The sequence below is a fragment of the Bythopirellula goksoeyrii genome (assembly GCF_008065115.1).
Lineage (GTDB): Bacteria > Planctomycetota > Planctomycetia > Pirellulales > Lacipirellulaceae > Bythopirellula > Bythopirellula goksoeyrii.
Genome location: NZ_CP042913.1, coordinates 4381278 through 4496620, shown reverse-complemented (window position 1 = coordinate 4496620; position 115343 = coordinate 4381278). Strand labels below are relative to the sequence as shown.

At 50.2% G+C, this 115343-nt stretch carries 75 protein-coding genes (1 of these 75 only partly in view); 35 read left to right on the top strand and 40 right to left on the bottom strand.

Annotation, left to right across the window (positions count from 1 at the left end):
* From Pr1d_RS17750 to Pr1d_RS17720, 7 genes are all read right to left on the bottom strand, one after another.
* A protein-coding gene (locus tag Pr1d_RS17750; protein ID WP_210417762.1) for a glycoside hydrolase family 3 N-terminal domain-containing protein crosses the window boundary here: on the bottom strand, positions 1–1425 show its 5' portion. It extends 909 nt beyond the left edge of the window; the window shows 1425 of its 2334 coding nt (coding positions 1–1425); its start codon is at positions 1423–1425; its stop codon lies beyond the left edge, outside the window.
* A gap of 82 nt (positions 1426–1507) precedes the next feature.
* Positions 1508–2659, bottom strand: a complete 1152-nt coding sequence (locus Pr1d_RS17745) for an endo-1,4-beta-xylanase (protein ID WP_210417761.1) — start codon at positions 2657–2659, stop codon at positions 1508–1510.
* Between the two features lie 38 nt (positions 2660–2697).
* The gene (locus Pr1d_RS17740; RefSeq protein WP_148074777.1) at positions 2698–4095 is read right to left on the bottom strand and encodes an MFS transporter; all 1398 of its coding nucleotides are present in this window, start codon (positions 4093–4095) and stop codon (positions 2698–2700) included.
* A 99-nt stretch (positions 4096–4194) separates the two neighbouring features.
* Positions 4195–4641, bottom strand: a complete 447-nt coding sequence (locus tag Pr1d_RS17735) for a hypothetical protein (protein WP_148074776.1) — start codon at positions 4639–4641, stop codon at positions 4195–4197.
* A gap of 32 nt (positions 4642–4673) precedes the next feature.
* Positions 4674–5753, bottom strand: a complete 1080-nt coding sequence (locus tag Pr1d_RS17730; RefSeq protein WP_148074775.1) for a DUF1559 domain-containing protein — start codon at positions 5751–5753, stop codon at positions 4674–4676.
* A gap of 110 nt (positions 5754–5863) precedes the next feature.
* Complete coding sequence (locus Pr1d_RS17725; protein ID WP_148074774.1) at positions 5864–7219, bottom strand: hypothetical protein; 1356 nt, start codon at positions 7217–7219, stop codon at positions 5864–5866.
* 80 nt (positions 7220–7299) lie between these two features.
* Positions 7300–8304 (bottom strand): LacI family DNA-binding transcriptional regulator, encoded by a 1005-nt coding sequence (locus tag Pr1d_RS17720; RefSeq protein WP_148074773.1) that lies wholly within the window; start codon positions 8302–8304, stop codon positions 7300–7302.
* A 511-nt stretch (positions 8305–8815) separates the two neighbouring features.
* On the opposite strand from Pr1d_RS17720, the gene Pr1d_RS17715 reads away from it, so the two are divergent.
* Positions 8816–10903, top strand: coding sequence for an endo-1,4-beta-xylanase (locus tag Pr1d_RS17715; protein ID WP_168205324.1), 2088 nt, complete (start codon positions 8816–8818; stop codon positions 10901–10903).
* A gap of 677 nt (positions 10904–11580) precedes the next feature.
* On the opposite strand, the gene Pr1d_RS17710 is transcribed toward Pr1d_RS17715, so the two are convergent.
* Positions 11581–12957: a glycoside hydrolase family 30 protein gene (locus Pr1d_RS17710; RefSeq protein ID WP_210417760.1), complete on the bottom strand. Its 1377-nt coding sequence runs from the start codon at positions 12955–12957 to the stop codon at positions 11581–11583.
* A gap of 389 nt (positions 12958–13346) precedes the next feature.
* Between Pr1d_RS17710 and Pr1d_RS17705 the strand changes: the two genes are divergently transcribed.
* Positions 13347–15113, top strand: a complete 1767-nt coding sequence (locus tag Pr1d_RS17705; RefSeq protein WP_148074770.1) for a coagulation factor 5/8 type domain-containing protein — start codon at positions 13347–13349, stop codon at positions 15111–15113.
* Between the two features lie 11 nt (positions 15114–15124).
* Here Pr1d_RS17705 and Pr1d_RS17700 read toward each other — a convergent pair whose 3' ends face one another.
* Entirely contained in the window at positions 15125–15934 is an 810-nt protein-coding gene (locus tag Pr1d_RS17700) for a hypothetical protein (RefSeq protein WP_148074769.1), read from the bottom strand.
* 390 nt (positions 15935–16324) lie between these two features.
* Between Pr1d_RS17700 and Pr1d_RS17695 the strand changes: the two genes are divergently transcribed.
* Both Pr1d_RS17695 and Pr1d_RS17690 read left to right on the top strand, forming a co-directional pair.
* Positions 16325–17377 carry a glycosyl hydrolase family 17 protein gene (locus Pr1d_RS17695; protein WP_168205322.1) on the top strand — a complete coding sequence of 351 codons (1053 nt, stop codon included), beginning with the start codon at positions 16325–16327 and terminating at the stop codon, positions 17375–17377.
* Positions 17378–17442: 65 nt separating this feature from the next.
* Entirely contained in the window at positions 17443–20910 is a 3468-nt protein-coding gene (locus Pr1d_RS17690; protein ID WP_148074767.1) for a hypothetical protein, read from the top strand.
* A 15-nt stretch (positions 20911–20925) separates the two neighbouring features.
* Here Pr1d_RS17690 and Pr1d_RS17685 read toward each other — a convergent pair whose 3' ends face one another.
* Positions 20926–22401 carry an MFS transporter gene (locus tag Pr1d_RS17685; RefSeq protein ID WP_148074766.1) on the bottom strand — a complete coding sequence of 492 codons (1476 nt, stop codon included), beginning with the start codon at positions 22399–22401 and terminating at the stop codon, positions 20926–20928.
* Between the two features lie 178 nt (positions 22402–22579).
* Between Pr1d_RS17685 and Pr1d_RS17680 the strand changes: the two genes are divergently transcribed.
* From Pr1d_RS17680 to Pr1d_RS17640, 10 genes are all read left to right on the top strand, one after another.
* Entirely contained in the window at positions 22580–23632 is a 1053-nt protein-coding gene (locus tag Pr1d_RS17680; RefSeq protein ID WP_148074765.1) for a LacI family DNA-binding transcriptional regulator, read from the top strand.
* Positions 23633–23923: 291 nt separating this feature from the next.
* The gene (locus Pr1d_RS17675; RefSeq protein WP_148074764.1) at positions 23924–24652 is read left to right on the top strand and encodes a PEP-CTERM sorting domain-containing protein; all 729 of its coding nucleotides are present in this window, start codon (positions 23924–23926) and stop codon (positions 24650–24652) included.
* A 353-nt stretch (positions 24653–25005) separates the two neighbouring features.
* The gene (locus Pr1d_RS17670; RefSeq protein ID WP_148074763.1) at positions 25006–25899 is read left to right on the top strand and encodes a hypothetical protein; all 894 of its coding nucleotides are present in this window, start codon (positions 25006–25008) and stop codon (positions 25897–25899) included.
* 44 nt (positions 25900–25943) lie between these two features.
* On the top strand, positions 25944–26984 hold the full coding sequence (locus Pr1d_RS17665; RefSeq protein WP_148074762.1) for a DUF1559 domain-containing protein: 1041 nt from the start codon (positions 25944–25946) through the stop codon (positions 26982–26984).
* Positions 26985–27091: 107 nt separating this feature from the next.
* A complete protein-coding gene (locus Pr1d_RS25835; RefSeq protein ID WP_168205321.1) occupies positions 27092–27556 on the top strand; it encodes a hypothetical protein in 465 nt (154 codons plus the stop codon).
* Between the two features lie 67 nt (positions 27557–27623).
* Complete coding sequence (locus Pr1d_RS17660; protein ID WP_168205320.1) at positions 27624–29288, top strand: family 16 glycosylhydrolase; 1665 nt, start codon at positions 27624–27626, stop codon at positions 29286–29288.
* 141 nt (positions 29289–29429) lie between these two features.
* A complete protein-coding gene (locus tag Pr1d_RS17655) occupies positions 29430–30278 on the top strand; it encodes a carbohydrate binding domain-containing protein (RefSeq protein ID WP_148074760.1) in 849 nt (282 codons plus the stop codon).
* Between the two features lie 164 nt (positions 30279–30442).
* Entirely contained in the window at positions 30443–33463 is a 3021-nt protein-coding gene (locus tag Pr1d_RS17650) for a PQQ-dependent sugar dehydrogenase (RefSeq protein ID WP_148074759.1), read from the top strand.
* Positions 33464–33674: 211 nt separating this feature from the next.
* A complete protein-coding gene (locus tag Pr1d_RS26115; RefSeq protein ID WP_148074758.1) occupies positions 33675–33917 on the top strand; it encodes a hypothetical protein in 243 nt (80 codons plus the stop codon).
* A 316-nt stretch (positions 33918–34233) separates the two neighbouring features.
* The gene (locus Pr1d_RS17640) at positions 34234–35100 is read left to right on the top strand and encodes an SMP-30/gluconolactonase/LRE family protein (RefSeq protein WP_168205319.1); all 867 of its coding nucleotides are present in this window, start codon (positions 34234–34236) and stop codon (positions 35098–35100) included.
* 66 nt (positions 35101–35166) lie between these two features.
* On the opposite strand, the gene Pr1d_RS17635 is transcribed toward Pr1d_RS17640, so the two are convergent.
* Genes Pr1d_RS17635 through Pr1d_RS17615 form a run of 5 tightly spaced genes read right to left on the bottom strand, consistent with a single transcriptional unit; the run spans position 35167 to position 41766 of the window.
* On the bottom strand, positions 35167–35907 hold the full coding sequence (locus Pr1d_RS17635; protein WP_148074756.1) for an SDR family oxidoreductase: 741 nt from the start codon (positions 35905–35907) through the stop codon (positions 35167–35169).
* Positions 35908–35933: 26 nt separating this feature from the next.
* Complete coding sequence (locus Pr1d_RS17630; protein WP_148074755.1) at positions 35934–36911, bottom strand: mannonate dehydratase; 978 nt, start codon at positions 36909–36911, stop codon at positions 35934–35936.
* A 27-nt stretch (positions 36912–36938) separates the two neighbouring features.
* Positions 36939–37727 (bottom strand): SDR family NAD(P)-dependent oxidoreductase, encoded by a 789-nt coding sequence (locus tag Pr1d_RS17625; protein WP_148074754.1) that lies wholly within the window; start codon positions 37725–37727, stop codon positions 36939–36941.
* Between the two features lie 4 nt (positions 37728–37731).
* A complete protein-coding gene (locus Pr1d_RS17620) occupies positions 37732–39951 on the bottom strand; it encodes a glucosidase family protein (RefSeq protein ID WP_148074753.1) in 2220 nt (739 codons plus the stop codon).
* Between the two features lie 3 nt (positions 39952–39954).
* Positions 39955–41766 (bottom strand): class I mannose-6-phosphate isomerase, encoded by a 1812-nt coding sequence (locus Pr1d_RS17615; RefSeq protein ID WP_210417759.1) that lies wholly within the window; start codon positions 41764–41766, stop codon positions 39955–39957.
* A 232-nt stretch (positions 41767–41998) separates the two neighbouring features.
* On the opposite strand from Pr1d_RS17615, the gene Pr1d_RS17610 reads away from it, so the two are divergent.
* The 3 genes from Pr1d_RS17610 to Pr1d_RS17600 all read left to right on the top strand — a co-directional run bounded on the left by Pr1d_RS17610 (position 41999) and on the right by Pr1d_RS17600 (position 45225).
* Entirely contained in the window at positions 41999–43171 is a 1173-nt protein-coding gene (locus Pr1d_RS17610) for a GntR family transcriptional regulator (protein WP_148074752.1), read from the top strand.
* Positions 43172–43216: 45 nt separating this feature from the next.
* Complete coding sequence (locus tag Pr1d_RS17605) at positions 43217–44230, top strand: N-acetylglucosamine kinase (RefSeq protein ID WP_148074751.1); 1014 nt, start codon at positions 43217–43219, stop codon at positions 44228–44230.
* Positions 44231–44310: 80 nt separating this feature from the next.
* Positions 44311–45225: a GNAT family N-acetyltransferase gene (locus tag Pr1d_RS17600; RefSeq protein ID WP_148074750.1), complete on the top strand. Its 915-nt coding sequence runs from the start codon at positions 44311–44313 to the stop codon at positions 45223–45225.
* On the opposite strand, the gene Pr1d_RS17595 is transcribed toward Pr1d_RS17600, so the two are convergent.
* From Pr1d_RS17595 to Pr1d_RS17585, 3 genes are all read right to left on the bottom strand, one after another.
* Complete coding sequence (locus Pr1d_RS17595; protein WP_148074749.1) at positions 45197–47209, bottom strand: alkaline phosphatase family protein; 2013 nt, start codon at positions 47207–47209, stop codon at positions 45197–45199. The two genes, Pr1d_RS17600 and Pr1d_RS17595, sit on opposite strands and share 29 nt — an antisense overlap.
* 75 nt (positions 47210–47284) lie before the next feature.
* On the bottom strand, positions 47285–48391 hold the full coding sequence (locus Pr1d_RS17590) for a hypothetical protein (RefSeq protein WP_148074748.1): 1107 nt from the start codon (positions 48389–48391) through the stop codon (positions 47285–47287).
* 133 nt (positions 48392–48524) lie between these two features.
* Positions 48525–49409, bottom strand: a complete 885-nt coding sequence (locus tag Pr1d_RS17585) for a PEP-CTERM sorting domain-containing protein (RefSeq protein WP_148074747.1) — start codon at positions 49407–49409, stop codon at positions 48525–48527.
* A 312-nt stretch (positions 49410–49721) separates the two neighbouring features.
* Here Pr1d_RS17585 and Pr1d_RS17580 point away from each other — a divergent pair, with 312 nt between their 5' ends.
* The gene (locus tag Pr1d_RS17580; RefSeq protein WP_148074746.1) at positions 49722–51506 is read left to right on the top strand and encodes a DUF4185 domain-containing protein; all 1785 of its coding nucleotides are present in this window, start codon (positions 49722–49724) and stop codon (positions 51504–51506) included.
* Positions 51507–51516: 10 nt separating this feature from the next.
* On the opposite strand, the gene Pr1d_RS17575 is transcribed toward Pr1d_RS17580, so the two are convergent.
* Positions 51517–52179: an EF-hand domain-containing protein gene (locus Pr1d_RS17575; protein ID WP_148074745.1), complete on the bottom strand. Its 663-nt coding sequence runs from the start codon at positions 52177–52179 to the stop codon at positions 51517–51519.
* 72 nt (positions 52180–52251) lie between these two features.
* Positions 52252–53295 carry a DUF1559 domain-containing protein gene (locus tag Pr1d_RS17570; protein ID WP_168205318.1) on the bottom strand — a complete coding sequence of 348 codons (1044 nt, stop codon included), beginning with the start codon at positions 53293–53295 and terminating at the stop codon, positions 52252–52254.
* Between the two features lie 451 nt (positions 53296–53746).
* Between Pr1d_RS17570 and Pr1d_RS17565 the strand changes: the two genes are divergently transcribed.
* Positions 53747–56452, top strand: a complete 2706-nt coding sequence (locus tag Pr1d_RS17565; RefSeq protein ID WP_148074743.1) for a sialate O-acetylesterase — start codon at positions 53747–53749, stop codon at positions 56450–56452.
* 47 nt (positions 56453–56499) lie between these two features.
* Complete coding sequence (locus tag Pr1d_RS17560; RefSeq protein ID WP_148074742.1) at positions 56500–58314, top strand: sodium:solute symporter family transporter; 1815 nt, start codon at positions 56500–56502, stop codon at positions 58312–58314.
* Positions 58315–58329: 15 nt separating this feature from the next.
* Here Pr1d_RS17560 and Pr1d_RS17555 read toward each other — a convergent pair whose 3' ends face one another.
* The gene (locus tag Pr1d_RS17555) at positions 58330–59469 is read right to left on the bottom strand and encodes a DUF4185 domain-containing protein (RefSeq protein ID WP_148074741.1); all 1140 of its coding nucleotides are present in this window, start codon (positions 59467–59469) and stop codon (positions 58330–58332) included.
* A 32-nt stretch (positions 59470–59501) separates the two neighbouring features.
* On the bottom strand, positions 59502–60347 hold the full coding sequence (locus tag Pr1d_RS17550; protein ID WP_148074740.1) for a fumarylacetoacetate hydrolase family protein: 846 nt from the start codon (positions 60345–60347) through the stop codon (positions 59502–59504).
* 742 nt (positions 60348–61089) lie between these two features.
* On the opposite strand from Pr1d_RS17550, the gene Pr1d_RS17545 reads away from it, so the two are divergent.
* The 4 genes from Pr1d_RS17545 to Pr1d_RS17530 all read left to right on the top strand — a co-directional run bounded on the left by Pr1d_RS17545 (position 61090) and on the right by Pr1d_RS17530 (position 66499).
* A complete protein-coding gene (locus tag Pr1d_RS17545) occupies positions 61090–61977 on the top strand; it encodes an AraC family transcriptional regulator (protein ID WP_148074739.1) in 888 nt (295 codons plus the stop codon).
* A gap of 388 nt (positions 61978–62365) precedes the next feature.
* Entirely contained in the window at positions 62366–63400 is a 1035-nt protein-coding gene (locus Pr1d_RS17540) for a TIM barrel protein (protein ID WP_148074738.1), read from the top strand.
* 367 nt (positions 63401–63767) lie between these two features.
* Positions 63768–64208, top strand: a complete 441-nt coding sequence (locus Pr1d_RS17535; protein WP_148074737.1) for a hypothetical protein — start codon at positions 63768–63770, stop codon at positions 64206–64208.
* 227 nt (positions 64209–64435) lie between these two features.
* Positions 64436–66499, top strand: coding sequence for an outer membrane protein assembly factor BamB family protein (locus tag Pr1d_RS17530; RefSeq protein ID WP_261343838.1), 2064 nt, complete (start codon positions 64436–64438; stop codon positions 66497–66499).
* A gap of 20 nt (positions 66500–66519) precedes the next feature.
* Here Pr1d_RS17530 and Pr1d_RS17525 read toward each other — a convergent pair whose 3' ends face one another.
* Together Pr1d_RS17525 and Pr1d_RS17520 are read right to left on the bottom strand one after the other, a co-directional pair.
* Positions 66520–68589: a glycoside hydrolase family 5 protein gene (locus Pr1d_RS17525; protein ID WP_148074735.1), complete on the bottom strand. Its 2070-nt coding sequence runs from the start codon at positions 68587–68589 to the stop codon at positions 66520–66522.
* A 107-nt stretch (positions 68590–68696) separates the two neighbouring features.
* A complete protein-coding gene (locus Pr1d_RS17520; protein ID WP_148074734.1) occupies positions 68697–69872 on the bottom strand; it encodes an AraC family transcriptional regulator in 1176 nt (391 codons plus the stop codon).
* A 426-nt stretch (positions 69873–70298) separates the two neighbouring features.
* Here Pr1d_RS17520 and Pr1d_RS17515 point away from each other — a divergent pair, with 426 nt between their 5' ends.
* The 4 genes from Pr1d_RS17515 (at position 70299) to Pr1d_RS17500 (ending at position 74985) form a co-directional block, all read left to right on the top strand.
* Entirely contained in the window at positions 70299–71405 is a 1107-nt protein-coding gene (locus Pr1d_RS17515; RefSeq protein WP_148074733.1) for a hypothetical protein, read from the top strand.
* Positions 71406–71460: 55 nt separating this feature from the next.
* Entirely contained in the window at positions 71461–72273 is an 813-nt protein-coding gene (locus Pr1d_RS17510; RefSeq protein WP_168205317.1) for a PEP-CTERM sorting domain-containing protein, read from the top strand.
* 223 nt (positions 72274–72496) lie between these two features.
* On the top strand, positions 72497–73498 hold the full coding sequence (locus tag Pr1d_RS17505; RefSeq protein ID WP_168205316.1) for a DUF1559 family PulG-like putative transporter: 1002 nt from the start codon (positions 72497–72499) through the stop codon (positions 73496–73498).
* Between the two features lie 125 nt (positions 73499–73623).
* Positions 73624–74985 carry a glycosyl hydrolase gene (locus Pr1d_RS17500; protein WP_148074730.1) on the top strand — a complete coding sequence of 454 codons (1362 nt, stop codon included), beginning with the start codon at positions 73624–73626 and terminating at the stop codon, positions 74983–74985.
* On the opposite strand, the gene Pr1d_RS17495 is transcribed toward Pr1d_RS17500, so the two are convergent.
* From Pr1d_RS17495 to Pr1d_RS17460, 8 genes are all read right to left on the bottom strand, one after another.
* Positions 74971–75609, bottom strand: a complete 639-nt coding sequence (locus Pr1d_RS17495; RefSeq protein ID WP_148074729.1) for an EF-hand domain-containing protein — start codon at positions 75607–75609, stop codon at positions 74971–74973. The genes Pr1d_RS17500 and Pr1d_RS17495 overlap by 15 nt on opposite strands.
* 1007 nt (positions 75610–76616) lie before the next feature.
* Entirely contained in the window at positions 76617–77063 is a 447-nt protein-coding gene (locus tag Pr1d_RS17490; protein ID WP_148074728.1) for a hypothetical protein, read from the bottom strand.
* A complete protein-coding gene (locus Pr1d_RS17485; RefSeq protein ID WP_168205315.1) occupies positions 77063–78070 on the bottom strand; it encodes a DUF1559 family PulG-like putative transporter in 1008 nt (335 codons plus the stop codon). Before Pr1d_RS17485 ends, Pr1d_RS17490 begins: the two co-directional genes overlap by 1 nt.
* 169 nt (positions 78071–78239) lie before the next feature.
* Complete coding sequence (locus Pr1d_RS17480) at positions 78240–78671, bottom strand: hypothetical protein (protein WP_168205314.1); 432 nt, start codon at positions 78669–78671, stop codon at positions 78240–78242.
* A 152-nt stretch (positions 78672–78823) separates the two neighbouring features.
* Positions 78824–79900, bottom strand: coding sequence for a DUF1559 domain-containing protein (locus Pr1d_RS17475; RefSeq protein ID WP_148074725.1), 1077 nt, complete (start codon positions 79898–79900; stop codon positions 78824–78826).
* Positions 79901–79989: 89 nt separating this feature from the next.
* On the bottom strand, positions 79990–81003 hold the full coding sequence (locus Pr1d_RS17470; RefSeq protein WP_148076435.1) for a DUF1559 domain-containing protein: 1014 nt from the start codon (positions 81001–81003) through the stop codon (positions 79990–79992).
* Positions 81004–81188: 185 nt separating this feature from the next.
* Positions 81189–82286 (bottom strand): hypothetical protein, encoded by a 1098-nt coding sequence (locus Pr1d_RS17465; RefSeq protein WP_148074724.1) that lies wholly within the window; start codon positions 82284–82286, stop codon positions 81189–81191.
* Between the two features lie 658 nt (positions 82287–82944).
* Positions 82945–85047, bottom strand: coding sequence for a DUF5010 domain-containing protein (locus Pr1d_RS17460; RefSeq protein ID WP_148074723.1), 2103 nt, complete (start codon positions 85045–85047; stop codon positions 82945–82947).
* Positions 85048–85356: 309 nt separating this feature from the next.
* Here Pr1d_RS17460 and Pr1d_RS26345 point away from each other — a divergent pair, with 309 nt between their 5' ends.
* Positions 85357–87996, top strand: coding sequence for a sulfatase-like hydrolase/transferase (locus tag Pr1d_RS26345; protein ID WP_238476529.1), 2640 nt, complete (start codon positions 85357–85359; stop codon positions 87994–87996).
* A 54-nt stretch (positions 87997–88050) separates the two neighbouring features.
* The gene (locus Pr1d_RS17450; protein WP_148074722.1) at positions 88051–89559 is read left to right on the top strand and encodes a sulfatase; all 1509 of its coding nucleotides are present in this window, start codon (positions 88051–88053) and stop codon (positions 89557–89559) included.
* A 228-nt stretch (positions 89560–89787) separates the two neighbouring features.
* Here Pr1d_RS17450 and Pr1d_RS17445 read toward each other — a convergent pair whose 3' ends face one another.
* The 5 genes from Pr1d_RS17445 to Pr1d_RS17425 form a co-directional block, all read right to left on the bottom strand.
* Complete coding sequence (locus Pr1d_RS17445; protein WP_148074721.1) at positions 89788–90873, bottom strand: sugar phosphate isomerase/epimerase family protein; 1086 nt, start codon at positions 90871–90873, stop codon at positions 89788–89790.
* A 244-nt stretch (positions 90874–91117) separates the two neighbouring features.
* Positions 91118–92017, bottom strand: a complete 900-nt coding sequence (locus Pr1d_RS17440; protein ID WP_148074720.1) for a PEP-CTERM sorting domain-containing protein — start codon at positions 92015–92017, stop codon at positions 91118–91120.
* Positions 92018–92411: 394 nt separating this feature from the next.
* On the bottom strand, positions 92412–93104 hold the full coding sequence (locus Pr1d_RS17435; RefSeq protein WP_210417758.1) for a DUF4956 domain-containing protein: 693 nt from the start codon (positions 93102–93104) through the stop codon (positions 92412–92414).
* 13 nt (positions 93105–93117) lie between these two features.
* Positions 93118–93831, bottom strand: coding sequence for a polyphosphate polymerase domain-containing protein (locus Pr1d_RS17430; RefSeq protein ID WP_168205313.1), 714 nt, complete (start codon positions 93829–93831; stop codon positions 93118–93120).
* Between the two features lie 168 nt (positions 93832–93999).
* A complete protein-coding gene (locus tag Pr1d_RS17425; protein ID WP_210417757.1) occupies positions 94000–97788 on the bottom strand; it encodes a CotH kinase family protein in 3789 nt (1262 codons plus the stop codon).
* A 444-nt stretch (positions 97789–98232) separates the two neighbouring features.
* Here Pr1d_RS17425 and Pr1d_RS17420 point away from each other — a divergent pair, with 444 nt between their 5' ends.
* On the top strand, positions 98233–101787 hold the full coding sequence (locus Pr1d_RS17420; RefSeq protein ID WP_148074717.1) for a hypothetical protein: 3555 nt from the start codon (positions 98233–98235) through the stop codon (positions 101785–101787).
* Between the two features lie 45 nt (positions 101788–101832).
* Here Pr1d_RS17420 and Pr1d_RS17415 read toward each other — a convergent pair whose 3' ends face one another.
* The 3 genes from Pr1d_RS17415 to Pr1d_RS17405 form a co-directional block, all read right to left on the bottom strand.
* The gene (locus Pr1d_RS17415; protein ID WP_148074716.1) at positions 101833–103614 is read right to left on the bottom strand and encodes an arylsulfatase; all 1782 of its coding nucleotides are present in this window, start codon (positions 103612–103614) and stop codon (positions 101833–101835) included.
* Positions 103615–103656: 42 nt separating this feature from the next.
* On the bottom strand, positions 103657–105069 hold the full coding sequence (locus Pr1d_RS17410) for a sulfatase (protein ID WP_168205311.1): 1413 nt from the start codon (positions 105067–105069) through the stop codon (positions 103657–103659).
* Between the two features lie 173 nt (positions 105070–105242).
* The gene (locus tag Pr1d_RS17405; RefSeq protein ID WP_210417756.1) at positions 105243–106235 is read right to left on the bottom strand and encodes a DUF1559 domain-containing protein; all 993 of its coding nucleotides are present in this window, start codon (positions 106233–106235) and stop codon (positions 105243–105245) included.
* 294 nt (positions 106236–106529) lie between these two features.
* Between Pr1d_RS17405 and Pr1d_RS17400 the strand changes: the two genes are divergently transcribed.
* The 4 genes from Pr1d_RS17400 to Pr1d_RS17385 all read left to right on the top strand — a co-directional run bounded on the left by Pr1d_RS17400 (position 106530) and on the right by Pr1d_RS17385 (position 114060).
* On the top strand, positions 106530–107606 hold the full coding sequence (locus Pr1d_RS17400) for a GntR family transcriptional regulator (RefSeq protein WP_148074713.1): 1077 nt from the start codon (positions 106530–106532) through the stop codon (positions 107604–107606).
* Positions 107607–107694: 88 nt separating this feature from the next.
* The gene (locus Pr1d_RS17395; RefSeq protein WP_148074712.1) at positions 107695–110859 is read left to right on the top strand and encodes an alpha-mannosidase; all 3165 of its coding nucleotides are present in this window, start codon (positions 107695–107697) and stop codon (positions 110857–110859) included.
* Positions 110860–110919: 60 nt separating this feature from the next.
* Entirely contained in the window at positions 110920–111849 is a 930-nt protein-coding gene (locus tag Pr1d_RS17390) for an endonuclease/exonuclease/phosphatase family protein (protein ID WP_148074711.1), read from the top strand.
* A gap of 222 nt (positions 111850–112071) precedes the next feature.
* Positions 112072–114060: a sodium:solute symporter family transporter gene (locus Pr1d_RS17385; RefSeq protein ID WP_210417755.1), complete on the top strand. Its 1989-nt coding sequence runs from the start codon at positions 112072–112074 to the stop codon at positions 114058–114060.
* Positions 114061–115343: the final 1283 nt, after the last annotated feature.

Genomic DNA, 115343 nt, shown 5'->3' with positions numbered 1-115343 from the left:
CACTTGAGCCGAGTTGTCTAAGTGGTCTCGAATTCCCTGCAGTACGGTCGTTTGGAAACGCGGAAGACCACTATAGCCGCCCAGGAGGCTTCTATCGGCGTTGGGGCCAATCACTGCAATCGTGTTTATGTTGTCTCTATTGATTGGCAACGTCTTATTATGGTTCTTCAACAGAGTGATGGTCTTATGAGCTGCTCGCAAAGCAATGGAACGATGCGCCTCGCTCCCAGAAAGATGCTCGGCGAGTTCTGGATCGACATAGGGGTTGTCAAACAGCCCGAGCTGAAATTTCTGTTTTAATAGCGGACGCACCATCTCATCGAGTTCAACTTCCGAGAGTTGTCCATCTTGAATGCTTTCGACCAACGTTAGATAGCAATCCGGTTCAGGTAGCTCCATGTTGACACCTGCTCGCACTGCGAGTTCGCCCGCCTGTTTGCCGTCAACGGCCAAATGATGACCATAGAGATCGGGCCTCTCGTTGAGTTCACGAATTGCGTAATAGTCTGATACGACGACGCCGTCGAATCCCCATTCGTTTCGCAACACATCGCGCAAGAGCCAGCGATTGGCGTGGGAGGGAACACCGTCTATTTCATTGTAAGAGGCCATTACCGCCAAGGACTTGCCTTGTTGGATAGCTTTCTTGAATGGGTCGAGAAATACTTCGCGTAACACGCGCATTGAAACATTTACGGGGGCACAATTCGTACCTGATTCTGGCTGGCCATGAGCGGCGAAGTGTTTCAATGTCGCAACAACACTTTGGCCATCCGTAAAGGTCCGATCTCCCTGGAGCCCTTCGACAGCAGCGGTCCCCATTGTGGCGACTAGATAGGGATCTTCACCATAGGTTTCCTCCACACGTCCCCAACGCGGATCGCGGGCAACGTCCACAACGGGTGATAATGCATGGTGTCCACCACGGCACCGTGTCTCAGCGGCGATAACGCGGTGAACATTGCGAAGCAGGTCAGGATCGAACGTCGCTCCTAAGCCAATCGGCTGAGGAAAGCTAGTTGCGTCTACCGCCATGAGTCCGTGCAGGCACTCTTCGTGAAAGACCACGGGGATACCTAGCCGGCTGTTCTCGAGAAACCAGCGTTGAATTGTGTTCGTAAGCTCGGCCATTTGGCGAGCGTTTCTTCCCAACGCAAAGTTCTTTCCCGCTTTGCTTCCCGCATCACTCAAGCGTCCTATTTGTCCTAAACCATTCCCATGGCCAAAATGACTCTTGGCACGCACCGGATCAAAGCCTGCTTGCTCGTTGAGCAGCTTATCGTTCTTCTCGTTCCACACGCAAACCATCTGTGCCGCTTTTTCTTCGAGCGTCATCTGCGACAATAGGTCGGCAACCCGCTCGTCAATCGGCTTATCTGCACATTGGTAAATAGATGTAGCAACGGTACTGGAGTCAGTAGACAAAAAAGAATCTCCTAAGACTAACGTTCTGAAATGTGGAAACAATGCTAACCAAGGTTAGTAGGTCAGGTACACTGGCTGGAGGCTACTTTTCGTCACCGACTACCTGTAATACCGAATAAAAAGCAGGTTTGGGCTGGTATTTGCGATCAAATAGCAACGGATAGTTTGTTCTGCCAGAAATCGGCCAATAGTTGCGCCATGATTGTCCGTCGTCGACGCCCCAAAAGGTTACTCTGCCGATAGTGTCTCGATGGTCGTGAAACATTCTAAAGATCTCTTCGTACCGATCAGACAATTGTTTTTGAATGTCATCGGGCAGCCCCGTGGGATACGGATTAAACTCTGGTTGGTCCTGTATGCGCATCGTCACGTCGGCACCGGTATTACTAGACGGACTAGGCAGCACATTCATATCCAGTTCCGTAATCATTAACTTCACGCCAAGTTGACTTAGACCGGTGAGCATCGACTCGATTTCGGTAACCGTTGGATAGTCGAGTCCCCAATGTCCTTGGAGGCCGATTCCGTCGATGCGAATGTTTTTGTTTCTGAGATCAGAGACGATTTTTCCAAAATAGTCACGTTTGCCGAGCTTCCATTCGTCGAAGTCGTTGTAATACAGCTCAGCCTCGGGGTCCGCCTCATGGGCAAATTGAAAAGCCTTCTCGATGTAGTCTGGGCCAATGATTCTATACCAAGGTGTTTCGCGCCAGGAGCCTCTGCTCTCGTCATTTGGATCGGTGACGATGGCCTCATTCACAACGTCCCATCCATGGATTCTGCCCTTGTAGCGACCAACAACGGTATGGATATGGTCCCGCATACGATCAAGTAAAGCATCTCGTTCGAGGGGATTTCCTTGGTCGTCCTCGAAGACCCATTGTGGCGTTTGGCTGTGCCACACCAATGTGTGGCCCACGACAAACATGTCGTGGTTCTCACCGAAATCCACGAATTTATCCGCGGCTTCGAAATCGTATCTATCTGGCTCTGGATGAACACTTTCCCACTTAAGCAGATTCTCAGCAGTGATTGAGTTGAACTGTCGGGCGGCTAACTCCAAAGCGGCTGGTGTATCGCCAAGTACTTGTGCAGTACTCAAAGCAGTTCCGACAAGAAAGTCCTTGTCGAAGGCCTCTTTCAATGTCGCTTGCTGGGCCAACGCGATACGTACCTGCAGGCAAATGCTGCAAATCACAAGTTGAATTAGAATTTGGGAGATGGGTTTATTCATAATCAGATCCACTTTGGAATGGAACCTCATTCTGTCACCTAGTAGCTTGCTTGTTGTCGTCTGCGACGCTGCGTGAGCTCTTCGTGCATTTGCAGTTCAGTTGGCTTATCAATTTTGTAGTATAGCAACGCTCCTACTCCCAGAAAGAACGAGATCGCTGGGAATATGCTCATTAGCAATCGGATTCCCTCGAGGGTATGCTCTGATTGTGCTGCATTGGGAGCATACTGGTAGTAGTCAAGCAGCCAACCTTGGAAGGCACCTCCCAAGCTCAGACCCAGCTTCAATGCGAATACGGTCAAAGCAAAAGTCATGGCGGTCGCTCTGCGACCCGTCTTCCACTCGGTAAAGTCGGCCACGTCTGCCATCATGGCCCAGAGCAAAGGGATCGTGGTCCCGTAGATAAATTGCAGTAGCATCTGCAACAGTAAGATCGCTTGCACTGCAGTGGGTGGCAGAAAATAGAAAGCTGCCATGCAGACGGCAGTGAGAAACAGACTTACTCGGAAGACATCCCTGTTACCGAATCGCATTGCTAGTGGCTTGGAAAGCAATACACCGGCGATTGTGGTCAGGGTTCCCAATCCATTAAACCACCCGAAGAGATCCTGCCAGGAAGGAGTTCTCCCAAAAACCTCACCTTCCCGAATGTAGTATTGGAAGTAGTAATAAGTACTCCCGCCACGCATGGAGAGGCAAATAAAGATAAACACAGTAGCCACAGCCAGCGCCACCCAGTTGCGATTGCCTAACAAGTCAGCCAAGTCTCCGCGAAGTGAACTCTTGAACTGTGGATCAGGCTTTACTCTCTCTCTTGTAGTGGCAAAGGTAATGAAAAAAAACACCACGGCAATGAGTGCCCACAATGCAATCGTCTTCTGCCATGCCCCAGCAGGGTCTGCTTGCCCGCCGAAAGCTGCCACGATACTGAGCGTGTACGTCTGAACTACAAACTGGGCGATCATCGCGAAGACAAAGCGCCAAGTTACCAAACTGCCACGCTCTGCACGGTCACCTGTCATCACCCCGGTCAGTGCCGAATAGGGGATGTTGTTGGCCGTGTAGATCATCATCAGCAGATTGTAGGTAATGACAGCCCACACGATCTTTCCGGTCAAACTAAGATCGGGGACAGTGTAACACAGGACAAAAAGTATCGCGAAAGGTACGGCAGTTATCAGAATCCAAGGTCGGAACTTTCCCCATCTTGTATCCGTTCGATCAGCGAGTGCTCCCATCAAGGGGTCGTTGAAAGCATCCCATAATCGAGAAAGTAGGAAAATGTAGCCTGCAGTTGAGGCGGCAATTCCAAACACATCAGTATAGAAGCCCATCAAGAACATGATCTGTGTTTGGAACACAAAATTGGCGGCGCAATCACCCAGACTGTAACCGGTTTTCTCCAGAACGGAGAGTTCTTGTGAGCCTTGTTGCATCGACACCCTTTAGGATCGGCCTCTGATCGACGTGTGGTTCTTCAGAGTAACACACTCGCATTGGAGTGGAGAGATATCCGCAAGACCTAGAATCGCGGCCTAATCTGTGATTAACTCAATGTTGATCGTATTGCTGCCAAGTTCGACATTGTATTCCAGGCCAGATGTAGTTACTTGCAAGTATTTTTCTGGAACCAGTGGCTCTGAAGGCTCGAAACTGCGTTGACCTTCCGGCACATCTGGTGGGCGGAATGCTTGTACCGAAGCTCGGTATTTCCCAGGTGATAGCCCGGGCAACTTGTTCGTCTTGAGTTCGTAGCCGCCGTTTGAATCGAGATTGCTCACCGAGGGAACAGCGGTGGGATCTTCAGGTACAAAGGTTACGAGGCCAGGAGTAATTGGATTTCCATCGAGCGTTACGACTCCGATCGCCGTTGAACCATATTCGCTACCGCACCCAGCGAGCGAGGCAATAAAAAAAGTTGCGGCCGTGCACAACCAAGCAGAATTGCTGCTGGGCGGGTAACTAACAAGGTAGGTTTGCATTCATTTCGCTCCTAAATCCTGCTGCAATACATTCACTCTTTAGTGGAGGTCTCGCCACGGTTACGGGTCGAAAGCGCACGATAGATCAGGGGATTAATTCCGTCTTGCACGAATGATACCGAACCATCGGTCATCGCAAAATTAGCGCCTCCTGGATGTTTGCTTCGGAAACCCCGGTACTGTGTCCAGCATTCTCTTGCACCCGGATTTGTACAGGCTCCTGAAGTATTTGGATCCCAATTGAGTTTGATCGCCGTGATCGCCCAGTCTCCATCGCTGGACCACGCGGGGCTGTTGCCATCGACTGGGGAAGTCTCTCCAATAAGAAACGTGTTGCTGGCGCCGTCAGTTACTTGCCGCAATTCTACACCCCCGCGGATATAGGTAGTTCTCCAGAACATTCCCACGCAGTCGTCGCCACTGTAGCATTGGAACAGCGGGTCATATGTATATAGGCCGGGAGGTTGTGGGGCGAAGCTGGGTAGGAACTCGAAGTGCGCATCGCCAGCATTACCCTTATAACATGTTGTCGCAACGGTAAGTTCCCTGCCGAAGGGTACGCTATTGTCGGAATATGGAAACTGGTTCAATTGCAATCCGCCGAATTCGTCCGAAGGACAGACCAGTACCTCGGGCTGAGTTTCAACCGCTGCGCGGAAATTAGGATCTAGTGTATAGTTCATTCCCAAATTCTGCCTGTCATTCCAATCACCGTTCAGTCCATGTCCAGGAATGTTAAATCGGTCGTAGAGTGCTTGTTGTTCCATGTATGGCAAGACACGCACTATCCAACCACCACCGTCAAGGCCTTCTTTCGGAGTACCGAATCTACTGCGCGGTTGCCAGGTATAGGTGAGCGAATCTATATCAACTTCTTGAACGGAATTCCCGTCGTAATAGTCTTCGTCGATTGGAAATGCACCTTGCTGGTCGTGGTGGTTGATTGCCGCCAGAGCTATGTTCTTCAAATTGTTGACGCAACTGGTGCGGCGGGCTGCCTCACGCGCGGCTTGAACTGCCGGTAGCAGCAATGCGACAAGAACACCTATGATGGCGATTACGACCAGCAATTCGACCAACGTAAATCCGCGACGAGTAGTAGGACTTGTCATGACTTCCGTTCCCAATTTAGTTGAAAAGCTCTGGCATATATATCTTAGCCAGAGAGCAAGATATTAACGGAGCCGATGGGCTGCCCAACCCACCGGCGCCATGACTTCAATCAGGACCTCTCTGTTATTCGGCGAATGGGCAACGCGCCAGCAGCACACAGCAGGAGCATCCAGGTGGCTGGTTCAGGGACGCTCGCTGAGGCAGCAAGCGGCGGCGCTCCATAGTTGGCCTGCCAATCGGACAAGTTCCCGACGGCAGGATTTCGTTGCCAGACGAGGAAATCGTTTCCGTCCACATCACCATCATCGTCGAAGTCCCCGGCAATACCATCGGGTCGCTCGACAATTGAAAAACGCAGTACTTCAATGCCCAGCACACCCGGGTCATCACCACTCGATTGGATCTGCATCTGGCTGAGTCCGAAATTCTGCAGTCCGTCACCGCCATTAGTAAATCCGAAAGTAGTAACGAAGTCGGTTTCAGATCCGGTTCCCAAGGGAATAGTAAAGGTGCTGAAATCAGACGTATTGAAGTTGGAAGTGTCCACGAAGAAATTGTAGTCATCACTTCCCAAGCCAGGGCCACTGTCGTCTCCGTCATTGTCACCTAAGACCAGATTAAACTGGTCGGCGGTGTTGTTGGGGAGTAATTTGGCCTCGATCTCTATTTGGTATTGAGTGGCATCGAAATCTACGTTCAAGCCGTTAAAGCCAAAACCACCACTGGGCCCACCAGTTCCGGCTGGATCCGCGTTGATTAAGAAGGTTGAGCCCGACGCATCCAGCACTCCGGCCTCGCTAAAAGTGCCAAACGTAAAAGTTTGGGTTTGGGCCTCATAGGTTGTTGTGTTGAATTCGATAAGCAAGGGATCGTCTGGGTCAACCAACTTGATGCTCTCAACATCAATCTTCAAGCGGTTTGTACCACCGAATTCACTTTGAATCTGCATCTGCCGCAGTCCGTAGTTTTGAACCATATCTCCATCCGTTTGCCCATTGGCAGCTTGGCGATAGACCGGACCTGGGTTGATCAACGATTGGGTAATGAGTGTCGGTTGACCAGGGGTTAGACTGGCGAGATCAATGTAGAATTGGTATTCCTCGCCCGTGTCGACTCCGTCGTTGTCGACAAGTACGATGCGGAAGTTGCTGGCGACGTTAAGGGGGTCGACCGTCAGCGTGATCTCTAGCTGGGTCGTTGCTGCAGTGAAGTCGGCTACAATGTCTGATCCCATTCCACCGAAAAGACCGTTTTGTCCATCGATGTCGCTATTGATGTCGATACTGATTGAGCCACCCGAGGTATCGACGGCAAAGAAGTCGTCAAAGTCGGCGAACGCAAACCCGTTGGCATCGAATTGAGCCGCGTCGAAATTAGCAAAAACAGCACCCTCGACACGGGCAGAAGTAAGAATGAATATGAACGCAACGATTACACTGGTTTTCTTGGCATAAGATTTAAACATGATCAAACCTCCTAGTGACGAGTACGTGAAGAGAATCTCGGTTAAAAAGACAACTTAAACGTCTAGCAATTGCACCTCCATTAGATCCTTGACGCTGGTGGAGCCGTCGTGCCACGAATAATAAGTTTCTGACGTAATACTACGTTTTGCAGTTTTTTCGAGGCTGGCTTTTCGATACAGCGCACCAGCATTTCAGCTCCACGATGCCCCATCTCTTTCATGTCGTATCCGACAACAGAAAGAGGTGGAGTCATGTGTCGTGTCATCATAATGTCGTTAAAGGCAATAAGGCTTAAGTCTGTTGGAATCGACAGTCCGTGAGCCCATGCTGCGTGAGTGATTTTCAAGGCTTCTACGTGGCAATACCCAAGTAGCGCGGTCGGTCGGTCATGGGTCAGCAAACGGTCGATTGCTTCATCGGACCCGATCTGCCAGGTTTCTCCTCGCACACAGTCGCCTGCCTCTTCAATAGCTCGGTTGAAACCTTGCCGTCTTTCATCCACGCTCACATGGAAGCGAATTGATTCATCGATATAGAAGGCGATGGATTTATGCCCGAGTCCGATCAAGTGGCGAGTAGCCGAATAGGCGCCCCCCACATCATCCGGAACCACATGAGGCACTTCGTCGCCGAGCTTATCTCCTAATAAGATCGTAGGTAGCCCGCTTTTCCAAATAGCATCCTCGGTGCCTTCGGGGATATGTAGCAGCATTGCCAGCCCGTCGACGGCACCTCCGTAGATGAGTTCCTTCCAATGTTCCTGCGAGTTGGCGGGAATCAAGCGCAAATCATAGTTATGTTGTTGCAGTGACTCAGTAAATGAGACTGCAATTTCATTCATAGGATCCTCAAAAATCCAACTTGGATTTGAATAGAGCAGGCCAATCGTCTGTGTTTTGCGACGAGATAGGGCCCGTGCTCGCCAATCGGGTTGATATCCGAGTTCTGCTGACAGGCGGAGAATTTCCGCAGATTTCTCAGCACTACGTTTCTGGGCGCCTTTCACGTCGCCCCTCAGGACGCGCGCGACCGTCGAGTGCGAGACTCCAGCTTTTCGGGCAATATCATTGATTGAAACTGGCAAGATGTTCTACTCCGATTCCCGTCAACAAATTCTTGGTAGATCGCTGGTGGGCGTGTACCATTGAATCTCTCGACGAGAGGTGCTTTCCAAAGGCGCGAAAGTAACTAAGTAGTAAATGCAGATGAGCAAAAAGTCTTATGTGATAGCGCTGTCAAATAGAAACCACCATTTCACAGCGTGATTTTGATGCTAATCCTATTTTTTGAGAAAGTCAATTAAAAATTTGGAAAATATTTGACAGCGCTGTCACTACATGAGAAAATCCTGCTTGTAGATGTTGAATTAGCCGGAATCCGCGCTTATTTCTGAGCGCGTTCCTGCGTTGGGAATGCTGCAGGCTTGCCATCGAAGGAAGAGTGAAACGACTCTTCTTGAGATGTGCGACCTAGAATGGATGACGGCAATCGTCGACCGGTGTCAAGTAACGTCTCTTGGAACTTTTTCTTTTCTGAGGCTGGTGATTGTAATGGATGGAAACTTACTTGAATATAGAGATTGCCAACACCTTCGAATGAATCACTGGCTTAAAGGCCCTTGTCGCTGGAAGTGGCTAGTATTTTCTCTACTCAGCATTCTCGTTCTACGGCCAGCTGTTGCTGCAGATCTCGTCTTGTCGGATTTTAACGGCACAGGCTTTGACTATACGTTTGGCGGCTTTAATCAGTCTACTGGAGTGAACTCAGTTCGCATCCATGACCCGGTGGATGATTCGGGTGGTGCTGGTATTGGCCTTTCGCTTGACCTCGCTTCTCACGCCGATAGCCGTTTCGTGGTCGATTTGTTTCCAAACGCTGGCAATGGAGTAGACAAGTTTGATCTCGAACTGATTGACTCCTCTGGTAGAACAGGTAAATGGACGTTTGGTGTTTCAAGTCTTGATATCGGCGTTCCCAGTACATTGGTTTCCGCGACTACCCTCGCCAATCCGACGCATGGCGTCGGCGACTTTGCCAATTTAGATCTCAGCGATATCACCACTTGGCAAGTACTTGGTACTTTCAGTTCGCCTTCCCCATTCGATTTGAGCTTCGATAGGGTGGCGATCTCTGATACCGTTCCCGCCCCACCGGCCTACCCAGGTGCTGAGCCAGATGCTCTGTGGCGGACTGAAGCCGCAGCGCGTATCGAAGCCAATCGCAAAGCCGATATTCAAATCAATGTCACAGACTCTCTCGGCAATGCAGTTTCTGGCGCGGAGGTCTCCGTGCAGATGACAGAACATGAATTCGGGTTTGGATCGGCAGTTGTCGCCAGCAGACTACGAGATAGCAACCCAGTTCATGACGCGTACAAGCAGAAAGTCTCTGAACTGTTCAATCTGGCCACCATCGAAAACAATCTGAAGTGGCCACCTTGGGAAGGTGAGTGGGGCAGCAATTTTACTCAGTCTGGTGCTCAGAATGCTGTGAATTGGCTTGCTGGGCAAGACATCAGCGTCCGCGGTCACACGCTTGTTTGGCCAGGTTACAGCAACTTGCCGACACCGATTAAGAATTTGCTCGACAATGCGCCACTCAACGGGGCACAGCAACAACAGCTGCGCACTGCTATCGCTGATCACATAGCCGACATCGCTGGTACGTTTGCTGGTCAACTATCAGCCTGGGATGTGATTAATGAGACTCGCACCAATCATGATGTCATGGATAATCTCTCGGAGGGAGACCTGGCCATGGTCGATTGGTTCAATGCTGCCTTGGCTGCTGACCCGACAGCGAAGCGATATATCAATAATTTTGGCATTCTCTCTTCGGGTGGCGGGACGAACACTTTCAACCAACAAGAATACTTCGACACGGTGGAATTCCTCGTAAACAACAATGCCCCGATTGACGGCATCGGTTTTCAAGGACATTTTTCACAAGGAGATTTGACGGGTCCTGAGGATCTGTGGACGATATTTGATCGTTTTGCTCAGCTTGGACTTGATATGCAAATCACAGAATTCGACTTCGGCACTTCAGATGAGCAACTCCAAGCTGAATATACTCGTGATTTTCTGACGGCGGTGTTCGCTCATGAAGACATTGATGACTTCCTGATGTGGGGCTTCTGGGAAGACGCTCATTGGCGACCAGAAGCGGCGATGTTCAGCAGTGATTGGACGATGAAGCCGAATGGTCAAGCCTATCTTGATTTGGTCTACTCCGATTGGTGGACGGATGAGGAACTGACTTCAGAACTCGCCGGTTCTATCGATCTCAGAGGATTCAAAGGCGACTATGAGATCACCGTGACGCACAACGGGGCAGTTCAAGTTGTTACCGCAAGTCTGACCGACGGCGGACTGATTCTTGATGTCGCGCTTCCAACCCTTAGTGCAGACTTTGATGGGGACGGTAACGTTGATGGAAAGGACCTCACGGTGTGGTCAACATGGTATGGAACTTCCTCTGGTGCAGTGCAGTCGTCGGGCGATGCGAATGGTGACGGAATTGTCGACGGCAGGGATTTCTTGCTATGGCAAAGACAATTTGGCAGTTCGCCAAGTCTGCCGGTCGCAGTTGTACCAGAACCGACTTCATGGGGCTTGATGCTAATACTTGTTCTTGTTCAAGGCAGCTATTTCCTCCGTAATAGGTGTCTTCAACCTGCATGAACGCCGTCTATCGCTTCGACCCCCAAAGGTATATTGCTCTATTAAGCGCCTTGCGGCGCGGACTTCTGCGAGCGTCCTCCATCAGGCAGCGCATGTCTGATCAACTTATGTCGTGAGGTTTCTTATCCCCAAAGCATCAAAGATATTTTAGTAGCTCAACACCATTGGCCGATGACGCGGAGTATTTTCTCGCTGGTGAAACAAACCTTCGAGGCTCACAGGAGTGGCTTCTTAAGGGGCGGCAATGCTGAGCCTTCCGAGTGAACATACGGTACTATTCAAGCCTGATGTGGTAGGTCAGACGCCAATATCGATTTCAGCCCCGGCAGAGCAACTACCCGAAGAGTGCGCCGTGCCACCACCATCGAGTCCATGGCCGTGAAGTTTGCGTGGCCGTCGGCCAACTTACTTTGCCATCGTTTGGCGTTTGGAGTTCTGTTTCTGCAGCGACAAGCGGCAAGGCTCCGAGTGTTGTCGCAATCAGTAGTAAAGCAAGCTTGATCCAACTTGCTCTATGGACGGATATCATTGATTCAACACCAGAATTCACCCACACATTCTGGTGAGGAGGCCAATTCTGTTTGGGGCAGGGGACCAAGAAGCAATCTCACCTGTTTAGGATTGTGCTTGTCGAGTTCTTGATGCACTCGATCCCGCATATCCATTTAATACCAGTGCTAATCTAGCACAATTGTTTGAATCGCTTCAGCTGGTATAGTAAGTGTCGTGTGAAGGTTGTCACATACGAGTTTGTAGCTTACTGCTTTTTCTGTTTGGTTGAGCGCGACCACGGCGATGCTGCCATTGGGATTGCTGCAGGCAGTGACCATGAGATCTTTCGCTTCACAATCGATTCCTAGTCGGATCGCACCAGGTCGAATGAATTTGCTGAAGTGCGCCATCACATAGTAGAGCGGAGTGTAATAGACTTCCTTGGTTTCAGGTTTCACCAGGACAGGCGCGATACACCAGTTCTTCGCATGGTTGGGACCTCCCTTGTCGTCTAGCACGAGATTCCAGTCGACCCAACCGCTGAGCCAAGAGTTGAGTCCTCCGATTATATCTCGGGCATATCGGTAGACGGGCACGTATTTCGGGTGAAGGTGTTTGTCCTCTTCGGGTGCCCAGTCATACCCCCAATCCGTCGCTTCTTTACTCCAGTACCAATCGTCATCTTGCCAATGTGGTATCTCTGCGTCGATGCAACCTTCGGTTTCGATTAGCGGCTTGTCAGGAAATGCTTCATGCACTTCGGTAAGAACTTCGGGATACCATTCGACCGTACTGCTGTACCAATGGACGGCTGTCCCGTACACGAACTTGGCTACTTCGGGGTCGCTAAAGACTTCGGTAACCCACTGCTTCAGATGGTCTCGATTTTGGTCGTAAATGAGTATCTTGGTATCGATTCCATCCTCTTGGAAGCGAGGGCCAAGGTGATTCTTGATGAAGTCAGCCATCGTGGCAGGGGTGTATATCATGCTCTCCCATTGGGCACCATTTCCAAGCGGTTCGTTCTCGACAGTGACCGACCAAATGGGGATGCCCAGCTTTTCATATTCCTGAATATACTTCGAGAAATAGAGTGCCCATGTTGGATAGAATTCTGACTTGAGGGAACCGCCATACCAGAGGTTATTATCTTTCATCCAGGGGGGAGCGGTCCAGGGAGAGGCAATGATCTTGAACTCGGCATGTGGAACTGCCAAGGCGTCCTGGATGAGGGGAACGAGATCATCGAGGTCGGGCTCGACACTAAAATCTACGAGATTGATATCGCTCGCCGTATTGGCATAGGCATAGGTATCGAGTGAGAAATCGCAACTATTAATGTGCGTCCGAGTCAAGGAATAGTTTGCACCTGCAGGGCTGAAGTAGGAGTTGATGACTTCCTTTCTCTTCTCACTATCTAGCTGATTCAATACATACGCGGTGGATTCGGTGAAAGCACCCCCGAAGCCGAAGATTTTTTGAAAACGTTGCTCTTTCTGAATTCGGATAGTGGGAAGCTCTGAGTCATTAGCACTAGACAGATGTTCGTGGGTTCGTTCCATGAGCTTTGCGCCTGCACGTGAGGTCTCAAAAATCTTGATCTGCAAGGAATCCTTCGCATGACAAGGCGCCAAATTTGCTTGATGACCTACCAAGATGGTGACTATACAAAGCCAGAAGGATGAAATAGACATAGAAGTGCTACTTGTTGTGATTGACGGATAAGCTGCAAAGTTTCAGGATTGTAACTATCGACAAGTCAATTTTCAATTAGCGACACCAGCCGATTCGAAATGGCTTACATAAAGATTTGAAGTTGTAGTCCTATCTTGTGAAGCGAATTCCCATGTAAAACATTTTCATGTCCATGTCCTTAATATACACGAAGTCTTCAATGATTCATTTTGTGACATTGCTGAAAAGAACCTCTCATCGCATCAAAGACGCGAAGATGGCTCCCGGAAACCTCGGATCAATCGTCTCATTGTTTCTAATCGCCTGGATACTTGGTCACGATTCGCTAATAGGTTCATCGAATCTTGCTGCCAAGGAGCCGTCGCCAGCACTTAACGTAGATGCGGTTCCGCCTGCACCTGACCTTGGGCCAAATGTTTTCGTATTCGAACCAGGGCAAGGCGAGGCACAACATCAGATCGACACAGTTTTCGCTCAGCAGGAGCGGGCGCAATTCGGTAAGGGTCGATTTGCGCTGCTCTTCAAGCCGGGGAACTATGAGCTTGAAGTACCGGTTGGTTTTTATACCCATGTGGCAGGGCTGGGCGAATCGCCCAGTGATGTGACGATCGCGGGCCACGTTTGGACGGACGCAGCATGGATGAATCGAAACGCTACATGCAATTTCTGGAGGGCAGTCGAGAATCTCACTGTAGCGCCACCGGATGGGGTGAACATTTGGGCAATTTCGCAGGCAGCGCCCTTGCGGCGTACACATATTCAAGGGGAACTCAAGCTGTCCTCTGGAGGCTGGTCGAGCGGTGGGTTCATGGCGGACTGCAATGTGGATGGGAGTGTCCAGCCCGGTACACAGCAACAGTGGTTCTCGAGAAATTGTGAGTGGCGAGAGTGGAATGGTGGTGCTTGGAATATGGTCTTCGTGGGGTGCAACGATGCGCCTGAAGGCGAATGGCCTGATGTGCCGTTTACCGTGGTTGACCAGACACATGTCGTCCGCGAGAAACCGTACCTTGTAGCCAAGGACGACGGGCAATGGTTCGTGCTGGTCCCGCCGCTCCGCCGCAAGGGGACGACTGGGATTACGTGGAATGATGAGGAATCACGAGGGGAACTGCTGCCGCTGGAGAGATTTCACATTGCGCGGCCTGATCGCGATACAGCCGAGAGCGTAAACAATGCTCTACAATCTGGAAAGCATCTGCTCTTCACCCCAGGGGTTTATTCATTCGATGATACGATTGTTGTTACTCGACCTGACACAGTAATTTTTGGCCTGGGTTTACCAAGCCTAACTTCCTCCTCCGGCAAGCCAACCTTACGCGTGGAAGCCGGCGAGGGAGTCATCATTAGCGGAATTCTTTTCGACGCCAGCCCGAAAGAAGTGGAAACGCTGGTGCAAATTGGACTTCCAAATCGAAACGTAGGTCATGAGGAGAATCCGACTTGTTTGCACGACATTTTTTGCCGCGTGGGAGGCAATGGCGAGGGTAAGGCGAAGCAGATGGTGACGATCTATGACAACCATGTGGTTGGCGACAATCTATGGCTGTGGCGCGCTGACCATGGCAACAACGTGGGCTGGGATGAAAACACTTGTGACACGGGGCTGCGGGTCGAGGGAGATGATGTAACGATTTATGCCCTGTTTGTCGAGCATACACAGAAGCACCAGACGGTTTGGAATGGCAATGGAGGGCGTGTCTTTTTCTATCAGAGCGAAATGCCCTACGATCCCCCTTCGCAGGAAGCTTGGCGGAGCGACACTGGCGAAGGGTATGCGTCGTACAAGGTCGGTGAAAAGGTGGTGAGCCACGAGGCATGGGGTCTGGGAGTTTACCATGTGTTCAAAGATGCAGTTGTGATTGCTGAGAACGCAATCGAAACGCCCATTTCCCAGGGCGTCGTCGTTCACCATGCGTTGACGCATCGCCTCTCGGGAGGTCAGCCGGGAAGTGGGATTCTCAACGTGATCAACGGACAAGGAGGCGAAGTCGTCACTCGGCAAAAGGCAACCGTGAAGTAGGAAGAGAGTCGTTAGAGGTTTGAGCCTAGTGAGTTTATGGTGCAAGGCCTGGTACACAACAGAGCGGTTGCCAAGCATACCAATGTGATAGAATTAGGTTCTGGAACTGTTGCCAGGTACTGCTCTAAATACAGCGACGCGTAATGCAGTTTTTCCATGGGATTGGCACCATCTGGCGATAGCAGCACATAGATGGGATCGCTGTCTCTTATCATGCTGGGCTGATTGAGATCTGTAGGAGACGCAGAGAGGCGGAACTCAAGGACGTGGATTTCGTTCGTCGGATGGCCATCGATCGAGTAATTCACCAAGATATCTGCGATGCCCGTCTGAGGGACTGAGGAGCTAAGCAGTAAAGTGCCAAGCGAGTCGGTAGTGACGGTGGTACCCGCTTCAATGCGGATCACTTCCCCCGGGTCGAGCGGCCGGAGGTGAGGAATCGTTCCCGGCAGTGGCATCATCGGCGGATTGACCCACTGCGATGCACTGAGGAGTTCCAAAGTAACTTCATGATCCTTCAAAATAACGAATGCAGTGCCGATTTGGATCTCGTAGTCTGGCAAGAAGGAATTCGCGATAGGGCCCAATTCTGGTATCGTAGAGTTCTTCCAATGATCATGCATAGAGTTCACATAGGGCCTTGTCGTGGGAGCTCCGTCCGGCTCGCCCGTATTAATGCCTTGGACCTGGAGTTTACCGTTGACGACTTCGATCGAAAATATTCGGCCTTCGTGACTAAGAGCGTTATCTGCTGCCGCGAACCGAAAAAAAAAGAGAACACATACCCCGAGTAAACGGAACAGAGTGAGACAATCATTCATCGAAATCACCCACGTCGACCAACTTTCAAAGTGTAAGTTCCGATTGGCCATCCATTAAGTTTGCTTGATAGGCCACAGTTCCCCCGTATGCATTATATCCAACGGGTACGCCTTTCGAAGTTCTTCAAAAATCGAAATGAACTCCGGCTTGAATTCGAAGACTCAAAAAATCGCCTTCAAGTCGAACAATGGTCCTTGAAACAAATTTACATTTTGAATTATCGTCACGTTACTGACTCTTGGCCTGATTGCTTTCCTTCTTGTAACCCGTTGTAAGACCCATCAGAAGTGATCACAATGACCATAGTGAAGATTCTAACTCGCTTCAGATCTCTTAATCTCAAACTTCTTGCTGCTTCCCCTCTATCGAGTAATAGGATTGGTGTGATTATGGCTACTCGTCTCTCAAGGTTTGCGATAGTGCTGTGGGTCGTATGGGTTTGGTCTCTAACTAATAGACCAGTACTTGCTGATGAACATGTAGTTCCTGAGGGAGCAAGTGTCGATTCTGCTGAGCATGAGTTCGTCTTGCGAGAGTTCACTCCTGTCCTCAAAGACAAGTGGATTGGCCAAGGCATATCCTACGGCCCTTATCGTGAGGAAGAGTCACCGGGCGGCCTTCAGCCAACGCGCGAGAAACTAACCGAAGATTTGAATTTGCTTTCTCAACATTGGAATTTGCTCCGGATGTATGGGGCGGGCGAATCAGCCGAGGAAGTTCTCAAGATTATTCACGAGAAGCGTCTCCCGTTCAAGATGATGCTAGGAGCTTGGATTGTACCCGAGGAGAGTTCTGCCAATCCCTTACTGGCAAAAGAAGCAAATAGAATGGAAATTGCTACGGCTATCCGTTTGGCAAATGCGTTTCCCGAAGAGGTCATTGCCGTGAGTGTGGGCAATGAAACTCAGGTGTTTTGGTCAGATCACCGCACTCCTCCGGAAGAACTGATTCGTCACATTCGAGAAGTCCGCTCTGCGACGAACGTGCCTGTAACGACCGCAGACGACTTCAATTTTTGGAATAAACCCGAGAGTAAACAGATCGCCGATGAAATCGACTTCATCGTTACGCATATCCACGCCTTGTGGGCAGGGCTGGAATTGTCAAAGGCGATGGAGTGGACCGAAAAAATCTATGGTGAGGTAAAAAAAGAATATCCCGATAAAATGGTAGTCATTGGTGAGGCAGGTTGGGCCACTCAAGTTCACAACGAAGGAGAGCAAGCAAAACTCATCAAAGGAGAAGTAGGTGAGTCGGAGCAACGTCAGTACTACGAGCAATTTACCGAATGGGCTCGAGAACACAAGATTTGTACATTCTACTTTGAGGCGTTTGACGAACCCTGGAAAGGTGGCCCTCATCCGAACGAAGTAGAGAAACACTGGGGGCTTTATCGAGTTGATCGTACTCCCAAGAAGGCTCTGGCCGGTTCCGAAGAATAGTATTGACTTGATAGCTCTCCGAAGGCCGTCACACATCTAATAATTTGAACTTAGGAAATAGTAGCGTGCCTGAAATAGCCAATCCAATTCGGTCGGGTTCAGTCGTCGGTAAGTTCATTCAAATCAATGGACAAGATTTCTATCAAATCGAGAACTACGACAAGATGCCTCCGTTTCTCATAAGTTTGGTCAGTGTAGGTGACCAGTGGATGTACGTATCTTCCACTGGTGGGCTCACTGCTGGGAGAGTGAGTGCCGAGAACTGTTTGTTTCCCTATTTGACGGTCGATTTGTTGCATGACTGTCACTCTCATACTGGACCACTCACCTTGGTGCGACATCAGGAGACCGGAGGGCAGTATTCATTCTGGCAACCCTTTGAAGAGAGTCTTACCACAGGTTGTCGGGGTTCTCGAAAACTTCTGAAACATGTCGCAGGGGATCAGCTAATCTTCCAGGAGACGAATGAACGTTTAGGACTTGCCTTTTCCTCGAGTTGGAGAACCTCAACGAAGTTTGGATTTATTCGGACAGCGACATTGGAAAACACGGGTTCCGAAGAAATAGAGATCGAGTTGATTGATGGATTGCAAAACTTGACTCCAAGCGGCGTACCGCTGACCACGTATCAGCGAGCAAGTTGCTTGGTGGATGCCTATAAGCACAACGAATATGATGCTGCGTCAGGGCTTGGGATCTACAGTCTGACTTCTCAGATTTTGGATCGGGCAGAAGCAGCCGAGGTTCTGCGGGCCACGACAGTCTGGTGTCGAGGCTTATCCAATGACCACGTTTTTCTTTCTTCAAAAGGGCTCAATTCTTTTTGTGCAGGAGAAACACCTGAACCGGAATCGCTTTGTACTGGTCAACGCGGAAATTTTTTCACCTACACGACATTGAAGTTGGCTCCAGGCCAGTCCCATTCATGGTATCTGGTCGCAGATGTGGGGCGTGATCACCAGCAAGTTGCAGAAATACGCCGGAGGCTCGGCGACGAAGCTTTACTTGACGAATCATTAGAACAGGCAATTCACGACGACCATAAAGAATTGCTTCGAAATGTTGCCAGTGCGGATGGCCTGCAATCGACAGGCAGTCAGCTTGCCACTGCACATCACTTTGCCAATGTGCTGTTTAACAATATGCGTGGCGGAGTTTTCAGGTCGAACTATACGATTGAATCACATGATTTCATCGCGTTTGTCGCTTCGCGCAATCTTCGCACAAAAGATGTAATGCAGACTTTTTTGCGTTCACTCCCCGAGCGGATCGATTCTAAAGAATTGTTGAAACTCGCTCGAGAGCAGCGAAATACTGATCTGGTGCGAATTGTGTTGGAGTACCTGCCTCTTACATTTGGCCGGCGTCATGGGGATCCCAGTCGTCCGTGGAACGTCTTCGAGATTCACGTTCGCAACGAGGATGGCTCATGTATTTACAACTATCAAGGCAACTGGCGAGATATTTTTCAAAACTGGGAGGCTTTGGCGAATAGCTTTCCTGCTTTCTTGCCGAATATGATCGCCAAGTTTGTGAATGCGTCTACAATCGATGGGTTCAACCCTTACCGCATTTCACGTGATGGAATCGACTGGGAAGCACCCGATCCAGAGGATCCCTGGAGCAACATCGGCTACTGGGGCGACCATCAGATCATCTATTTGACAAGGCTCTTGGAGTCACTGCAGCACTCTTTTCCAGGCCAAATAGAGGGACTTCTTGAAGATCAAATATTCTGTTACGCTAATGTTCCTTATCGCATTCGTCCCTATGAGGACATCGTTGAGAATAGCAGCGAAACGATCGACTATGATCGATTTACTGCTCAAGAAATTGCACGGCGCGTCGAAGATTTAGGTGCCGACGGAAAACTGGTGCTCGATGCCCAAGGCGACATTTACTATGTAAACTTGATTGAAAAACTCCTAGTTCCCGTGCTGACTAAGCTCTCGAATTTTGCCTTGGATGGAGGGATTTGGCTCAACACTCAACGGCCTGAATGGAACGATGCCAACAATGCGCTAGTTGGCTCTGGCCTGTCGATGGTCACTGTCGGCTATCTACGCCGCCATTTGAACTTACTAATCGGATTGATCCGTGAAATCGGCGACCGGCGGCTTTCTATCTCCATCGAGGTCGAACAATGGTTCCGTAGTATCCGCAGCCTGCTGCAAGAAAATCGTCATCTGCTCCATGAGACGACCATCACTGAGAAAGCAGTGTTTCGGATATTGCAAGTTGCGGGACAGGCATTCTCTGACTATCGACTGAAAGTCTATGATGAAGGATTCTCGGGTAAGCACACTATTGGCAGTACCGAGCTGGTAGAGTTTTTCCGCCTGGCCGTCGAATACTTGGATCATTCAATTCGAGCCAATCGTCGTGCGGACTGTTTATATCATGCTTACAACTTGCTAGACCTGAATTCAACTGACCACTCTGCGAGTGTCAATCCACTTTACGAAATGCTCGAAGGACAGGTGTCGGCACTCAGTAGCGGCCTGCTTGATGCTGCCCAAGCGGTGGAACTGATTGATGCGATGTTTGAGAGCAAACTATTCCGTCAAGATCAGAGTAGCTTCATGCTCTACCCTGATCGCAGCCTGGACGGTTTCTTACTCCGCAACAGGATTCCCGAGGAGCGGTTATCCTCGGTTTCGTTGTTACGCGAAATGGTGAAGTCCCATAACAGATCGATTATTGTTCAAGATGTTTTTGGCGAATATCATTTTGCCGCTGCAATTCAGAGGCAAGCTGAGTTGAATGAACAGCTTGATAAGCTGGGCCATGACTCGCACTGGTCTGAATTGGTGGCTCGTGATCGCAGGGAAGTGATAGAAGTCTTTGAAGAAGTGTTTTCCCATAAAACCTATACAGGTCGATCAGGGACGATGTATGGCTATGAAGGTTTGGGGTGCATTTATTGGCATATGGTTTCGAAGCTTCTTTTAGCGGTTCAAGAGAATGTCTTTAGTGCTATTGACCGACAAGCCTCCAAGAATGTCATCGATGCCCTGGCTGATGCCTACTATTTGGTTCGGGCGGGACTTAGTTCAGATAAGACACCTAGCCAATACGGTGCGTTCCCCACGGACCCCTATTCCCATTCACCCAAGCACAGCGGTGCCCAGCAGCCTGGCATGACCGGACAGGTTAAAGAAGAAATACTTACCCGACAGGGCGAACTGGGAATTCGAATTCTCGAGGGCCGACTCCATTTTGATCCAGTCCTCCTGCGTCGCCGCGAGTTCGAAGAGAATTCACATGAGTTTCACTACTTCAACCTTACGGGCGAAGCACAGTTACTCCAGCTTGGTCCCATTGCACTGGCATTTACTGTCTGCCAGGTTCCAATTGTGTATTATCTCTCCGACGAGGACTTCTCGATGGATGTGCACTTTGCAAATGGCAGCAAGGTATCCTTTGAACAGGCTTATCTCGATGCTCACCTGAGCTTAAAGCTATTCGAACGAACAGGTGAAATTACTCGGATCGAGGTGCGTATTCCTGAGCAAGCTGTGCTTCGTGCCTGAGAAACTGCAAATCCGTCAGACGGAGTCTCCCTCTGCAACGAGAAGTTCTTCCGGTTTCCCTCGACGACGTTCTAGTTCTGCACGTATCTCGTAGGCCCGAGCTTCTGTGATTTCGTACGTTGATATGATCCATATCGCGACGGCAGAGCTTATCAGAGGAACGCCAACGTCAAATACTCTCAGCAACCATAAGGTGCGTTCTGATTGAGAAGACTCTAGTGCAACATCAAAACCTGATGCTTCCAACATGACTCCAGTCAGGAGTCCTGCCAGCGCCATCCCTACCTTGACCATCCACCAATAGATGGCCCCGAAAACCCCTTCACGACGCTGATAGCTCTCGAGTTCGTCGTAGTCGCATACGTCGGCCACCATCGAACCCATGAGCGTGAACAGTGAGCCGGTGCCGAAGGCCACAAAAGGGCAGGAAGCCAACAGCCAATACGGATGTTCCGGATTGTAGCCGACCCACTTCAATGCATAACCGACTAGTGAGAGAGATATCGTAATCAAAAACGTTTCGCGTTTGCCAATTTTGGTCGAAATCCAGGCGGTCAAGGGAATGACTACCAAGGTGCTGACGGCGGTGAGGGTTCCAAACCAACCAAACAAGCTACCGGCTTGTTTGTCATCTCCAAAGAATACGTAGTAAATAATAACGTAGAGCGAAAAGGACGCTCCCAATTGGTAGCCATTGAATACAAGAAACGTTGAGGAGCAAAGTTTTGCGAAGGGGCGACACGAGAGCGCCGTGCCGATGCCCTGAAAAAAATCCTTCGAATGGCCCCAGAAGCCTTTGACGTTGTCCTCTTTATTTGAGAGAGTTTGTGCCGGCAGCGGAACGATCTTCTCTCGGCAGAAGATAGCTGGAAAAACCCCCAGCAGACAGATGGCCCCTCCCACCCAAAGTGCCAACACGCGGGCACCATGCACCGTATTGTCAAACAATTCGCTCGCCATGATCGCATAGAACCATGGAACCCCCAACCAAGCGAGTTGACCGACGGTATTGGCAAAGGCTTGTAGGCGAGTTCGCTCATGATAGTCGGGCGTCATCTCGAAGCCGAAGGCAACGAAAGGAGTTGCATAGATGGTATAGGTGAGGAAATAGAGGATCGAAGCGGTCAGAAATGTCCAGAAGTAAAAACTCTCCGAGTGGCCCGGCGGAAGTTGCCACATCGCAGCGAAGACAATCCCGGCAAGAATAGCGCCGGCAAAGATGTAGGGCCTGCGTCTGCCCCAGCGGGACTTTGTATTGTCGGAGATGTATCCCATCATCGGATCAGAGAGGGCATCGAAGATGCGGGGAGCAAAGCCGATGATGCCTACCAGAACCGGGCTCATGCCGAGCCCCAGATTGAGAATGACAACCATCGCGGGGAGCGCAGCCGCCTGTAAATTGTTGACTAGCATGCCGACTGAATAGGCAGATTTTTGGATCAGAGAAATCCGATCCTCAGGCGGTGTCTGGTGATGTTCAGTCTGTCCCACAAAATACCTCAGATATTTCCACAGTTTAGAACCTGTAAGACTTGCTCTCTTAATAGGGCGAAATTCTCAAGCTCCGGTGTCGTGTTCCTGGGAACAGCTGATTTGACAAGATGGAAAGGTCGATTATGATGGCCATTACCAAGAAACAGTTTCTGAATCGTTACAGGATACTACTACAATGCCCACTATTCGACAAGTTGCTGAGCACGCAAATGTGTCAATTGCGACTGTTTCTCGGGTAATTAACAATAGTTCTTCTGTAACTCAGGAGATTCGCACCAAGGTCTTAGAGGCTGTAAACCGCTGTGGTTACGTTCCAAATGTATCTCGTCGGAGCACTTCGTTTCTTGGTCTGATTTACACGGGTCCTTTCGCGTTGGGTTCCACCTACGACATGTCTTTGGTCGAGGGAATGGGCCAAGCCATGACTGGGGTCGAATTAGACTTAGTAATCCTCGACCCTACCCGGGATAGAGGTTCAGACGAGACCTATACTCAGTACTTTCTCCGCAAAGGTATTCGCGGGGTCATCCTACGGTCGACTGTCGAAGGGCGTAAAGTCTGCAAGCAAATTGCCGAGGAAAATTTCCCCGCTATTGTCGTTGGCGACCATTTTGACCACCCCACGCTGAATTTCGTCTACGCAGATTCCTTTACGACCAGCAAGCAAGCGATTGAGCACTTGATATCTTTAGGTCATCGAAAGATCGCATTTGCTGCCAATGAGTTCGACGATGGTGACCACGTCGATCGCTATCGGGCTTACGTTGAAGTATTAGACAGGAACGGAATTCCACTGGAAAATAGCCTTGTTTTTCGAATTCCCGCCCATCGTCCCGATGGAGCCCAACTGCTTCGTAGCTTGATGAGTGTGCCGAATCCTCCTACGGCAGTGTACATCACGGATCCCTCGGTAGCCGTAGGGCTGTTAAATGAAGCACACAGTATGCGGCTAAATATTCCTCGCGAGTTGTCAGTGGTCGGTTTTGACGATCGAGATATGCGTGACTTCGTCTATCCAAAAATGACCTCCGTTTGTCAGGATGCCAATAAGCTCGGCTCAGTCGCATTTCTGCAGCTCGCCAAGATGGTGGACAACGGCATGAGCCAGCGGCCCGATGATCGTATCGAGACGAGTTGGTTTGAAATCAATGGAACTACGGGCCGAATTCCCGAAGAGCAGGTAAGAGTCCTGCCCGACGGAACTAGAATTCGATTGGATTCAGCCTGAAAGAGGCAAATATCCGTATCGAAATAGGCCAGAAAAAAATTTCCGATTTTGCTTGACATGTCGGTCGCAACGATTATACTGAAACTGTACCTGAAACAGTTACATGCAACGGGTTAGGTTTGGGGGCAGGTTTACTTTTTGGTCCTATTCGCATTCGCTCTGTAGAATAGAGACAGTCGAACCGGCGGTTGCTCATAACTCTTTTCAGATTCAGATAGCGTGTTCTTGTTTTTTGGTATCCCCTCGAGTGTGGGGGGCCTTGTCCGTTCTTTTTTTTTGAGGGAATTGCTCATGAATCGATTTAAATCACTCGCCTGTTGTGCCATTGCAGCTGTAGCTGCTCTAGGAATGCAGGCACAGGCAACAACGGTCAAAGTTGGACAATCTACGGCACCTTGGTTGGGTTTCATGAATGTCAGCAACCTACCGGCACCGGATGGTGACGGTGCTTATCAATTTGGGAGTGGATGGGCAGTTCCAGATCTTCCCGTGTCGTTTGACGACGCGAACTCGAAACTCACATTCTTCCCCAATTCAATCAACGATCCCAATGAGTATTGGTACCAATGCACTGGCAGCGGTAGTGCCCCAAATTGCGGAAGTCCTGGCGCCCTGGGCAACAAGATTATGGAAGCCAATATGTACATTGAGGAGACCGACGTCCTTAATGGCCAAACCGTGACCTTTGAATACAATATTTTGGCTAATACGTTCACGTCTGCTCATACCGCGATTGCCTTCATTCGCGACTTTGCCCCTGACTATTCAAGCTCTAACGATGTCTATTCTGCTCCGCTTACCCCTGGAGCGTCCAGCATCAGCTTGGCAACCGATGCAGCAGCTGGGCGGCATGTGCAGTATGGCTTCCAGGTCAAGGGTGTGAATGTTTGGATTACCGATATCGCTCCATTTGGCAATCTGATGGTTGGCACGGTTCCCGAGCCTGCCTCACTGTCACTCGTCGGAATGTGTGGCTTGGCGTTCGTTGGAATGCGTCGCCGCAATCGGAAGTTGGTATAATTGAAGAAGTGCGATTGCCCGCCCCTTGGGCGGGCAATCGCCGATTTACCTGGGATGGCTTGCTTCAGTGGAATGTCCTGCAGCAGCGGCCATCAATGTTACTGAAAACAAAACACAATTACTTCTTTGAGAAACAATCTCTCACTACTTTGAATGGGCTAGACGGTTGCGAAGTTCGTCACGCTTCAATAGGCGAGATGCTTTTGAGATTCATTGGCTTCTTCATTCTGTTGGCAGATGCCTGACGAGTTCACTGCCGGGGCAGCTAGCCCTATTTATCATTTGCAATCTGGTCCTGATGTTGCCAGTCAATCAGCATCTGACAAATACCTTTAATAATTGGGAAACGAACAATGAAACATACACTGATAATCTTGATGGTCGGTTGTGCTGTTTGGGCCACATCAAACCTGGTTCATGCACAAGTTACAGTTGGCGTAGATATGGGTGAAGAGTGGTTGGGTTACATGAATGTGTCGGAATTGCCGGCGAATGGTGGTGCATTTCTATGGGGCAGTGCCTGGGGAACTGCCGACTTGGTCGCAGAGTTCTCTACTTCTCCTTCCACATTGACTCTCTCTCCCAATACGATCGATGACCCCAACGAGTATTGGTACCAATGCACGGGCAGTGGTAGTGCCCCAAATTGCGGAAGTCCCGGCGCTCTGGGCAACAAGATCATGGAAGCCAATATGTATGTCGAAAAGACTGACACTCTCGCTGGTCAAGTCGTGACCTTCGAAGGCAACGTACTTTCGAACTCGCTCTCAGATCTCTTTGGTGACTATTTGACTAAAATATTTATCAAGGACTTTGCCCCAGACTACTCCAGCTTCAATGTTACAGAAGAAATTATCGACGTAGGTGATACGGGTGCCTTTAGTATTTCGCTGTTTACCGATCCAGGACTTGGTCGTCATGTGCAATATGGTTTTGCCACGACTGGACCCAATGTCTGGGTTACTGACGCACCTGCCTTAGGCACGGTTGTTGTTGAAGCTTTCGGAACCCCTCCAGGGACAGCCGGGGACTTCGATGACGACGGTGACGTGGATGGCAATGACTTTCTTGTGTGGCAAAGGGATACCGCCGTGGGCAGTCTGACTGACTGGCAGGATAACTATGGCTTTACACCGCCACCTGTTAGCGCCGTAGTGGGTGTACCGGAACCTAGTAGCTGCGTTTTGGCCTTGCTAGTGGCCGTTGGCGCAACCAGCCTACGACGTCAGCATCGTGGATACTGCTAAAAAGTTTCACCCGTTCATTCAAGCTTTTCAGATGGAGTTTTGTCATGTCCAGGATTACTGCTGGCCGCCAGCGTGGCTTCACCTTGGTAGAGCTTTTGGTGGTTATTGCCATCATTGGCGTGTTGGTGGCATTGTTGCTGCCAGCGGTGCAGGCGGCACGCGAGGCCGCACGGCGGATGTCTTGTGCGAATAACGTGAAAAACGTGGCCTTGGCAATCCATAATTTTCATGATTCTCGAAAGCACCTTCCCTTTGGTATCAACTACAACACGAACTTCGGGCGCGAGGTTTATCGGACTGCTTCTGGAGATTCACCTGCTGCGGTATCGAAGTACGTGGCAGGTAAGAATACGAACGGCAAAGGGTGGATCGTGGATGTGCTCCCGCAGCTTGAGCAACAGGCCATGTACGACGGCATGAAGCCCGGATTCGATCCGTCGAATCCCGACAATCGATTTATCGTCACAGCGACCAATGGTCGCGGGATGGGTCGACCTGAAATTCGTCAGTATATGGAGCGGCAATTGCCCGTGTTGACGTGTCCTTCAGATCCCTCAGCAACCCCTAGGGAGGGTAACTATCACTGGGAACCTGCGCTGACCGCAGTCACTAGCTATAAAGGTGTGGCTGGCGATACGGCACTTGGTAATGTCTTTGGTGCAGATGGTTTGTGGAGCAATGCCCAATGGGGTAGTGTTCCCGATTGTTTTGAGACTTTGGGCTGCAATGGGCTTTTCTGGAAGATGAGCTACTACGATCCCATCCCTTTTAAACGCATCAGCGATGGACTCAGCAATACGTTGATGATCGGCGAAGCAGTAGCCGAGCAGGACTTGCACGGAGCTGCCTATTTCTCCGATGGCGACTGGGCTGCTTGCAACATGCAATTGAACTACTTTTCCCCGCCGGAACTAGTTCGGGACAATTGGTTCGACGTCCGCGGTTTTCGCAGTCTTCATCCTGGTGGTGTACATTTTGCAATGGCAGACTCCTCAGTCCATTTTGTGAACGAAGGAATCGATCATAACGTTTATCGTGCGTTGTCTACCAAGGATGGCGGTGAATCCACAGGCCTTAACAACTGATTGATTATTCCTAGATTTGTCTCATAATCAGGACTTGCCGCTTTGGTTTGTGAATCCAGAAGTGTGGCGTCTTTTCGGCAGGCCTATCTATGGGAGAATCAGTAGTTATGAAAAAGATTTTCAGATCTTGCGAACGAAGTCTAAGCGTAGTTCTTTGTGTCATTGGCGCTCTGCTGCTAGTTGGGTGTGGAGGTAAACCGGCCAGTGTATCGGGCACAGTGACTTTGGATGGCAAACCCCTGGAGCGTGGAGTGGTAGGTTTCGCGCCTGTGAATGGTGGGATGCGTGCTGCGGGAATGATCCAAAGTGATGGTAGTTATGTACTCAGTACCAATCGAGATTCCGGCCTGGAAACGGGTGATTACTTGACGACTGTTTCCTCGCGTGAACCCGGGACCGTGCCTGCCCAGGGAGGACCGCCGATGCCGGGCCCCTACATCACACCCAGACGCTATGCAATCTCTAGTACCTCGGGGTTGCAATTCAAAGTGGAAAAGGGAAGCAACACGATTGATATCGAACTCTCATCTGAAGGATTGGATAACGCAGGTACGACAAATCGAAAACGTTAAGAGTAAAGTGGTCGTAGTATTGTGCTCTGACGCTTCGATGAACAAACGAATCTATATGAGGCATTTGATGACTTTATGCGACGGTTTTTCTCTGCGAGCCTCTCGCGTCGACTTCTTGCGACTCTTGCTCATTACGTCACTAGTGTCAGCAAGCTCGTTGACAGTCCACGCTGATCCTGCAGGTTGGGACCTTACTTGGAGCGATGAATTCGATGGCACGTCGCTCGATATCTCCAAGTGGGATCCGATTTACTGGAACACGCCCCATAATAATGAGCAGCAAGCCTATCGACCCGATCGAGCGACTGTCTCGGGTGGCAATCTCGTGCTGACCGCCGACCATGCTAATAACGGCGGGAAAGACTACACCTCCGGAAAAGTCGAAAGTAAGATAGCCAATCAGTATGGCCGCTGGGAAATTCGGGCGAAATTGCCCGGCACGCAAGGCACTTGGCCAGCCATTTGGTTATTGCCCGATACGAATACTTACCCTTGGCCTACCCAGGGTGAAATCGACATCTTGGAGAATCGCGGAAATCAGCCGAATCTCACGAGCAGTGCATTTCACTACGGAAATCAATGGCCACAGAATCAATTCCGATACAATGAACAGATTACCTCCAAGCTTGGTCAACTGGATAACTACCACGACGAGTTTCATACCTATGCTGTCGAGTGGGATAGCGCCAAGATCCGCTTTTTTGTGGATGATGTAAACTATTATACGCTCTATGATCAGGATGTTGGTGGGTACATCAGCAATCAAGCTCCAATGGAGGTTAATCTCAATGTAGCCGTTGGTGGCGACTTCCTGGGGGGTGCTCAACCCAACGGTTCAAGTGTCTGGCCGCAACAGATGCTGGTCGATTATGTGCGGGTTTATGAGAAGAGCCAAACGACGCAGAACATTCTCTTCAAGAACGGCGGATTCGAGGAGAATGGTGGCTCATTAGCTGGCTGGAGTACGTTTGGCAATGAATTGCAACCCAATCCCAACGTTCAAATTCACGACGAAGCAGTCGACGAAGGCATAGCGGCTTTGAAATTGTTTGGCCAGTTCAACAATCAGACAAACTACTCTGGAGTCACTCAGGGCATTTCGGTTTCGCCAGGTGATTCGATCTCCGCTTCTCTTGACGCTTATATCAGCTCAACTGATAGTATCGCAGGATCGGCAAATCAACTAGAAATGAAATTCGACTACTACAAGTCGTTTCATGCGAAGTATGGCAGTGGTGAGTATCTCAGTTCGAAGTCGATTATCATTGCCGATGGTTCCACGACGAACAATGCCTGGCTGGAGCACGTGCTTACGGATACAGTCCCCTCCCAAGCGGTAGAAGCCCGTCTCTCCTTAGTGTTTATTCAACCCAACAATCAGGGTGGTGCCGTTCACATAGATGATGTGAGTTTTGTGAACTTGAGCCTTGCCCCCAGCGCCGATGCCGACAGCGATGGAGATGTGGATGGTGCTGATTTTTTGTCCTGGCAACGAGGGTTCGGCACAACCGGCGCAACGTCCATTGGGGAAGGAGATTTCAACTTCGATGGCATGGTAGACGCTGCCGACTTGGACGTCTGGAATTCCCAGTATGGCGTTCCTCTCGATGTTGCCGCCACGGCGGTTCCTGAACCGAGTTCGGTGGTTCTCATGGTGGTAGTATACTTGTATTTTGCAGCATCGCGGATGAAATCACAGAAATCTGCAACTCTCGAAGTTTGCGAACTTTAGAATCCATATTCAGCTTTTTTCGAACTACGCGAAGTGCTCCCCCCCCTCAAAATCGGGATTGCGACTCAAGGACCGCTGTTTATAACATTAGTAATAATGCATCAACCTTGATTTCAAACCGTCCAGCAAGAAATACAACTCATGAAGCTTCTACGTGATTTTCAGGTTCTGTCCATCTTGGCGATGATGCCAGTCTTTGTCGAAAACGCTTCGGCCAACATCCTTTTGAATCCCGGATTTGAAATTGGGACTGGCGACGACGCGGACGACTGGCTTGAAGTTGCCGGACCGAGCGGCAGCACGACCCGAAGTAACGCCATGCCCAATTCGGGCAGTTTCTCCGCCTATATGATGGCGGACCATATCAACAATCCTGCAGCCCCCACCCCCTACGCCATCGAGCAGATTCAACCTGTGGGAAGTATTGACAATGGTCTGAATTACAATCTTTCGTTCTCTGCCAAAGTTGACTCGCTCAATTTCGATGGGTTTGATATGTTTTACCAGATCCTATGGCTTGACCAGGATGTTAGTGATGGCGGTGGTGTCAAAGGTGAGACGCTGACCCAACTGATCCCCGCCGGAATCAATACGAGTTATCAGTCGTTCGGGCTAATTGATATGGATGTCCCAAGCGGCGCCGACTCATTTCTGCTTCGCATCCAACTCTCTCCGGGTGCCGTCGGGGGCATCGCCAACGGCCTGTACGTAGACGACGTTAACCTCTCCCCTGTGACATCGGGCGGCCTACTGGGGGATTTTGACACGGATGGAGACGTGGATGGAGCAGACTTACTCAAATGGCAACGCGGGGAGACGACCCCCGCTTTAAATGCTACAGACCTTGCCAATTGGCAATTGAACTATGATATGCAGTCCCCTCCCATAGCCGCCAACTTAGCCGCGATACCCGAACCAAGTGCATTTTGCCTGCTGAGTCTAGGAGTTTACTCTTTGCTATGTCGCAATTTGAATAGAGCTTCATCTTGAGAAAGTATGTGCATTCTTGGCCGTGTTAGGTTCATCATCTCGTTGTGAATCCAAAAGCCTGGGGGAATTCCATTCGGTGGTTTGTCCTGTTCTTGCCATTGGTCGAAACTTTGTGCAGGGGTTTGGCTGCGTGATCAGTTAGAATCATTAGTGCAGCGCAGAAAATGAATCGCAAAACAATGTCACTCTATTGCCGTCGCTTACAAATGGAGTCTCTCGAACCACGCTGTCTGTTGGCTGGAGATACCTATCTCGTCAACTTCCAGTTTGATGAAGTTCTCACACCCACTCGGTACATCCGGGATGTGGGAGCCGTTTACAGTAATCAGGGAGGAGGACTGACCTACGGTTGGTCAAGCGATCATACCGACGTCTCACGTGATCGAGGCATCAATGCAGATCAGAGGCTAGATACCCTGATCCATTTTCACCAAAATCAAAAATGGGAGTTTGGGCTACCTAATGGAACCTACGAAGTCACCGTTTCTGTTGGGGACCCTGAATTCGCTAGTTCGTACACGCTCAATGTGGAGGGGGTGAATTTCTGGAGCAATTTGGCTCTTGGAATGAATGATTTTCGCGAGCAAATTCAGCAAATAACAATCGCCGATGGCCGGCTCACGATCGATCAAGGATCTGCAGCCGAGAAGGCTACTCGCATAAATTTTGTCCACATCGTCGGACTTCCCAGTGGCCCCAACTCCTCGCCTTCAGTCCCATCAATTACCGAACCTGGGGTGCCTGGGCAAGTTCTCAACCCGACCGATGTTCACATGGAATCGGTTGGGTTCTTCGATGTGGACGGCAACTTGCATAAATCATCCGACTGGGAAATCTGGCAAACCGACGTCTCCCCGCAGATTGTCTGGCAGACATTGGGCATCCAAGGAGTTGAGCGTTTGCACACGCATCTTGGGGACGGAGTATTCATTAATTCTCATGCAGGAAGAACGGATTTGCTGCCGAACGCGAATTTTGAACTTCGCGTTCGGTTTCGGGATGATGATGGTTCGGTGAGCAGTTATGCTATGCGCAATTTTCAGACTGGTTCGGCATCTGCAACATTTCCTCTGGAACTGGCAGATGTGGCGAATAGCCCCGTGCCCTCTTGGTCGGATGCTGACACGCCTGTGTCAGTAATCCTCCCTGCCGCAAGTCCTAATCAATCCGAACTACGTGTCGAATCCCAGGCAGGTGAGTTGCTTTTGAAGTTTATGGGGAACAACGGCATCTCGAACACCATGATTAACCCAGCGGAGTTAAGCGAGCATGTCAATGTTCGTGTAGCCATAGTGGCCGGTTCGAATGGCCTGATGCTCGAAAGTTCCAATCTTGATTTCAGTGATGATCACGGGGGCCCCCATACGATCTTCCTGCCGGAGATTAATTTGACTGCCAACCACCGACTCGATCTCTGGGTTTCCAGTGATGGATCTACGTACTACGGCTCAGCTGGGCAAACGTCCCCTGATTTTTCCAATCTGGCTCGTGCAAGTGAGACGTCAGTTGAAGTTCCCTTTACTGCGTTTCAGCCCGGTTATGTGGTGGAGGAGGTTGCAGGGGGGCTTCAGCTTCCGACGAATATCGCCTTCGTTCCCAATCCCGGGCCGAATCCTGGTGATCCTTATTTCTACGTCACAGAATTGTATGGCACGATCAAAGTAGTGACCCGCGACTTTAGTGTGAGCGATTACGCCACGAATCTACTAAACTTCAATCCGACAGGTTCCTTTCCCGGCTCCGGCGAACAAGGGCTCACTGGGATTGTTGTTGATCCTGTCTCAGAAGATGTCTTTGTGTCACGTGTCACGGCCACGAACCCCGCCGACCCTAATGGTGCCCATCATCCACAGGTCGTACGTTTTACTAGCAGTGACGGGGGCCTAACTGCTTCGAGTAGCACTGTCATTCGCGATATGATCGGCGAAAGCCAAGGGCAGTCCCATCAAATTTCGAACTTGACGATTGGTCCTGATGACGGATTGCTCTACGTTCACAACGGGGATGGATTCGATGCGGGTACTGCTCTGAATCTCGATTCCTATCGTGGGAAAATCTTGCGGATGAATCTCGATGGAACGGCACCAACCGACAATCCTTTCTACAATGCTGGCAATGGAATCAACGCGCGAGACTACGTCTATGCCTATGGGGTTCGCAATCCATTTGGAGGCGCCTGGCGAGCCGCCGACGGCGAGCACTACGAAGTCGAAAACGGACCTAGCACTGACCGCTTTGCCAGAATTCTTCGTGGTCAAAGTTATGGCTGGAATGGGTCCGACGCTTCCATGTCTATCAATGCCATCTATACCTGGGTTCCTGCTCATGCACCGGTGAACATCACTTTTGTTCAGAACGAGACTTTCGGCGGCAGCCAATTCCCACCTGACATGCGAGATCGTGCATATGTCAGTGAGTCAGGGCCGACCTATGCACTGGGACCGCAAACGCGGGGCAAACGAATTGTCGAATTCAATGTTGATACCGATGGCAATCTGATCGATGGCCCAACAACGCTTGTTGGATACACGGGCAACGGACGTGCAACTGTCGTCGGGCTCATCGCGGGCCCTGATGGCCTCTACTTCACCGAGCTCTACAAAGATCTTGACGCGGCCACCCCAATCGAGGCAGGGGCACGAGTCTTCCGCGTGCGATATGTGGCGCAGCAACCCGGTGACTACGACTATGACGGAGACGTTGATGGCCGAGATTTTCTGCAGTGGCAACGATCGTTCGGTTCGACGAGTGATCTCTCTGCCGACGGAGATCGCAGTCGTATCGTGGAAGGGAATGACTTGGGCATCTGGCAGAGTGCTTATGGATCCGGCCCGCTGAGCACTAGTGTGGTCGATATGTTACCTGCAGCCATGGCAACCGATCCGCTGAGTGGCTGTTCCGACAGCTTGAGCCCTGCGGTAATTGCAAATTTGGCCAGTGAGGGGATACCCGCAAGTTTGAACGGTGCCAGCGTGACTGGCTTCGAATCGCCAAGTACGACTCCAGACGAGAGAAGTGACCAAATAGAAGCTGTCGAGCACGCTCTGGAGCAACTCTACGCCCCGAATCTCTCTTCAAATCAGTTGGCAGAAGTCGCCAGCCCTATCGTACAGGAGAGCGATGATTCGACCTCCGATACAACGTGGGACGATGTCTGGGGCAACGATCTGGAAACCAAACTTTAACGCCGCTGGCAAGTCACTGCTGAGGAGCATCCCTTTGCGATCGCAATTTCTGAATCGAAGAGTTTGCCTACGGAGCGTACTGAATTACTTTAGGTCTATCTTGCTATCTTCCGGTCGATCCCGTGCAAGCTGATACTCGATTGGTTATTCCTGAAGATTACAAGGGTATGTGGTCTAGCCGTTTACCTGTTACCAAGTGTAACATGTCGTGATGAACGACGATTCAGTGGAATTGATCGCAGGCGACGATGATAAGCATGCATGCAACTACGTTGCCAATAAGCGTCGTTCCTACTTCATACTTCTTGTGTACTCTGCGATACTAGGCATCAGATCCTGCTTTCTTCCTGAAGAGGATACGTTGCTCGATTTCATCTTGGGATTGCCACTACTGATATTGGGGATAATGTGGTGCTATGTTGTTGCAGCGGAATGCGGGAATCGTATCGGGTGACTGACGCAGCTTGCCCTTGTGCTCGTGTTTCTTGTTGGCTTTCTAGTCTATATATTATTCGGACACGTGGCATTCGCGGCTTTCAGACGATTGTGTATGCTCTGATTCTTGTTGGTGTCATGATTGCCTGCATGGTTGCGGCGGAGTACGTGACATTGGTTATTGGTGAAGCAAATGGACTTTGGGATCTCAGTCCATGAGACCATGACTGTACATTTGCTATTGTTGATTACAGCGATATGTAACTTGGTTGAGTTATGCTTCGATCGAGATAGCTTCCTGACTCATGACACCTTTTTCAACAAAGGAATCAATCATGGCGGAAATTCCCGTTACATCTTTTAAAATTCACGCCGACGGCCTAGACCATCCGGAAGGCGTCTCGCGTGGTCCCAATGGCTTAGTTTACGCGGGTGGGGAAGCGGGCCAGATCTATCGGATTCAACCTGGCGGAACCGTGGAAATGATCGCCAACACCGGCGGTTTCATTTTGGGACTTTGTCTTGACGCGGAATGTAATGTCTACGCGTGCGACATTAAGAATAAAGCCGTCATGAGAATAGATCCCGAGGGCACCGTTGAAGTCTACTCAAATGGGTCCGACGCTCGGAAAATGATCACTCCGAATTACCCCGTCTTTGATACGGCGGGCAATTTGTATGTGGCCGATTCGGGAAGTTGGCATGAGAGTGATGGGTGCATTTATTGCATTCGACCAGGTGGAGTGACCGAAATCGCAAGTAGCGACTTTGCAGAGTTTCCCAATGGACTGGCCATCAGCCCTGACTCAAAGGAATTGTATGTAGCCTTGTCCAACGTGCCCAGTGTCGCGAAGGCGGATTTTCTCCCCGATGGAAAACTAGGTGCTCCTGAGATGGTAGTCGAGATGCCTCGTATCATTCCCGATGGTTTAGCGTTCGATGCTGAGTGTAATCTTTATATTGCCTGTTACACCCCAGATATTATCTATCGCTTTTCACGTGAGGGTAAACTCACCGTTTTCGCTGAGGATTGGGAGAGTACCACACTTTCATCGCCTACTAATGTGACCTATATAGGCGAACAACTTCAGACGATGGTTGTTGCCAGTCTTTCTCGCTGGCATCTGGCTCAACTAGATGTTGAAATTCCTGGTTGTCCTTTGAATTACCCTATCATAAACAAGTCAGGGGAATTTGTGTGAGGTTTGAATTGGCCCGCTGTTTTTACAAAACGCTGTGCAGCCTAGCACTCTTCTCTATCGAGGTCGCTAGATGCAACAGCCACCGTCAATTATATGGACTCCGCCTGTAGTAAATGTCGACTCATCTGAGGCGAGGTAAACGGCCAATTCTGCTACTTCTTCTGGTTTTCCGAGTCGGCCCATAGGTTGTCGCTCGACGAACGCGGCAAAAGTCTCTTCGAAGTTGCCATGATTTGCGATGCGCTCTGTGAGTGATGGACTGTGAATTGTTCCTGGGCAAATCGCATTGCAGCGAATGCCTAGTTTTACAAAATCGATGGCAATCGATTTGGTAAGTCCGATTACGGCTGCCTTGCTGGCACCATAAGCGAATCGATTGGGAAAGCCTTTTGTGCTGGATGCTACACTGGAAACATTAATGATGTTCCCTTGGCCGGCCGAGAGCATTAATGGTAAGAAGCTTTTGATAGTGCGATAAAAAGAGGTTACATTGATGTCGAACGACTTGGTCCAATCTTCCTCGGTGCATTGGAGAATAGTCCCTTCGTGGACATATCCTACGCAGTTGAACAGGATATCGACAGCTTCTACTTGGGCAGCGATTGCTGTGATGGCATCCTTGTCTCGTACGTCTAGTTGACGACAATCTAAACTTGGCGCTTTTTGTCTCAGGGCATCAAGTAGTTCCAAACTGATATCAGTCGCCACCACGCAAGCCCCTTCGCGATGAAAGGCCAAGGCAGTAGCTTTGCCAATTCCCTGGCCGGCCGCTGTGATAAAGGCTTTTTTTCCATCGAGTCGGTTCATTTGGGGCCTCAATTTGCGTTTTTTATTCAACGGCTTTGTGATGCTGATTTGCCATAAACGGATTCCATCAAGCCCTTCAGATAGCCAATCGCAAAGCTGTGTCCGATCATTCCGTATCCGTCGTAGTCACCAGACTCCGTCGCGAGAAGGGGAACATGATCTACTCGGATGAATCCCCCATAACCGATTTCTCGATAGGTCTTGATGACCTTCAGCATGTCGTTGGCACCATTGTCAGGAAAAGTTTCATGAAAATCAGTAGGCGTACCAAAGATATCACGAAAATGCGCGAAATGAATGCGATCTTTGAAATGTCGAATGGTTTCGACAAGGTCGCACCCCATTTCAGCGAAGCAGCCTTGACACAATGTCAATCCATTCACCGGGGAATCGACGATACTCAACAGACGATCAAAGTTTGCCACATTTCTCATGATGCGTGACAGATTGCAGAGAGGCGATAGGGGAGGGTCGTCTGGATGCATCGCCAGCAGGACTTCTTCTTGTTCGGCGACAGGTACAATGCGTTTTAAGAAGTATTCTAAGTTATCCCACATCTCTTCATCGGTTGTGGGCTGCTCATCGTGAACGATGTCCTCATCTCGTAGATCGGCTTCTCGATACTGACTCGTATAAGCACCGCCACGCTCCTCAAACACTGTTGAAGTACGCACGACCATCGCAGCACTTGTGACTTGGGGCATAAAGTTATAACACAACACACGAATTCCCAATCGCCCCATATTTCTTATCGACTGGATGTACTCTTCGATCTGTTGATTGCGCCTGTCCTTGGCCAATACAATTTGATCGATTACCGGTCCCCCCTCGATTACTGAAAGACGAAGTCCATTTTTTTGAACTAACTCTTTGACAGCCGAGAGCTCTTCGAGAGTATCGGGCATGCCCTGCATACTGTAGTACACAAAGTCATCGACGCCGAGCTGTTTGATGAGCTTTAGGTTTGTTTCGTTAAACTGTTTGGCCACGCCGGCAACTTGCATATTCTGTTTTCCAACGTACGCGTGATATTAATCTTGAACACTTCCACCGATTTCCAGGCCTATGCCTCCATCAATCCGTATGGCCTGGCCAGTGATAAACGAAGAGAGGTCACTCAGCAAGTAGGTAACTAACTGGGCGATCTCCATTGGCTCGGCAATTCTTTTCGTGAGATACATATCGCGACATTCCTGCAGAATGGCTTCTTGGTCGGGTAGTTCTGAAATCGCATCGGCCAACATGGGAGTATCGACTGTGCCCGGACAAACTGCGTTGCATCGGATCGAGGGAGCATGGTCGACAGCGATTGCCCTGGTGAGACCGATAATGCCCGCTTTACTAGCGCAATAAGCAGCGACGCGTTTTTGGCTCATAAAACTCTGCACGCTTGCGACGTTAACAATCGAACCCATTCCCGCGGTAAGCATGTGGGGGACAACTTCACGTGCACAAAAAAAATAGGATTTTAGATTAACGTCCAGCACGCGATCCAATTGCTCATCGGTCGTTTCAACTACAGTTCCATAGTGGCCAATGCCTGCATTGTTGACAAGCAAAGTTGGCAGGCCAAGTTGCTCTGTAATCTTTCTGATTGCCTCACGTATCAATGAAGAATTACTGACGTCCAATTCATAGGCAATACATTCTGACCCTGCCTCGTGAGCCAATGAATTTCCCAACTCGTAGTCGAGATCTAAGATTGCGACTTTGGCTCCTTGCTCTGCGAGAATCTGAACACACGCTGCTCCTATTCCTTTCGCACCTCCTGTTACGATGGCAGTTCTGCCTTGAAGTCCGGGATAGGTTTGGCTTGCCATGTTGCTATTCCTGATAGGTAAAACTTACCCCGTCGGCATTGCTGGAAATATCAAGCAATCGATTGTCAAAGCGAACATTTAAGAGCTTTCCTTTAAAACCACGGTCGATGTCCGCTTCGTAGAGTTTCAATTGTTGGTCTGCTTGGGGTCGGAAGCCGAAAAGGGTACCTATTATCATCTCAGCAAAAGCCCCTCCGCCTACACTCTCACGCATGCAGGCCCCACGCATGGCAATACGGACCGGTGCATCGCGATCGCCGCGATCTTCGCCGTAGAACTCTCGTGACTGACCATACACACCTTCATACAACACATCTTGCGTGTCGCAGAGAAATTCGAAGGCGGGTTTCCAGGCACCCAGGATGCACATCGATTCAGCAGTTAGCGCTGGCCATGCGTCATAAGCTCCCATCGGTCCATGGTCGGGGCGATCCGACTCGGCAGCCGCTTTGTCCTTCGGAGACATGGCACGCATCCAGTGATCTGTCAAAAGTTCGCGTTCGACAAAATCGACCATTTCTTCTTTCATCCGAGGTGTCAGATCCACAGGCATGAAACGGCCGATACAGACAAAATCGTAACAGTGCCGAAGTTCCACGCGGTCTCCATTTCGGTGCAAGGCGTACCAGACACCTTCGCCTGGTTTATACAGGTCAAGCACCGACAGTGCGAACTCGTTTGCCCAATCTCGAAGTTGATCCGCTCGCTTCATGTTCCCATGTTGTTCGTAGAAGTCAGCTGTGGCACGCATCATCCACACATTGGCCGCGTTAAATGAGGGAACACGATGAATATAGGCCGGTGCGCATTCCAATAGATTTCGATTTTCGCCATAATCGGCGAGCATCACGCTCTTGTCGCGTTGCAACTTTTGCCAATTGGTAGCCAAAGAATCAAGATGCTCTAGGACGGTCTTGACGCCAACCTTTTCGTCAAGAAAAGCCATATCGCCCGTCACATTGAGATACTCAGTTACAAATGTGAAGATTGTGGAATCGTTTGCTGCGTACCAACCCTCCCATTGACGACCATCATCCATTCCGAAGACAGGGCCTTTGTGAGGGTCACAGGAGAGAAATAACTTAACGTGCTCCTTCATGCCTTCGGGTTCAAGCAGAGCAAAAACCTTGGACCACATGGAAGTGTCCCAGAAGAATACGACACCTTTGTCTCGCTCTCCGCTAGTGACAAACACACGGTCGCACATGGCCATATTAGTTCGGTGAAGAACTAAGAGCGTGAGAATGCTGCGATAATAGATGTCGCTTAGTTTTTCGTTTGAAGTGACGAGGGTTGGCAACCAACCCGAAAAGTGGTCATTCTCAGGATCAAATACATCGTTCCAACGATCCTGCCAACGTGACTTCACTGTGTTCCAGGTTTCCTCAAAGTTGGAAGCCCAGGCAGTTGCCTTATTGACTGTTTCTTGTGATGGAAACTTCTCGGTATTTTGACCATGAGACATCACAAGCCGTACTGTTGCAGTCTCGCCGGGTTTCAGCTCTCGAATCCATCTCGCTCTAACTGCACCTGGCAATCCTTCAATCTGATCAGGCTGGTCGGCGAAAGCGTGGACCATTTCTAGTCTTGACTTCGCGCTTTCAGGTTCTGGAGTGGAATCGCCAAAAGCGTGGGCAGTTTCAAGTTTCTGGTCGTCTGACTCATACGCGACGATCGGTTCCTCAGTGTCAGAGAGCTTGATCCCAGGGACCTCCAATAGAAGTTCTACCGACTGATCTTCGTTCGAGCTATTCGACACCTTTAATTTATAAAATAGCCCAGCTCCTTCAAACTGCATGCGAACCGTGGTTTTCAGATCGAGACCCTCGATGCTGTGTCTCCTAACAGCCTGATGGGGATACCATCGGCACGTCGTAGAGTCGTACTCAATGCCATTGACCTTTAACTTCAAGAGAGGCAAAGTCAAATAGCGAAACCAGCGAGGACCCGTTGGCCAATCAAATAGTTGTCCGTCAGGATTGTAATTCACACCCACGAGGTCCGGCGCGCATGCGGCCATGTCATGAAAGTTGTGCAGTGAAGGCATGTGGGCGATTTGGTCCACTTCAAGCCATTCGCTGGCCATTTCGTCAATGCTCGGAACTGCTGATTGGTTGTTAGTAGATTCAGCCGGCAAGCGAGAGTCCATTTGGGTGACCAAAGCGATTGACGAAATCAGCATCAACCGATAGAGCATTCTATGATGGGGATTGATAAGAGTCATAGGTCATTTACTTTCTAGGGAGCTTTTGATGAACGCCTTGATAACCTTAGCAGGACGCTGACCGAGATTGACGAGTTTGTATGATTTGGCAGCAGCAGGAACGACGAAGGTTTCAGCATAGTAGAACTGTTCGACCATGCCTTGGTGAGTCAAAATTTCTAGAGAAGAGCCTTCTACTAACATAAGTACATGAGGAGAACCATCTGTGTGGCCCATAACCTCTGATTCAAATTCATAGCGATGAACGTCATAAAAGTGGTCAGAATGTGTTGGCAAGTGAACAATACGCCAGTCCTGTCCCTGGTCGATGATATGGGGTTGGCTTATCAATTGCCGCCTTGCTTCTTCGCCTCTACGATCGAAATCCAGGTTTTCGAATGCTCGCGCAATATTAAGAGGTCGGGCAACTCCGTCGAGGCCCAATCTCAACCAATCATACATTTTAAAGGTGAAAATATATGGTGTTGCACTTATCTCTAGCACCAGAACGTTTTCTCCCGAACAGTGAATGGTACCGTGAGGTATCAAGAGAAGGTCATGCTGACGGGCCGACACGGTGTTGACGAATTGTTTCACATCCACGGGAGTAGAATTTGTGAAACTGCTATCTAGTTGAGTCCGAAATGTTTTAGGGTCGATGGTCTGTTGGAAACCCAGGTAGACTTCAGCACCTGGTTTGCAATCAAGAATGTAGTAGGTCTCATCTTGAGTGAAAGGCTCGCCAAAATGCTCCTTGATGTATTCTGGGCTGGGATGACACTGCAGTGAGAGATTACCTCCGTCGAATGTATCCAGAAAATCGAACCGAATGGGAAATTCATAGCCAAACTGATCAGCACTTCTGCCAAGGATTTCGCGATGGTTGTGGTACATGAACCAATCAAAAGAGACTTCAAGCGAATACTCTCCATCAGTAAATGCCAGTCCATTTTCAGGCGTGATCAACTCGAATGACCATGCATAGTTTGGTTCGTGCTGGGGTAGCTGCGGAACGATTTCCTTGAGTCGCTGCCCACCCCATGGTCCAGCTTCGAACCACGGTCTTGCTCGAAAGACATTCTGACTCATTCGATTGAATGCATCTCGAAGTACTGCCCCGGCAACAAAGGTGGGTTCCGTGGGGCGTTGGCCGTCAACAAACCAATCTACTCTGTCGAGGATAGTCTGCTTGTGACGATTGAGTACTTGCCAATCTACAAAGTAGAACTGCTTATATTGCTCTTTAGGAGTGAGGGGGCTCGGCGATCCAAGATTTCGCACCCTTCCAGCACGGGATCGATACTGAAGCTCATTCTTGGGTAGATCCACGTAGAGCAGAGGACCTTTCCATTGGGCAAGAAAAGCCCCGCAACCGTACAGAATCGAAAGTGAACAGTCTGGATCCGGCTGAAGGGATTTCAGTTGGTCTGGATCAAAGTAGTCCTGAAGAGAGCCTGGAAACCTCTTGCCGAATAGCGGGTCGTCGCCACCAAGATAGGGTTTGACCAGCGCTTCAACCATCGAAGGTGGCTTCATAGCTTGTGATACATCAATCCAGATTGTCTGAATATTCCTCGAGGCAAAAGTCGCTTGGAGTTGTTCTCGAAATGATTCCCAGAATATTCCAACAAAGCCGTCAATGCGAATCTGACTGTAAGTAGTCAATAGGTCAGCTAGAGATTCAAAGCCGAATCCCACGCAACCACCTTCCAAGGAAAAATCCGGGAATAGTCGATAGGTTTCCGCCAAGCCATTGCTTGGGTTTGAGGGAGAAAGAATCTGCTCGGTCTTGCGAAACGAGCCAGTCTTTTTCGTTCTTTCCGAGGAGTGTATCACGTTGGCTAATTATCTTTCTTTTTGTCCACGCCTTGTGGAACATCCACTGCCAGAATAGGCAATCTCTAAGATACCAATTCATGGCCCAAACTCAATACATTTAGCATTGTAAGAAGAGTCCAATCAATGAAAATTGAGTTGCAAAATGATGGTGCTTATTGTATGATGGAGAACCTGTGACTCATCATGTAAAATACATTTCTCTTCCCGGCTCTTAGTTGAGTAAACGCCCATGATCACCTGGCTCGACGGTATCGATCCTAAGAAGCCTCGCTCAAAACAGGTATATGAAGCCATTCGTGAGCGTATCGAGGGGGGGCAGCTCGCTTCAGGAGCCAAGCTTCCGACAGAGCTGGAGTTGATGCAGCATTTCAATGTCTCACGGACTACCATCTCGCGTGCTTTGCGGGATCTGGAGCTGCAAGGGTTCATCCGTCGTAGGCGAGGATCAGGCACCTATGTGAAAGAAATGGCAGATGCAGTTGAGCAGTATGACTTAGCTTTTTTCATGCCTTGGATGGAGTCGGGAGTAGCATTGCCCTACGTGGAAGGATTGATTCATCAGGGACTAGCTGACTTGGCCTCTCGCCGGCATTCAACGCTGTTGCTCAAATGCCTGTCAGGTGATGGGTCATTCAAAGAACGTGTTTTGAACACAACGAGGTCCTTGATCGATTTAAGAGTTGATGGAGTTTTCTACTACCCGGCTGAATTGCCTGGCGACCAAATGCAGTTGAACCGAGTCGTCGTGGATATGTTGGCTGAAGCTGGCATAAGCGTGATCCTGATTGACCGAGACATCGCTTCATTCCCGAATCGTAGTGAATTCACGCGAATTGGATACGATAATCGTCGGGCTGGCGTGATTCTTACAGAGCATCTAATTCGAAGAGGCTGCCACCGAATAGCTTTCGTAGGAATACCCGAAATATCAACGGCTGTGGCTGATCGACTAGCAGGTTACTTTGAAGCACATCGGATGCACGATATGAGTGTGGATAGTGAACTGGTGCATATGGTCGATGAATACGAGCTAACACGCTCGTTCTGCGAAGACCTAATGCAAAGTGCCAAGCCAGACGCTATCATTAGCAAGATGGATCGGTTTGCAGCTTTGATCGGACGTCATTTGATCGAACAAGGGCTGCAGATCGGTCAGGATGTGAAAATGGCAGGCTTTGATGATGATCCGATAGCGGAATTGTTGCCGGTAACGCTGACCACTATTCGGCTTCCGATTCGCCCCTTTGTTAAAGCCGCGTATGAAGCAATGTTGGACAACTTGAGTGGTTCAGATAAGAGTGCCAGGCAAATTATCGTTGACACCGAACTGGTGGTTCGCAGTTCGACGGACTTTAGATCTGAGCAAACATTTGAATTGGCCCATTCAACCGCTTCAGAGTAAATCTTTTCAACAACGGGCTAAACATCACCAAATGGACTACCTCCTATGGGCGAACAAATAGTGATCGGTATTGATGGAGGTGGAACGCGCTTACGCGCGGCATTGGTTTCTCTCGAAGGTGAATTGCTTGGACTCGGGGAAGCGGGGACAGGTAATTATCATGATGTCGGCTTGGATGAAGTGCGACACAACATTGAGTCGGCTATTAACTGCGCTTGGTCGGATTCGCAAATGGTCCCTCGGCAGGCCAAGTCTATATTCTTGGGACTGGGCAGTATCGTCACCAAGGAAGATCAGGAGAACATCCAAAAGATCGTTCAAGAATTGGAGATTGTTCCGGAGGGTGCAATCGGAGTTGATCATGATCTGCGTGTCGCCCTGATGGGGGGGGTAGCAGGTGAACCGGGGATCGTTCTGATTGCTGGCACAGGTTCATCGAGCTACGGTCGGGATAAAGAAGGCAACAGTTGGCAGGCAGGTGGCTGGGGACCAATACTGGATGATCCAGGCAGTAGCTACTGGCTGGGGCGTCAAGCGATGATTGCGGCTTTACGCGACTTTGACGGCCGGGGGAAACCAACTTGCCTGCGAGAGCGCGTTGTGCAGGCACTGGGACTCTCCGCGATGCATCATATACTCCGTCGAGTAGAATTAGAAGGAATGAAACGTACCGAAATCGCAGTGCTGGCACAGCTAGTGACATCATCGGCGGCTGAGGGTGATGAAGTTGCCTGCAGCATTATTAGGAGAGGGACTGAAGAACTAGCCATGATGGTGGCAGCAGTTGCAAACAAACTGGTGAATCTGCAGTCCTTGTCACAGATTCCGGTTGTCGTGACTGGTGGCTTGACCAACGCTGGCGAAGTCTTCATGAGTCCACTCTCAGAAGCTTTATCGCGCAGGCTGCCTCAAGCTAGTCTGAAAGAGTCCTTGCTGCCGCCCGTATTGGGGGCGGCGCTGCTGGCTAGTGAGTTGACTAACAACTCGATGAAGTCGGACGTGTCGGAACGGCTCATGGCAGCGTACTCCGCTAACAGAGAAGCATGCACTGTCAATTGAGTGGTACGGCCCATTCTGACTCGATCCGCTGAGGAAGAATCGCTTGTTCCGCCAGGGTGGATGATTTCGAGAGAATTGCTATGTCGCTGCATTCAGAGTTTTCAATTCGTAATGCGGACAGGGATGACGCCAAAGCGGTCAGGATGTTGCTCTCCTCGCCAAATGATGCGTTTGAAACTCAGTTGGTGGCCGTGTGTGGCAACCCGTCTCGAATCGTTGCGGCAGGGGGATTGACCAAGAGTGAGCGGCCAAAGCCACTCGTTGGACCTGGAATAGTGCTGCAAGTCATCGAATCTGCTCGCAGTCGTGGGATTGGAAAAGCACTGCTGCAGCGACTCGTTGATCGTGCGATGCAGCGAGGTGCAGAAGCAGTTTACGCCACACAGAAGGTGGCTACTGATAGCTGGGAAAAGAGGGCTTGGGAAGCACTTGGGTTTTCGGCGTGCGAGACCGTTGAGTACCATGAGCTACCGCTTGAAGAGTTCGAGAAACAACTCGCTCCGCTATATGATCGCATGCATCAACGAGGAAAAATTCCAATCTCTGCTAGAGTACATCATTTGTATGAGGCGGATCTTGTCGAAGTTGCCAAGTTGCACCTTGCAGAACTTGGTGGCGATCTCTCTTCACTCATGAAAAAACTGAGCGGAGAAGTCCCAGGTTCTTTTGCGCCGTGGTATTCTCGCGTTTTAACATTCGACGACCGGATAGTTGGATGCATTCTTGCCCATCGCAAATCGCACGACATTATTCATGTTGACGCGAATATCATCTCGCCGGAAGTTCGCGGAAGATGGGCAAATGTCATGCTTAAGCTTGAAGCAACGCGAGGTGCCGCTGAGCGTGGAGTCAAGAAGTTCGTATTTACCACGTTCGATCACTATACTGATACCCGTAGTTTCACAGCGAGGATGCGCGGCGAAACGGTGAGAAAACAGGTGTTGATGTACCTTCCACTGAAGTCTTCTAGTGAGACTGTCGCCGAAGTCGAATGACTTCCTTTCCCTGTTTCCTGCAAGACTCGGCTCGGTTCGAATCATTAAGCTGATGTTTGTAGACATACGCCATCCAGCGGTAGGGAGCTGCAGCCCTTGGTTCGACTGCTGCCCAAGTGCGCAGAGCTCCCAAAGCGTCTTGCGGCTTGTCCAGATAGTGCAGGGCAACTCCCAGGTGATAATGTGCTTTTCCTTGTTGCCTGTTCTTGTCGATTGCGTCTAGTGCATGAAGTGCTGCTTCTTCGTACCGACCGAGATGAAGTTTGACGCTAGCCAGACCGTCGAGAGCCTGGGCCGAGGGTCCTTCCGCTGCAATTGCTCCCAGGTACGCTTTTTCAGCGGCGGCGAAATCACGTCTTCGCAATTGAATATTCCCTTCCAGGAGGTAAGCACCAGGGTATTCTACTTTGCCACGTCGCGTGCAGGCCACTTCCTCCAAGGCCGTATTATACCGGCGATCCGCAAAATCATTGGCTGCCGCAAGGAGGTATAGCCGACGGCTCTCAATGCCCTGACACATCAGTGAATTGATTTCCTGTCTAGCAGCACCAAATTGCCTTGATCTATAAAACGCCTCAGCGAGAAGAAAATGAGCTCTGCTTGAGTCGCTATGTAATCTGGTACTGTCTTGGAGGACTGAAATTGCATTATCAATCAATCCAGCGTCAAGTAGAGAAATTGCCCGATTCAATACAGTCGTAAGTCGACAGCGATTCACCGACGCTTGGGCTGCGATCTCAAGTGGATCGACGTACCCCAATTCTGTCAGGTAATTCACTTCACGGGTCTCATGAGATTCGGGAGGCAACTTCTCGTGAAATTCATTTGAATCGGACTGTCCCAAAGTCTGTTTGCTAGATGATTGGCTTTCCCAAGTTTCGACAGAGGTCTTGGCTATTTCAGGTTCGAAGAGTCTCACCAATGGGCGACCGCCCATATCCTCGCCGAATGGCAATCCAAACATGGCCAAGATCGTGGGAGCCAAATCTAGTACACTTCCAAGAGCTGGACTTGCTAGTTGTCGCACTCCAGGACCGCTTATCACGGCCATGCCGGTGCCAAGAGTCGCAGATCCAGCTACCTCTAAACTTGCTACTCCCGCTGTAGAAGGAGTTACAGCTTGGGTCCCAGCCGGAGAGACCACTATTACGTGAGTCGTATCGTCAACCTGTGACAAGATTTGCCCGAGCAAGAGATCATGGTGCTCATAACTGCCCGTGATTAATCGATCACATATTTCACCTGTTGTTGGTGACATCTTTCGAAGCCACTCGGCAAGTTGATGTGCGCGGCGAATCCCGGGAAAAACACCAGCGGTAAAGTCCCAGGGCTGCGCATCAAGACACCACCGGATTGAGCGGAACAGTGTCGCCGACTGCGCAAGGATATCTCGACATACAGCCTCCAATCGAGAATATTCACGGAGTCCTACGATATGATGAGGAAGCAGCTGCGTAAGTGCAATCTCTTCGGCATCAATGGAGCTGACTCGCCGTTCAGATATGTGTGACTGTGCCTCAGGAGGCAGCACTGCTGAGCCATCCTCTTGAGAGAATGACGGTGATGCTGGTTGAGCAAGAGCAAACCGATCTGAAACGAAAATCCCCGCCAGCGATTCGGCAGGATGCGAAACCGGCCAACCGATAACATGGGTCCGCATCCCCTTGCGGTGGAGCATGCTCCACAGAGCACTTGATTCTCTATTGAGACGTGAGACGGGATGTAGCTGATTGGCACTGGCAGATGGACTAAACTCGTGAAGCACACCGTGCTGGTGAGGACGTTTTCCTGTGGCCAGAGATGTCCATGCTGCTTCAGGAAAAGCAGGCCGGGGCACAGTAAGCTCAAGACATGCTCCCTTTTCGAGCAGGGATCCCAAATTTGGCAGCTGCCCCTCTGCCAAAAGTGTACGAAGAGCCCCCAGCTCAACGCCATCCCAGCCAATGAGCAACAACCGATTAGCCAATCGGGTGGCGTCGCCCATAGCTTTTTCATCCTTCGGGATTGGTTCCTGATGCAGGTCCACGCAAGAGATGTTCTCAGGATCAGTGTGCGGCGTCTACTGCTTGGGGCATCTGCCCGGGAATAGTCTTCGTGCCGCGAATCCGCTCAGCAAGCAAAAGCCGCCCACAGCGGCCGTCAGGAGTGATCCTGGTTCAGGAATAGCTGTGGCATTGGCTAAAAGTGGTGTGCCGTAATTTGATTGCCATTGTGTGAGAGCTGCAGGATCCAAGGGAGGTGTAGTGTTTCCCCTTTGCCAAAAGAGGAAATCGGCCCCATCGACATCGTTGTCGCCATCAAAATCGCCAGGTTGGCCAATGGGCGTACCAATATCTCCGGCTTCGATAGCGACACCCGGTGTAGTTTCGTAGGCCCAGCCAGTGACGGTACCGGTGGCATCAGCATCATTGTCGATTTGAATTCCAATCCACCCATACCACCATTGATCTGGCATGGTATTGAACCCGCTAGTAGCGTCGTTAAGATCGACTCGGACACCGACGAAGCGTTCTTCACCATTATTGCCAGTGAAGTCATCAAGATCCGGGAATTCCGGTTGTTGTCCAAATGGCAGGGTTACCGCAGTTCCTTCGTTGATATCGATCTGTCCTTGATCTTCGTCGATCAACCGATTAGCTCGGATCGTAGTGCTACCGCCAAGAAAACCAGTTCCCTCTTGAAAATCCCAAACCGTTCCGGCAACTAGGCTATCGGAACTAGCCCCGGTCGCTCCAATCATATCTCCTGCTCTTAATCCCACTGCGTAACCACCAAGATCATCAAAGCTATTGGTAAAAGCCAAGTATTGCGAATCACCGTTTTGCACGGTACCGTTTAAGGGAAAAGGTGCAAAGTTGTCGATTGGCAAGGGATTGGCGGCGCTCGACACATCGTTCTTATCAATCTGTAGATAATCAAGAATGGTGCCATTCAAGTCGACTCGGTCGTGGTCTATCTGAAAATCAACTTGACCATCCATGTTGAAATCGATGTCCACTTCCTGATTAATACCGATTGCTTGTGGGGTAGTGTTCGATACCACAGCTGCTTCGACTTGCGAAGCCAAGAGAGCCCCTGCGCCACCTGCTGCCATGTAATTCTGCAGCCGCCTATCTAGAGCTGATTGTAGTAAGCTCGCCTCTTTGTGGTATCCGGGAATGTCCATGCCGAATTCTCGCAAACGCATATGAATGAAAAACGAATGTGTTAAGACTACACAACACTGCAGAACGAAACCGACATAGATCGTTCCGCAGCGAAAAGGCTACTGTCATTTACAAAACAAGAATTAGGGCTGACTACTTGTTCCAGCCGCACTTAACTCGTCTCAATAGGCGACCTCCGAACAGGGCCGCTGCAGCAAAACCGGCTGTCATGATCGTCGCAGGTTCTGGAATTTGCCCTGCAATGATTCTGTTACCTGAGGTCTCATAGGCATATCCGACAACCGAACCCGTGGCGTCTGCTTCATTGTCGATACGGATTCCAATCCAACCGTAGGTAAGTGGATTTGGATCCCCTTGCAGTTTCATCTGAACTCCGAGGTAACGAACCTGACCACCCAGACCCAAAAAATTAGGACCGTTGGTAGGAATGGCAATATCACCAGCAGCGGTTCCTCCGAGTACCATGTCGACTTGTCCGGCATCTTCATCGATGAGTCGGTTGGCACGAATAATCTGGGATCCGTTGAAGCCGCTACCTTCCTGAAAGTCGAGATTCGACGTCGGCCCAATGGAGGTGCCTGCGGTGAGGGCTGCAGGATAATCACCTTGGGTGCCAGTTGGTGTGACGTATTTCGCATCAAAGGTACTATTGAGTGGATTTCCATTGGCGGGAAAAGTATCAAAGATTCCCGGGATGGCCAGTGGATTTGTTTCGCTCGTACTGTCGTTCTTATCTACTTGCAAATAGTCGACAGAATTACCACTTCCCAAGTCAACGCGATCATGATCGATCTGATAGTCAATTTGACCATCGCTGTTGAAATCAATGTTCACATCGCCATTGATGCCGAAGGGCTGTTCAGTCGTAGAGCCGACGATAACAGCCTGCGCTTTAGAAGAGAGAGCCGTTGCCATGGCGCCACCTGCAGCAAAGTAGGCCGCCAATTTTTCGTTAAGACACGATTTTGTATCGTCATCCACAGTGGTCGTTCGATCATTGTCAAATGTCAGATTCATTAGAGCACCTTCCAAGAAGATTGAGTAGTTTCGAAGCACATCAAAAAGGGTCGAAGCGAGTTTACAAGGCAATTGAAAAGTTTGGCGCAAATCCGCTGCCAACCTCTAGTATCAATGCGTACTCAAGATGCGTCAAGCAAATTTGGTGATTATTTCATTGTTTTGGTCCTATATGTTACATCATTTTGAAGTAGCGGGATTGGGCTATTTAGATCTCCGAACTGCTTGAGTTTCTAGAACGTGATATACTGTGGGAAGGCTTAAAGTCAGACTTCTATCCAGAGGCTCTCGCTGCGCACTACAAGGCTTTTCATGCACTACCGAATTGAGACGCTTTTTTGCTGCCTGCTAATCTTGTCGAGTAGTCAGTCGACGAAAGCTCAAGTATACCATGAGATTCAAGTGCTTGACGCGCAGTCAGGCCTCGGAGTGCCGCTGGTAAAACTGCGAGCCAACGGCCAAGATTATTACACCGATAGCAATGGTTTGCTGGCGTTTGGATCACCAGGGGAATTGGATCAAGACGTTGCTTTTTCACTTACTACTTATGGTTACGCCACCGGTAACTGGCAGTTGCACACCACGAGCGGTACAGCGAGTCAACTCACGATCCAGCGCGAGCAGTTAGCCGAGCGACTTTATCGCGTGACAGGGAAAGGCATTTACCAAGAGACCGTACTCTTGGGATATGGTGCGCCCATTCAAGAGCCGCTGCTCAACTCCAACGTGAAGGGTCAGGATTCCGTTCAATCGGTGATCTACAACGGTCAGCTGCACTGGTTTTGGGGCGATACCCTTTACGAGGATGGATTCGGAAATCTCCGCACTTCGGGAGGAACATCACAATTGCCGGGGCAGGGCGGGCTCGATCCAGCCGTGGGCGTGGATCTAACTTACTATGTGGACGCGTCGGGGTCTTCCAAGCAAATGATGCCGTTGACACAACCTGGACCGGTGTGGGTCGATGGACTGTTCACAGTCGAAGACACCAGCGGTCGAGAACAAATGCTGACCCACTATTCTCGGCGTGATCCCAACAATGCACTGGGTGCACAAGTCGAGCACGGCCTGGCACGTTTTAATGATTCGCAAGCAGTTTTTCAGCGGCATCAAGTTTATCCGATCGACGCCCCCATCGTTGCGGCTGGGCATTCGTTCGAGCACTCGCTAGGTGGGCAAGACTATATCTACTTCGCCGAGTCGTATCCGAATATTCGCGTGAAGAAAACTTGGGACGCCGTAAACGATCCAAATCAGTGGGAAGCCTACACACCATTGATCGAAGGTTCGCTTTACGATCCAGGAAACCCCCAGTTGGAATTAGATTCACAAGGAAAGCCTGTGTATGGGTGGAAGAAAAACACTTCGCCGATGAATACCGATATGATGGAGGAGCTAGCTCAGAAGGGGCTCATCCTGCGCGAAGAGTCACCATTTCGGCTTAAAGATATCCAGTCAGGAAATAATGTCCGACTGCATCGGGCATCAGTCTACTGGAACGAGTATCGCAAGAATTGGGTCATGATTGGAAACGAGTTGTTTGGTGATAGTTTTTTGGGAGAAGTTTGGTTTGCTGAAGCTCCTACCCCCGAAGGACCGTGGGAAAATGCCATAAAAGTCGCCACGCATCACAGCAGCACTGAAAACTACACTTTTTACAACCCGAAGCAGCATCCTTACTTTAGCGAAGAGGGGGGACGTTATATCTACTTCGAAGGAACTTATGCTCAGACTTTCTCGGGCAATCCTAATGCAACACCCCTGTATGATTACAACCAGATTATGTATCGCTTGGATTTATCCCTGATAGACCCACTTGCTTCAGCCGCAATTCCGGGCGACTCCAACCATAACGGCTTCGTTGATGGTGCCGACCTGGTTCTTTGGCAGCAAGGGTACGGCGAAACCAGTGCGGGTGATGCAGACGAAGACGGTGACTCCGACGGGGAAGATTTCCTTAACTGGCAACGACAATACACAGATTCTCAAAAAGCGGCGACAATTGAACTGCCAGAACCCTCGAATGTAGTTTCCGTGATGATTTGCTTTGCGTTGATAATAGTAAACTCAAGGTGGCCAATGATTCCAATAGCCTAAGTGTAACGAGTCACCGGCTCTTAAGATTAAGGACAAAACTCGGATTTCCCTTCTCGGTCTCATATCCAAGCGTCGTTTGCGTGTTGTATTTTTCTGGAATAGACGCTTCGGGGTGGGTTACTTCCACTTTGTACGTGCCATAGTGGACACCCAAGAGTCCATGATCCGATGCAGGAGAATCCTCGTCGCGGATGTCCATAGTGGCAGTGCCACGTCCGTTAGTTGTTCCATAAGCAACATTCACATCATCCCCCAAATACATCTCAGGAACGAGCTTGATTTGGGCTCCAGGCAAGGGTCGCCCGTCTAAACGCACTTGAATGCGCAGGCTCGTCACACCTATCTGACCAGAGACCAATGAATTAAGTTGCTCTTCGAGTTCTTGCTGTGAAACGGACCCATCGCTGTCTTTATCGTACAGCTGCAGATGCATCTGAATTCCAGGACATGCGGCAAGCTCGGTGTCAGACAATTGGCCATCGTTGTCTGTGTCATAGAGTTCAAAAGCTTGTTTACTCGACTCGACCGGGTCCACTTCCGGGACGTGGACGGCAGCGGGGCCACGACTACAACCTTCCAGCGAAATGAGGGTGAACGCCACAAAGAAGGTTAGAAGCCAAATACTCCGAAACTCGCAAGCTCGAAAACTCACCGAGAAAGTGGAGAATTTCATATGTAACGAACTCGGGTGAAAGTTTGAACGCGTAGTAATAGTATCCTACAAAACGCTATTATAGCTCGTAGATCAGGGAGCAGTAGGCGGGGTTTGGACTGGTAATAGTCCCCCCCCATCACTTCGATGGCTAGCGCGACGATGCACTTCTGGGTCAATGTCATAAGAGACGATTTGGACGGAACCATCACAATTGGCCATATTGAATCCACCCGGATGCGCACTTCCAAAGCTGCCAAAAGATTCTTGTCCTAGACGGTCTTGAAGTGGAGGATCATTTACACTGGTCCAGCGATTCACATCCCAGTCAAATCCCTGATACATGCTGTGATTATCCCCGCCGTCAAACGTGCCATCGGACTCATAATATGCAGGATTAAGGTATTTTTCCCCTACCGCATAGGTGTTGGAGGAACCATCAGTTATATCTTTGAAACCAATCTCGGCGCCCTGATAGTTTACTCCTGTCTGACCCTCAAGCGGAGGCCATTGCTTGCTCCCTATAGTTTTGTAGTCAAAAAATAGCCATTCCAACTTGGTTTCATATTTTTGTTCGTCCTCCAACCAAAACTTCATTCCCTCCTCTCCATCGCCAGCATTGGCAGCGTAATCGCTGCGGGCCACGAATGGTGCACGAGTCCCATTGCGAGGAGTCCATGAATTGGACAAGGCATAGGGCTGTGCTTGCGCAGGCCTACGAGAAGGACAATTGAAAAAAGAAATTGCCTTACCTTGCAAGTCAATGGATTGCTGCTGTTGCGCAGCAGTGATATTCAACTTATCTCCGTCATCGGTGATGTCATAGATCGCTTGCTGCTCTACGAAAGGTAGAAGCTGGTAGATCCAACCCCCCGGTTGCTCACGTCCGGTACCCATAAGTGGATCTCCAACATATACGGCAGTCCAGCCTGAGCAGGGTAGAATTCGGTGAGTCGATTCATGATTCATGAACCCAAGTCCCATTTGCTTTAAGTTGTTGACGCATTGCATGCGGCGCGCTGCCTCACGCGCCGCTTGAACGGCCGGCAACAACAGTCCTACAAGGACGCCAATGATGGCAATCACAACCAAGAGTTCAACAAGTGTAAAACCAAGCGAACGATGTGAACGGTCCACAATAGGAACTCCCAACTAGTTAGGAAACGAAAAGAAGCAAGACGTTCTTAGCTAAACGGCGAAATAAAGCAGAGCGCGCAGGCAGTTTTTAGAAAGAGAACTCCTTTGCGTTGGCTACTTAGATTATTGCTAATCCTTTACCTTAGGTCAAACCAAATATAAAAACTGCTGGTCATTTGCAGTAGCAAATGTGACCCCGTCTAAATGTTGTAACAATTGGCTGTTGTCGAGATTGGTATTGGGTTCGGCTACGAGATTGTGGCTTACCGTGTCGCGCATCTACGCTGGCAGTTCGATCGGGTTCTATTACAATGAGCTTTCGATAGAGTGTGATCCGGAAGTGCCTGGTGGGTTTTGTAGCTTGCCGAGATACTACGTGGACTTGCTTGACTTCTCTAGGAAGAAACTTATCTGTCGTCGAATTGGCGCTAACGAGAGGACGAAACAATAGATGGCGCTGAGAAGTATTAGCGGAATGGCGATTGTAGTGATCTGGGCCTTTGCCTTGCTGCAGGCGCGTGCCGATGTAGTTATCCGTGAGGAACGCAGCCCACTGAAAGTAACGAGCACCCAGTACGAGGTTCAGATCGCACCGGACGGGTGTTTGACTAACTTGAGGATTGGTGACCAAGAATTTCTAGCGCCAGGTGTGTCGATCTCCCGTGGAACCTATTTTTTCGCTGGTGGCCCACTACAGCTCAATACGGTTGAACAGGTTGCAGACAACGTTGTTACCGCCAGCAATGAGACCGCTGCGATTCGCTACGAATTTGGTGAAAAGGAGATGACATGGGAGTTGACGAACAAATCCGATAGTTCCCTGGTATTTTTCTTGGTACTTTCAAGGGATGTGCAATCCGCCTTCAGTCAGGCCGGTGTGGCGGTTGCGCTGCCGATCAATGAGCAGTGGACTAAGGTCGTAGTGGTAGCGGGAGACGCACAGCTCAGCATCAATGGTTGCGACAAGTTATGGGGACCATGGCAAGGCCCTCACCAGATATGCCAGGTATCGCTAGATCCTAAAGAAGAGAAGTCTCTCAAGTTATCCGTCGGCAAGGTGTCCTCCGAGCGTCTTTCGCAAGTTTTCGCACTTGTTCCCAAACTGACAGAAGCTAAGCTCCAACTCTATTCGCCTCAGGAGCATCAAGTTTTTCAACGGACAAGTGTTTCTGAGGGGACAATCCTCTTGAGCGGGCACACGACAACAAACCCTGATTCCATTCGTGTTCGCTTTAAGGGTAAGTCAGTGGATGGCAAGCTACCCGGCAAATGGCAATCTGTGGAATGGATACCTGAAACGCGCAGTTTCTCAGCCATGATGCATCTCCCTGCCGGTGGTTGGTATTCACTAGAAATAGAAGCACTGAAACAGGGTGAAGTATTGGCCGCCGAGAAAATCAAGGCTCTTGGTGTGGGGGAAGTGTTCGTTGGAGCTGGGCAGTCGAACTCGACCAACAGCGGCGAGTTTCGCACACAGCAAAAAACGGGGATGGTCGCGTCCTTCAGTGGCACAGCCTGGCAAATTGCCGATGACCCGCAGCCTGGCGTAGCTGACAAGAGCCAAGGAGGTAGCTTCTGGCCCGCTTTTGGTGATGCGATGTACGAAAGGTTTGGAGTTCCCATCGGCGTGGCAGCCACCGGCTACGGCGGCACAAGCGTAAATCAGTGGCAGCCAGATGGTGACTTGTTTCCCTGGATGATGACACGCATTTATCAACTGGGGCCGCTGGGATTTCGCGCGCTTCTTTGGCATCAAGGCGAAAGCGATGTCGAAATGCATTCAGAGGAGTACTATGAAAAACTTAGACACGTGATCCTCTCTTCCCGAGCTCAAGCAGGTTGGTATATCCCGTGGTTTGTAGCGCAGGCTTCCTATCACAATCCGGAAAAGCCAAGCTTCGATACCGTGCGAAACGCCCAAGCGAAACTCTGGCAACAAGGCATAGCGTTAGAAGGCCCCGACACAGATACACTCATCGGGGATCGGCGTGACTTGGGGGGAGCCGGGATCCATTTCAGCCCCAAGGGCCTTTTTGAGCACGGGCAGATTTGGGCCGATCTGGTTGGCAATTATGTGGATGAGATACTTGGTACTGTTACGCGAAGCGAATTATCGGCCACTGCCTGGCCGGAAGCGGATGTGTTGTTCCATCGCGATCCGAATTGGCTGGGAGGTGATGACGCTTATTCGCTCGATTTGGGAGATGGGCGTGTTGCCTGGTTCTTTGGAGATAGTTTCGTGGCTCCAACAGTCCCCGGTGAGCGCCGTGGTACGACTATGGTCCGCAATAGCATCGGGATTCAATCAGGATACGATCCCACGAGTGCCAAATTCAAAGCCTATTGGCAAGAGTTCGAAGGCAAGCCGCGATCATTTATTGCCGACGAAGCTGAGGAGTTCTTTTGGCCGGGTGGTTCCTTGGTAGTCGACGGAAAGATTATCATGCTGTTGATGCGCGCCCGCAACGCCAACAAAAAGATGGCATTCGAAACAACGGGGTGGGGCGCAGTTTTGATCGACAATATTAAGAGACCTCCTGACCAGTGGCAAATCCGCAAGTTGGACTGTCCGCAAAATCGTTTTGACGTATTGGTGGGGTCAGCAACGCTTATCAAAGACAGCGAGCATTTGGTCGCATTTAGCGTGGCAAGTGAATCGCATGATGTCTATTTGGTTCGATGGCGACTGGTCGATGTAGCAGAGGGTGATTTATCTAGTCCTGAGTGGTGGACAGGCTCAACAAGTGACTGGGTCGCTCAGGACAAGCTAGTCGAATTGCCCGAACCGGTCTTCGAATCGGGTCAAACGGAATTCACGGTACATTTTTCCCGTGAGATGAACCGCTACGTCCAAGTCCAGTTTTCGGGTTTTCCGTTGACACCTATTGCATTAAGGACCGCGCCTTCACTGACTGGCCCCTGGACAGCGCTTGAAGAGTTTTACAGTCCCGAAGAAACAATACCAGGTAGTAGCAAGATCGATGACTCTGAGCGTATGCTCTATGCTGCGAAAGCACATCCGGAGTTGGCTTCGGAAGGTTTGGCTTTGACCTATTGCTCTAACACTTACGACATTAACCACCTGTTTGACGGACTAGACTTATACTTTCCCCGTTTCCTGCAGGTAGATTTACCTGAGACCAAAGAAAAAAAGTAAAGTTTGTCCACCGTCTTCGACAGCTTTTCCCCAAAGGACCAACCTCTGTGTCTACTCTCGATGCCGTCATCATCTTCTTGTTCTTCGTCGCACTAATCGGAATAGGAGTTTGGCAGCAACGACGCGCATCCAAAAGCTTGGACAACTACTTTCTCGGGGGACATCGCATTCATTGGTTAGCTCTTGCCATGTCGGGATCGGTATCGACTTTTGACATAAGTGGTACCATGTGGATGGTAACACTGATTTACTTGTTTGGAATGAAGTCAGTCTGGAACCACTGGATGTGGGGCTTCATGATGGCCGCTTTCTTCATGTCCTACATGGGCAAATGGGTCCGGCGATCACGAGTGATGACTGGCGCCGAGTGGATGATTACTCGATTCGGGGATAACGCAGATGGGCGTGCGGCACGCTATGCCTATGCCTTGATGGCGGTGATCACACTCGTTGGACTCACCGGGTATGGCTTCGAGGGTATTGGGAAATTCTCGGCCGAATATGTTCAGACCGGTTTGGATCCGGAGGATAATATTCGACTTTGTGCATTCGTAGTCTTCGGCATTACGACGGTCTATACCCTGCTAGGTGGACTGGAAGCAGTTGTCATCACCAATGTATTGCAGACGTGTATCTTAGTGGTGGCCAGTATTGTGATCGCAGCAATCGCTTATGTTGAATTGACGCCAGAGGTACTGGCGGCCCTCACGCCGGTCGATGGAGACAGCTTTACCAACCTGTGGCCTAAATGGAAACTAGATAACGTCGATGCCCTGCCAACTGGCTATCAGGGCTATCATATGTTTGGCCTCTTGGTAGTCGCTTGGGTAGCGAAAGGGTTCTTGTTGAATCTTGGTGGGCCAGGGCAGATGTTCGATTTTCAGATGTTTCTCTCGACACGTGATCCTCGTGACGCAGCCAAAGTAGGAGCCGCCTGGAGCGCTTTCCTCGTTGTCCGCTGGGCGATGGTGATGGGGATCGCATTATTGGCTATTGCCGCGGGGCTTGAAATAGTTGACGGGTCTGGATCGGTTGATGCCGAGATTGTGATGCCTCGTGTGCTGGCGACCTATTTGGGGCCCGGCGTGCTCGGATTGGTGTTGGCTGGTCTTTTGGCCGCTTTCATGTCCACCTTTGCTGCCACAGTGAACTCGGGCGCGTCCTACCTTGTGCGAGATTTATGGCAGCCACTTTTCCGACCTCAGGCTGACGAGAAGCATCTAGTGCGAGCTAGTTATGTCGCCACGATTTCAATCGTCACCGCGGGAACACTCATTGGGCTCTATGCCAGTTCGATCCGGCAGGTGTGGGACTGGATCATGATGGCCCTGGGTGCGGCGTTTATCATTCCCAACGTCTTTCGTTGGTATTGGTGGCGATTCAATGGAATGGGCTATGCTGCAGGCACCCTAGTCGGCTTGGCCGGGGCGATGCCATTGTTGTTCATGTCGCTGAAGGGAATCGAGCCGCCAATTTACATTACTTTCCCGGCATTGTGTGGGATCTCGTTGGTTGCCTCGATTTTGGGTACTTTCTTCTCACGCCCAACTGACGAGTCGACACTTATTCAGTTCTATCGCAATGTCCGACCCTTCGGCTGGTGGGGCCCAATACGTGATCGTGCGGGTCTCACGGCAGAAGAGTTGCAAAGCCCTGGTGAGAGTGTCTGGTATGCGGTACTCAATGTAGGGCTAGCGAGTCTGGCAATTTTTGGCGCTTATGTGGCACCCATGTATCTCGTGGGACACTGGCACTGGCAGGCACTCTGCTGGGCTGCCGTGTCGGTTACCGCAATCATCGTGCTGAAATACACTTGGTATGAGCATCTTCCACTACCAGAGGATCCGAGCAAAGTGAGCTGAGTGTGCGACGAGTACTCATTTGAATGTCAGTTCAATCATTTGAGGCACATAGGTGGCCGAATTCACGAAGGTGACGTAAATGATCTTCCCATTTTCCCTTGCTAGTTCTGGATGCTCTTTAGCAGCATAGATGAGATCGCCATCTCCGACTTTATCCGGACGATAGATGATTTCTGCTTCACTCCAAGGCCCCGTAATCTGAGGGGCTGTACGCATCACTATCTTGTTGTCCCGTAGAAGTGAGTGAATAGCCAAATAACAGCCGAGATGTTGATTGTAAGATGCCGACATTTCATTTGGTACCGAGTCAAAAAGAGAAGCGGTCGGCTCGAAATATTTTGACCAGATAGGTTTCAAGTCGGGATCGTTTACAGTCGGGGCCGTGACAAGATATTCGTAGCTCTCACGATTGGCAATCTCATCCGGGCGCGTGCGGGCTAGAAACATACCAGTAATGAGGCTTCCCCATACGTAAACGTAGTCCCCTTGCTGCTCGACAAAAACGCCGAAACTGGGTTGATCGCCTTTCCAAAAGAAATCAGTCCCATCGGGAGCCGACAACCGTTTAAACTTCCAATCCCCTGTTTTAGCCTGCGCAATGCCCATGCCATCCAATTGGAAGTTTTCAAAGACGTCGACCCCAGGAATCAGCGATATCCGGTGATAGAATAGGTAGAGCTTCTCAGCTCGACAGGTACCATGGATTGGCCAGATACGTTCCGCTGCAGGATCTTCATCGGAGGCATAGGGAACGATCTGCAAAGGCCGCTTGCCGTCTGGTTGGGTAAGAAACTTAAACTTTTTGATTCCGTCGGAAATGTCTTGCTTGGGTGCGATGGCCGCCGTGTTTGAGAGCTTGTCCGCGAGTGGTAGGCCACGTATCGACTCGAACGGGCCCTCAATGGTATCGCCAAAAACCCAGAACGATTCGCCCGATGGTAGTACGATGCTTGACGCACAATCCAAGCCAGTCACCCTTAGAGGGTTATCCTGAAATTGACTTCCAAGATTACGAACCGCAGCAACGTGATGCGATTGACCCGTTTCACCAAATGCCGCTTGAAGTTGCCAAAATGTACTAGTGGCCAGTATTCCTCCGGTGGAACGGGTGAGCATCTGACGTCGAGATAAAGAAGGAGAGTGATGTCTTGTCATGATGACTTCCTACGTCGAGGAGGTGGAAAACGTTACTTTGCCGCGACGGTTTGCTGTTCTTGTTCTCCGAGGCCAGTTATCCCCAACCGAACGGTTTGACCTGGTTTGAGAAACACCTTGGGATTTTGCCCCATTCCGACACCAGGAGGTGTACCGGTGGTGATCACGTCACCTGGCAGGAGCGTCATGAACTGACTGACATAGCTCACCAGCGTCTGCACACCAAATACCATTGTGCTCGTGGAACCATTCTGATAGCGGTGGCCATCGACTTCAAGCCATAGACGAAGATCTTGTGGATCACCTATTTCATCGCGAGTCACCAGCCAAGGACCCAACGGTGAAAAGGTGTCACAACTCTTGCCCTTGTCCCACAAACCACAACGTTCCAATTGAAAGGCTCGTTCCGAAACGTCGTTGACAACACAGTAGCCGGCCACATGGGAAAGTGCGTCCTGCTCAGAAACGTACTTGGCTTTTTTTCCGATTACGACCCCAAGTTCCACTTCCCAATCCGTTTTCTCGGATCCACGAGGGATTTCGATGTGGTCGTTTGGACCTGAAATCGAAGTTGTAGCTTTCATGAAGATTACCGGTTCCGTCGGTATCTCGGCACCTGTCTCAGCAGCGTGGTCGGCGTAGTTGAGCCCGATGCCGATGACTTTGCTTGTCCCAGCAACGCAGGGACCCAAGCGAACGTTTGGTTCGACCAATGGAAGCTTGCCGAAATCAAGTTTGCGAATCTTCTCGAGGGACTCATCGGAAAGTACGTCTCCTGCTAGATCGGGAACCACTCCTACAAGTGAGCGAATTTGATCTTCACTATCTAGCAGGCCTGGAATTTCAGATCCGACATCACCGTAGCGCAATAACTTCATGATACTCCCTCCCTTTGATGGATAGGTATTTCGAAATGCCTTCCGAATAGACTGATTTTAAGCGATTTGAAAACGGAAGCTACTCGATACTAGTGAACCACATGTTTCGAGTATTGCAAGCGTTCCTATTCCTTGCAAAGGCTCAGCTGCATTTACGCTTGGAAGGGCAGGGGGCAGGCCAGCCGAGTCTGTTTGATCCTTTAGAACGAGCCAGATGCTGGGTTTGCTAGTGTATTACCGTCTCATTTTTCAGAATCAACGTTTGCGACAATCCAACTTGCAGTACTAGGTGCAACAATCTTCGTTTCCGAACGCGAAGTAATCACAGAACTGGGCCTCAATTCACCGATGTCGATATTGATCCTCTGGGCTCTCAAGGAGACTACAGCGTCCGAGAGGTCGAGCTGTACTTCGACCGATTGAGACGAGTCCGTCTACAAGCTTTGATCGTCGAATGCGAATAACTCGACGGCTACAGATGTTCTCACTGCTTGAAGGGTGGCTTCATATTCCAGAGAACATTGAGTTATCCTATTTTTTTACTAGTGATAACTCTTGAGACGAATTGTGCAGGACGCCGTCGTGGCAAGTTATTTGTACAGAGCGGGTTTTTGCTGCTAATAAGTACAGACTCGAGGGTAATCTCTAGGATTATCCAATCGTTACAACTATTATAATGTTGCCGCATGGTCGGTTAGGCATCGGCCCGAGATAAAACAACTTTCTCAGGGAATCTTACTCGATGGTTTTGATAGTTGAGCACATTAATCATGCCTCCGAGTCATTCAGGTTGCTCGCTTGGTCAAAATCCATTTCACATGTTCAAGTCGTCGGACCGCTGAACAAACGCAGGCACGCTTCTGGCCATGGTGAAAACTGGCATGTGCATGCAGAAGTCGAGTTGACCCTATTTGAAAGTGGCCAAGGTACTCGTTTTGTAGGTGACAGCATCTTGCCAGTCACTGCCCCTGAGTTGGTACTGTTCGGACCTTATGTCCCGCATTGCTGGAATTGTCCCAACGAATCTCGCGGCGTGGCTTTACAGTTTCTGATCGACAAGTCTCAGCCGCTGCGAGCTGCCCCTGAATGGGAGAAGTTATCAAAACTTTGGCAGGGCTACAATCAAGGAATCTTATTTCCCACTGAGGTTGCTCATGAAGCTCGTAACTTTATTGAAACGATGATAGCACAAGATCGCCTTGCAAGGCTTGGCAGTTTCTTACAATTGCTTGAAGCTCTGAGTCGCTACCAAGGCAAGCGGATCTCAAGCAAGTCATACAGCGCATCTGATGCAACAAAGCATTTTCCCGCGATACAGAAAGTCATCCTGGAGATTCTTAACCGATATCATGAGACATTGGAATTACAGGAGATGGTAGAATTATCACATATGTCTCGAGCTACTTTCTCTCGAGAATTCAAAAACTACACAGGAAGATCGTTCGTTGAATTCATAAACGAGGTCCGCATCGATGCGATTTGCCAAAAGCTGTTAATGGGCCATCAAGCTGTGAGTGACATCGCATTCGAATCCGGATTTGCAAACCTATCTCATTTCAATCGGATTTTCCGCCGCTTAAAGGGACAAAGTCCTCGAGAGTTTCGCTGCCAAGTTACCAGTGCTGAGTAGAATCCAAAGGAATTGGTAATTGCTTTGCTGAAATGCCATACGCTTTGATTAAGTGTGATAATAGCACATATTCAGACCAATAAGGGAGAATATGATACGATAGTATCACAATCGAGACGCGACGCGTAGAGACAAACCAATTCTTCAAATTAACATGACAGACATATAAGTCGCAAAGAAATAGGGCGAGATGTTCGGGACGGCTGGCAGCAGCGGCGGGTGCATGCTGTGTGACAGGATTTGGCGATTCTCAAGGACTATATAGTTTTGCTGAAGCTGCCAAACTTGCAGGAATTACTGAAATCTCTTCTCCGGAAAAAAATACCATTGCTATCTCTGCAACCTCAACTGCATCAGATTCATTTTTTGACACCAGGAGTTCGCTGGAATGAGTGAGCCGTATCGGTTTTCCTTCGGTCCTTGGAATATTCATGGCGGCGCCGATCCATTTGGTCCTGCCACGCGCAACGAGATTGCCTTCGCCGTAAAACTGCAGATCTATCGAGAGCTTGGATTTGAAGGAGTACAGTTGCACGACGACGACGCCGTGCCGAATCTTGACAGTAAATCTGCCATTGAAATCTCTACAGAGGCGAGACAACTCAAAAATCTACTAGCCGACAGTGGCTTAGTGCCTGAGTTTGTTGCTCCTCGGTTGTGGGAAGATCCTCGTGGAATCGACGGCGGATACACTGCGAACGACCCTGAGTGCCGAAAGTGGGCGCTGGACCGTAGTAAACAGGCCATCGACATTGCAAACGAGTTGGGAGTCAATCTGCTGGTGCTCTGGGGTGCGAGAGAAGGTACCTACATTCGTGAAGCTAAGTGTGCCCGTACAGCTTATTCGAGGCTGTTGGAAGCAGTGAATACGCTACTTGAATATGAATCTAATTTACGGATTGCAATCGAGCCGAAACCCAATGAACCGGTCGACCAGGCGTATTTGCCAACGATCGGTCATGCGCTGGCGTTAGCAGGGCAAGCCAGTGATCCAACGCGGGTAGGAGGACTTATCGAAACTGCCCATGCGCAACTTACTGGACTCGACCCCTCGGATGAAATGGCGTTCGCTTTACAAATGGACAAACTTTGGAGCGTTCATCTCAACGATCAAAACGGACTAAAATTCGATCAGGACAAGACTTTTGGCAGTGTGAATTTGAGAGCAGCCTTTAATCAGGTGCGCGTGCTGGAAGAAGCAGGTTATGCTCGTACAGGGCGCTTTGTCGGATTGGACGTCAAAGCCATGCGAACTCAGTCGCAAGAGACGTCTCACTTGCACCTCGCGAACAGCAAACAGGTGTTTCTGAAGCTTGTCGAGAAGGCACGCAGCCTGCCACAAAATGCGGTCGAAGAGTGCAGGAAGAGTCACGATTACGAGTCTCTCGAGATGATTGTTCTCAACCATCTAATGAGTGGTTAATCACGAAATTTGGTTACATACATGTTCCAAGAGCAGATCAATCGAACGCCCTAACTTGTCGCCATAAAAGCAGCAGTGGCTTGCAATACTTGGAGTAATATCGAACAGATTACTTCTCTCATTTTTATATTGTGCATAAGAACCGGAGATTGATTATGGCGGAAATCGACCGTCGATCAATTCTTGGTAGTTCATTGGGAGTTGCCTTGGCATCAACTGGACTTTTTGGCAGCGCTGAAACTCTCACAAGCAACCCCAGCGAGCAAATTCATTTTGCTTTGGTCAACCTCCACAGAGAGTCTGCGATCTTGCGGTCAGTCTGTATCGAGACAACCGAAAAACTTACGATGTATGCAGCGTAGAGTACTTGTTCGATGGGGATGTGATCGTTTGCTTCAGTCAGGATTTCCATCAAGGCTTCAACTATCAAGGGAGCTACGGCGAATTGCTACTCGGCACTGAAAGTGCCTTGCGTATCACCTCGGAACAGGAATTGTTTCACTATGACAAGTCGAAACGTGCCCACAAGATTCCGAATGAGGAGATTGGAGACGAAATTCAAATTGCGGGCGTGTCAAGCCTAAAGGATGAATTAACCAAGGCAGAGGAAGATCGGCAGGGCGGCGGACTGCGTACGTTTAGTTACTTAATCGAAATGCGAATCTTCGTTGATTGTATTCGCAACAATCGTCAGCCAGCTTGTTCCGGCGAAATTGGCCACACGCGGTCGCTTACACGACAAGGGGTGCCGAGGCACAATATGCCAATGAATTTCGAGAGTTTGACGAGGAGACTTTCGTCGAGATAAACTAGTCTGAGTGATCTCTTCGCTCAACTCACTTGCAAGCGGGGACATGATATGTCTGCGACAACTTGTGGGAGTGTCCAATGAATGCTCACAGCAGACGCAACTTTCTGGCCACGTGTCTCTCAGGAATGACACTTGGTTTACTGACCGGTTTCAAGCGATTTCATTGACATGTTGCTGAATTTGCTCGTCCATCAGGCAAACTTGAAGGTGCGAATTTCTCCTTCATCCATTTCTCGGATACGCACATTGATCCTCGCCCAAGTGGACTAGTTCACAACGAGGATGGACGCAGTGTGAAAACGCTGAAGTGGCTCGCCCAGTGTAGTAGTGAGCCGGTTGTTCAGGAGATCTATGGAATAGAAGCGGATTTGCCAGCGTTTGCGATTCACACTGGCGATGTAATGGAATATGGCCCAGTTGGTTTAGCTTGGCAAGATTTCGAACAGGCGATAGCTAAGATTGCTTGTCCCGTTAGCCTTGTGCCAGGCAATCACGACAACACCTGGGGAGAAATTAATCATCTCTTAAAAGGGACCTATGGCGACGATTCGTACTCGTTTGACATTGGGGACTGTCACTTCCTCTGCATCAATTCTTCTGGACTATTGGATCCCTTGCCTTGTTTGGACCGTCGTACTCTTGATTGGATAACAACTGATTTAGAAAAGATTCCCAGAGATAAGCTTTTGTTCATTGCAATGCATCATCCCCTTTCTGGTAATGCAGGCTATGCGAGCGAGTTCGATAAGCTCAGGTTATCAAAATTACTCATCGGTCGTAGGGTGGCCTTAATCATGGACGGTCACTGGCATACGGTTCACTGCCAACGCTGGCAGGGAATCGACCGAGTAAATGGAGGCGCGACTTTTGGCGAGCACACGGGCTACAACACCGTAACTATGGTAGACGGCACGCTCCGAGTGATGTTCCGCTATGAAAAGGAGTCCGTCGAAAGGCTCCAGATTGTGCCGCTTCTAGAAAAAAAACTTGAAGACGTAGCCTCCATTTCTGAATATTCTCTGGGAGTACCGAATGAACCCATTTCAGGTGGCCAACTGCCTGTTCAGATTCCTAAATTGCCACGTCATGCACGCCTACGTATATGGATTGATAGTGACCTGGAGCACTCTCTGCAACTTCCCAAGGGCTCAAATGCCAACAACATCTTGCTCGATACTGAAAATCTTTGCCCAGGCTGGCATTTCGTATCGGCTCGCATTCGGGGCAAGAAGAGGCTAGCCATCACGACTGCAGAGCGTTTCAAACTGCTCCCCGTCAAAGATGCACCTTTTCTAATCAGTGAAGCCAATCTTGGAGCGGGGGTTAAGGCCCGTCCCCTAGTACAAGACGATCTGATCATAGTTGCCAACACCTCAGGTCTAGTCGTCGGCTTATCACGAAAGCTTGAAAAGAAATGGGCGTATGATACTCACAGTCAAGTCGTGCATAGTCTCACTGCAGCGGATGACCGCATACTGGTGGGCAATATTTCCGGAGGGTTGCATTGCTTGCGAGCGACCGACGGAAGAAGTATTTGGAAAATATCGCTTCCTAACTCACTCTATGCTGCTTCGGGAGTGCATGGAGGGCTCGCATATCTCGCTGACGGAGCGGGTTGGCTTCATGCGATAAGTCTCAACGACGGACAAATCCGGTGGTCGCGAGAAGTGACCAGTTATGCATTTGAAGCCCAGCCACTTGTTTTCGAGGACCGACTGTTTATTAGTAGCTGGGACGGATTTATCTACGCAGTTGATTGTAATACAGGCGGCGTTATCTGGAAATCGTGGTCTCCCAAAGGACACCAGGATGTTAAAAGCCGTTACTATGGGGCAGCAGATAATCCGATAGTCGCTATCGGAGGATCTCTCTTCGCCAACAACCGTGCGTGGATGCTTGGAAGCTTTGCGCTCAATGGCGATTTTCAAGCGGTCCTCCAAGACAAAGTGACTTCGATTGCCGCAGGTCAATCAGATCACTCCTTGTATGCAAAAACCCTCGACAACCGTTTAGTACGAATAGATCGTAAGGGCAATCGTATTTGGGATGCTGAAGTGCCGACGGGGCGAGTGCCGAATCAACCAGTTGAATGTGCTGGACAGGTGGCAGTGCTCTCCGACACTGGAATCCTAACGCTTCTCGCTTGTGATTCCGGTCTGCAGACCCTCCAGTATTCGATTAGTCCCCGTCTATACTGTCTCTCTGGAATCGGAACTGATGGCATAGATACTCTTGTCGCTGCCGACATGGACGGTACCGTGACTTCACTGCAGTTGCTGGACACTTAAAAGCAAAGGCACGAGTTCTGTTAGAAAACGCGACTTGTATTTCTCGCTCGGAATGCTCCACCTGCCAGAAGACTAAAGACCATATGAGTTAGTGCATATGGTTCAGGTACGGTTTCCAGAGCATTCGCGGTGGAAGAGATCATGCCATATTGGTTTTGCCAAATAGCTAAGTCGACTTCGTTGACCAGCCCATCACTGTTGGCATCGCCTTCCGCCAGTGTATCACCAGTGAGATAATTACGCTGCCAGATAAGAAAATCGTTGCCATCAACATCGTTGTCTGCATCAAAATCGGCACTATCGACAACCGACAATGATCCCAAGACATCGATCTCCCGAACAAGCGGTGAAACATAAGCGGACTCAAAGCCGTCATCAATACCTGTGAACGGATTAATGCCGTTAAAGGGGTCAAACATCACACCATTTACATTCGACACAGCGTAGAAATCAAATCTCAAATGAGTGATATCAGTCGCTAGTGCAAGCGCGTCGTCGCGAAGAATACGTACGAGAGTTGAGCCATCGGGTCCACCAGGAGTATTACTGTTGTTATTGAATCCCGATGGATCGGATTGGAAGTATCCAAGAAACTCAAAGTTTGATCCATCAGTAGATGTCCAAATCCCGGTAGTGGATAAAATTCGTCCATCAGATCCATTATTACCAGTGAAAATGCGAATCTCATCGAGGTCAAATGCTGCTCCTAGTTCGTACTCAATCAGCTTGGCCGGAGAGCCAGAGCCAGGGAAATCATTCAGCAGGCCAGTCAAGCCGGTCCCAATGTCTCCCTCTCCGTCGGTAAAAGCTGGAAGGCCGTTGGGATCATAGGAGCCATTCGATGAAGCAGGATTCGCAGAATGCCAGCCGTTGTCGCCTTCACGCTCCGTGGCTATCAAGCCTTGCAGAATATCGGTGGAGCTAAAGTAATAACTCAAAGCATTATCATTGGCAGCATGCTCAGTAATGAAAATTGTTCCTCCGGGTTGAACAATGTTATTCCTTCCAGAAAACTCATCGTAGGATAGCTTGTGCACTCCATTCCCATGGACGATACCCCAGGCGCCAGTCCCGTCATCTACCCACTGGTACCAATAAGTGCTGCTCACATAGCTTTGACTCTCCAAGAAGTCGTAGGCGGTTGCCATGTTGTCGCGTTGTAGTTGCTCTGTATTGCTCCCGACGGTTTGCCACCCGAATTCAGTAACTGCAATGGTTGAAAGATCGTTATTGGCAGCTTGCGTAGATCGAACAGCATCAAGATAGTTGGAAAGTTGGGATTGCGTAACGAGACCACCCTGGCTGATGTAGAAATGGTATCCAAAGTCCGTCCAGGGATATTGCACGCCTGTATCGGATTGAAAGTTGCTCCAGACTGTGGCTTGATCGTATACCTGTTGAAAATAAGGCATTGCAGTACTAAAACTGCCGCCAATATCGTGAGCCAGAAGACCTCCCGTGGCAAGCGAGATATTGAAGTCATCGAGCAGTGTTTGCCCGCCAGTGTTTAGATGACGGTAGGTTTCTGAGAGCATCTGAGCATAGACACGAGGTAAAATGTAGGTGCCACCCGCGTTCTGTGGGTCACTTTGATAATTCGGATTCGACCAGGCATTAGGCTCGTTCCATATTTCGAATTGCTTGATGTCGTTTTTGTATCGATCTACCAGAAACTGAGCCGTATCGGCAAAGTCGCTTACGTAAGAATTGAAACCGTCCCCATCAGGATCGTCATTCCAGCTTGACTGCCCGCCCGAAACCGTTTCATTGGAGAAGAGCCCAAGAATCTGAAGGCCCGCGTCTTTTGCGTTTTGAATTACTTCATCATAAAGATTCAATTGCGTGGTGTTCCAAGAAGTAGCCCCCGAATCGAGTCGGAAATTGAGTCGTATAGAATCGGTGCCCGTGGCTGCGAATTGTGCCGCTTTTTGAGATGTAAACTGGATGGATCCGTTCCAGATCGGTGCCCCGGCATTGAGTCCATAAAACTCATCACCGAACGAGAATGTAGCCGCCTGCAAAGCGCAACTATATGCGAGGCAGGTGAAGAGCCTACTCAGGCCAGTTCGATAAGATAGTTTAGAGATCATTGGTATTTTGGCTAGTTAACTGAATGTACTCTGAATTTCACGATGGTGCATTGAATAACTTCGTCTATTTTAGTCTCAAAAACTGGGACTTGCATCCTGCCACTAAGTCATGGTTGCGTTTCGGCACGAATCTGACCGGGAGTCTTACCCGTATTGCGTCTCATAACAGCAGTAAAATACTGGACTGAAGAGATTCCAACGCGCTTGACGATTTCCTTAATGGGAATATTGGTGGTCGTGAGCAATCGCATGGCTAACTCAACTTGAACGCGGTGGATTTCTGCATGGATAGATCGGTTTAACGCTTCGCGAAATCGTGCTTCAAGGGTTGATCGAGAAAGCTGGGCCACATCAAGGACATCTTGCACCGTGATTGGGTCAGTGGCATGTCGACGTATGAATCGCAGAGCCTCGGAAACTTCTGGGTCACCAGTGGCAAGCACGTCGGTTGATTGCCGGACAACAAGCCCCTCAGGTGGAATGGTAGTATGTTTATCCTCAGGAATTTTACCACTCATCATAACGTCTAAGAGAGCGGCAGCCTCAAATCCAATTCGCTTAGTACCTTGTTCAATGCTCGTCAAAGGTGGATTCGCCAACTCGCAGATGACTTCGTCATTGTCAACGCCGATGATGGCGATATCTTCAGGCACACGTAATCCTATCTCCTTACAAGCCTGCATAACATGGCGGGCTCTCCCATCGCGACATGCCATCATGCCAATCGGCGGTTTTAAACTAGTTACCCAGTGTTCTAATTCCGCTTGAGATTCACGCCACCTTCTCGAAGCTGCGAATCGCCCTGTGTAAACTTCGCAGTGAAACCCGGCCTCGTCCAGAATACTCTGAAAAGCATCGGCCCGCTCACGAGCCCAACCATTGGAGCGATTTGGAGGCTCACTGCAAAAGGCGAAGTTCCGTAGCCCTAAGTTGATTAGGTGCTGGGCAGCAAGTTCTGCAATGGCTCGGTTATCGGTGCGAACATAAGGAATCGAAGGATTTTCTTCGTAATATCCATAACCACCACCGATTCCAACTACTGGAACTTTACTACCTGACACAGCCTTAGCGATTCTGCGATCATCGAAATTCGCTAGAATGCCGTCGCCTGCCCAAGCCTGCAAATCGGGCAATCGGAGAATGGGATCCTGCTCAACATACAGCGACCAATTGCGTTGGTGCTGGGTCACATACGAACCTACTGCCCGGATTATCCGCCGATCATAAGGTTTCGCCGGATCGACGATCAAAGCTACTTCAAGACGTGACAAATGGCGTGACATGCCTGAAAACTCTAAGTAGAATAGGTGTATACATCATCTCTGCCGAAGCTCCAGGACTACTGGGAAACTTCTTGATTGAGGAAGCAGCTTTCATGGCTAATACGACAATTTTGGCTAATTACTTCCTCAGCGGGAAATCGACGGTCCTGAGGGAGAAACCTAGCGGGAAGTCTTAGGCGTATCAGCAAAATGAAGGCTCGGCTCCTGTAACTAAATATCATAAAAAGATTACACAATATTGCAACAGTTCTTGGATATTATGAGAGTAGTAGTTTGGTTGGGCAGCCTAATTCAGGTAATCACTCGTCCTCAGAAAGCAAGGCGCCTTGCCAAGTTGTGACAGTTCTTTGAACTGCCACATCCATGCTCACACCAGATCTTTTCACCGCAATGATTCGAATGCACCTAGAGAGGAGATTGGCTTAAATGAACAGGCAAAGTGGAATCGCGTTGACGTTCTTTTTAGTGGTTGCATTATCGACCACGCAGTTGCATGCAGCGATTACGGTGGCTACTGATCATGGTCCGAACCCCAATTTCGATGAGACATTATTTGATGGAATGCTGTCCAACAACGATCTAATTCAAGGCATCATTGCGACCGAACTGGCTGGGGACCAGGGATGGCATCCGGCGAATACGAACCCTGCGGACCGTTTGCCTGCCTTTACGGATGGTCTTGGGGGCACTAATATCTTGACGGGGCTGCTCAATGATTTTCCTGGCGAGAGTGTTCCGACCAAGGTAATTCAGTATGATCTCGCTCAGCCTTCTGCTATCGGCAAGATTAATATCCTTGCGGGGAATAAGAACGACGTCGATGGTCGAATTTTTTGCACGGTTGTGATTCGATACTCCACGGACAACGGTTCAAACTTCTTGCCTCTAGGTGGTTTCGTTCCGGGACTGGGAGCTAACTCGAATGGCTACTATGCCTCAGATAATCCTCTCACGATCAACCGGCCTGGTGGTGCGGGCGATATTCCTGCGAACTTAGAAACGCTTGTCAGCTTTATGAGTATTTTTGACGACGCATCTCCGATAATTGCTTCCTCTGTGACCAACCTTCAATTTGATTTCTATGCCAACAATAATGCTGATGGTTGGGAGCGAGACTCCTTTGATGGAGAAAATCCTTTTACGGGTTTCGATGATGGACAACCACCAGCGATTTCCTCACCACTAATCTGGGAAATTGATGTTTTGGAAGGTCCCAGCGTGTCGGCCGACTTTGACATGGACGGCGATGTAGATGGCGAAGATTTTTTGACATGGCAGCGAGGTTATGGGATCAACGATGGTTCTGCACAGCCTGGCGACGGAGATGCGACTGGCGATGGCAACGTTAACGGGACGGACTTGGGTGTTTGGCAAAGCACGTACGGTCAGGGATCGCTCACTGCGGCCAGTGTTTCTGTACCCGAGCCCTATACCATGGCCATTTTGGGCTCCGCTCTGATAGTGTCCATGGGTCTCGGGAGGCGTATGGGTTGCCCCGTCGGCAATTCAAAAGAGATTTGTCAGGTTTCGTAACTGTTTTGTGTTTCTTTTCTGGTTTCTAGTAACTTTTGAGATGGGAGAACGACTAATGATGAAGTTTTCAATGATACTTGCAGCGCTTGCCATCGGCATCGCGGCAACCAATGCTCAAGCGGCAGTGACCGCGAAGACCTTCCACGGTGCAGGCAGCAATGATCTTGACGGGAGGCTCGCAACCAGCGACTTGATCTCGGGGCTCATCGCCACCGAGCTGCCCGGCGATATGGGCTGGCATCCGGCGAATACTAATCCCGCCGATCAGTTGGTCGTATTCACGAATGACTCCGGCCAGAACGGCTTGGCCGGTCTGCTCAATGACTTTCCTCCCGTCGGACAGCCGACCAAGCGAATTCAGTACGATCTGGCGACGTCTAGCGACATCGGCCTGATCAGGATTCTTACCGGCAACGACGGCGGTGACGGGCGCATATTCTCCACCTCGCGAATTTTCGTATCAACCGACAACGGCTCCAACTTCAACCCGCTGGGCGGATTTGTGCCATTACTTGGATCCAACGCCTTCGGCTATTACCAATCCGATCCCTCGGGAACTGTCAATAATTCTGGCTCTTCGCCTCGATATAATTCGACAGTCCTGGAGATTTTCGACGACCAAGGCGGATTACTCGCCTCGGGCGTGACGAACATTCAGTTTGAATTCTTTGGGGTCGACAATTCGCTGGGAGAGATGCGGGACCCCTTCGACGGTAATAACCCGTGGACGGGCGTCGACGACGGATTGACCGCTCCGAATACTTCACCGCTTGTATGGGAAATCGACGTGCAAGTGCCCGAGCCTACTTCCTGCCTCCTGCTGCTGGCCGGTTTGGGAACTGCCTTATTGGCTCGCAGAAGTCATTAGAGTTTGAATCCAATTATGCAGAATTTGGGTTAGCTTCCGGTAGCGCGAGTCGCTGCCGGAAGCGACACTCATCTGAGTGTATTCCTCGGAATTGAGAAGGAACTAATTAAGCGAACTTGTTGGGTCAATTTGACGTTGCAAGGTGATTCACTTTCAGGGAGAGGTAGTGGAATTGAGATTCTGTCAGAGAATAATTCAGAGGAGAGTCTCTGGTTTTACCCTCGTGGAACTGCTAGTCGTCATCGCAATTATCGGCGTACTAGTAGCGCTGTTGTTGCCAGCTGTCCAAGCCGCGCGTGAATCAGCCCGAAACATGCAGTGCAAGAACCATCTCAAGCAGCTTTCTCTCGCCATGCTCCAGCATGAATCGGCGCTTAACTATCTTCCTGCGGGGGGCTGGCTAGGAGATTGGGTAGGTGATCCTGATCTTGGAACCGATGAGAAACAGCCCGGTGGATGGGTCTATAATCTGTTGCCTTACATTGAACAGCAAGCAGTCCACGAGATTGCTGCTGGAATGCCAAATGGATTCCAGAAGAAACGTGTCCTGGGTGAGCGTGACACGATTGCAATTGCTGTCATGAATTGTCCCACGCGTCGACCTGCCAATTCCTATCCTAATGCCGCGAGGCACACTCCCAAGAATGGCTATCTATCAGAGACCCACGGTAGAGCTGACTATGCTCAGAACGCAGGAGATATCAAAGAGCTAGAAAAATGGTGTATGGATTGTTCGCCAAGAAACATCAATGCTGGCGTACTCTCTGACTGGTATCCTACTGCAGACGAACATACGGGCATTGGATTTTGCGGTACAGCGTTGAAGCTACGTCAAATCACGGATGGTCTGAGTAATACCTATGCCATTGGCGAACGTTTCATTGAACCGCAACATTACCAAACTGGGTTGGCCCATGCTGATGATTGGCCGATGTACACCGGCTATCAGGACGATCTCTATCGTTCGGTGTGGTACGACGAGACAGATCCCGCGAATGGAGAAGCTTATCTTCCATTGCAAGACCGTGATGGAATCGTGGGGGCTTCTGAACGCTTTGGCAGCGCGCACCCGGGGGGTTGTAATCTTGCCAATGTAGACGGCTCTGTTCAGACGGTTTCTTACGAAATTGATCCCGAAGTGCATCGCAAGATGGGGCATCGCTCAGATGGAGGCTCGGTCAGGACCTACGAGGTGAAAGTCGGTATTTGTACCAAGCAGCCTTAGAGTTCAATTCGCATTGGACTCGCGTCGTCGACGTGTGCCTGACGCTCCAGCGTAAAATTTAGTTGGAAACTCAAATTGCAACTGTCCATGTATTGAATTGAATTTCACTCTTTTATTTGCATCCTGTGACACAAAATCGCATAATTTTAGGAGTTCTGATTTGGGGAGTTACAGCTTGGATTCCTCCTTTAGGCTCTGATTTGTGGGCTAATGGCGAGAGTCTTTATGGTGTGCATTGGTGGGACTTCAACGGTTCCCAAGTTGGTGATGGTGCTGAAGGGGGATGGAGCACGGAGACAGTGCTGACCCACTCGGTACCATGGTGGGGGGCAAACTATTTTCAGCCCCTCTACCAGTCAATCTATGCCAATCAGGGAGCATCGATCATCACTCGGATCGACTACGACTGGGGGCAGACTATACCTGCACCGACGAATCCTGATCGGGCTGACTGGGCAAATTCCGTGCTTGATGTGGTTAATACGTTGGGCGGTCAATCCAATGTTTGGATCCTGGGTAACGAACCAAACATCATTGGAGAAGGCACAGGGTGGACGGATAACAAGATTACTCCCCAGGGTTACGCCGAAGTTTATCATGAAATCTGCACTGCAATCAAAGCCGTTCGACCTCAAGATGAGGTACTTGTCGCACCCCCGAGTCCCGGCGGTGTGATCGCAGGAGTGCGCTGGATGGCAGGCAATACCTGGCTTTCTCAAACTATCCAGGCGATTCAAGCGATCCCCGGTAGCGGGATCGATGGATTTGGCCTGCACGCATACGGCAATCCATTTGCCTCGGCTAGCAACGCCGTGACAGAATTTCACAATTCCTTTGTCTCTCAATTGGCCGTTATCGATTCCTATGGTGAACACGATACTTCAGTCTACATAACCGAATGGGCCCGCTCTACGGCTACAACTGGCAATCAGGCTATCAATGAGGCAGTCACCGCAGACTTCATTCGCGGTTCCTTTGCGGATGTTCACGCTTGGAACCAGACGCCTGGCAATCACAACATCATTTCAATGAGTTGGTTTGTCCACAATCAAGATTATGGCGGTTGGAATGAGTACTCGCTGGAGTATTGGAAGGGAGTTGGCAATCCGGTGGGCAACTCAGGTGATCTCTGGACAGCATTCATTGAAGGAGCCAGCTATCCAGCGGGTCTCAAGGGTACGCGACCGTTCCCAACGGGACCTGCCATCGGCGATTTTGACGACGATGGCGACGTCGATGGAGCGGACTTTCTACGTTGGCAACGCGGCTTCAATCTCACCGGAGGTGCCTTCGCTCACCAGGGAGATGCAAATGGTGACGGGCTAGTAGACGCAATTGACCGCGAGATATGGCAGAACTACTATGGCTCGTCAGGGCCCCCGAGTCTTGAAAGTGTTCCAGAGCCAAAGGATCTAATATTTCTGTCTGTTTGGATGACTATAGCGATAGCACCGAGGTTGTTGAGGTATTACTTAGTCCTTGTCTAATTTCAAGACGAGCCAGTCTCCAATAGTGTCGCGAGCCACCTCTTCACCCAAAGTTGTCTCAGTATTGTAGGTTGCAGGAACTTTCAGCGTAGGATGAGTGACCTCGATTTTGTAGGTGCCACCAAAGAGACCTCGCATTCGCGCTTTTCTTAAGTCATCAGGCAACTCATCAACCGCTACGGATATCTTGGCAAAGCCCTTGGAGTCGGTCGTACCACTGGCAACTTTCGGGCCGTCCCCCAAATAGCTTTCGGGAACGAATCGCACTTCGGCGCCTTGCAATGGCCGAGCGCCAATCGTAACCTCGACATCGAGAGTACGGATCCCCATGGCTTGATCGTCCCAAAGTTCGACTCGCTCGGTTATCTCGTCGCCAGACACCAAACCGTCAGCATTTTGATCGTATTTATCTAAGTATTTTAGGACTCCGGGCACAGCCGCTAATTCATCCACGTTGAGTGTGCCATCGCCATCCTTGTCATAGAACTCGATCGCCTGATCGCCAGCTTGATCTGCGTCAATATCCACTGGTCGGATTGCCGTAGGACCTGAACTGCACCCAGCCAACGCCAAGTTGCAGATGACCAGTAGAATAACGAAGTCTTGGCAAAATCGCTCATTCATGAAAAATCTTTCGGGCATAGCAAATGGATCAGAAGAGATTCTATCTATTCTAAAAAATCCGCCTCTTTAGAGGTTTTCAGAGACATTTTTATGATTTCAGCCATGTGCAAGAAAGTGCAGGGGTTCAAATGGGCGACACAAGATTCGAACTTGTGACCTCTACGGTGTGAATCTAGACTAGTGCAATGGCACTATTGACGTTTTCCTCTGTATCTATAGTACTTTACTCACTTTCAATGTGCTTTGCAATCCCTTGCACGGCATTGCATTGTTTCTCGAAGATTACGGGTACTTCAGAGATCGGCAAAATGGCAAGCGGGTATTTATCCGCTTAGCTAAGAAGCAGGGCAGGGCGATTGCATCACTCGCCTTCGATCTTGTCCCCACCCTCCCTTGCGGTGTCGGCACATCGATGATGGCTATCGACTGCGAATCATGTCGGGTTTGGACTCGTCTAGAGCGACAGAAGGACACTTGAGTTGCTCACGTCCAACGCCGATCTGACGACTGAATTCGCCAGAGGATTGAGGCCAGATTTTAATCCCGGTTGGGGGGCTTCAGGTACCATCGGCATAGCGTACTAGTTCACCTGCTCCCATTTAGAGGTTTCGCACTCAAGCCACCGACGCCAAAACGCAAGAACGCCTAATCCGCTATAAATACCAGTGATCCACAACTTTCGAGGATTGCAAGGCTTGTTATTCGTTGCCAAAACTCGGCAGTATTTTCGTGTAGTGGGGTAGGGGGAGTATGAAAAAAAGATAGAAGGAAAGACGTCTTTCTAGTTTTGCAAATCTTTCCCTTGTAACCTTAAGAGAGAGAAGTCTACTTACAGTTTCAGAAGGCTCAAAAGAGGTACTTCTTCCGGTATGACTCTGAATTTGGTGCTATACCTTCCCAAATTCGTACTAGACAAAAACCAAGCCATTGCATTTCTATACGATGGGGAAGTGAAAAGTGACTTGCAGCACAGACGCTATTGAATTCATAGCATATCAGATGGAAATTCATGGCTGAAGATCGAAATCGATCTTTTGCTCACCCTCAACCACCTCGCACTTGAGATCGCTGGAATCTGAATTGCCATATCGATCTGGGATCGGTACGTATTTTAGCTGCGGCTCGTCGGATACAGATTTCATGGGACCCTGAGGTGGCTGCATCATTGGGGACGGAGTGTGGGAGGTCACAGTTACCGATGTGTTGGGATCGACCTGGGCCCCAACTACTACAAAGTTTCCATTTTCGATGTTTCCGGAGGTTACTTTACCATTCTTGCTGATGAAGGCGATGGTGCCAGTCGTGATCGGCACGTCTTGAAGGGTCACTTTGCCAGAGATTCTCGCGGACTTTGGCCCACAACCCGTCACCATACTAAGGAGCAGGATGGCTACGAATGTTGGCCAATGTCGACGAAGTGAAATACGGCTTTTACTTAGAATGCTGTTTGCCATCAAGGTACTTCCACAACTTCCGAGCCATTGGCCGTACACAATGCCCACCATGTATCACCATTCATTCCTTCCTGAAGAGTCCGAACACTACCATCGCCCATACCGACGTTCATAACTCCCGGGTGCGAGGACTGGGCGAGTCGTGGATTGCAAGGACCTGGAATTGTAAGACTCTCTCGTTCGTGCGGCCACGGACTGCTCTGAAACATCGACTGATTGCCCTGGATAAAAGCGGCAAAGGTTGGCTGCCAATAGTCAAGCCAGTCCCAGCGTGCCCACATGGTTCCACCATCGGCCTTGCCAGCCGGATATGGACCTGTCGAATTGCAATTGGCATACTTTTCGGCGAAAAAGATCGTGTTCGAAACGCCATCGCCGATCGTCTTGCCGAGCTCCGCTTCACCCCGCCAGTAAGCAAGATTCCGCTCGTGACACGTATTAGTCAATCTCGCTGGATCGGTATTAAAGGCAAAGACTTGGAAGTTAGATGCGTAGCAACTCCCGCCCCACCCCCAGTTTGGTTCGACATAAGGCTGAGAAGAGTCCGTTGGACAATTATACACATCGACAGATTGCCATCCCAGTTGCCGTCGACTGTCGTGTGAACCCTGTTGTTGGGTGTAACTACAGGGGTAGTCCTGGTCGACAGTTGTCTCGATGCGCGATACTTCGTAGAGGTTTGTTTGCTCGACATATGGCAGTAGGTGGAAGAAGAATGTGCCGAAACTCCCGTTCTCTTCGCTACCGAACCAACCAAACTGGGGAGGCAGCTTTCCCCTCGCACTCTGAATATTCTGAGTCGCCAATCCTATCTGTTTCAAGTTATTCTGGCATTGTGATCGCCGAGCTGATTCACGTGCCGATTGTACAGCGGGAAGCAGCAACGCTACTAGCACGCCAATGATTGCAATCACCACTAGTAATTCGACTAGTGTAAAACCTTCTGTGCCTTGCAGCCGCTTTCGGCGAAAGTCTTTTTGAAGATTGCTGAAAAGATTCCAATTCATCGAAGCAGTCCCGTTCATATTGTTTGTCGTCAGCAAACGAAAGGCAACACACAGACTTGCCAGTGAGTTGAGTCTCCAACCATTACCAAATAAACTGCTACCGGGTACAGTCACCGCAACCAGGTCCTCAAGAATTGGCGAGCTACCTAAAAGGCAATTTCATCGTTCATTATCCATCTTTATTCGACCGCCTAAGATTCTGGTCTCCCTTCTCAATTGCAAAATCAAATTCGTTCGAACCTGGAACAACCTCAACAGTCCAACCCGATGTGCTTGGGTCCGCGTACTTTTCTGCAGCCAATTGTCGAATATGGGGATTCCCCCCATCCTTACTGGGAGTAATCTCGGACACGCTGATCGCCACGTCGTACTTTCCTTCTAGGGCACCCTTGGTGGAGCCTGTTTCCAGAATAAACTTGCCTGATCCGTCTACATTCGCAATCGCTGGGGCACCATTTCCATTCGCGGGGAAGAAAAGGACGATACACTGCAAGTTGTCAGAACCACGCACAAGTTCACCATCCAACGCCACGCTTCCCGAGACAAAGGGCAATCGTTGTCCACACCCAACTAGAGACAATGCAAGAAAAACGAGGCTCAAGCGAATGGTCCCAGCAAATGTTTCGCCCCAAATCGGCTTGGGAGGCGTCAAGCTTCTGGTCGTGCCAAATACTCTTGCGTAAGGTTGTGAACTGAACCCAACACTCTTGTAGAGTGAACTACTACACCGCGCAGGCCCATGCTGAGGTCCAATCACAGTGCTTCTCCTTCATTCCGCGTACAACTCGCGCGAAAGAGACCATGGTCAGTAGCATCATCAAGAAAATGTACCGAACCATCAGCGTAAACAAACTGTACCCCACCAGGATGCCTGCTCTTGAAACCACGAGCATTAGACCAATCATTGCGAAACGCCGTGGGGTTGGGAGTGTTCGTTCCATAGTTGAGCGGAATGTTGCAACTGTTCCAGTCGCCATCAGCGTAGAAGGCCACGGAATGACCATTGAGTGCAACAATATCCTCGCCAACCATGGCAGTGTTACTCATGCCGTCGCTAATCGAGCCAATCTTGATAGGTTCTTGGAGTGTTTGACGAAAGAAAATCCCTCGGCAGCGCGTGTCGTGGTGGCAATCTCTTGGATTGCTCGCCGAATATCTTGGGTCGATGGTGTCGTAATTGCCGCTAGGATACCGAGCGCTGTTGTTGTGAAAGACGCTTCCCGACTGACCCGAAGAGCCCAGCCAGGTATCTCCCAAAACCCCTTTGTAGCTTGTAGTTGCTACCTTTCTTGCCCAATTGGGAGGAATCTCTTCTTCGGTTTCAGCGTCATCGCTGGGGCAATGGAGGGAAGCCAATTGAATCTCCATTAAATCACAAGCCGGAGCTGAGCTAATTCCTGCGTTCCGGGGCCGTGGCGGCCGATCTGGGCAGATATTAGTTTTTGGCATCTTCCCCTCGAAGGCACTTGCCGCAGCAAAACGATCATAGAGGGACTGCTGCTCAAGGTATGGAAGTGTACTCAGTATCCAGCCTGCCCCTGGTTGATCAATACCCCCGGCATTGTCCCACCCAGTCCCATAGCTGATAGGGAAGTAGCCACGCGCCGACTCATAGTTAAGTGCGCCTAATCCAAGCTGTTTAAGGTTATTTGAGCATTGGATTCGCCTCGCTGCTTCCCGGGCTGCTTGGACAGCAGGCAGTAGTAAGGCAACGAGTACACCGATGATTGCAATCACAACTAGTAATTCGACCAGCGTAAAGGCGCTTTCACCGGACGTCTGCTTTTTTAGAGAGCCATGATGAACCCTCCCGATCAGCTTCTTGTTCATCAAGGTAATTCTCCTCGAGTTTCATCCAGATATCTGTGATGATCTCGGGCCGCCACTCAATTCCACTAATGCGAAACGACCGTAGCCTACTATTGGTAATCCACGACCAAACCATCCTGACGATCGCCCATGGCATTAAACACGATTAAGTCGATATCGTAGGTGATTTGAGTCACATGGCCATCCGCGAAGACAGCGTTTAACCCGCCTGGGTGAGAGGAGCCAAAGTTAAACCCATAGCCCTGTGGCTCTTTAGCAGGCTGTTCTATATCCGGGCCTGGTTGGTAGCCCGTGTAACGAACAATATCCGGGTCCCAGCCATCGGTCCAACCGATGTCATCGTACGGAGCTCCAATCTGGTATAAGTTGGTAAAAAGTCGCTTCTCGCCAAGCGCCATCGTATTCGAGAGACCATCGGTGATGTTCCTTGTTTTGCAAGGATCTGACATTCCTGTCCGCACGATCACGCCCTGATAGCTGACGGGATATTTATTGTTCTTGAATCTGATTTCTTGTTGGGCAGCACTTAGCACGTCGCCATGTGTGATGCCTTGCCAGAACCACGGATCATAGCTGGGACGGCTGACATCAAGTAGGTTGGCAGGCGTCGAGCTGGCGTAGTCGGTAAGTGCGCATCCCTCTAGACAGGCATCCGGATTCTCTAAAGTCCCTTCGTAGCTAATCACGATTCCACGCTTTGACGGACAATTGTAAAGTGGCACCGGAGTTCCACGGACGACTCGATCGCGCTGCGCATCTCCAGCACCATATCCTTTCGATAGGTTCTGCAATGCCGCATTTTCGACATACGGAAGTATTTGCACCATCCAGCCATAGCCTTTGCCAAAACTTACCGATGCATCGCCCTCATCGTGCCAAGGCTCGGAGCCGCCCGTAGGGAATGCTCCCGTCGCGCTCTCATGATTGAGCATGGCGAGGCCCATCTGCTTGAGCTGGTTGACGCATGTAGTGCGCCTCGCCGCTTCGCGGGCCGCTTGAATAGCTGGTAATAGTAGAGCAACCAATACTCCAATGATGGCGATCACTACCAGTAGCTCTACAAGCGTAAAGGCCATTTTACGATTGGAACTCGGTTTCATCATTCGACTCCGGCGAAATGAAGGATAAATAAACAGGCCAAGTGTAATACAACATCAATACGAAGGACCCAAATAAAGCACCCCTCGTCAAATCAAGTCGCAGCTGAATCCATCCAAGTATTCCTTGCCGACACCCACGGTCGAGTGATGAAAAAGGCTCTGGGACAGATTCACGGTTTGCATTGGAATCACCTAAAAGATCTTCTTCTAAACCCACTCAACGCTAAGGCACTGGTGAGCATCAATGTTAAGGCACCCGGCTCTGGAACGGCTGCAATGATTGGGGCAGACATCGCGGTGACGACAGTCTGCATGCCTGTTGTACCGTAGTTAGTTTGCCAGTCGGCTAAGGCGCCCACATTTGTGTCGCGTTGCCATTCCAAGAAATCCGCTCCGTCGACAACGCCGTCATCGTTAAAGTCACCGGGGCCACCTACAACAGGACTGAGGGCTATGTCTACAGCCCCGGGAACGCCATTGCCGTATAATTTGCTGGCATCTCGATAGCCTTCCAGAACTCCTACGAAATCACCGGGTAGAGTGAGTTGGCCCGATCCAGAAATGTCAATGTACGAGCCAGGCTGAATTGAACTCTGAGTCCCACCTGCATGAATGTTATTCAAAGCCATCAGTCCGCCGTCGAGGATGTTTACTACTGCAGTGCCGCCTTGTGCTCCCGAATCAAGAGCATTAATCGTGCCAAGACCGAGAATGCCTCCTGTTTGGTTGAGAGTTCCGCTAATATTAACTTCAGCAGTTCCTTTCACTCCCCACCATAGATGGTTCGCGACGTTCACCACTCCACCACTGTTGATATTAAGGTAACCGAGTGTGTCACCCGGACCGTCATTGGGGCCCCCCTTGCCAACCCATAGAATCCTGCCAACGTCCACCGTAGCGCCATCATTTACATCCATATAACCTTCGGTGAAGTTATTATTTCCGACAACCACATCTTGGATTGCTGAAAGGACTCCGCCACCATTGACTTCCATGGTCCCAGCCTCATCAACGCCTATGAGAAGTCTTTCGAAAGCTGGAGCCGCATAGTCCAAGGTAACTGTACTGCCTGCCCAGTTTACTCGGGCTTCATCACCGGCGACCGGGACACTTGATCCAGGTTGATCAGGATTGACGCCCCAGCCAGGAGTTATTCCGTCACTGACATTTTCCCATGCACCGCCGGTCCTATATCGAAGAGTCTGTTGGGCCCTCGATTGACTAGCCATCGTAAGGACAGCCACAACAAGAACTGCTAATACGCACACATTATTTGTTCTTTTCATCAAAGCATCTCCCTCAAAAAAAAGTAATTCGTCTTATTTCGCACAACTTCTGCTAGCTGCGTTGCAACTACCTTCGTACAACCCAATCAAACCTCTAAGTCAATGCTTCGCCAAGTGAAGATACGATTGGGAGTTTCGCATGAAAGCGAAAAACACGGCCATACATTGGCTTGGCACCTCCTCTACTTCTCGAAAAGCCATGGCAAGCGACGTAGGCCAAAGTCGGCCGGCGTTACTTCGCCACGTTTCGCGTTCGCTAATCTGCCCCGATAGCCAATCGCGATTTAGTAAACTCTCTGTAAGTTCGTTCAACTCCAAAGAACTAAGTTGCGTATAAAAACTGAAATCTTCTTAGAATCTTATTGCCTGATCCGGCATTTTCGCGAATGCGATGGCCCAAGTGTCTAGTTCTTGAATAACCTGAAAAGCCCGGTCAATTCAGTGGCTGGATTTAGTGCCACCCCCGCGTTCAGTCCTGACTATACCAAATCTGGTCTATGTGTCAAGCGTTTGCCCATTGAAATTCCTAAATTTCCTGATGTAGCTCCATTCGATTCGAGAAGCCGGTGAACGGCAAAAACATCCTCCTGTCCACAACAGCCTCCAAAATATACTTAGAATCAAGGCAAATACTTACTTTTCTCAGCAAAGAGAGGGATCACATATTCTGACGGCGGTCAGATCCACTCAGGATGAGAGCACTGGCAAGCATAAGAACCAGAGTTGTGGGCTCGGGAACGCTATTCAGCGCAGTTTGGGCTCCGGTGACGCCATAGTTGTTCTGCCAGTCGCTTAAATTCCCCACACCAGGGTTGCGTTGCCACATTTGAAAATCGGCCCCGTCGACATCACCATCTCCGTCGAAATCTCCCGCGAGCACGACTTGGACCAAGGTATCTGTCCCGTCGTAACTTACTTGGATGGTGCCAGTTGCACTGTTCGTATAGAGCAATCCATCGGCAATCAAGTTATTAATCTTGGCGGTTGAGTCCGAGCCGACGATGACGATCAGGCCGTCGTCGCCGATCTGAATTCCCATCGTGTTACTGTTCGCTGGGGCGAGATAGGTGCTTAAGTCTCCGTTCGGTGCGAATTTGATATCCGACGTGCGCAGGGTTCCCGTCGTAACGTCGAGCAAGACATCCACATCCATTGAAGTCGTGGCAGGAAGGAGCCCATACCGATCACCCAAAATGACATCCCCAATGTTGTCGACCATGCCAGCAATTGTCACCGTGATATCTTCATCATTCATGAACTGCTGGCCGTTTTGTTTGCCGTCGTGTTGACCGAGCAAGAAATTACCACCAACAATGAGCGAGGCACCTGTCTGGACATCGAAGCCAATATCGCCACTATTAAATGAGACGAAGAGGTTCGATGCGAGGGTCACATCCGCACCTGCCTCAAGATTAAACGTCTGCCCGGCCTCGTCGACGCCAAACAAGAAATCATTGGCGATGATCGTTGAGTTGAACGTCATGTCCGTGCCAGACCGATCAACTCGTGCCCTGTCACTAGGACCGGGGATACGCGGTGGGTCTGGAGTCACGTCATCCGCATTCCAGTTGGCCAGGTCCGTATAGTTCCCGACAAACATACCTGTTGCGGTACCGCGTCCCCACCGAATTTCTGCTGGCGTTGTCGGCGCTGCTTGCGTTGCGTTGCGGAGAATATCAAGATATTTATTTCCATAGCCCTCATAGAATCTACCTTCCGTAAGTTCCATTCCTCCGGGCGTATCGTCGGTATTCGTGGCAGGGCCTATTACGCTTGCTTCGATCTGGGTGTCTTCGTGCCATTCATTAAACGAATTCACTAAAATCAGATCGTTGATATTCACATCTGTATTTGGCAGGACTGCATCTTGAAGCATGGCTTCCATAGCACTACCAAATGGTTCACTCGGAAAATACCGGGCGGCAGGGGGATGCCCAGGTCTGACGGCCTTGTCGTTGTAGCCTGGTGCCAAACCAGGAACAAAGGCGACCCCAGCGTTGTTGGCCACATTTTTAGCTGAAGAATAGATTTGATCTAATTGATCAATTTTTGCTTGATTAACTACACCATCCCCGAAGACCTGTCCGTAAACATCGAAACTAGTTATCGCGTCCATATTTGCTACACCACTCGATACGGAATTAAAGAGATGATCACCAATGATGTAGGGATCGTAGCCATACTGATTCTGCATCGTCGTACGCATATTGTTTAGGGCTGTAGCTCCTGCGGCGTCATCGAAGAACACACGGCTCAGGTACATTACGACGACTGGGCGACCGTCGATCCGCATATAATTGGGATCACTGAAGATATTTGTTGCCAAATACTGGAAATCAGGGATCAAGTTTGAATAGTTCGGGTTGTTATGGTTCCCTAGGCGGCCTCCCGTCTCGTAGTGAATCGTATAGCTGAGTTCCGACGCACGGGGATGAGGAAGGATGTTGTTGCGGATGGTTTGATTCTCGTACGAATTCGGCCCCCACCAACTCATCGACCACATTGAGATGTTGCCCAGGTGGCTTTGGTCGATGTGCGCTGAAATTACGTTCGCGTCTCGGCTACTATATTGAGGCCCTACCGCGGGCAGTTGGGTGTTGGGCGTTGTATGGGCACGCAGTGTCTGATCAAAAGTATGTCCACCTTGACCGGCCCCCCACCAAGGGTAGTAATAGACTCCGACCGTAGGATCCGCTCTGCAAACTCCAGTAAACCCAAGTAGCAGGTAGAGGGGCAATGTCCCTTGGAAGCATCGAATCATAAAATCCCCATCTCTCGTATGTTCTTAGGTCACAGAAACCACTTGATAAGAAGCCAGACAGCCGATACCCTGACTATACCAATATTGGTCTATCCGTCAAGGTTTGGCTTGAAATTCTCCTAGAGCACCAAATTGGCGCAGGCATTCGTCGGGCTGTCGCCCAGATTCGGGAAAGAACGCGTGTTGTTTCCGATGGTTTGATTATACACATCACTTTCTGACAAGACCTGCGAGCGGGCTAATCAAATGGCGAGAATTCGGTAAAAGCTAAGAACGGATACTTCCAGGAAAACAAAGGAATAGAAACTCATGTCGCAGGTTTTCTCGAGACTCTTGTGCACAAGCTTGTTAGTGATCTGCTGCGTCCGTAGTTCTGCAGATAACCCGAACATCGTAGTGATTCTGGTTGACGATATGGGCTACGGTGATCCCGGGTGCTTCAATCCGCATTCGAAAATTAAGACACCGAACATTGATTCGATAGCTCGAGATGGAATGCGATTTACCGATGCGCATGCGCCTGGACCGCTCTGTCACATGTCGAGATATGGATTGCTGACAGGGCGCTACCCATTTCGGACGGATGTGTCGCGCTGGCCCGAGCAGCCGTTGATTGAACCAGATCAGTTGACGATCGCTTCCTTGGCGAAACTTGCGGGCTACAATACGTCGATGGTCGGTAAGTGGCATCTTGGCTTCCAAGAGAACGGTTACGACAAATCTTTACCCGGCGGTCCTACTGATTGCGGGTTCGACTCGTTTTTCGGTATTCGAGCCTCAACAGATATCCCACCTTATTTCTATATTCGAGGCAACGAGGCCGTCGCGCCGCCGACCGACAAGATCGCAGGCCACCACAGTCCAGGTTGGCATTCGAATCAGGGTGAGTTTTGGCGAGCAGGTGGAATTGCTCCCGATCTTAAATTACATGAGGTGCTACCTCGGTTCACTGACGAAGCGATCCAGGTGATTCAAGAGCACGCGTCAAACGATGGTAACAAGCCCCTCTTGCTCTACCTCGCGTATCCGGCTCCTCATACTCCCTGGCTTCCCTCGGAATATTTTGCCGGTAAGAGTGGCGCAGGATCCTACGGTGATTTTGTGATGATGGTCGATGCCCAGATAGGCAGAGTCCTCACAGCGCTTGAAGAAGCCAACATGACCGACGATACGCTGCTGGTTTTCACCTCCGACAACGGTCCCTGTTGGTACGACGTGGATTCCGAACGATTGGGGCACGACGCTACGGGGGAATTTCGTGGGATGAAAGCGGATGCTTGGGAGGGGGGGCATCGCATGCCACTGATTGTGCGCTGGCCAGGGCGAGTCAAGAGCGACACTGTTAGCGATCAACTGGTATGCTTCACCGATTTTCTGGCAACCTTTGCTTCCGTGATGGGAGTCCCACTACCGGAGGGTGCCGGTCCCGACAGTTTCAATTTCCTGACTGCACTAACCGGTCAATCTGCAGACGATACTTCCGTTCGCAATCAGTTCGTAATGCGTGCTGGTAGCCTGCCTTCGATGATGACAATCCGTAGCGGAGATTGGAAGCTAATCACCCAACTTGGTTCGGGGGGATTCTCAAAACCAAAACTCATCGAACCTGTGGCAGGTGGTCCGTCAGGCCAACTCTACAATCTTGCCGATGATCCTGGTGAGACAACAAATCTGTATTTGCAGTATCCAGACATCGTCGCCCAACTGACGATGGACCTGAATCAGACGGTTGAAGAGGGAAATAGTCGAGACTCCGGAAGCGATGTTAGCAGCGTCGCCGTCGATCGTAGCACGCTCACGGGCAAAGTCATGTGTGGCTATCAGGGGTGGTTTAATTGCGAAGGGGACGGTGCGCAGCTTGGTTGGAAGCATTGGGCGAGAAATCGTAAACAACTCTTTGCACCGGGGAACGTGACCGTCGATCTGTGGCCCGACTTGTCCGAGTTTGATCCGGATGAACTGTACGACACCGGTTTTGAGAACACCGACGGCAGCCCAGCCAAGGTCTTCAGTAGCAATAATCGGAAAACTGTGTTGAGGCACTTTCGATGGATGCAGGACTATGGAATTGACGGAGTATTTCTCCAGCGATTTGCCAATGGATTGAGGGACAAAGTGGTGCTGCAAAACTATGACACTGTGCTTGACCATGTCCGCCAAGGAGCCGAGCAAACAGGTCGCTCGTTTGCGATAATGTACGATCTCTCCGGATTGAAAGCTGGCGAAGTGAAAAACGTTCGTGACGATTGGCAGAGGCTGAGCAGCGAAATGCGACTGACCGAAGACGCGGCCTACCAACAACATGATCGAAAACCGATCGTTGCCATTTGGGGCATGGGTTTTGGCAGCAAAAGCAAGCCTCGCGAGTACTCGCTTGCGGAATGTCGAGAACTGATCGAATCCTTAAAGGAAGACGGCTTCTCGGTGATGCTAGGCGTTCCCACAGGCTGGCGGAAATTAGAACGAGATGCGATTCCGGATCCGCAACTGCATGAGGCTCTCAAATTGGCTGACGTGATTAGCCCATGGACGGTTGGTAGGTACCGTAATGAAGAAGAAGTTGCCCAGCATATGAAAAAGCACTGGCGCCCTGACCAACGGTGGTGCGACCAGCACGAGTTGTCTTACATGCCAGTCGTCTTTCCTGGCTTTAGCTGGCACAATCTTCATGGTGGCGACCTCGATTCCATTCCTAGGCAGAAGGGGAAGTTTCTCTGGTCGCAGGCCATTGGTGCAAAGCAAGCGGGTTGTGAAATGCTATACGTAGCTATGTTCGACGAAGTCGACGAAGGAACGGCGATCTTAAAATGCACCAACCAGCCACCGACAGGCAACGGAGGGAAGTTCCTTACCTATGAAGGTTTGCCAAGTGATTTTTACCTCCGACTCGTCGGCAAGGCAGGAGAAATGCTCCGCGGGGAAATTCCAAGGACGAAGGAAATTCCGTAAATTGCTCTTTGACATTTTTTCAGAACTGCACACTCGTCGAAAGTCAATGCACTCATGAATGAGCTTTTTCAAACCCTGATTCGTATCCAACTTCTGTTTGCGGTTTCCGTGTCGGCATCTGCCGAAGATTCGAAACCGAACGTGCTTTTTTTCGCGTTGGACGATATGAACGATTGGGTCGGGGCGTTGGGCCACGAACAAGCTGTTACGCCGAATATGGATCGTCTGGCGAGATCGGGCGTCAACTTCGTTAATGCCCACACGGCTGGAGTCTTCTGCGCGCCATCGCGGTCTGCCATCTTCACGGGACGACATGCCAGCACCACGGGATGCTACACAACACAGGTCTATTTCCACGATCATCCGGAGATCATCCCGCTGCAGAAAGTTCTGCAAGAAGGCGGCTACGCAACGTTTGGTGCAGGAAAGCTGTTTCACCATCCGGCTGGATTCGTCGATCGGCGAGGTTGGGATGAGTTCTTTCTGCGCAACGAGGAGCAGAAGAACAGAGGCTGGCCCCTCGAGAGCTGGACTGTGGATGACCCCGCTTTACCAATTCCCTACCCTAACAGCATTTTCAATCACGACCGAAAGCCAGCAAATGAATTCTTCTTGGAGTGGGGCAAAGTACTCAATGAAGATGAGGAGAAGATGGCCGACACCATTCGCACTGAGTGGGCTTGTGATCTATTGAGGAAGAAACATAACAGGCCGGTATTCGTGGCAGTCGGACTCTACGCCCCACATTTCCCTAATTATGCTCCAGAAAAGTATTTTGATCTCTATGATCCCGACAAAATCGAATTGCCTCCTTCTCGGACCGACGATCTGGAGGACTTACCGCCAAAGATACGCAAGGCGAAAGAGGCACGCGCCGCTCATCACAAACGCTTGGAAAGGCTGGGGGCGGTTGATGATGCAATACTTGGTTATCTTGCATGCATCTCCTACGCTGATGCAATGCTGGGGCGGTTGCTCGATGCGATCGAGTCGGGGCCAAATGCTGACAACACGATCGTAGTGCTATGGAGCGACCATGGCTATCACCACGGCGAGAAATTTGACTGGGGAAAGCACACACTCTGGGAGCGCACTTCAAATGTGCCGTTCATCTGGTCGGGTCCTGGCATTACTCGAGGGGTCGAGGTGAATGCGACAGTCAGTCTGATGGATATGTTTCCTACACTGATCCAGTTGTGTGCCGTGCCGGATGGGATGTCTCGCGACGGCGTCTCACTGGCGCCGGTGTTGAAGGATCCGGCGTTGGCGAAGGACCGCGACATTCTGCTGCCGGGGATGAAACCGGGAGAATATGCCATGATGAATCAAGATTGGCGCTACATCCACTATGCGGATGATGCCGAAGAGCTCTATCACGTAAAGCAGGACCCGAACGAATGGGACAACTTGGCGTTGCATCCAGAATACAAGCACATCAAGAGAGAGCTGCAAGCGGCCGCTCCGCAGGCATTTGCAACACCCGGTCCGAACAGAGGTGAAATCAAGCTCGTGATCAAGGGAGAAGACTTTGATTGGGCCCCCAAGAAGCGAGCCGCTCCATAAGTATTGCCAGATTCACTGCTACTGTCGGAGCAGAATGATTTCAAGGTTGTTGGGGCAGATTTCTAGACGCGATCGGCAGTCGACGAGAGAGACTCGGCTCGATAATCCCGTGTTAGGATTGCGTTTGTCTCGGGAGAGTCCAGGAAGATTTCTTGAGGGCATCACGACGGGTGATGGAGGAAAACACATGCGATCCTTATGCCGAAGGTTGTAATTAGGTAGCGCCAGTCATGGTTGCGCTAATCCCGCATCACAGTGTTTTCGCAAGTACGCGATACTCTTCAAGAATTGCGATCGTTGATGTTGTTGATCGAATTCGTCTTGGTCAGCGCCAGCTTCAGGTTTATCAACGTCCATTGCGTGCCCCTGACGACACAGCCTCAAGAAGCCGATGATTCCTTTCGCCTTGAGGTTGGGGAAGCCTTCCCAGAATTCGTCTTCCAGATACGGGATCGGACGTTGACTATTAGAAATGGTTTCAACGAAAAGCGGCACCCCAGGGCACTGGGTTGCCAGGTGATTGACATACGCTGGAGCGTCCATCAAACCCTCGCCGATGGCGGTCCATTGAAACGTAGCGCCCTCTGCGGACTGCCACACCGTATAGTCACGAATGCTGCTGCAGACCGCGTAGGGGCCCAGCGTCTGAACGTGCTGCATCGGATCTTCCATGGACCACAGCGCGTTGCCAGGGTCCAACATCGAGCCGCATACATCGGTGCCAACTTCCTGAATCAGAGCCAGTACTTCTTCTGACCGCAGGTCGCCCGCGTGGTTTTCGAAGCCGAATTTTACACCCGCGTCCAGAGCGCGGCTCTTGAGTGCTTTGAGTACCTTGATGGATTCGGCGATTCGGGATTCGATACCCCCTTCGCTGTAGCGGTCGTTGATGCTTCCAATTCGGACGTTGACGACAGGTGAACCAACCGTCTTGGCGACATGAATACCTTTCGCGAGCAGCATCTTGGCATCGCCATGTTCATTTGAGAAGGAGGCCGACCTTTCACATATTCCTCCAGCACCAACATAGATCCGCATATTGGCCTTATTTGCTAACTCCTTTAGGCTTAGCAGGTGCGAGTCTTCGAGGCTTTTGAAATAGTTCAGGCCATTGAGTAGTACAGCATCAAGCTTCTGCTCGGCGGCAAACTTGATCAGCGAAGTCGCCTTCCACTTCATTCCCCTCAGCGAGTAACCGTCCAGCCCAAGTGGCACTCTCAAAGTCTTACCGGAGTTGGCGGCCAGAAATCGGCTCGGAATGACAGTCGCTGCCAGGAGTGCTGTTGTACGATAGAGGAAGTCACGACGTCTCATGGTGTGTACTCCGTTATGCCAAATATTATTCAGCCAGTAACCTGAAACTTTTCCTGGAGCTTCATTCGACGACTGCTAGTTGTAAGGTGCACTTGATAAGCCAGTGAATCAATCATGCTGACTCGCCAGAAATTGCTCGCAGAGAAAGCTGAGGAAGAAAAAAGGTTGAACTAAGCCACGCCATAGCTTAGTTCAACCCGATTTTCAGACTATGGCTTGGCCACGTCCAAGGAACCACTCTCGATTAGCGGCGCTTGCTGATCAAGATTCCTCCAAGGCTTAGGCCCAGCAGTAGCAAGGTTGCAGGCTCTGGGACGATGTAAGCTGTGGTGAAGCCAGGGTTCTTAGTCTGGTTGATCGTCAGTGCAGTCGATCCACCATCACCAACAATCTTGCCTGCGTTTGCGTACTCATTCAGCAGGCCCTCAAAATCACCAGGAAGGGTCAATTGACCGGAGCCGCTAATATCTATGCTCGATCCAGCCTGAATTGAGGGCAAACCCGGATTTCCGGAAATATTGTTCAGCGCCATAAGCCCGCCGTCCAAAATACTTACTGTGGCAGTACCGCCAGAGGCAGTAGAAGCGTTACTCGTGCCCAGTCCGAGAATACCACCATTTTGTTGGAGAGTTCCACTGATGTTTACGGTAGCGGTTCCAGTAACTCCCCACCACAGATGGCTCGCAACGTTAACAACTCCACCAGTGTTGATATTGATAAAACCGGTAGAGTTGTTGTTTGCCGCCCACAGAATTCTGCCGACATTCACAGTTCCACCATCGTTAACGGTCAGCGTGCCAGTAGCGTTGGCATTGTTGTTTCCAGCAAGCACATCTCCATTTCCTGTGCTGGTGGTGGTGGAAATTACTCCACCGTTATTGACCTCCAGTGTACCGCTCTCATCCACGCCTATTTGAAGGCTCCTAACATCTGGAGCAGCGCCGGCTAGCGTAACCGTGTTGCCGCCCCAATTAAATCGGGCGTTATCGTTAACGCCAGGCAGACCGGGGGCCTGCCAGCCGAATCCATCTACAGCCACAGTAGCAAACCAGTCGCCACTCGTCTGGTAACGAATGTCTGCGGCGGTCAATTGGCCAGCCATCACCAAGACGGCCACTAAACTCAATAAACTTGCTCTTTTCATGAGCTCATCTCCCTCGCAAAAAAGTAAAAAAGTAGTTCGTTTGACACTAAACCAATAGTGCTACGTCAACTACAGAATTCCTCGCACGTCGACTATTTTTTGGCAAATCACGTCGAACTAATCAGCACGAAAAGTCTTAATATTCCTAGCTAACCGTCAGCCCAGGATCTCGTCGAAAAGTACATGTATAAGTAGTGAAGAAGCAATGAACAAGTCCCACTATACCAATATTGGTCTGCTTGTCAATATTTTTCAGGGGGATTCTCAGGGAAATAGCCAATTTTTACCGATTCGACTGCAATTTCATTCAATTGGAACTACACCAGGTTTGGACCATGTGTAGATGTCAACAAAAACAGCCGTCTGTATTGCCATTGAGCACCTGTGTTTCGGGTTATTCTCTCGGGGTTCTCATGGTGACTTCGATACAGTCTTCCCGTGGTCGGGCTTGTTCGTGCGGATAATAATACAGGTCGATAGAAACCGTGTCGCGCAAGAAGTTTATTTCCCCCAATTCGAGGCGGCTTAGTTTCAAACCAGTTCTCTTCTCAAGATCGGCCACTAGCTCAGCGTGATTCTCAGGTCGGATGAGATCCACCTTCTCATAAACAATCGTTTCTCGCATTTCACTCTTGAATAAGGATATGTTTTCCAACACAGCAGCCAAGCCCATGACGGTGAGGTTGGTAAATGCCAATTCCATATAGCTCATTTTCTTGTTGGCAAGCGAGTTGACCACACCCACTCCGATGACCATGAAGAGATAAGTCATTTCCTTGATGGGAATCGTGCTGGTACGGTATCTCAGGATGCCAAAGATTGCGAAAAGGCCCAAAGCCATCCCCAATCCCAGATCGAACTTCTTTAGCGTAAAGCAAATGAAGAAGACCATCGTGTTGATCATGAAGAAGGTGAATAGGCAGTCTTTATTGTTTGAATGTTTGTAGTAAACGAATCGTACGATTACCGTCACCACAACGAAGTTGAGCAAGTATCGAAAGAGCAACTTGAAGATATCGTCGTCGAAGTACGGAACATCAAGGTATTCTATATTTATTTCAGCACGGGATAACGATGCGTCGTTCATATTTACTTCTAGTTCAGGCAATTTTGCTAATCGAGTGGAGCTTGGATTTAAAGAGATTGCATTTCAAATGGGGCTTGAGAAGTACCGTACCCAGGCAGTATTTACTCACTCGCATCTGCCGAACATGGTGTCGGCGTAGATGCTCTCGCATCGGTGAGCGGCGATCGTCGAACTCCTGTTTGACTTCTGCAATGATGATATTAGGCATGCTGCGCCGTGTATCGCCATCACTGAATGCAAGATCAAGATCGAGGGTAACACGTTCAGGTTGATTGCGATTGACCAGTGTGATTCGGGAGAAGGAGCTCCATAGTTGGGGGATCAGCTCGGGAAAATATCCGGTAACTGCTTCGATAAAACTGCGCGACGAGGGAGAAAGTGATTCTTCAAATCTGTCAATTGCAATTCGCTGTTTCTTGGTCCGGCCTTTGTTATTCTTCGCCTTCACCTCCAGGAAACATGTCCCTGACGATTGATATTGGCGAATCCTGAATTTGTGTCGGTTTAGCTTTCCATTATGATGTTGCCGATAACACTCATGACCGGGTGTGTCAAAGTACAGCGTACTGTAGGGAGAAAGCCGAACGGCTTCGATGCACAGCACACGGTAGGAATACCTGATGCTCTCCAATAGCTCAGGCAGATGGGCAATGCCCAGAACATACTTGGTATCAATGCGATTCATTAACGCATGGGAGTCCATCTCAGCGAGGCTGATCGGATCCATGGTATTCAATGTTTTTTGGACAATGGGCATCTGTAGGTAGGTGCAATGTCTCTCAGTTCCAGCAAAAAGCTCCAATTTCTCTAGGCCAAACAATGACTCGGAAATCTGTGCAACGCAAGGCTATTTGCAACCTCGATCCAATGCTAATCAGTCCTCTGCTCAAGCGAGTTACAGGATTGTAAAATCTTCCTCCAAAACGGCGTCCCAGAATTCGTCGTCAGTTCGCCGGTCATCTATGGTCTCAAAGACTTTGGATTGTGCGGAGTTGGCTGAAATCATCGCCTGCTCTAGCGAGAAATTGGATGTGGCGGGCTGCTGTAATTGTTCAATTGCGAGATCGACCGAGGCAGCATGTTCAAGCTCTGCCTTTTCTGGGCCAGAGGAGAGGGGCGAGGCGATAGACAGCGAGATAAAGCCAAGAGAACCTATTGATGCTTCGCTGCTCAACTCGGATGAGTAATTCGGCGAGTTGTTTTCTGTAAGCCCTATTAGCGCGGAGACTGTAGCCGTGTTCTCGCCATAATGGGATTGCCAATCACTAAGATGGTTTCCATCGTAGGAAGTTCCATATCCCCGAAGCCAAGCTAGAAAGTCGGCGCCATCCACATCGAAGTCCTGATCATAATCGCCCGGTTGTCCCACCGTTTGCATCCCTGGCGTACCATTTCCGGAACTCGCTCGCCAATTACTCGGACTATTGTAATTTCCAGCGGTATCAATCACTTCTAGAGAAGGTCCACCTCCATCAGGACTCGTTGGCCAAGGGGCATCATCGGAATAGGTAAAGTCATGGATAATCTGGTCATTGCTATCGACAAGAACAACATGATCACCACCGTTGGAGAAATCGTTCGTATATTTCCCTGCAATCAACATCCCATTGCCATAACGGGCATCAAATGCGGCTTCATTTTCGACTACTACAACCGTAGCGCCTGGTGCAATTGTAGTGACATTCGACGTACTAAAGTCAAACGATACTCCTTCCATGAATCTCACGCCATTGAGGCTGATCGTGTCGTTGCTTATGTTATGCAATTCGACAAACTCGAAATCGTTGTCCTCGATCCCTGGGGCCATGGCGAGCTCTGCAGGCGTCGGATTTGCTGGGTGATATTGCAGTTCCGTAATACGTAGATTAGTTGCATCCGCGGGGACTTCGATGGAATAGAGCCCCTTCACCAGACCACTCCAACCACCGAAGAAATCGCCCGAGCCTTTTGCTCTAGCGGTTATTTCAGTAGTTTGGCTAATTGGAATGGAGCCGTTGTAAAGCATGGCTCCAGGTTTAATCCCCCCGCCATCGGCCCGTGGATCGCTTCCATCGAGCGTGTAGTAGATATTTGCACCCGGCGCAGAGAGAGTTACGTGAGTATTGACAGCTACGTTGCCAGGTTCAGGACCAAGCGTAGGCGGTGATATAGTCTGAGTATCGATCCAGTTCGCTCGCTGGACCAACCAATTTTCGAGATGGCTAATCTCACCTTCCCAGCCAGTCAGGCCTGGGTCGGCCAGAGGCCCTCCGTTGGGCGCGATGCCGCTGCCCCATCTGGCGGCATTGCGAGCTTGGGCCTGGGTAAGTTGATCAGTATGGCTTTGAAGCGTGGCCCGGAGATTGGCATCGCTAAAAACGGTTTGACGAAGTTCTTGCCAGCGGTCGACCCAACGTTGCTCAAAGTTGGCGTCCTGAAAGAGCTTGTTCCAATACTGAGTAACCCAGAAATAGGCTTCATCCACCATCCATTTGGTGGGATCCTCGGTTCGATCATCTTCATCGGGGCCCATCGCACGATCGAAATCCCAAAGTGGTCCATAGGCCAGCTTACCGCCTCGGTCCTTCGTCAGATAAGTGCTCAATCGCCACGCGTCGGGATTGCCTGAAAAAGCATTGAACAGATGGAAATCAATGGCAGCTTCGGCGTCAAAATAGGCTTGATAGCCTAGATTTGGATCTGTGGAATTGGGGCCGAAAAGTGCGTCTTCAAAATCGTCAATATAATTGCGTATATAGTCGACTTGGGCCTGTGTCATGTCGATTCGTTCTGGTTCGACATGGATGAATTGACTGTTCCCCGAAGGATAATTTCGTGCGGAATCCCAACTAGCGTCATCCGGCTCGGGTTCATCAACCTGAAGAATGTAGCCGCCACTGATGTCCGGCGCGGAGTTTTGTGTGGGAGTAAGCTCAGAGATGTCAACGCGATTAGAATCTCGCTTGATGACCTCCATCAAAACGTAGGTGCCCACATAGTCATTATCCGTGAGTTGACCACCATCGTAGTTGGAATAAACATCGACATATCGAGTGCGCGGAGCCCAGGTGCCGGTCTGACGACTCAGATCGTAGATTAAGGCGTGTCGCACCATGGTTCGATCAATGGTCCATGGTGCGTAGAGAATCCAATCCGACTCGGAAGGCATGCCAAGCAGCGATTCGCTCTGGTCCTCACCAAAGTTGTCGCGCAATTCGATTCGCAGATTTAACTTCGGCTGGCCGAAGGTGCTTTTTCCACGTCGATGTTGGCCGATGACGGAAGTGAGATCGGCGGGTGCTGCCAAGGAACTTAGTCCGGTATTCGGATCGACTTCATACAAGGCCAGAGTGGAGTCCTGAAATTCTCGGTCGGGGATTCCCCGGTTCAAGTTTTCCAGGACGATGATCGGGAGATCCGAGGTCACACTACCTACCGACGAGGAGGCCTTGACGAAGGTTTCGGTTTTATTATTGCCAACTTGTCCCACGGGGCCATACGCGCGAGCTCGAATCTGTTGGGTCGAATTTACCGTAAAGGCTCCGGTATAGAGCGGTGAATTGATGTCGGGGTTCGTACCATCGGTGGTGTAGCGGATCGATTCATTGGGCGCGGCAGTCATATTAAGTTGGAACGAGTTTACAAAAATCCCTCCCGCTCTTGAAAATTGAACATCGGAAGCACGTAAATTGGTATTCGGCAGATTGGGTGTCGGCGAGGCCAAACTGCCTATCACCACTGGCTCGATCACGCCGCCCGAGGTGAGAACCAGGTTGGAGACCGAAAGCAGGTCTGAGCTGCCGCTACTCGTATTGAGCATGTGGATAGCGAGCGTATTGGCTCCGACATTCAGTGTTGAAGAATATTGGCTTAGATCAAAGTTGACGTAATCCACCGCCAGCCCATCCGGGTGATCGCCGGTGGCGACGGAGTTGTATGCTCCCAAGGCAGGTGCATTTGCACTAGCGACTCGAAAGCCATTGATGTATGCGATGAACCCATCGTCATACTTCATCTGCAGCTTGTCCAAGATGGTATCTGTGTCGGGAACCGCAAAAGACATCCGCACGTAGACGGAAGCTGTCCCCTGGGGCACCGAAGTTTGGATAAGACCCGCATAGTCTGCAGGCGAATTCTCGTAGCCAATACTTGCTGTTCCAATCTGCCAACTCAAGTCGTTGAAACTAGGGTCCATCCAAATTGAATCGACAGCGCTATTGGATGGAATCAGGTATCGAGCACTACTGTCGGGGGTGACCGCGTTGGTGAGAGTAGTATCCATCGCCAAGCCATAAGACACATCTGAAATCTGTGCTGGGTAATCGATTCCATTCATGCCAAACTCGGAAACGACACTACCAAACGGATCGATGAGGGCCAAATACTCGCCATCGGCCGAAAGGGAAAAGTTTGTATGAAAATTGCCTGCCGAATCAGGTGTATTGTTTCCCGATGCAAAAACGGTCAGAAAGTCACCCGATCCAAGCACGTTGCTGGGAAACACCCATTTGTTGGTATCAGTAGCGTTGTCGGTTAACCGATACCCGGCGAGATCGAGGGCCTGATCTCCCTTGTTATAGATCTCAATCCAATCGGGCGTTGCGCCATCACCATCTTCCAGCGTATTGCTGTTGGACGCCATGAATTCGGTGATGATAGGGTTTGCCGCAAGCATCTCCCGAGACTCAAGGGTTTCGAAGACCAATTTCCTATTTCGTAGACCCATTTAATGTCCTGATTAGTATCTAGAATTGCCTAATTATCTACTTCCATGAAAGACCACCTTGGTAGTCGTTCCATCACTTAAAACTAAATGGGAGGAATGGCACGCCATGCGGGACGAGAAGCCCAGGGAGCTATCGGTCGACCCATTGGACACAGTCAGAAGAGAATAAGGTAAAAAAGGAATTGCCACCAACTTGCGAGTTCGCTTGATCTATTACGGCCATTCTAACATCAACAAATGGCCAGCATTCCTTAGTGTACCAGTATTGGTATATTTAGCAAGCTTTAGACATTAAGATCTAGTTAGGGTTGTTTTTGCAATTTTCCCATAAAAAAATCGCCAAAAACTTCCATGGAGTACCAATTTTGGTATAATCTAGTCTGCTGGCTACTTGTCGACTACTAGATCTAGATTGGAGAGAGAATGGGCGAGAACTCGCGTGAGAGGTCCAAATGTAAAAGCCCGCCTAGTTTAGCTGATCGCAGGACAACTTTCGAGAAGCTTGAAGACCGGCTATTACTCACAACCGTGACCTTCAATGCGCCCTCCTCCAATAGTGGTGACGGAACATGGGTCGCCGGGCAGCGAGATGGTGTCAACGTTCATGTTGGTCCCGCCTACCTCTATTACAACACGAGCCCGGCAGCTTTTCCCGGTTTCCAAGTGGGCGACTCGATGTACCTGAAGGTCAACTACTTCGACGAAGGTTCGGGAAAGCTCAAGGTTGAGTACGACAGTCTTACCGACAACTTTGACGATACAGAATTCCATACTCGTTCAAGCCGCATCGACACACAGCAGTTTGTCAGTTCTTACCACTTACTGGAGAACGTCCAGTTCGCAAACGGAGGCAATGGTCACGATTTTCGCGTGAACACCAGCGGCGCTCCGATTTCGACGGTAGAGTTGTCCGACCAACCCTTCCCGGACAGCGGCCTGGAATGGGTTTGGTCCCCCCCTTGGGAGGCACCTTACGCGGGGCCAAGCCGAGAGGTGGATGCGTCGACGCTTACCGGAAAAGTCCTCGCCGGCTATCAGGGGTGGTTTAACACACCCAACGATGCCGCGGACGAAGGGTATGTCCATTGGGGGCACCCAGGCGACTGGTCCATTGAGCAGTGGCCCGATGCGAACGACTACGATCAGAGCGAACTCTTTCCTGTGCCGGGGGTAGCTACTGCTAGCGGAGAACAAGCCTACTTGTTCTCCTCGGCCAATTCATCGGTCGTTAATCGCCACTTTCAGTGGATGCGCGAGCACGACATCGACGGTGTTTTGGTGCAACGGTTTCGTGGATCGTTCATGTATAAGCAACCTGACGGATCCTATATTGGCGAGCCGCAATGGCCAGTGGTAAACGCTCGCGATGCAGCTCATCGCGAAGGACGCACATGGGCAATCGAGTACGACATTCAGAACGGTGGCACAACCTCTCAACGTGACGTTGTAATTCAACAGGTCAAAGACGACTGGGAATACTTAACCGACCCAGATGGGTTCGACATGCTCAACGACTCGCACTATCAGCGTGAGAATGGCATGCCAGTCGTGACAATTTTTGGCCTCTATGTTAGCAGCGGCAACAGTTATTCCACTGCGCAACAGACCGACCTGATTAACTATTTCCATTCGCGGGGAGTGTACGTCGTCGGAGCGGGCAGACATACTGAATCAGGATCACAAATCGCAAACGCCGGCCTCCACGATGCTTATATCCCCTGGCAAGGATATTGGAAGGGTGGAAACTCTTACTCCTCCGACGAAACAAGACTGAACGGTGTAACACAACACGTCCCTCACGTGTTCCCGGGATTCTCTTGGACTCACCTGCAGAACAGTAGTACTGCTACCTCACGCGATCGCGAAGATGGAAACTTTTATTGGCGGATGATCAGCGACGCCGCCAATGAGACCGACGCCCCCTGGTACTTCATCGGCATGTTCGATGAGTATGACGAAGGGACCAACCTCATCCCTGCCAGCGACGATCCACCTGCGCCGGACATGGATTCGGGTGGAAACCCGTTGACCTACCAGGTGAGCGACCCGATGCCCAACGATTGGTGGATGGCGCTGACCGGAGCAGCCAAGCAGGCCCTGCAAAAAAAGGTTTCGATTAACGATACTATTCCTACCGAGTCCGAACTTGAAAATCGTTCGAACGTCGGTGGGGAGGCCGTTTGGCAGGGTTCCGGCAGTGATCGACTTGCAGCCATCGATAATCCCGATGGCCAAATTCAAACTACTACTTTCTCCGTTGATGGAAAGTCTTTCGACGCGATCTACTCCTTAGACAATCGCTTGTACTTTCAGGTAGACGATAGCTTCTTGCTGCAAGATACCAACGGTCGCGACGTTACTATTGAGGTCGAGTATCTCGATTCAGGTCCAGGACAATTCAATGCTAAATACGACTCCACGACCGACTCCCAAAAGGCAACCGAACCCGCCGTACTAACTGGTAGTGGTCAGTGGCGAACCCACCGCTTCCAACTTTCCGACGCCTACTTCGGCAACAATCAAAACGGAGGAGCTGATTTTCTGCTGGAGAAGATTGGCGGAAATCTGTTCGTTCGCCGCGTTCGAGTAATCAAGGAGAGCATGTTGTCGGTGGATGTCGATCTAGGATCCTCGAATACCGTAAACGGCTTACAACAATTCGAGTTCGCCGGCGACGGTCAGACCTTGGCCACAGACGTCGGCGGTCGCAGCGTTAGGCAACTCACCGGGACGCCTTTATCGCTGTACATGTATTTGCGAGTTGACGACAACTTTGCCAACCAGGTTCATGCGGGATTGAACGCCATTGTCGAAGTGGTCTATCAAGACGTTGGTTCTGGAAACCTTAACATTCAATACGATTCGACAATTGCGGCCTATAAAGTGGCCAGCCCGATTTCGCTTGAGGACAGCGGCGAGTGGCGTACCGCCCGGTTCTATTTGGACGACGCATTCTTTGGAAATCGCCAGAACGGCGGAGCGGATATCCGGATCACAGGCAATCACATCCCGATTGATCAGGTACGGCTACTGCACGCGTTTGGTGACTTGGCAGCACCGGAGTTGGAAATGGCCTCGGCCACGATCAATTCGCCACAGAACACCGTCAGAGTCGCTTGGTCAATGACTGACGATTGGAGAAGCGGCTTGATGGACCAATGGACCGTGCAAGAGGATAATCACATTCAAATCGAATGGACCAACGACGGTGGTTTGTCATGGAATTCTGTAGGTCTGGTTTACGAATATGCGAGCCCAGCATCCCAAAGTGGCTATGACACTGGGGCAGGAGCGAGTACGTGGTCTGACGAAACTACTTGGGATACTAGTGGCCTGGTATCGGGCACCTATCAGATTCGCATTACGCCAATTGATGGACGTGGCAACGCCGGGGCATACCTTGAAACGACGGAGTTCGGCTTGGTCGGAGTTCCCGCTTTGACCGGCGACTACGATCAGGATGCAGTCGTCGATGGGGATGATTTGACCAAATGGTCGGACTCCTACGGAACTACTACTCCCCCTGGATCAGGTGCAGATGGCAATGGAAATGGATTTGTCGATGGGGCTGATTTCTTGGTATGGCAACGAAATTTTGGGGCCATGCTCCCGCCGCCAATAACGGTTGAGCAGCCAGATAGTCTTTCTGCGAGTGCGGTCCCTGAACCAATTCGTGCGACGGATGCCTCAGATGTGGCAGAGCAGATCGTGGCGAGAGACGCAGGCATGGTCCTGTGGACCAAGAATAACCAGCCAAACGTCGAACCACATTACCTTAGCCCAGAGACCGAATCTCCAACAGTTGCAACGATCAACGACCAAACGCTCCGCTTACTAGCTCGCAATGCTGTGCCAAATGATGCGGAAAAAGTCGAGTTCAAGTTAAGGACCTATGACGAAGCTTTTTCATCTTACGAAGAGTCGAACGGATTCTTGGATTCTCTGGAAGAATTACCTGGAGAATTTCTCGATCTCTAGCAACTCTACCGACTCACGGCGATTACTTTGCGACACGACTCGCAGTTAGGGAGTGGGATGAATTTCTGCAGCACGAGATAAGAAAATCTGGTAGGCTCCCCAACGTCCCGGTCCGCTTGCCCACGCAGACACCGAGCACTCTCCCGGAGAGAGTTGGATCTCATCGAACGCCACGGACATTTGGCCATTTGAAGATAATGTACGATGAACGTCGCCGATTTCGATAGTGACTTCGTCACCGAGCTGCTCGAAATGCACGACCACCCGATAATTACCACCTCGGGCGATTTGCACCTGCCAGTGGCCAACGGTCTCACTCGACCAGTTTTCTCCCTGCCAATCGTTTCGCGTCAGCACCGTCTCCTTTTCGAACTCAGTTCCGACGTGAATTCGGGGCGGAGCGTAGTTGTTGGGGCGAGTTGCCGAGACGTCGTCAAACCATCGGTCGTAAGCCGCTCGAAGTCGGTCGACGACCTCGGGATGTTGTTCGGCTAGGTTTCGCATTTCGCCAGGATCGGTAGCTGTTTCATAAAGTTCAAATTGAGGCGTGCCCTCAAATCTTTCGAGATGGAAACCGCTGGGATGCACTAGCTTCCATTGCTGATTTCGAATCATGAAATTATGATGTCGTTGAGGCTCGCCGCCGCGGTGAGCCTGAATGACTATCTCTCGATCAGGCCAATCGACTTCGGCGTTCTGAAGCAGCGGCATCAAGCTGCGGCCGTCGAGTTGAATGTTTGGATCCGGCTCAATGCCACATGCCTCCAGTATGGTTGGCATCAGATCGATATGTGCGGCGATTTCGTCGTGTTTACCGTTTGACTTTATTCTGGCAGGCCAGCTAACCCAAAGAGGCGAGCGGATCCCTCCTTCACGTACCTCACATTTCATTCCTCGGTGCTTGCCGGTAAAGCGGCGCGGCGTTGGCCCATTATCGCAAAGAAATAGGAAAAGAGTGTTCTGGTTCAGACCCTTAGATTCTAGGAATCGCCTTAGTTGGCCCACATTTTCATCGATATTCGTAATCATTGCAGCTACTCGCGTAAGATCATCAACGACGCGATCGTCCGACGCTGAATCTTCTGGCAGTAACCTGCGTAGTCGTTCACTTTCTGTCACGTATTGCGCGCGGAGTCGCTCCGGAACATCGTGGTATGGTCCATGCGGTGCGTTAGGCGCAATGTACACAAAGAAATTTTTTTCATCTGCGACAGTTAGATCAATGAATTGCTCCGCGGCGCGGAAGTACACATCTGTGCAGTAGCCCTGAGTTTGTACCGTCTCGCCGTTGTGAATCAAAACCGGATCGGTGTATCGACGTCGATTGTTCAAGGGGTCGGAAGGCTGGGCTAGCCCTCCTCCACGATGAACCAAAACTTCTTGAAAACCCTGATCAGTAGGTCGCATGGGATAGCAGTCGCCGAGATGCCACTTGCCAAAAATTCCTGTGGCATATCCCCCCTTGGAAAGTGACTCTGCAAGCGTGAACTCTGAGGGTTCTAGCATCGAACGCCCCAGCCAAGTATCGACGACTCGAGTTCGGTAGTTGTAGCGTCCTGTCATCAGGCTGGCTCGGGTCGCGGAACACACGGGGCTGACGTAGAACTGAGAGAATGATGTACTCTGCTCAGCAAGCAAGTCGATATGGGGCGTTAGGATAGCTTCGTTGCCATTCACACCAAAGTCTGTAAAGCTCTGGTCATCTGTCATCACAAGTACGACATTGGGCCGACAGACTTCTGCACTCAGAGAGGCTCGGCAGAGGCACGAAGCGAGTGCGGAAAAGACAACAAGAAGCAACGTCAGATTAAACTGGGACCTATTCATCGACAATCCATACCGAGTCTTAATTGGGTCTAAGTCAGCGTTTCAGTTCAAAACGGGGAAACCCTTCTTCAACAATGTGGCGAGGCGCTTGCGAAGTTTGCTGTATTCGGGTTGGTCCGCCAGATTGTAATACTCTAGCTGATCCTTGGAGTGATCATAGAGTTCAATGCCCCCCTCGCCATCATTGCCCCATTGTGTGAAACGCCACGGGCCAACGCGAACGCTATAGCCCATCCCAACTCCCCCTCGCACAACTTGCGTATAGGCCGCTTTGTCCCAAGTGCTGGAAGGGTTCTCCAACACCGGACGCAGGCTCTTTCCCGAAAGCTTGTGCGGTGCCTTGAGCCCGCAGTAGTCCACGAACGTCGGGTAGATATCCAGAAACTCCACGACGGAATCGGTCTCTTGGCCCATCTTCTCGGCACAGGGCACCCACATGACCATGGGGCCTCGCGCTCCGAGTTCGAAGACGGTCACCTTGTTCCACCAGCCATGTTCCCCTAGATGGTATCCATGATCGCCCAGGAGCAGAACAATCGTGCTGTCCCACAGCTCCAGCCGGTCCATCGCTTCAAACAATTTGCCCACTTGCGCATCCGAGAAACTGGTACATGCCTGGTAGGCTCGTTTAATTTCACGGCAATCTTGGTCGGTGAACTTCGAGAAATCGTAACTCTTTGGAAGGGCATGTTTTAACAGAGGGATGCGATCCTCTGGATCCTGGGCCAACTTGACTTTATCGAGCGGATAGAGATCGAAATACTCCTTCGGAGCAATAAAGGGATCATGAGGTTTATGGAACCCAACACCAATGAAAAAAGGTTGGTCGTGATGTTCTTCAAGAACGCGCACCGCTTCGGCAGCGAGCATACCGTCGGGTTGTGCCTCGTCGCCTCCCTCGGCGGCCAGCCACTTACACCAGGGTATGCTGCCATCACCCGCTTTGCGTCCTTCGCCCTTCTTTCCAATTTTCGGGCTATTCCCCAATGCCTTGTAAGAAAAGTCAAAAGATGCCGCGCCGCGAAATAGGGTTTGACTGCCGTTGTCATCCAGTCCCTGGTGGAAAAGTTTTCCCAGCCCAGCAGTGAAATATCCGTTCTTACGGAACAGTTGCGGCAACGTGATGATGTTCGGCCACTCTTTGCGCAATGATACTCGGTTGGAAACGATTCCGAGCTCATCTGGACGCTTGCCGGTCAAAAACGAGGAGCGGCTGGGATTGCAGACCGGATACTGACAATAGGCGTGGTTAAACTTCACACCTTTCGTCGCCAGTCGATCAATATTTGGCGTGACCATGGAATCATTGCCGTAGCAACCTAGCTCCGGGCGCAAATCATCAATCACAATGAAAAGCACATTCAACGGCTTAGCTTCAACGGAAACTTGGCAAATCATGACACCCAAATAACTCATCAGGGCGACGATGTACTTACGGTCCATCCAATTCTTCATGCCATGGTCTTTCTTCATTTTTCACTAAAAGGTTTACCACGCAGCGACAATAATCCATTTGCCTTTTCGAATGGTGGTTTGTCAACGACCATCGGTGGCAATTGACCGAGTTTTCCTAGCCTGATTCTGCCGCACTGAGGCCTCACCTCATGATTGCAACTGCCGACCAGTCTTCAGAGAGTTTCCTCGGACAGTAGCTCCTCGCCGTTGCGAGAACAGAGGGAGCGAATCACTTTTTTACTGGTCGAGTCAGACAGAAAGTGAATTGAACCATCGCACATAGCGAACTGGGCGCCACCAGGGTGGTCCGAGTGAATCCGCTCATTGTGCCATGCCCGTGGGAGTGGGTCATCGTTAATGCCGCCGTCGATATGAGTGACGTTATTGCCAGAGGCCCAAGCGCCATGGATCGCATCGACAATGCCTTGCTTTTCATCAGCACCGCGCCCAGTACACTCCGTAAGCCAGGTAGTGTTCGACAGACCATCGGTTACGTCCTTAGCTCGGATGGGAGGAGGATCGGTGAGCTTAGCGCTATTGGGAAAGCCCTTGGTACCGATCAGGATGCCCCGCTGTCGGCCATAGAGCTCGCCGTTCAATGGATTCTTAGCATCTTTGTCAGGACCGGAGATGCCGAGATAGTCCATGCAAGCCATTCCCTCACCCGGGACACCACCCAAGTTTATCAAGTGACCAGACTCGGATCGATGCGACTCGATCTGCGAGGTACTCGGGCACAGGTAGAGACCAATAACCTGACTCGTCGCAGGCAGATTGCGCTGAGCACTTTGGGGAAATCGCATGTCGAACAGATTGGCGACCGTCTGTTGCTCTATTTGCGGGAGTAAGGCCACAGACCATGCGCTCGCATAGCTTGCCGGATCCGATCGGGGGCCTGACCACCGTTGCCCAGCCGGGAATTTGGCGTTTGCCGCCTCAAAAGCGGTAAGCCCAATCGAGAGTTGCTTCAAATTGTTGGTGCATTGAGTCCGTCGCGAGGCTTCCCGGGCTGCTTGAACGGCCGGGAGTAGTAGTGCAATCAGTACGCCAATAATCGCAATGACAGTCATCAACTCGACTAAGGTGAAGCCAGCGGTAGCAGCTGGCCCGCGCAAGTGGCGTCTGTCAGGGTAGTAAGCTGAAGTCGGCACCGCGGATATTGCCACTCGCTGCCTGAAGCACTTCCTTGGTTGTAGATGTTGTGGCTGCATTGGATGCGTAATACTTGCACAATTCTTGACGGGAGCAACAGAAGAGATAGATACTATAGACCATTTTTGGTATTATTGTCAATCGACAGCCTAAATTCTCCTTGGTTATGTAAAAATGCCTCTACTTGATTTCCCTAAAAGGAGATTTTAGATTAGTATGTCAGTATACCAATTGTGGACTATCTGTTGGTCTAGGCCAGCTTTGAGTCAAAAAATATCCGCAATAGCTGCGACCACAAATATTTCGAAATGAAACATCTTCGAATTGCCAGCATGATCGAACGTCGAATACAGGAGGGGGACTACGCCCTGACTGGCATACCCGCTGAAAGAGAGCTTGCCGACGATATTGGAGTGAGTCGCGTCACGCTTCGAAAAGCACTTGAGGACCTCGAGGGGAAAGGCCTATTGGAACGAGCCCCCAACCGACGGTTGGTAATTAGCTCTAAGGCGCGTGACAAAGTTGGCGGAATGCAAATCGCTTTTGTTTCGCCCAGCATTTCGCCGACGTCATTTTCGCCGGATCTCCAACTGTGGTTAGCAGCCATGGAGAATGTTGCCCGTCAGCGAGGAGACCGTATACGAGTTATCAATTACCACCATTGGGATGACCCTGCTCTCACGGAATCAATCAGATCATTCGATGGCGTTTTCTTGGTGACCAGCTCGGAACCTATCCCCGCATGGACAGCCGAGTTGCTAACCGATGCAAACAGCGTAGTAGCACTATCAGAAGATCTCACGCACTTCGATATGCCATCTATCGTATTGTTTCCGCCACGACTAATCATTTCCATGATGCAGCGTTTACAACGATTGGGGCACCGTCGGATCGATTGCATCAACATCCAGGGACATAACACGATAACTCAGGCAAGAATGGACGAATGGAGCGACTGGCTGAGAAGTGAGGAAGTGGGCGGTCGACTGGTCGATGAGCCTTGTGGTGTCGATGAAAATATTTTTGAAGCAGGAGTTAAAGTTGCTCGAAAATGGATTCAAAAGATCGACGACCAAACAACAGCCGTGCTTTGCGTAACCCTACCTGCAGCCATGGGAGTCATTCGGGCGGCCAGCGAGGCGGGCTTATCGATAGGTGACCGGTTGAGTGTTTGTACCGTTGACTGTGAAGGTATTGGTAAATTTATCAATCCACCGCTCGCTTCTTTCGAGCGACCCGATCCAGTAGAATATATGAATGCTTGTGCTGACTGGTTTGCGGGAGGTGGCACTATAGATAACTGGCAAGGTCCTTTACTCCTAGAACCTAAGAATCTCAAAATCTTTGACGGCGGTTCAATCGGGCCGCCAACCCAGATGAAGTAGAATCGTGGCCCGAAGATTTCACATCTAAGTCTTTAGTCCTGCTCCAAAATTGCTTTCTTCATGATACGAACCTGGCACGAACTCACTCATGCACCAGCAGCAGCAAGAAAAAACGATAGCAGAGCGCCAGCCCATCGCTGCTTGCCAGAACTACCCTGCCAGCTCGCCGCCGTTTCTTGGGGAAAGCAACTATATTCTCGGACGAGTTCAGTCTCTTAATAATCGACTCAGCGAGGCGATCTATCCTGAACGTAATCGAGTAGAGCAACTCGAAATTGCAGGTCCAGTCGAACGAATTCCACCCTCTGAGGCGACGGCACTAAACTATCGCTCGGTCAAATTGGGTGAATCTCTTGGGCCAACCTTCGCTACTTTCTGGTTTCGACTTAGGATTCAGATCCCGATAGATTGGAAAGGTCGCCGAGTTGATCTGGCATGGCGTAGCAACAGTGAAGCACTACTTTGGATGAAGGGTCTTTCGGTTCAAGGCTTCAATCCAGGACGCGATACGGCCATGATAATTGAAGAAGCAGTTGGCGGCGAAGAGTTTACTGTTTTTGTTGAAGTTGCTTGCAATCATTTGCTCGGTGCGGACGGCGTACCGGGCTTACCGTGGCCAGAGGCCTCTGCAAGGTCGTCACACTGGCTTGAAATGTGTGAGATACGTTGCTTCGATCAAGACGCATGGGACCTCTATCACGACGTCCGGGTTTTAACGGAACTTGTGGCTGATCGAGTCCCTCTCCAGCTAACAAGAGCGATCGGCCCAGAGAAAAAACCGTTAGTCCGTCCAGCCCTTGAGCCTGCGTGGGCGGGACAGCTTCTCTACGATCTTAACGCAGTGTGCAACACTCTGGACCTAAGCAACCGCAAGACTTGGAGGACCGCACGCAAGATGCTCTCCAAGCTGCTAGCCGTAAGCAACGGCGGAGTGTGTCATGAGTTAAGCGCAATCGGACACGCACACATTGACACAGCTTGGCTTTGGCCACTTGCGGAATCCTACCGAAAGACCGTGCGAACATTCAGTTCTGCCGTGCGAAACATGGACGACTATCCCGAGTTTCTTTTTGCCTGTTCGCAGGCCTACCAGTACGAATGTATCGAGCGTCAGAATCCTGATCTATTTGGGAGAATTTTGGCGAAGACCGATTCAGGTCAATGGGTCCCGGTGGGGGGAACCTATATTGAGCCGGACTGTATTCTTCCATCTGGCGAATCGCTTTGCAGGCAGTTCCTCTTTGGACAGCGCTATTTTGAAAGCCGATTTGATCATCGTTGCACTGAGTTTTGGAATCCAGATGTGTTCGGCTACTCAGGACAATTGCCGCAAATCATGCGATTGGCTGGGATCGACAAGTTTCTGACTCAGAAGCTCTCTTGGAATCGCTTTACTTCGCCTCCACACCACACTTTTTACTGGGAAAGCCCTGATGGCAGTCGTGTGCTGACCCACTTCCCTCCGGCAGACACCTACAGCGGAACATGCGAAGTCGAAGAACTTCGTTATCATGCGGCAAACTACAAGAATTCCGATCGTGGACATGATGCCTATTACCTCTTTGGACACGGAGACGGAGGCGGAGGCCCAACGCCGGAAATGCTAGAGACATTACGGCGAACCGAAGATCTTCTTGGGGTTCCACGTTGTAAGCAGCGAACTCCTGAACAGTTTTTTGAGCAACTTGAGAAAAATACTCGATCGATTCCTACCATTGTGGGCGAACTCTACTTGGAGTTGCATCGCGCTACCTATACAAGCCAAGCAATGATGAAGCGGGGGCTGCGGAAAAGCGAACGCTTGCTCCACGACATTGAACTCCTGGGCGTATTGGCTCACAGTGAATCGCAGGCAGTTTATCCCAAAGAGGGTGTCGATCAGTTGTGGAAAAAGCTGTTGCTGAATCAATTTCACGACATTCTCCCTGGCTCCTCGATTGCGGAAGTGCATGAACAGGCACGAGCCGATTTCGCCTCGATTCTGGAATACGGTCAGGCGATTCGAGACGAACTTCTCGACCAACTCGCTTCGGACGATTCGCAACCGAGTGAATTGTTGGCTCTAAATACGACAAGTGTCTCACGCCGCGAGGTAGTGGATGTTGCTGGCCGAGGTCTGACACTTGTAGAATCTCCTTCGGTAGGTTTTGGTCGACAGGTACCTGGCAATAAGCCATTCGTTCCCGTGGCCGTTGAACTCCATGAGGGAAAACTGCATCTGCAGAACGGTCTGATGACTGTGGTTCTCTCAGAGAGCGGAGAGGTGCTCGAGTTAGTTGACCTGGAATCTGGCCGGCAAATTCTGAGTACGCCAGGCAACAAATTGGTACTCCATGAGGATCGGCCCAGCCTCTGGGATGCCTGGGACGTCGAACCATCGATATTGGAAACTGGGCAAGATTGTGAGCCAGCAACAAGATGCGAAATTCAGTCCAAAGGACCGTTGCGAGCTGAAATCGTCTTCGAACGATCAATTGGTCGCAACAGCACCATGACACAGACCGTTCGTTTGGACGCAGATTCGCGACGGCTGGAATTTGACTGCGAGGTCGAATGGCAAGAGGAGCACCAGCTTCTCAAGGTTCTCTTTCCCACCACGGTCCGCTCAGACCGCGCAACGTTTGAAATGCCCTTCGGGTTTGCCGAACGTCCAACGCACCGCAATACGGCGGCAGATGCGGCCCAATTCGAAGTGCCAGGGCATCGCTGGGCCGATCTTTCTGAGCCTGGTTATGGGCTCGGCTTACTCACGGATTGCAAATACGGGTTTAGTGTGGATCGCGGCGTACTTGCGTTGAGCTTACTAAGAGCACCTTCCTACCCAGATAAATATTGCGATATTGGCAAGCATCAGTTTTCCTATGCCGTTGTCCCACACCAAGGAGATTGGCGAAGAGGAAAAGTTGTTTCTGAGGCGACCACATTCAATCAACCACTCCTTTGGGTCAACCGACCATCCAGCGATGCTGGACAATCGCTGTTCACCGTAGAGGGAGATCTCGTCTTAGATACCATTAAGCCTGCTGAAGAAGGCGACGGAGTTGTGGTACGACTCTATGATCCTTACGGTCAACATGGCAAGGCCGTACTAAAGTCTAAGCTTCCATTCACGACTGCATGGAATTCGAACATCATAGAAGATGACCTGGAGCAAGTCGATCTGTTCACGGAGCTAAGTGATGAGAACTATCCATGGAATTGTGTTCCCATTGATTACCGTCCATCAGAAATAGTTTGCTTGCACCTCACATAACGAGATCTGAAAAAGAACTCCTGGAAATCGCAATATGATCTCGTCACAGGAGCGTTTCTTTTGATAGTCCGTCATGAACGAGAGCAAAGGGCAATTCACTTTATCCTTAGCCAGATACTCTTGGCTATGATCGGGACGATCTCCAATTGTGGCTTTGCTGCACCTACAGTCGCGGCAGAAAATCCTGACGCATCGACTGTTCGAGTCATGAGCTTCAATATCCGAAATGGCAAAGCCCAAGATGGCGCTAACCATTGGAGAAATCGCCGTGAGCTGGTCATAAAGACCATACGTCAATTTGATCCAGACGTACTGGGAACGCAAGAGTTAATGGGCATGCAGGCGGAGTTCTTTAAGCAGAATCTTTCGGAATACGAACACCATGGTACAAGCCGAATCCCGACGGACTCAGAAGAAGAACAAAGCGCAATATACTTTCTCAAGTCGCGATTTAAGAAAACGCAATCGGGACACTTTTGGCTCAGTGAAACTCCCGACGTTCCTGGCTCGAAGTCTTGGAATCCTGATTGGCCTCGCATGGTTTCCTGGACACATCTTCGCGAGCGATCAAGACCTGCAACAAGTTTCTTCGTATTCAACACACATTTCGACAACAAGAGTCGAGAGGCTCGACTTCAATCAGCCGCAATCCTACGTGCTCACATCGAGTTCATTGCAGGTGCTTCTCCAGCCATAATCACTGGAGATTTCAATTCTGACGAAGGAAGCCTGCCATATCAGGTATTACTTTACTCAACTGATGCACTTAGCTTGACTGATACTTACCGGTTGAATTTTCCAATCCGCGCCCCAAAAGGTGAGTCATCAAACTCGCACTGGACTGGCAGTCGCTCGGGGCGACGTATCGATTGGATTCTTTCGTCACCCCATTGGGATGTGTCTGAGGCTGCGATAGATTACTTCAATGATCAGGGAAGATACCCATCTGATCACTATCCAGTGACCGTAGTATTGGAACTGGCAAATTGACACGTTGCTGACTTATTAGGAGGCAATCATGATAGGAACACAACAACATCTTCTTCGAGAGGGACACCAGAATCCGTTCGACACTAACTGTGATCAAACCTATGTGCCATGAGGATGGTTGTTGTTATATTTCTACTCGAATATCTTCTTTTCTATTTCATTTGGCCTTAATTAGGCTGTACGCCTCTGGCTGGGAAGAACCTTTCCAAGGACGAAATCATTGTGACCAGCGGGTATCTTAACTCTTTCGACTACACGATCATCAGCCTCTATCTGATGTTGCTGATCGGGATGACTTTCTATCTCAAGAAATTTGCGTCGGCTAGCCTAGAAGACTATCTAGTCGGCGGACGCGCATTACCATGGTGGATGTTGGGCGCTTCGGGAATGGCCAGCTACTTGGACGTAGCCGGCACAATGGTTATCGTCTCCTTCCTCTACATGCTGGGACCGCGAGGACTATTCATTGAGTTTCGCGGCGGCGCCGTATTGGTACTGGTGCTCATGATGCTCTGGACCGGCAAGTGGCATCGCCGATCCGGATGCCTAACTGGCGCCGAATGGATGATTTATCGCTTCGGCGACGGACCCGGAGGCCGCTTTGCCCAACTTGCCAAGGCGATCGCTTCCATCGTCTGGTTGATTGGCATGTTGGCCTATCTTATTAAGGCGATGGGGCTGTTTCTCTCGATGCTGTTGCCCTTCTCTCCCATGCAATGCGCTGTCGCCCTGATCGGAGTGGCAGCTATCTATACAATGTTCTCAGGGTTCTACGGCGTTGTATTCACGGACCTCCTTCAGTCGTTAATAATCATCGCTGCCGTAATTCTGGTTTCCTACTTGGCTATGTCTGAGGTGACCGATGCCGGCAGCTTACAGGTGCTAGCGACACAAGTCACCGGCAACTCGCAATGGACGACTGCCACGCCAGAGTGGCATACTCCCATGCCCGAAGGTTACCAGCAGTATCAAGCCCTAATTGCCTTCGCCGGTCTTTACTTGCTACGCAATCTTTTCTTTGGAATGGGCACCGGCGACGATCCTAAATACTTCGGTGCTAAGTGTGACGCCGATTGCAGCAAGCTATCATTCTTGTGGACCTGCTTGATGTCCGTACGTTGGCCGATGATGATGGGATTTGCTGTATTGGGCTTGGTTCTAGTCAATAGCCTTTTCCCTGACCAATCAGTAATCCAAGATACTGCTTCCCTGATCAAACAACATGTGCCGGACGTAACAGAGGAGAATTGGCAACACGTCACCTCCGCCCTAATCAACTCGCCGGAATCAAGTGATCCCCAATTGGTTGCCAAATTACAGGCAGGGCTGGGAGAGCGGTGGAAGGGGCAACTACTATTGGTCAGCTATCACGGCACTGTGAATCCCGAACGCATTCTTCCCGCCGTCCTGCTCTTCAAGATTCCTTCCGGTTTCCGCGGACTGATGTTGATCGCATTGCTCGCAGCATCGATGTCCACATTTGATTCGAACGTCAACATGACAGCCGGAATGTTCGTTCGTGATATTTACCAAAAACACATTCGGCCGTCTGCTGAAATCCGTGAATTGTTGGTTGCCACTTGGATCTTCATCGCAGCCATGGTCTTCATTGGTTTCGCATTTGCCTACAATGTGAAGAGTATCCACGAGGTTTGGGATTGGATCATCATGGGACTCGGTGGTGGCATGATGATGCCTATTATTCTGAGGCTATATTGGTGGCGATTTAACGGCGGTGGTTTTGCGTGTGGCATGGTTTGCGGCATGGTGGCTGCCCTCTGTCAACGATTGCTCGTTCCTGATTTGGGTCCTCAATATCAGTTGCTATTCATCGGAGGAATTGGCCTGCTGGGTTCCGTTGTAGGAGCTCTACTGACACCTCCCACAGACCCGGAAGTGTTGCGTCATTTCTATCGAACGACCTGGCCTTTCGGCTTTTGGAAACACCTCAAGGACGAATTGCCCGAACCTGTAAAGCAGCAGGTAACCAGCGAACATCGGAGGGATATTTCAGCCGTTCCTTTTGCTCTGACGTTCCAAATAATGATTTTCCTAGTTCCGATGTTGTTGATCGTTCGCAATTGGTATGCCTGTGCAGTCTGCTCAGGAATCGCCGCAATCGCCCTATTCGGCCTCTATCACATCTGGCTGCGCCACATCAACATTCCCGCGCCGTCCATGGATACGTGCTCGGATAGAGAAGTATTCTGAGTACTACCACTCGTAAGTTAGTGCAGATGTGATCGAGAGGTTTGTCCCGCTCTAATCCAACTGAACAATTAGAAGCGATTCATGACAGTTTTTATTTGTACGGCATTGCAACACTGACAGCATTAGGCACTATCTCTACTCCTAAGAACGAATGAGAAGCAATCAAAAAACCACATTACATATATCAGTATCATATCACCTAAACAAACACTCCAGCCCTCCCTCCACGGCCACAAGCAGATAGATACGGGTGGATGCTCACATTTGAATGCCCGGCTGTGTCACGGACCTCAGCCAACGTCCGCCCTCTATAGAGTAAGCGTCTGATTCTGACATAATCGCGATCCAGGCTTCGTGGTATCCGTTTATGTTAGTATCGTTGCAGATCCTCCTAGTAGTTGCGAAACAATCCTAAGCGACTGCTTCTAATCGCATTCTCATTCTAGGAGAGCTTTGCTGGTTTTTTGACACCAGTAGCGGGGCCATCTGTGTTGAAGCTAAAAATAGGGAAAAAACGCTGAAAACTGTAAGGGTTGGCTAGTCTATCAGGCGTAGAGGATGATTTGGCGATAGGTTCTAGTGAACGAAGCGGATCGAGATAGGTGTCTGTGTTGGTGGAGCATAAAGGGTGGAGTAGCGATTTTATTCGCCAGACTCTAGGCAATTTGGTAAACTACACCCACGCGCGCGAGACGGACTAAAGAGTGGCAAAGCAATACTCGTCAAGAAGTATCTTGCAACCTCAGACTTGATCAATCTGAATTCAATCGCTTAGGGTCGCGTCTAACGAGCGATTGGCCTTCGATAGGTATTTTCACCCGTTCTCTTGATCGACGCGTCTAAGGGCGAATTTCGCGTCTGAGTGAGTGTATCGTGGGAACATCACTCTTCCCCTTTCATACAACCATGGCGCACGCCTTCGTCGAGTAGCCTCCGTCCAGCCTGCCTGTATCTTCTCGCACCGTTCTCGAATCTGCGCTGGGGTGGGATCGGGACGTCTCCTTCGTTTCTTCATGGTGGTTTCAATTCCCAGCTGTAGTTTTCGCCAACTTAGTCGCACGCTGATACTCGGGTTCAGTGAAGCATCTCGGCGAGATGTCTATCTGCTTATTACCGTTGCATATCTTCTCGATCCTTGCCAAACGATCGGCTTCCTGGGTGTCATCCGGTGACACTTTGGAGTGAGGCCGTGCCTGTCGCGGAGGACGGTTAGGACGGTTGTTTTGCATTGTGTCTCTCTGGTACTTATATGGGGATATTTAAGAAAAATAGATCGTTCACAA

Excerpts from the sequence above, each read along its gene's own strand:
- Pr1d_RS17745 (WP_210417761.1), bottom strand. The coding sequence starts at position 2,659 with ATGAATAAACCCATCTCCCAAATTCTAATTCAACTTGTGATTTGCAGC.
- Pr1d_RS17740 (WP_148074777.1), bottom strand. The coding sequence starts at position 4,095 with ATGCAACAAGGCTCACAAGAACTCTCCGTTCTGGAGAAAACCGGTTAC.
- Pr1d_RS17735 (WP_148074776.1), bottom strand. The coding sequence starts at position 4,641 with ATGCAAACCTACCTTGTTAGTTACCCGCCCAGCAGCAATTCTGCTTGG.
- Pr1d_RS17730 (WP_148074775.1), bottom strand. The coding sequence starts at position 5,753 with ATGACAAGTCCTACTACTCGTCGCGGATTTACGTTGGTCGAATTGCTG.
- Pr1d_RS17725 (WP_148074774.1), bottom strand. The coding sequence starts at position 7,219 with ATGTTTAAATCTTATGCCAAGAAAACCAGTGTAATCGTTGCGTTCATA.
- Pr1d_RS17715 (WP_168205324.1), top strand. The coding sequence starts at position 8,816 with ATGAATCACTGGCTTAAAGGCCCTTGTCGCTGGAAGTGGCTAGTATTT.
- Pr1d_RS17710 (WP_210417760.1), bottom strand. The coding sequence starts at position 12,957 with ATGGAACGAACCCACGAACATCTGTCTAGTGCTAATGACTCAGAGCTT.
- Pr1d_RS17705 (WP_148074770.1), top strand. The coding sequence starts at position 13,347 with ATGGCTCCCGGAAACCTCGGATCAATCGTCTCATTGTTTCTAATCGCC.
- Pr1d_RS17700 (WP_148074769.1), bottom strand. The coding sequence starts at position 15,934 with ATGAATGATTGTCTCACTCTGTTCCGTTTACTCGGGGTATGTGTTCTC.
- Pr1d_RS17695 (WP_168205322.1), top strand. The coding sequence starts at position 16,325 with ATGGCTACTCGTCTCTCAAGGTTTGCGATAGTGCTGTGGGTCGTATGG.
- Pr1d_RS17680 (WP_148074765.1), top strand. The coding sequence starts at position 22,580 with ATGCCCACTATTCGACAAGTTGCTGAGCACGCAAATGTGTCAATTGCG.
- Pr1d_RS17675 (WP_148074764.1), top strand. The coding sequence starts at position 23,924 with ATGAATCGATTTAAATCACTCGCCTGTTGTGCCATTGCAGCTGTAGCT.
- Pr1d_RS17670 (WP_148074763.1), top strand. The coding sequence starts at position 25,006 with ATGAAACATACACTGATAATCTTGATGGTCGGTTGTGCTGTTTGGGCC.
- Pr1d_RS17665 (WP_148074762.1), top strand. The coding sequence starts at position 25,944 with ATGTCCAGGATTACTGCTGGCCGCCAGCGTGGCTTCACCTTGGTAGAG.
- Pr1d_RS25835 (WP_168205321.1), top strand. The coding sequence starts at position 27,092 with ATGAAAAAGATTTTCAGATCTTGCGAACGAAGTCTAAGCGTAGTTCTT.
- Pr1d_RS17660 (WP_168205320.1), top strand. The coding sequence starts at position 27,624 with ATGACTTTATGCGACGGTTTTTCTCTGCGAGCCTCTCGCGTCGACTTC.
- Pr1d_RS17655 (WP_148074760.1), top strand. The coding sequence starts at position 29,430 with ATGAAGCTTCTACGTGATTTTCAGGTTCTGTCCATCTTGGCGATGATG.
- Pr1d_RS17650 (WP_148074759.1), top strand. The coding sequence starts at position 30,443 with ATGAATCGCAAAACAATGTCACTCTATTGCCGTCGCTTACAAATGGAG.
- Pr1d_RS26115 (WP_148074758.1), top strand. The coding sequence starts at position 33,675 with ATGAACGACGATTCAGTGGAATTGATCGCAGGCGACGATGATAAGCAT.
- Pr1d_RS17640 (WP_168205319.1), top strand. The coding sequence starts at position 34,234 with ATGGCGGAAATTCCCGTTACATCTTTTAAAATTCACGCCGACGGCCTA.
- Pr1d_RS17635 (WP_148074756.1), bottom strand. The coding sequence starts at position 35,907 with ATGAACCGACTCGATGGAAAAAAAGCCTTTATCACAGCGGCCGGCCAG.
- Pr1d_RS17630 (WP_148074755.1), bottom strand. The coding sequence starts at position 36,911 with ATGCAAGTTGCCGGCGTGGCCAAACAGTTTAACGAAACAAACCTAAAG.
- Pr1d_RS17625 (WP_148074754.1), bottom strand. The coding sequence starts at position 37,727 with ATGGCAAGCCAAACCTATCCCGGACTTCAAGGCAGAACTGCCATCGTA.
- Pr1d_RS17620 (WP_148074753.1), bottom strand. The coding sequence starts at position 39,951 with ATGACTCTTATCAATCCCCATCATAGAATGCTCTATCGGTTGATGCTG.
- Pr1d_RS17610 (WP_148074752.1), top strand. The coding sequence starts at position 41,999 with ATGATCACCTGGCTCGACGGTATCGATCCTAAGAAGCCTCGCTCAAAA.
- Pr1d_RS17605 (WP_148074751.1), top strand. The coding sequence starts at position 43,217 with ATGGGCGAACAAATAGTGATCGGTATTGATGGAGGTGGAACGCGCTTA.
- Pr1d_RS17600 (WP_148074750.1), top strand. The coding sequence starts at position 44,311 with ATGTCGCTGCATTCAGAGTTTTCAATTCGTAATGCGGACAGGGATGAC.
- Pr1d_RS17595 (WP_148074749.1), bottom strand. The coding sequence starts at position 47,209 with ATGGGCGACGCCACCCGATTGGCTAATCGGTTGTTGCTCATTGGCTGG.
- Pr1d_RS17590 (WP_148074748.1), bottom strand. The coding sequence starts at position 48,391 with ATGGACATTCCCGGATACCACAAAGAGGCGAGCTTACTACAATCAGCT.
- Pr1d_RS17585 (WP_148074747.1), bottom strand. The coding sequence starts at position 49,409 with ATGAATCTGACATTTGACAATGATCGAACGACCACTGTGGATGACGAT.
- Pr1d_RS17580 (WP_148074746.1), top strand. The coding sequence starts at position 49,722 with ATGCACTACCGAATTGAGACGCTTTTTTGCTGCCTGCTAATCTTGTCG.
- Pr1d_RS17575 (WP_148074745.1), bottom strand. The coding sequence starts at position 52,179 with ATGAAATTCTCCACTTTCTCGGTGAGTTTTCGAGCTTGCGAGTTTCGG.
- Pr1d_RS17565 (WP_148074743.1), top strand. The coding sequence starts at position 53,747 with ATGGCGCTGAGAAGTATTAGCGGAATGGCGATTGTAGTGATCTGGGCC.
- Pr1d_RS17555 (WP_148074741.1), bottom strand. The coding sequence starts at position 59,469 with ATGACAAGACATCACTCTCCTTCTTTATCTCGACGTCAGATGCTCACC.
- Pr1d_RS17550 (WP_148074740.1), bottom strand. The coding sequence starts at position 60,347 with ATGAAGTTATTGCGCTACGGTGATGTCGGATCTGAAATTCCAGGCCTG.
- Pr1d_RS17545 (WP_148074739.1), top strand. The coding sequence starts at position 61,090 with ATGGTTTTGATAGTTGAGCACATTAATCATGCCTCCGAGTCATTCAGG.
- Pr1d_RS17540 (WP_148074738.1), top strand. The coding sequence starts at position 62,366 with ATGAGTGAGCCGTATCGGTTTTCCTTCGGTCCTTGGAATATTCATGGC.
- Pr1d_RS17525 (WP_148074735.1), bottom strand. The coding sequence starts at position 68,589 with ATGATCTCTAAACTATCTTATCGAACTGGCCTGAGTAGGCTCTTCACC.
- Pr1d_RS17520 (WP_148074734.1), bottom strand. The coding sequence starts at position 69,872 with ATGTCACGCCATTTGTCACGTCTTGAAGTAGCTTTGATCGTCGATCCG.
- Pr1d_RS17515 (WP_148074733.1), top strand. The coding sequence starts at position 70,299 with ATGAACAGGCAAAGTGGAATCGCGTTGACGTTCTTTTTAGTGGTTGCA.
- Pr1d_RS17510 (WP_168205317.1), top strand. The coding sequence starts at position 71,461 with ATGATGAAGTTTTCAATGATACTTGCAGCGCTTGCCATCGGCATCGCG.
- Pr1d_RS17495 (WP_148074729.1), bottom strand. The coding sequence starts at position 75,609 with ATGAATGAGCGATTTTGCCAAGACTTCGTTATTCTACTGGTCATCTGC.
- Pr1d_RS17490 (WP_148074728.1), bottom strand. The coding sequence starts at position 77,063 with ATGGCAAACAGCATTCTAAGTAAAAGCCGTATTTCACTTCGTCGACAT.
- Pr1d_RS17485 (WP_168205315.1), bottom strand. The coding sequence starts at position 78,070 with ATGAATTGGAATCTTTTCAGCAATCTTCAAAAAGACTTTCGCCGAAAG.
- Pr1d_RS17475 (WP_148074725.1), bottom strand. The coding sequence starts at position 79,900 with ATGAACAAGAAGCTGATCGGGAGGGTTCATCATGGCTCTCTAAAAAAG.
- Pr1d_RS17470 (WP_148076435.1), bottom strand. The coding sequence starts at position 81,003 with ATGATGAAACCGAGTTCCAATCGTAAAATGGCCTTTACGCTTGTAGAG.
- Pr1d_RS17465 (WP_148074724.1), bottom strand. The coding sequence starts at position 82,286 with ATGAAAAGAACAAATAATGTGTGCGTATTAGCAGTTCTTGTTGTGGCT.
- Pr1d_RS17460 (WP_148074723.1), bottom strand. The coding sequence starts at position 85,047 with ATGATTCGATGCTTCCAAGGGACATTGCCCCTCTACCTGCTACTTGGG.
- Pr1d_RS26345 (WP_238476529.1), top strand. The coding sequence starts at position 85,357 with ATGTCGCAGGTTTTCTCGAGACTCTTGTGCACAAGCTTGTTAGTGATC.
- Pr1d_RS17450 (WP_148074722.1), top strand. The coding sequence starts at position 88,051 with ATGAATGAGCTTTTTCAAACCCTGATTCGTATCCAACTTCTGTTTGCG.
- Pr1d_RS17445 (WP_148074721.1), bottom strand. The coding sequence starts at position 90,873 with ATGAGACGTCGTGACTTCCTCTATCGTACAACAGCACTCCTGGCAGCG.
- Pr1d_RS17440 (WP_148074720.1), bottom strand. The coding sequence starts at position 92,017 with ATGAAAAGAGCAAGTTTATTGAGTTTAGTGGCCGTCTTGGTGATGGCT.
- Pr1d_RS17435 (WP_210417758.1), bottom strand. The coding sequence starts at position 93,104 with ATGAACGACGCATCGTTATCCCGTGCTGAAATAAATATAGAATACCTT.
- Pr1d_RS17430 (WP_168205313.1), bottom strand. The coding sequence starts at position 93,831 with ATGGATCCGATCAGCCTCGCTGAGATGGACTCCCATGCGTTAATGAAT.
- Pr1d_RS17420 (WP_148074717.1), top strand. The coding sequence starts at position 98,233 with ATGGGCGAGAACTCGCGTGAGAGGTCCAAATGTAAAAGCCCGCCTAGT.
- Pr1d_RS17415 (WP_148074716.1), bottom strand. The coding sequence starts at position 103,614 with ATGAATAGGTCCCAGTTTAATCTGACGTTGCTTCTTGTTGTCTTTTCC.
- Pr1d_RS17410 (WP_168205311.1), bottom strand. The coding sequence starts at position 105,069 with ATGAAGAATTGGATGGACCGTAAGTACATCGTCGCCCTGATGAGTTAT.
- Pr1d_RS17400 (WP_148074713.1), top strand. The coding sequence starts at position 106,530 with ATGAAACATCTTCGAATTGCCAGCATGATCGAACGTCGAATACAGGAG.
- Pr1d_RS17395 (WP_148074712.1), top strand. The coding sequence starts at position 107,695 with ATGCACCAGCAGCAGCAAGAAAAAACGATAGCAGAGCGCCAGCCCATC.